General features: G+C 66.6%; 107 protein-coding genes, 3 tRNA genes and 1 riboswitch (2 of these 111 running past the window's edge). Of the genes, 54 read left to right on the top strand and 56 right to left on the bottom strand.

What is annotated here, in order from left to right:
* The 6 genes from ACFWHR_RS14430 to ACFWHR_RS14405 all read right to left on the bottom strand — a co-directional run.
* Window positions 1–570 carry the 5' portion of an HAD-IIA family hydrolase gene (locus tag ACFWHR_RS14430; protein ID WP_382449008.1) on the bottom strand. It extends 219 nt beyond the left edge of the window, so 570 of the gene's 789 nt are visible here — the first part of the coding sequence; its start codon is at window positions 568–570; its stop codon lies beyond the left edge, outside the window.
* Window positions 571–889: 319 nt separating this feature from the next.
* Window positions 890–1747 carry an ABC transporter ATP-binding protein gene (locus ACFWHR_RS14425; protein WP_382449007.1) on the bottom strand — a complete coding sequence of 286 codons (858 nt, stop codon included), beginning with the start codon at window positions 1745–1747 and terminating at the stop codon, window positions 890–892.
* The gene (locus ACFWHR_RS14420) at window positions 1744–2550 is read right to left on the bottom strand and encodes an ABC transporter ATP-binding protein (protein WP_382449006.1); all 807 of its coding nucleotides are present in this window, start codon (window positions 2548–2550) and stop codon (window positions 1744–1746) included. The genes ACFWHR_RS14425 and ACFWHR_RS14420 overlap by 4 nt, the downstream gene beginning before the upstream one ends.
* Window positions 2547–3434, bottom strand: coding sequence for an ABC transporter permease (locus ACFWHR_RS14415; RefSeq protein ID WP_382449005.1), 888 nt, complete (start codon window positions 3432–3434; stop codon window positions 2547–2549). The genes ACFWHR_RS14420 and ACFWHR_RS14415 overlap by 4 nt, the downstream gene beginning before the upstream one ends.
* On the bottom strand, window positions 3431–4522 hold the full coding sequence (locus ACFWHR_RS14410) for an ABC transporter permease (RefSeq protein ID WP_382449004.1): 1092 nt from the start codon (window positions 4520–4522) through the stop codon (window positions 3431–3433). Before ACFWHR_RS14410 ends, ACFWHR_RS14415 begins: the two co-directional genes overlap by 4 nt.
* Window positions 4523–4541: 19 nt before the next feature.
* Window positions 4542–6143 (bottom strand): ABC transporter substrate-binding protein, encoded by a 1602-nt coding sequence (locus tag ACFWHR_RS14405; protein ID WP_382449003.1) that lies wholly within the window; start codon window positions 6141–6143, stop codon window positions 4542–4544.
* 326 nt (window positions 6144–6469) lie between these two features.
* Here ACFWHR_RS14405 and ACFWHR_RS14400 point away from each other — a divergent pair, with 326 nt between their 5' ends.
* The 7 genes from ACFWHR_RS14400 (at window position 6470) to pheA (ending at window position 14195) form a co-directional block, all read left to right on the top strand.
* Window positions 6470–7228: an IclR family transcriptional regulator gene (locus ACFWHR_RS14400; protein WP_382449002.1), complete on the top strand. Its 759-nt coding sequence runs from the start codon at window positions 6470–6472 to the stop codon at window positions 7226–7228.
* Window positions 7229–7252: 24 nt separating this feature from the next.
* The gene (locus ACFWHR_RS14395) at window positions 7253–9064 is read left to right on the top strand and encodes a hypothetical protein (protein ID WP_382449001.1); all 1812 of its coding nucleotides are present in this window, start codon (window positions 7253–7255) and stop codon (window positions 9062–9064) included.
* Entirely contained in the window at window positions 9061–9798 is a 738-nt protein-coding gene (locus ACFWHR_RS14390; protein WP_382449000.1) for a hypothetical protein, read from the top strand. Before ACFWHR_RS14395 ends, ACFWHR_RS14390 begins: the two co-directional genes overlap by 4 nt.
* Window positions 9795–10868, top strand: a complete 1074-nt coding sequence (locus ACFWHR_RS14385; RefSeq protein WP_382448999.1) for a dipeptidase — start codon at window positions 9795–9797, stop codon at window positions 10866–10868. Before ACFWHR_RS14390 ends, ACFWHR_RS14385 begins: the two co-directional genes overlap by 4 nt.
* On the top strand, window positions 10865–11248 hold the full coding sequence (locus ACFWHR_RS14380) for a RidA family protein (RefSeq protein WP_382448998.1): 384 nt from the start codon (window positions 10865–10867) through the stop codon (window positions 11246–11248). Before ACFWHR_RS14385 ends, ACFWHR_RS14380 begins: the two co-directional genes overlap by 4 nt.
* A gap of 271 nt (window positions 11249–11519) precedes the next feature.
* Window positions 11520–13160, top strand: coding sequence for a phosphoglucomutase (alpha-D-glucose-1,6-bisphosphate-dependent) (pgm, locus tag ACFWHR_RS14375; protein WP_382448997.1), 1641 nt, complete (start codon window positions 11520–11522; stop codon window positions 13158–13160).
* A 75-nt stretch (window positions 13161–13235) separates the two neighbouring features.
* Window positions 13236–14195 (top strand): prephenate dehydratase, encoded by a 960-nt coding sequence (gene pheA, locus ACFWHR_RS14370; RefSeq protein WP_382448996.1) that lies wholly within the window; start codon window positions 13236–13238, stop codon window positions 14193–14195.
* A gap of 26 nt (window positions 14196–14221) precedes the next feature.
* Here pheA and ACFWHR_RS14365 read toward each other — a convergent pair whose 3' ends face one another.
* Window positions 14222–15220: a diacylglycerol/lipid kinase family protein gene (locus ACFWHR_RS14365; protein WP_382448995.1), complete on the bottom strand. Its 999-nt coding sequence runs from the start codon at window positions 15218–15220 to the stop codon at window positions 14222–14224.
* A gap of 58 nt (window positions 15221–15278) precedes the next feature.
* Here ACFWHR_RS14365 and serS point away from each other — a divergent pair, with 58 nt between their 5' ends.
* Window positions 15279–16550 carry a serine--tRNA ligase gene (gene serS, locus ACFWHR_RS14360; RefSeq protein WP_382448994.1) on the top strand — a complete coding sequence of 424 codons (1272 nt, stop codon included), beginning with the start codon at window positions 15279–15281 and terminating at the stop codon, window positions 16548–16550.
* Window positions 16551–16553: 3 nt separating this feature from the next.
* Window positions 16554–17426 carry an HAD family hydrolase gene (locus ACFWHR_RS14355; protein ID WP_382448993.1) on the top strand — a complete coding sequence of 291 codons (873 nt, stop codon included), beginning with the start codon at window positions 16554–16556 and terminating at the stop codon, window positions 17424–17426.
* A 1-nt stretch (window position 17427) separates the two neighbouring features.
* On the opposite strand, the gene ACFWHR_RS14350 is transcribed toward ACFWHR_RS14355, so the two are convergent.
* Window positions 17428–18363, bottom strand: coding sequence for a sulfurtransferase (locus ACFWHR_RS14350; RefSeq protein ID WP_382448992.1), 936 nt, complete (start codon window positions 18361–18363; stop codon window positions 17428–17430).
* A 148-nt stretch (window positions 18364–18511) separates the two neighbouring features.
* Here ACFWHR_RS14350 and ACFWHR_RS14345 point away from each other — a divergent pair.
* Window positions 18512–18602 (top strand) — tRNA-Ser (locus ACFWHR_RS14345).
* A gap of 46 nt (window positions 18603–18648) precedes the next feature.
* Here the strand turns inward: ACFWHR_RS14345 and ACFWHR_RS14340 are convergent.
* The gene (locus tag ACFWHR_RS14340) at window positions 18649–19137 is read right to left on the bottom strand and encodes a hypothetical protein (RefSeq protein WP_382448991.1); all 489 of its coding nucleotides are present in this window, start codon (window positions 19135–19137) and stop codon (window positions 18649–18651) included.
* Window positions 19138–19268: 131 nt separating this feature from the next.
* Here ACFWHR_RS14340 and ACFWHR_RS14335 point away from each other — a divergent pair.
* Window positions 19269–19340: transfer RNA gene (locus ACFWHR_RS14335), tRNA-Thr, on the top strand.
* Window positions 19341–19367: 27 nt separating this feature from the next.
* Window positions 19368–19441, top strand: a tRNA-Met gene (locus ACFWHR_RS14330).
* Between the two features lie 604 nt (window positions 19442–20045).
* Here the strand turns inward: ACFWHR_RS14330 and ACFWHR_RS14325 are convergent.
* The gene (locus ACFWHR_RS14325) at window positions 20046–20921 is read right to left on the bottom strand and encodes an NmrA family NAD(P)-binding protein (protein ID WP_382448990.1); all 876 of its coding nucleotides are present in this window, start codon (window positions 20919–20921) and stop codon (window positions 20046–20048) included.
* Between the two features lie 4 nt (window positions 20922–20925).
* Window positions 20926–21267: a hypothetical protein gene (locus ACFWHR_RS14320; RefSeq protein ID WP_382448989.1), complete on the bottom strand. Its 342-nt coding sequence runs from the start codon at window positions 21265–21267 to the stop codon at window positions 20926–20928.
* A 265-nt stretch (window positions 21268–21532) separates the two neighbouring features.
* Here ACFWHR_RS14320 and ACFWHR_RS14315 point away from each other — a divergent pair, with 265 nt between their 5' ends.
* Window positions 21533–22210: a DUF6766 family protein gene (locus tag ACFWHR_RS14315; protein WP_382449188.1), complete on the top strand. Its 678-nt coding sequence runs from the start codon at window positions 21533–21535 to the stop codon at window positions 22208–22210.
* Window positions 22211–22326: 116 nt separating this feature from the next.
* On the opposite strand, the gene ACFWHR_RS14310 is transcribed toward ACFWHR_RS14315, so the two are convergent.
* Window positions 22327–22500: a CsbD family protein gene (locus ACFWHR_RS14310; protein WP_382448988.1), complete on the bottom strand. Its 174-nt coding sequence runs from the start codon at window positions 22498–22500 to the stop codon at window positions 22327–22329.
* Window positions 22501–22735: 235 nt separating this feature from the next.
* On the opposite strand from ACFWHR_RS14310, the gene ACFWHR_RS14305 reads away from it, so the two are divergent.
* Entirely contained in the window at window positions 22736–23995 is a 1260-nt protein-coding gene (locus ACFWHR_RS14305; RefSeq protein WP_382448987.1) for a ferrochelatase, read from the top strand.
* Between the two features lie 624 nt (window positions 23996–24619).
* On the top strand, window positions 24620–24850 hold the full coding sequence (locus tag ACFWHR_RS14300) for a hypothetical protein (protein ID WP_382448986.1): 231 nt from the start codon (window positions 24620–24622) through the stop codon (window positions 24848–24850).
* A 96-nt stretch (window positions 24851–24946) separates the two neighbouring features.
* On the opposite strand, the gene ACFWHR_RS14295 is transcribed toward ACFWHR_RS14300, so the two are convergent.
* The 3 genes from ACFWHR_RS14295 to ACFWHR_RS14285 all read right to left on the bottom strand — a co-directional run bounded on the left by ACFWHR_RS14295 (window position 24947) and on the right by ACFWHR_RS14285 (window position 26275).
* Complete coding sequence (locus ACFWHR_RS14295) at window positions 24947–25441, bottom strand: MarR family winged helix-turn-helix transcriptional regulator (protein WP_382448985.1); 495 nt, start codon at window positions 25439–25441, stop codon at window positions 24947–24949.
* 86 nt (window positions 25442–25527) lie between these two features.
* Window positions 25528–26019, bottom strand: a complete 492-nt coding sequence (locus tag ACFWHR_RS14290) for a BLUF domain-containing protein (protein ID WP_382448984.1) — start codon at window positions 26017–26019, stop codon at window positions 25528–25530.
* Window positions 26009–26275: a hypothetical protein gene (locus tag ACFWHR_RS14285; protein WP_382448983.1), complete on the bottom strand. Its 267-nt coding sequence runs from the start codon at window positions 26273–26275 to the stop codon at window positions 26009–26011. The genes ACFWHR_RS14290 and ACFWHR_RS14285 overlap by 11 nt, the downstream gene beginning before the upstream one ends.
* Window positions 26276–26500: 225 nt before the next feature.
* Here ACFWHR_RS14285 and ACFWHR_RS14280 point away from each other — a divergent pair, with 225 nt between their 5' ends.
* The 7 genes from ACFWHR_RS14280 (at window position 26501) to ACFWHR_RS14250 (ending at window position 32089) form a co-directional block, all read left to right on the top strand.
* Window positions 26501–27073 carry an RNA polymerase sigma factor gene (locus ACFWHR_RS14280; RefSeq protein ID WP_382448982.1) on the top strand — a complete coding sequence of 191 codons (573 nt, stop codon included), beginning with the start codon at window positions 26501–26503 and terminating at the stop codon, window positions 27071–27073.
* Window positions 27070–27654, top strand: coding sequence for an Asp23/Gls24 family envelope stress response protein (locus tag ACFWHR_RS14275; protein WP_382448981.1), 585 nt, complete (start codon window positions 27070–27072; stop codon window positions 27652–27654). The genes ACFWHR_RS14280 and ACFWHR_RS14275 overlap by 4 nt, the downstream gene beginning before the upstream one ends.
* Entirely contained in the window at window positions 27651–27962 is a 312-nt protein-coding gene (locus ACFWHR_RS14270) for a hypothetical protein (RefSeq protein ID WP_382448980.1), read from the top strand. The genes ACFWHR_RS14275 and ACFWHR_RS14270 overlap by 4 nt, the downstream gene beginning before the upstream one ends.
* Window positions 27963–27980: 18 nt before the next feature.
* Window positions 27981–28667, top strand: coding sequence for an esterase/lipase family protein (locus ACFWHR_RS14265; RefSeq protein ID WP_382448979.1), 687 nt, complete (start codon window positions 27981–27983; stop codon window positions 28665–28667).
* 69 nt (window positions 28668–28736) lie between these two features.
* Window positions 28737–30308, top strand: a complete 1572-nt coding sequence (locus tag ACFWHR_RS14260; protein WP_382448978.1) for an SDR family oxidoreductase — start codon at window positions 28737–28739, stop codon at window positions 30306–30308.
* A gap of 80 nt (window positions 30309–30388) precedes the next feature.
* A complete protein-coding gene (locus ACFWHR_RS14255) occupies window positions 30389–30883 on the top strand; it encodes a MarR family winged helix-turn-helix transcriptional regulator (RefSeq protein ID WP_382448977.1) in 495 nt (164 codons plus the stop codon).
* Between the two features lie 81 nt (window positions 30884–30964).
* Window positions 30965–32089 (top strand): aromatic acid exporter family protein, encoded by a 1125-nt coding sequence (locus tag ACFWHR_RS14250; protein WP_382448976.1) that lies wholly within the window; start codon window positions 30965–30967, stop codon window positions 32087–32089.
* Here ACFWHR_RS14250 and ACFWHR_RS14245 read toward each other — a convergent pair.
* The 3 genes from ACFWHR_RS14245 to ACFWHR_RS14235 all read right to left on the bottom strand — a co-directional run bounded on the left by ACFWHR_RS14245 (window position 32086) and on the right by ACFWHR_RS14235 (window position 36847).
* Window positions 32086–33858, bottom strand: coding sequence for a collagen-like protein (locus ACFWHR_RS14245; protein ID WP_382448975.1), 1773 nt, complete (start codon window positions 33856–33858; stop codon window positions 32086–32088). The genes ACFWHR_RS14250 and ACFWHR_RS14245 overlap by 4 nt on opposite strands.
* 213 nt (window positions 33859–34071) lie before the next feature.
* Window positions 34072–35052 (bottom strand): LLM class flavin-dependent oxidoreductase, encoded by a 981-nt coding sequence (locus tag ACFWHR_RS14240; RefSeq protein WP_382448974.1) that lies wholly within the window; start codon window positions 35050–35052, stop codon window positions 34072–34074.
* 28 nt (window positions 35053–35080) lie between these two features.
* Entirely contained in the window at window positions 35081–36847 is a 1767-nt protein-coding gene (locus tag ACFWHR_RS14235; protein WP_382448973.1) for an acetyl/propionyl/methylcrotonyl-CoA carboxylase subunit alpha, read from the bottom strand.
* Window positions 36848–36959: 112 nt separating this feature from the next.
* On the opposite strand from ACFWHR_RS14235, the gene ACFWHR_RS14230 reads away from it, so the two are divergent.
* The 8 genes from ACFWHR_RS14230 (at window position 36960) to panB (ending at window position 43069) form a co-directional block, all read left to right on the top strand.
* Window positions 36960–37682 carry a hypothetical protein gene (locus ACFWHR_RS14230; protein WP_382448972.1) on the top strand — a complete coding sequence of 241 codons (723 nt, stop codon included), beginning with the start codon at window positions 36960–36962 and terminating at the stop codon, window positions 37680–37682.
* A gap of 93 nt (window positions 37683–37775) precedes the next feature.
* On the top strand, window positions 37776–38453 hold the full coding sequence (locus ACFWHR_RS14225; protein ID WP_382448971.1) for a DUF937 domain-containing protein: 678 nt from the start codon (window positions 37776–37778) through the stop codon (window positions 38451–38453).
* A 56-nt stretch (window positions 38454–38509) separates the two neighbouring features.
* Window positions 38510–38965: a MaoC family dehydratase N-terminal domain-containing protein gene (locus tag ACFWHR_RS14220; protein WP_382448970.1), complete on the top strand. Its 456-nt coding sequence runs from the start codon at window positions 38510–38512 to the stop codon at window positions 38963–38965.
* On the top strand, window positions 38962–39387 hold the full coding sequence (locus tag ACFWHR_RS14215; protein WP_382448969.1) for a MaoC/PaaZ C-terminal domain-containing protein: 426 nt from the start codon (window positions 38962–38964) through the stop codon (window positions 39385–39387). Before ACFWHR_RS14220 ends, ACFWHR_RS14215 begins: the two co-directional genes overlap by 4 nt.
* A complete protein-coding gene (locus tag ACFWHR_RS14210; RefSeq protein ID WP_382449187.1) occupies window positions 39387–40601 on the top strand; it encodes a UDP-N-acetylmuramate dehydrogenase in 1215 nt (404 codons plus the stop codon). Before ACFWHR_RS14215 ends, ACFWHR_RS14210 begins: the two co-directional genes overlap by 1 nt.
* 8 nt (window positions 40602–40609) lie before the next feature.
* On the top strand, window positions 40610–41335 hold the full coding sequence (locus tag ACFWHR_RS14205; protein WP_382448968.1) for a DUF2520 domain-containing protein: 726 nt from the start codon (window positions 40610–40612) through the stop codon (window positions 41333–41335).
* On the top strand, window positions 41332–42204 hold the full coding sequence (gene panC, locus ACFWHR_RS14200; protein ID WP_382448967.1) for a pantoate--beta-alanine ligase: 873 nt from the start codon (window positions 41332–41334) through the stop codon (window positions 42202–42204). Before ACFWHR_RS14205 ends, panC begins: the two co-directional genes overlap by 4 nt.
* Before the next feature lie 19 nt (window positions 42205–42223).
* Window positions 42224–43069 carry a 3-methyl-2-oxobutanoate hydroxymethyltransferase gene (gene panB, locus ACFWHR_RS14195; protein ID WP_382448966.1) on the top strand — a complete coding sequence of 282 codons (846 nt, stop codon included), beginning with the start codon at window positions 42224–42226 and terminating at the stop codon, window positions 43067–43069.
* 123 nt (window positions 43070–43192) lie between these two features.
* On the opposite strand, the gene ACFWHR_RS14190 is transcribed toward panB, so the two are convergent.
* The 4 genes from ACFWHR_RS14190 to ACFWHR_RS14175 form a co-directional block, all read right to left on the bottom strand.
* Complete coding sequence (locus ACFWHR_RS14190) at window positions 43193–44560, bottom strand: O-acetylhomoserine aminocarboxypropyltransferase/cysteine synthase family protein (RefSeq protein WP_382448965.1); 1368 nt, start codon at window positions 44558–44560, stop codon at window positions 43193–43195.
* A complete protein-coding gene (locus tag ACFWHR_RS14185) occupies window positions 44557–45831 on the bottom strand; it encodes a MalY/PatB family protein (RefSeq protein WP_382448964.1) in 1275 nt (424 codons plus the stop codon). Before ACFWHR_RS14185 ends, ACFWHR_RS14190 begins: the two co-directional genes overlap by 4 nt.
* A 92-nt stretch (window positions 45832–45923) precedes the next feature.
* Window positions 45924–46367, bottom strand: a complete 444-nt coding sequence (locus tag ACFWHR_RS14180; RefSeq protein WP_382448963.1) for a hypothetical protein — start codon at window positions 46365–46367, stop codon at window positions 45924–45926.
* 154 nt (window positions 46368–46521) lie between these two features.
* On the bottom strand, window positions 46522–48957 hold the full coding sequence (locus ACFWHR_RS14175) for an Ig-like domain-containing protein (protein ID WP_382448962.1): 2436 nt from the start codon (window positions 48955–48957) through the stop codon (window positions 46522–46524).
* Window positions 48958–49335: 378 nt separating this feature from the next.
* Between ACFWHR_RS14175 and ACFWHR_RS14170 the strand changes: the two genes are divergently transcribed.
* Window positions 49336–50679 carry an anaerobic C4-dicarboxylate transporter gene (locus ACFWHR_RS14170; protein ID WP_382448961.1) on the top strand — a complete coding sequence of 448 codons (1344 nt, stop codon included), beginning with the start codon at window positions 49336–49338 and terminating at the stop codon, window positions 50677–50679.
* Window positions 50680–50691: 12 nt separating this feature from the next.
* Here the strand turns inward: ACFWHR_RS14170 and ACFWHR_RS14165 are convergent, their stop codons facing one another.
* Complete coding sequence (locus ACFWHR_RS14165) at window positions 50692–51798, bottom strand: N-formylglutamate amidohydrolase (protein WP_382448960.1); 1107 nt, start codon at window positions 51796–51798, stop codon at window positions 50692–50694.
* 34 nt (window positions 51799–51832) lie between these two features.
* Window positions 51833–52312 (bottom strand): ATP-dependent zinc protease, encoded by a 480-nt coding sequence (locus ACFWHR_RS14160; RefSeq protein WP_382448959.1) that lies wholly within the window; start codon window positions 52310–52312, stop codon window positions 51833–51835.
* Window positions 52313–52337: 25 nt separating this feature from the next.
* Between ACFWHR_RS14160 and ACFWHR_RS14155 the strand changes: the two genes are divergently transcribed.
* Window positions 52338–53531 carry a RimK family alpha-L-glutamate ligase gene (locus ACFWHR_RS14155; protein ID WP_382448958.1) on the top strand — a complete coding sequence of 398 codons (1194 nt, stop codon included), beginning with the start codon at window positions 52338–52340 and terminating at the stop codon, window positions 53529–53531.
* Between the two features lie 29 nt (window positions 53532–53560).
* Here ACFWHR_RS14155 and ACFWHR_RS14150 read toward each other — a convergent pair whose 3' ends face one another.
* From ACFWHR_RS14150 to ACFWHR_RS14140, 3 genes are all read right to left on the bottom strand, one after another.
* Entirely contained in the window at window positions 53561–54289 is a 729-nt protein-coding gene (locus ACFWHR_RS14150; RefSeq protein WP_382448957.1) for a YceI family protein, read from the bottom strand.
* A 119-nt stretch (window positions 54290–54408) separates the two neighbouring features.
* On the bottom strand, window positions 54409–55365 hold the full coding sequence (locus ACFWHR_RS14145; RefSeq protein ID WP_382448956.1) for a diacylglycerol/lipid kinase family protein: 957 nt from the start codon (window positions 55363–55365) through the stop codon (window positions 54409–54411).
* 83 nt (window positions 55366–55448) lie between these two features.
* Window positions 55449–56105, bottom strand: coding sequence for a hypothetical protein (locus tag ACFWHR_RS14140; protein ID WP_382448955.1), 657 nt, complete (start codon window positions 56103–56105; stop codon window positions 55449–55451).
* A gap of 61 nt (window positions 56106–56166) precedes the next feature.
* Here ACFWHR_RS14140 and ACFWHR_RS14135 point away from each other — a divergent pair, with 61 nt between their 5' ends.
* On the top strand, window positions 56167–57819 hold the full coding sequence (locus tag ACFWHR_RS14135; protein WP_382448954.1) for a deoxyguanosinetriphosphate triphosphohydrolase family protein: 1653 nt from the start codon (window positions 56167–56169) through the stop codon (window positions 57817–57819).
* A 76-nt stretch (window positions 57820–57895) separates the two neighbouring features.
* Here the strand turns inward: ACFWHR_RS14135 and ACFWHR_RS14130 are convergent, their stop codons facing one another.
* The 7 genes from ACFWHR_RS14130 to ACFWHR_RS14100 form a co-directional block, all read right to left on the bottom strand.
* Window positions 57896–58888, bottom strand: coding sequence for a hypothetical protein (locus ACFWHR_RS14130; RefSeq protein ID WP_382448953.1), 993 nt, complete (start codon window positions 58886–58888; stop codon window positions 57896–57898).
* Between the two features lie 415 nt (window positions 58889–59303).
* Window positions 59304–59996: an NUDIX hydrolase gene (locus tag ACFWHR_RS14125; protein ID WP_382448952.1), complete on the bottom strand. Its 693-nt coding sequence runs from the start codon at window positions 59994–59996 to the stop codon at window positions 59304–59306.
* A 27-nt stretch (window positions 59997–60023) separates the two neighbouring features.
* Complete coding sequence (locus tag ACFWHR_RS14120; protein ID WP_382448951.1) at window positions 60024–60380, bottom strand: hypothetical protein; 357 nt, start codon at window positions 60378–60380, stop codon at window positions 60024–60026.
* Between the two features lie 59 nt (window positions 60381–60439).
* A complete protein-coding gene (locus ACFWHR_RS14115) occupies window positions 60440–62032 on the bottom strand; it encodes an acyl-CoA carboxylase subunit beta (protein WP_382448950.1) in 1593 nt (530 codons plus the stop codon).
* 115 nt (window positions 62033–62147) lie between these two features.
* Window positions 62148–63482 (bottom strand): hypothetical protein, encoded by a 1335-nt coding sequence (locus tag ACFWHR_RS14110; protein WP_382448949.1) that lies wholly within the window; start codon window positions 63480–63482, stop codon window positions 62148–62150.
* A 141-nt stretch (window positions 63483–63623) separates the two neighbouring features.
* Window positions 63624–64358 carry a PspA/IM30 family protein gene (locus ACFWHR_RS14105; protein WP_382448948.1) on the bottom strand — a complete coding sequence of 245 codons (735 nt, stop codon included), beginning with the start codon at window positions 64356–64358 and terminating at the stop codon, window positions 63624–63626.
* Window positions 64359–64431: 73 nt separating this feature from the next.
* Complete coding sequence (locus tag ACFWHR_RS14100) at window positions 64432–66450, bottom strand: TPM domain-containing protein (RefSeq protein WP_382448947.1); 2019 nt, start codon at window positions 66448–66450, stop codon at window positions 64432–64434.
* Between the two features lie 62 nt (window positions 66451–66512).
* Here ACFWHR_RS14100 and ACFWHR_RS14095 point away from each other — a divergent pair, with 62 nt between their 5' ends.
* Complete coding sequence (locus ACFWHR_RS14095) at window positions 66513–67427, top strand: biotin--[acetyl-CoA-carboxylase] ligase (protein WP_382448946.1); 915 nt, start codon at window positions 66513–66515, stop codon at window positions 67425–67427.
* A gap of 6 nt (window positions 67428–67433) precedes the next feature.
* On the opposite strand, the gene ACFWHR_RS14090 is transcribed toward ACFWHR_RS14095, so the two are convergent.
* Window positions 67434–69095 (bottom strand): amidohydrolase, encoded by a 1662-nt coding sequence (locus ACFWHR_RS14090; RefSeq protein ID WP_382448945.1) that lies wholly within the window; start codon window positions 69093–69095, stop codon window positions 67434–67436.
* Window positions 69096–69141: 46 nt separating this feature from the next.
* A complete protein-coding gene (locus ACFWHR_RS14085) occupies window positions 69142–70578 on the bottom strand; it encodes an APC family permease (RefSeq protein ID WP_382448944.1) in 1437 nt (478 codons plus the stop codon).
* Between the two features lie 180 nt (window positions 70579–70758).
* Here ACFWHR_RS14085 and ACFWHR_RS14080 point away from each other — a divergent pair, with 180 nt between their 5' ends.
* The gene (locus ACFWHR_RS14080) at window positions 70759–71433 is read left to right on the top strand and encodes a TetR/AcrR family transcriptional regulator (RefSeq protein WP_382448943.1); all 675 of its coding nucleotides are present in this window, start codon (window positions 70759–70761) and stop codon (window positions 71431–71433) included.
* Between the two features lie 19 nt (window positions 71434–71452).
* Here ACFWHR_RS14080 and ACFWHR_RS14075 read toward each other — a convergent pair whose 3' ends face one another.
* On the bottom strand, window positions 71453–72868 hold the full coding sequence (locus ACFWHR_RS14075) for an APC family permease (RefSeq protein ID WP_382448942.1): 1416 nt from the start codon (window positions 72866–72868) through the stop codon (window positions 71453–71455).
* Between the two features lie 55 nt (window positions 72869–72923).
* Complete coding sequence (locus ACFWHR_RS14070; RefSeq protein WP_382448941.1) at window positions 72924–74582, bottom strand: amidohydrolase; 1659 nt, start codon at window positions 74580–74582, stop codon at window positions 72924–72926.
* A 171-nt stretch (window positions 74583–74753) separates the two neighbouring features.
* Between ACFWHR_RS14070 and ACFWHR_RS14065 the strand changes: the two genes are divergently transcribed.
* Window positions 74754–75491, top strand: coding sequence for a TetR/AcrR family transcriptional regulator (locus tag ACFWHR_RS14065; protein ID WP_382448940.1), 738 nt, complete (start codon window positions 74754–74756; stop codon window positions 75489–75491).
* Here ACFWHR_RS14065 and purU read toward each other — a convergent pair.
* Together purU and ACFWHR_RS14055 are read right to left on the bottom strand one after the other, a co-directional pair.
* Window positions 75488–76375: a formyltetrahydrofolate deformylase gene (purU, locus tag ACFWHR_RS14060; RefSeq protein WP_382448939.1), complete on the bottom strand. Its 888-nt coding sequence runs from the start codon at window positions 76373–76375 to the stop codon at window positions 75488–75490. The two genes, ACFWHR_RS14065 and purU, sit on opposite strands and share 4 nt — an antisense overlap.
* 38 nt (window positions 76376–76413) lie before the next feature.
* A complete protein-coding gene (locus ACFWHR_RS14055; protein ID WP_382448938.1) occupies window positions 76414–77136 on the bottom strand; it encodes a DUF6882 domain-containing protein in 723 nt (240 codons plus the stop codon).
* 100 nt (window positions 77137–77236) lie between these two features.
* Window positions 77237–77323: riboswitch (ZMP/ZTP riboswitch) on the top strand.
* Between the two features lie 47 nt (window positions 77324–77370).
* Here ACFWHR_RS14055 and glyA point away from each other — a divergent pair.
* The 6 genes from glyA (at window position 77371) to ccsB (ending at window position 83086) form a co-directional block, all read left to right on the top strand.
* Window positions 77371–78654 carry a serine hydroxymethyltransferase gene (gene glyA, locus ACFWHR_RS14050; RefSeq protein ID WP_382448937.1) on the top strand — a complete coding sequence of 428 codons (1284 nt, stop codon included), beginning with the start codon at window positions 77371–77373 and terminating at the stop codon, window positions 78652–78654.
* A gap of 3 nt (window positions 78655–78657) precedes the next feature.
* A complete protein-coding gene (locus ACFWHR_RS14045) occupies window positions 78658–79533 on the top strand; it encodes a bifunctional methylenetetrahydrofolate dehydrogenase/methenyltetrahydrofolate cyclohydrolase (protein ID WP_382448936.1) in 876 nt (291 codons plus the stop codon).
* Between the two features lie 148 nt (window positions 79534–79681).
* The gene (locus ACFWHR_RS14040) at window positions 79682–80407 is read left to right on the top strand and encodes a VTT domain-containing protein (RefSeq protein WP_382448935.1); all 726 of its coding nucleotides are present in this window, start codon (window positions 79682–79684) and stop codon (window positions 80405–80407) included.
* Between the two features lie 119 nt (window positions 80408–80526).
* Window positions 80527–80955 carry an ArsR/SmtB family transcription factor gene (locus tag ACFWHR_RS14035; protein ID WP_382448934.1) on the top strand — a complete coding sequence of 143 codons (429 nt, stop codon included), beginning with the start codon at window positions 80527–80529 and terminating at the stop codon, window positions 80953–80955.
* A gap of 24 nt (window positions 80956–80979) precedes the next feature.
* Window positions 80980–81972, top strand: coding sequence for an SRPBCC domain-containing protein (locus ACFWHR_RS14030; protein WP_382448933.1), 993 nt, complete (start codon window positions 80980–80982; stop codon window positions 81970–81972).
* Between the two features lie 172 nt (window positions 81973–82144).
* Complete coding sequence (gene ccsB / locus ACFWHR_RS14025; protein ID WP_382449186.1) at window positions 82145–83086, top strand: c-type cytochrome biogenesis protein CcsB; 942 nt, start codon at window positions 82145–82147, stop codon at window positions 83084–83086.
* A gap of 88 nt (window positions 83087–83174) precedes the next feature.
* On the opposite strand, the gene ACFWHR_RS14020 is transcribed toward ccsB, so the two are convergent.
* The 13 genes from ACFWHR_RS14020 to ACFWHR_RS13960 form a co-directional block, all read right to left on the bottom strand.
* Window positions 83175–83855, bottom strand: coding sequence for a chlorite dismutase family protein (locus tag ACFWHR_RS14020; protein ID WP_382448932.1), 681 nt, complete (start codon window positions 83853–83855; stop codon window positions 83175–83177).
* A 66-nt stretch (window positions 83856–83921) separates the two neighbouring features.
* Entirely contained in the window at window positions 83922–84878 is a 957-nt protein-coding gene (ppk2, locus tag ACFWHR_RS14015) for a polyphosphate kinase 2 (RefSeq protein WP_382448931.1), read from the bottom strand.
* A gap of 35 nt (window positions 84879–84913) precedes the next feature.
* On the bottom strand, window positions 84914–85228 hold the full coding sequence (locus ACFWHR_RS14010; protein ID WP_382448930.1) for a metal-sensitive transcriptional regulator: 315 nt from the start codon (window positions 85226–85228) through the stop codon (window positions 84914–84916).
* A 19-nt stretch (window positions 85229–85247) separates the two neighbouring features.
* Entirely contained in the window at window positions 85248–86156 is a 909-nt protein-coding gene (gene rarD, locus ACFWHR_RS14005; protein ID WP_382448929.1) for an EamA family transporter RarD, read from the bottom strand.
* Between the two features lie 3 nt (window positions 86157–86159).
* Entirely contained in the window at window positions 86160–86612 is a 453-nt protein-coding gene (locus ACFWHR_RS14000; RefSeq protein WP_382448928.1) for a GNAT family N-acetyltransferase, read from the bottom strand.
* 9 nt (window positions 86613–86621) lie between these two features.
* Window positions 86622–87566, bottom strand: a complete 945-nt coding sequence (locus tag ACFWHR_RS13995) for an ROK family protein (RefSeq protein ID WP_382448927.1) — start codon at window positions 87564–87566, stop codon at window positions 86622–86624.
* A complete protein-coding gene (locus tag ACFWHR_RS13990) occupies window positions 87563–89086 on the bottom strand; it encodes a glycoside hydrolase family 3 protein (RefSeq protein ID WP_382448926.1) in 1524 nt (507 codons plus the stop codon). Before ACFWHR_RS13990 ends, ACFWHR_RS13995 begins: the two co-directional genes overlap by 4 nt.
* Window positions 89083–90012, bottom strand: coding sequence for a carbohydrate ABC transporter permease (locus ACFWHR_RS13985; RefSeq protein WP_382449185.1), 930 nt, complete (start codon window positions 90010–90012; stop codon window positions 89083–89085). The genes ACFWHR_RS13990 and ACFWHR_RS13985 overlap by 4 nt, the downstream gene beginning before the upstream one ends.
* A 5-nt stretch (window positions 90013–90017) precedes the next feature.
* The gene (locus ACFWHR_RS13980; protein WP_382448925.1) at window positions 90018–90935 is read right to left on the bottom strand and encodes a carbohydrate ABC transporter permease; all 918 of its coding nucleotides are present in this window, start codon (window positions 90933–90935) and stop codon (window positions 90018–90020) included.
* 134 nt (window positions 90936–91069) lie between these two features.
* A complete protein-coding gene (locus ACFWHR_RS13975) occupies window positions 91070–92416 on the bottom strand; it encodes an extracellular solute-binding protein (RefSeq protein WP_382448924.1) in 1347 nt (448 codons plus the stop codon).
* Between the two features lie 81 nt (window positions 92417–92497).
* Window positions 92498–93694 carry an ROK family protein gene (locus ACFWHR_RS13970; protein ID WP_382448923.1) on the bottom strand — a complete coding sequence of 399 codons (1197 nt, stop codon included), beginning with the start codon at window positions 93692–93694 and terminating at the stop codon, window positions 92498–92500.
* 484 nt (window positions 93695–94178) lie between these two features.
* Window positions 94179–95273, bottom strand: a complete 1095-nt coding sequence (locus ACFWHR_RS13965; protein WP_382448922.1) for an ABC transporter ATP-binding protein — start codon at window positions 95271–95273, stop codon at window positions 94179–94181.
* A gap of 125 nt (window positions 95274–95398) precedes the next feature.
* Window positions 95399–96118 carry a GntR family transcriptional regulator gene (locus tag ACFWHR_RS13960; RefSeq protein WP_382448921.1) on the bottom strand — a complete coding sequence of 240 codons (720 nt, stop codon included), beginning with the start codon at window positions 96116–96118 and terminating at the stop codon, window positions 95399–95401.
* A gap of 142 nt (window positions 96119–96260) precedes the next feature.
* Here ACFWHR_RS13960 and nagB point away from each other — a divergent pair, with 142 nt between their 5' ends.
* The 4 genes from nagB (at window position 96261) to ACFWHR_RS13940 (ending at window position 101170) form a co-directional block, all read left to right on the top strand.
* Window positions 96261–97043, top strand: a complete 783-nt coding sequence (nagB, locus tag ACFWHR_RS13955; protein ID WP_382448920.1) for a glucosamine-6-phosphate deaminase — start codon at window positions 96261–96263, stop codon at window positions 97041–97043.
* Window positions 97040–98263: an N-acetylglucosamine-6-phosphate deacetylase gene (nagA, locus tag ACFWHR_RS13950; RefSeq protein ID WP_382448919.1), complete on the top strand. Its 1224-nt coding sequence runs from the start codon at window positions 97040–97042 to the stop codon at window positions 98261–98263. The genes nagB and nagA overlap by 4 nt, the downstream gene beginning before the upstream one ends.
* Before the next feature lie 182 nt (window positions 98264–98445).
* The gene (locus ACFWHR_RS13945) at window positions 98446–99660 is read left to right on the top strand and encodes an NADP-dependent isocitrate dehydrogenase (protein WP_382448918.1); all 1215 of its coding nucleotides are present in this window, start codon (window positions 98446–98448) and stop codon (window positions 99658–99660) included.
* A gap of 289 nt (window positions 99661–99949) precedes the next feature.
* A complete protein-coding gene (locus ACFWHR_RS13940; RefSeq protein WP_382448917.1) occupies window positions 99950–101170 on the top strand; it encodes an MFS transporter in 1221 nt (406 codons plus the stop codon).
* A gap of 104 nt (window positions 101171–101274) precedes the next feature.
* Here the strand turns inward: ACFWHR_RS13940 and ACFWHR_RS13935 are convergent, their stop codons facing one another.
* The gene (locus ACFWHR_RS13935) at window positions 101275–102213 is read right to left on the bottom strand and encodes a helix-turn-helix domain-containing protein (protein WP_382448916.1); all 939 of its coding nucleotides are present in this window, start codon (window positions 102211–102213) and stop codon (window positions 101275–101277) included.
* 96 nt (window positions 102214–102309) lie between these two features.
* Complete coding sequence (locus tag ACFWHR_RS13930) at window positions 102310–103332, bottom strand: LacI family DNA-binding transcriptional regulator (RefSeq protein WP_382448915.1); 1023 nt, start codon at window positions 103330–103332, stop codon at window positions 102310–102312.
* A gap of 193 nt (window positions 103333–103525) precedes the next feature.
* On the opposite strand from ACFWHR_RS13930, the gene ACFWHR_RS13925 reads away from it, so the two are divergent.
* The 7 genes from ACFWHR_RS13925 (at window position 103526) to ACFWHR_RS13895 (ending at window position 110694) form a co-directional block, all read left to right on the top strand.
* Window positions 103526–105190 carry an ABC transporter substrate-binding protein gene (locus ACFWHR_RS13925; protein WP_382448914.1) on the top strand — a complete coding sequence of 555 codons (1665 nt, stop codon included), beginning with the start codon at window positions 103526–103528 and terminating at the stop codon, window positions 105188–105190.
* A gap of 28 nt (window positions 105191–105218) precedes the next feature.
* The gene (locus ACFWHR_RS13920) at window positions 105219–106169 is read left to right on the top strand and encodes an ABC transporter permease (RefSeq protein ID WP_382448913.1); all 951 of its coding nucleotides are present in this window, start codon (window positions 105219–105221) and stop codon (window positions 106167–106169) included.
* Window positions 106166–107101 (top strand): ABC transporter permease, encoded by a 936-nt coding sequence (locus ACFWHR_RS13915; protein WP_382448912.1) that lies wholly within the window; start codon window positions 106166–106168, stop codon window positions 107099–107101. Before ACFWHR_RS13920 ends, ACFWHR_RS13915 begins: the two co-directional genes overlap by 4 nt.
* A complete protein-coding gene (locus tag ACFWHR_RS13910) occupies window positions 107101–107925 on the top strand; it encodes an ABC transporter ATP-binding protein (protein ID WP_382448911.1) in 825 nt (274 codons plus the stop codon). The genes ACFWHR_RS13915 and ACFWHR_RS13910 overlap by 1 nt, the downstream gene beginning before the upstream one ends.
* Window positions 107922–108755, top strand: a complete 834-nt coding sequence (locus ACFWHR_RS13905) for an ABC transporter ATP-binding protein (RefSeq protein ID WP_382448910.1) — start codon at window positions 107922–107924, stop codon at window positions 108753–108755. The genes ACFWHR_RS13910 and ACFWHR_RS13905 overlap by 4 nt, the downstream gene beginning before the upstream one ends.
* Window positions 108752–109825: a C45 family autoproteolytic acyltransferase/hydolase gene (locus ACFWHR_RS13900; protein ID WP_382448909.1), complete on the top strand. Its 1074-nt coding sequence runs from the start codon at window positions 108752–108754 to the stop codon at window positions 109823–109825. The genes ACFWHR_RS13905 and ACFWHR_RS13900 overlap by 4 nt, the downstream gene beginning before the upstream one ends.
* A gap of 212 nt (window positions 109826–110037) precedes the next feature.
* On the top strand, window positions 110038–110694 hold the full coding sequence (locus ACFWHR_RS13895; RefSeq protein WP_382448908.1) for an FMN-binding negative transcriptional regulator: 657 nt from the start codon (window positions 110038–110040) through the stop codon (window positions 110692–110694).
* A gap of 54 nt (window positions 110695–110748) precedes the next feature.
* Here the strand turns inward: ACFWHR_RS13895 and ACFWHR_RS13890 are convergent, their stop codons facing one another.
* Entirely contained in the window at window positions 110749–111768 is a 1020-nt protein-coding gene (locus tag ACFWHR_RS13890) for a LacI family DNA-binding transcriptional regulator (protein WP_382448907.1), read from the bottom strand.
* A gap of 211 nt (window positions 111769–111979) precedes the next feature.
* Here ACFWHR_RS13890 and ACFWHR_RS13885 point away from each other — a divergent pair, with 211 nt between their 5' ends.
* A protein-coding gene (locus ACFWHR_RS13885) for an ABC transporter substrate-binding protein (RefSeq protein WP_382448906.1) crosses the window boundary here: on the top strand, window positions 111980–112973 show its 5' portion. 659 nt of this gene lie beyond the right edge of the window; only the first 994 of its 1653 coding nucleotides appear in the window; the start codon lies at window positions 111980–111982; its stop codon lies off the right edge, out of view.

The following is a 112973-nucleotide window of genomic DNA, read 5'->3' as shown; positions in this document are numbered from 1 at the left end:
CTTGCCGATGATGTACGGCTGCTTGCCCGTCGCCTTCGTGATGAGCGCGTTGATGGCACCCGTCGCGGGCAGCGGGCCCTCGTGGCTCGGGCCGGTGGCGTCGGGGTTCGTCGAGATGAAACGCGCGCCGCCGATGATCAGCCGGATCGCCTTCGTGATCGCCTCGAACGAGTAGTTGCGGGTCTCACCGACGACCACGAAGTCAGGGTTTGACTCGGTCATGACGTAACCGGCGTCGTGCATCGCGGTCAGGATGCCCGCCTCACCAATCACAAACGCCGAGCCGCCGGGCTGCTGCTGTTTGAGAAACGCCGCCGTGGCGAGCGCGCTCGTCCAGATGCGATCTTCGGGAACGGTGATGCCCGACGCTGCGAGCCGGGCGCTGAGGTCGCGCGCCGTGAAGATCGAGTTGTTGGTGAGCACGAGATACGGGATCTCATTCTCGCGCCAGTGCTTGATCAGGTCGGCGGCGCCGGGCACGGCGCGGTTCTCGTGCACCAGCACGCCATCCATGTCGGTGAGCCAGCATTCGATCTCTGCGCGACGGGGGTGCGGTTCGTTCTGGGTCATGCACTCAGCGTAGTCCGCGCGTATGAACGCCCGGTTTCAGGGGCTCGGGTGGGTGCTCCCGGGTGGAGGCGACAGAAACTCCGGCTTCTCCCGTGTAGAGGCGACAGAAACTCCGCCTAAACGGCGATCTTAAGCGGACTTTTTGTCGCCCCTTCCGGGCGGGCTCCGCCGTGACGCGGACCTGCCCAGGTGGAGGCGACAGAAACTCCGTTCATACGGCCGTTTTAGGCGGAGTTTTTGTCGCCTCCATCTCGGCGGGCGGGCGGCGGGCGGGCGGGCGCGCGGCCGCCCGCCGGGCCGGAACGCCGGATCGGCGGCCCTACGCGTCCCTGCCCACCAGGGCCGGGACCGCGCCGAGCAGCTGGCGCGTGTAGGAGTGCTCGGGCGCCGTCCAAACGCGTTCGGTCGGGCCCTGCTCGACGAACAGTCCGGCGCGCATCACCGCGGTGCGATCCGCGATCGTCGCCACCACCGCGAGGTCGTGCGAGATGATCACCATGCCGATCTGCAGTTCATCGACGAGTCGCCGCAGCAGCTCAGCGACGCGCTTCTGCGACGAAGCATCGAGCGCCGAGATCGGTTCGTCGGCCACGATTACCCGCGGTTCGGCGAGCAGCGCCTTTGCGATCGCGATGCGCTGGCGCTGACCACCGGAGAGGGCGTGCGGGTACCGTGAACGCAGTTCGGGATCGACGCCAACCCGTTCCAACACATCGGTGATGGCGGTTCGGCGTGCGTCCCCTCCACCCGCATCGCCGCGGGCGCGGGCGGCCGCGTTCCACACTTCTTCGAGCTGCCGCTCGATGCGGCGGCGCGGGTTCAGCGACGCGTACGGATCTTGGAACACCATCTGCAGCGGCACGAGATGCGCCGGGCGGCGCCGGATCGGAAGCGGTGTGACCTCTTCGCCGAGGAACTTGATCGATCCCCCCGACAGCTTGTTGATGCCGACGAGCGCGCGCGCCAGCGACGACTTGCCGCAGCCGCTCTCGCCGACGATGCCGACGATTTCGCCTGGGCGGACCTCGAGATCGACGCCGTGCACGGCAATGAAACGACCCTTGCCCTTGATGCGGTAGCTGACCACGGCCTCGCTCACCTCGACAAGCGGCGAGGCCTGGCCGACGCCACCGGCGCTCATACTTGCGGCCGAAGCACCCTCAACTCGACTGCTCATGACAGGACCTCCTTCGGAAGCGGCCACGGCACCTTGGGCACCGCGTCGAGCAGCACTCGCGTGTACGGGTGCTGCGGTGAACGGAAGATGCCGCCGGCGTAGCCCGCCTCGACGATCTCGCCGGTGCGGAACACGTTGAGCCGATCCGCGATCGAACTCAGCATCGCAAGATCGTGCGTGACGAACATGATGCCCATGCCGGTTTCGCGCCGCAGCTCGTCGAGCAGTGCGATGATGCCGGTGCGAATATTCGCGTCAAGCGCCGTCGTCGGCTCGTCGGCGATCAGCAGCTTGGGGTCGCAGGCGAGCGCGATCGCGATCGACACGCGCTGTTTCATACCGCCCGACAGCTGGTGCGCGTACTGCCCAAGCAGGCGCTTTGGCTCGCTGAGGTGCACCTGCTCCAGTAGTTCGATGGCGCGCGCCTCGGCGGCGGCCTTCGAGAGGCCGAGGTGCTGCCGCACGTGATCGGTGAGCTGTTCGCCGAGCTTCAGCATCGGGTGGAGGCTGGACGATGGATCCTGCAAGACCATCGCGATCTCAGCGCCGCGAGTGCGCTCCCACTCGCGCTTCGTCTGCGTGAGCAGCTCGCGTCCGTTGAAGCGAATCGATCCCGATGCAACGAGCCCGTCGGGCAATAGTCCGAGCAGGCTGAGGCCGGTGAGGGTCTTGCCCGATCCGCTTTCGCCGACGACGCCAACCACCTCACCGCCCTCGACCGAGAACGAGACGTCGTCGACGAGCGGAGAGCCTGCGCCGCTCGCGCGCGAGATGGTGAGGCCATCGACCTGCAGCAGCGTCATGCGTTCGTTCCGTTCTCACTCAGGCGGGGTTCGAGATTGTCGCGAATGGCGTCGCCAATGATGTTGAAGGCGAGCACGACCGACACGATTGCGAGGCCGGGCGCGACGGCGAGCCACCACTGATCGAAGTACTGCACTGCCCCCGAAATCATCGAGCCCCATTCCGGCGTCGGCGGCACTGCGCCGAGCCCGAGGAATGAGAGTCCGGCGAGAAACAGAATCGCGGAGCCGATGTCGAGCATCGCCAACACGAGCACCGAGCCGCTGACGGCGGGGAGCAGATCGACGATGATCGATCTGAACGGGCCGACGCCGGAGAGCCGGTTCGAGAGCACATACTCGGATTCGCGCAGCGCGAGCACGATCGAGCGCACGGCGCGAGCGTAGGCCGGCCACCAGCTGATTGCGGCAGCGATCACAGCATTTTGCACGCTGGGCCCGAGCGCCGCGGCGATCGCCATGGCGAGAATAATGCCGGGGAACGCGAATACGAGGTCGGCGATGCGCATCAGAATCTCGTCGAGCCAACCGCCGAAGAATCCCGCGATGAGACCGATTGCGGTGCCGATGAGCGCCGCGACCGCGACAATCATGAGGCCGTTCGGGATCGATGTGCGTGCGGCCGCGAGCGTCCGGCTGAAGTTGTCTCGTCCGAGCGCATCGGTGCCGAGCAGCGACGTAGAATCGGGCGGCGCGAGCGCCGGGCCAATCGTTGCGAGCGGGTCGTAGGGCGTCAGTGCCGGGATCAGGATCACGGCGAGCCACGCGATGAGCACCGCACCAGCGGCGATCATCGACGGGGTGCGGAGCCACTTCGGCACGCGTCGCCGGCGGCGGGTGCCCTCCGGGGCGGGGATCATGGAGATCACATCGGTGCGGCTCATTGGAGACGGATCCTTGGGTCGAAGGCCGACGCGAGCAGGTCGGCGATGAAGTTCACTGCGAGGAAGATCACGGCGATGACCACTGAGATGCCGGTGATCGCGGTGACGTCGAGGTTCGTCGCCGAACGGTAGGCGTACTGCCCGAGGCCGCCCCAGGCGAAGATCTGCTCGACGTACACGGTCGCGGCGAGCAGAAAGCCGAACGACAACGCGGTGACGGTGATGATCGGACTCGATGCGCTGCGCACGGCGTAGCGAATGAGTACGCGTCGCCCAGGCAAGCCCTTCACGCGCGCGGCCTTGACCGCGTCGGTGTTGAGACCGTCGAGCACGGAGCTGCGGGTGAACCGGAGCACCATACCGAGATTCGAGAGGGCGAGGATCGTGGCGGGCAAGATCAAGTGGGCGACCGCAGACGACCACGCGCTCATGTCGCCGGCGAGCAGCGTGTCGATCGTCATGAACCCGGTAACGCGCGGCGGCGGGGTGTCTGAAGCGTCGAGTCGGCCGCTGCCTGGCAACCAGCCGAGCTGGCGGAAGAAGAAGGTCGACCCGACGAGCGCGAGCCAATACGTAGGAAGACTGACGCCGATGAGCGAGACGATGCGGGCGAGGTGATCAGGCCAGCGATTGCGCGCGTAGGCCGCGACGATGCCGAGAGTCACGCCAATGAGCACGGACAGCACGGTCGCCCAGAGCACGAGCTCAAGTGTGGCAGGCGCGTACTTCGCGAGGTCGGCGGCGATGGGCTGGCCCGTCTGCTGCGAGATTCCGAGGTCGCCGCGGAACAGGCCGCCGAGGTAGCGAAGATACTGCTCCCAGACGGGCAGATCGAGCCCGAACTTGGCGCGGAACGCCGCAACGGCTTCGGGGTTAGAGAGCGCCTGCTGGCTGAGGTTGGCGGTCTCGGGGCGGAGCGGCACCAGAACACCGAGCCCAAACGAGACCAGTGTGATCCCGAACAGGGTGATGAGCGAGGTGCCGAGGCGGCGAAGTACGAAGCGGAAGTAGCCCCCGCCGCCGCCCGCGCCCGTCGCCGGGGCGGGCGCCTGCGCGTCCGCCCCGGGTTCAGAGAGTGTCTGTGTCACGATGTGCGTTCCGTTGCGGTCAGCTGATCTGCGACAGGTTGATGGATGCGAGCGGGTCGTGGCTGACGTGCTCCACACTGCTCGACGCGACGAGGAAGAACGACGGCTCGAGCAAGAACGCGAATGGTGCATCCTCGTTCATTGATTCGTTCCATGCGGTGAACGCCTCCTCGCGGTCGTCGCCCGTTGCAACTCGCGCCGTGTCGGCGAGCTTCGCCGTCTCGGGCGCTGCTTCGGCGGGCCAGTGCACGCGCTCTCCGATCAGCTGGCCGGGAGCGAAGACGAGCACGTCGGAGGCGTCAGCCGTGTCCGGCGGCCACGACCAGAGCGCCATTTCGGTCTCGCCATCGACGTAGCGCTGCAGCGACGTCGAGGTCGGGGTCGGATTGAGCTTGACCTTCAGTCCGATGCCCTCGAGCTGCGTCTGTAGGCCCTGCGCCAGGATGTTGTAGTCGATGCCGGCAAGGCGGGTGTAATCGTTTGCGTAGTCGAGCGTGATCTCGGTGCCGGTCTTGCCGGCGTCTGCGAGCAGTTTCTTCGCAGCATTGGGGTCAGACTTCGGCCCCTCGCCCTCGGGCAGTGAGCCCATCATCATCGACGGGATGATGCCGGTCGCCTCCTTTGCGCCGGCGCCGACGAGCGTGCGCAGTGCTTCGTAGTCGATGCCGGTCTTGATCGCCTTGACGACGTCGGGGTCAGCGGTGGGTGCGCCCTCCTTCTGCGAGAGGGCGAGGTAGAGCACCTCCGGCGAAGACGACGACTGCACCTGCAGCGCATCCGACTTCATGCCCTCGGCGATGCGGCCGGGAATATCGAGTGCAATCTGGCTGTCGCCGCCCTCGATGTTCGCCTTTTGCTGCTGGGCGTTGTTGACATTGCGGATCACGATGCGGTCGTACGCCGGAGCCTCGCCCCAGTACTTCTCGTTCTTCACGAGCACGATCTGCGAGTTCGTGTCGTAGCTTTCGAGCGTGTAGGGGCCGCTGCCGACGCCGTTGTTGGGCTTGGTGAAGAGCTGGCCGGCCTTGTCGGTGTCGGCCGCATCGGCGGCGTCGGTGCCACCGGCTGCGCGCACGGTCTCGTCATCGACGATGGCCAGGGGTGGTGCCGTGAGTGTGTGCTCGATGTACGGCGCCGGGTTCTCGGTCTGTAGCTTGACCGTGTGCTCGTCGACCTCTTCGACGGTCACGCCCTCCATACGATAGGCGGGGCTCGCGGCGAGATTCTTGAGACGATTGAGCGAGAACACCACGTCGGCTGCCGTCACGGGGTTCCCGTTTGCGAAGGTCGCGTCGTCGCGAAGCGCAATCGTGAACTCTGTGGCGTCATCGTTGGCTTCGAGCGACTCGGCAAGCAGCGGCTCCGGCTCAGCGACGTTGTCGACGTAGGTGAAGAGCGTCTGGTAGAGGCCACTCGCGGTGATCGCGTCGGTGACCTGGAAAATCGTGGCGGGATCAATCGACTGGGCGGTGAACGCTTGGTCGATAACGAGTGTTCCCGACTTCTCAGGTGCGGCGTCGCCGCCGCCCCCTGAGCCGCTGGAGCAGCCCGTAACGGCAAGTGCGCCGGTGAGCAGCAGTGCGACTCCCACGGCTGCGTTCCGCATCGGCTTAAGTGCCATAACGCGATTCCTTTCAGTGTCTGGATGTCGCGGGCTGCACCTGGTCGAGGCGAGGGCTTGCGGGACCTCATCATCGAAGCTAGTGTCAACCATATCGTGACAACTGCCCATTATTTACGAAGCAGTGAGAGCGATATTACCGGTGATGCGCGCAACGTCAAGGGCGGATTTCAAAATGTGATGTGTTGCTTCGCTTCGCATACGTGGCGCGTAGCTTGCGAACCGGGAGACAAATTCAGAGTTGACGAATGGCGCCGTGGTGGTTAGTTTCTTGTCACGCAATGCGCTACTTTGTCATCAATTAGGTGACAACGAATGGAGAAACCATGAACGAGAGTGTTCCCGAGACCGGTGGCACCGCGCCATTGACCTCGAACCTCAAGATGGTGCGCTTGCTCGAAGAGATCGCGAAGACGAGTGCGCCATTCGGCGTCTCCGAGATGGCGCGCCGCGTCGGCGGCTCCCGGTCGATGGTGCATCGGCAGCTCGTGACGCTCGTCGCGGCCGGTTGGCTGTCGACCGACTCTCAGGGGTCGTACTCCCTGACTTTTTCCCCGGTGCGGCTCGGCCAGGCCGCCCTGCGGCACGCGAGCGTCGACCAGCGCATCGCCGAAGAACTCACCCGGCTGGCCGGTGAACTTGGCGAGGGCACCTCGCTCGGCTCACTCGACGGCGACTCGGTCACGATCGTCGGCCGCGGACTGCCGCCGCGCAACGTGCACGTCTCGCTCGAACACGGGCAGCGGTTCGGCATCGCGGGCAGTGCGCTCGGCTCGGTGCTCGCAAGCTACCTCCCAGACGACGATCTCGACCGGCTGCGTCGCGCAGGCGTGCCGGTGCCGACGCCCAACGAGCGCGCGAAGGTGCGAAGCGAGGGCTACGCGATGCTCGTCGACGACGAGTTTGACCCGATTGAAATCGTTGCCGTGCCCGTGGGCCGCACGCCGGGGCGCGTGCGCTTCGCGCTGTCGGCGCACTGGCCACGCGGACGCACGAAGCCCGACCACGTGATCTCCTCGCTCGAAGCCGGCGCACGTGCCATTGAAGACCTGACCGAACAGAGCGCGGGAATTCTTCTCGCCTGACCCCACCACCACAAAGGAGTGCCGATGACCACCACGCCCCCGAGCGTCGAAGTCCCGCGCCGGATTCTCGACCCCGACCTGTTGCTGCAGCCCACGCGGTTGCAGTCGCTGCCTGCGAGCCGAATTTCGGCGGGGCGCAGCCTGCTCGAGAAAATGCAGCGGGAGTCGTGGACGTTTGAACTCGTGCACTTCGACATCGACGACCGCGCCGAGGGCGAGGCACTGTACCGCGTGCATGCCGGTGCCGGTCGCGTGTTCGACTTTGTGGTGTTCAGCTTCGAGCCGACGCTCGACGGACGCACCGGGCGCATTACCGGCCAGAACTGGGACATGATGGGTGCGCTCATCGAGGGCCCAACGACGGCCGAGGATCGCGCCACCACCCGATCCGAGCTGCCCAAGCTCTACGCCGGTCGCGCCGTGCCGGGAACGCTGACCTGGGCGCGGTCGAACCGCAGCTTCCGCGCGTTTAACCACGCCGTTGATGCGCTCGCCGAGGGCAACCAGCCGGACACCCGCGCGCTCTGGGAGGTCGGGTACCTCATGCGCAATACGGGCCTCGACGGAAACGGCACCTTTTTGACGCGATCGTTCCTCACGCTCGACGCTGAGCACCCGCTGCGCCTCCCGCTGCACGCCCAGTTGCTCTCCGCGTTCATCATGCGCGAGTTCGCGTCCGACCTCGTCGAGGCGATGGCGCGGCACCGTAACCCCGAGGCTGCCGTGCTCGATCGCGAGGTGCGTCGCATGATCGGCATTGGCAACGGCTCCGCGCTCGGCCTGCTGTTCTTCGTGAACACGCACCCCATGCTGATCGGTACCTGGCTTGAGCAGCGCCAGACCCTGCTCGCAGAGGCCACTCAGTTGCCGTTGTCGCTCGGATCAGCCGACACCGCACAGTATCGCGAGCTGCTGCAGCGGGCCGTCGAGTTCACGCGCGTCGACCCGTACGTCTACGCCCGATTCGACGATCCGCACGCCGTCTCCGAACAACTGGTCGACGCCATCGCGACGCTCGACGAACTACTGGAGACCGGTGCCACGAGCGGCGCAGAATTGCTCACCAGACTCGACGGGCAGATCGGTGACGAGGCCTGGGAACTCGTCGCATCGAACCTGCTCGAACTGCTGCCGTACGAGCGCATTGTCGCGTCGATCGAGGTCGGCATTCGCGCCGAGCAGTTCGTTGCCGAGGCAGAGATGACGCTCACGGAACTACGCGAGATTCTTGACCGCGACTACTCCTGGGCGCTGGCAACTGACATGACCGCGCCGGGCGCACGTCACTACGTCTGGTACAAGTCGGCTGACGCCGAGGAACCCCGCCGTGGGCCCGCGACCGAGGTGAATGGCGGCCGCAACTGGGCGCTCGATCTGCCGAGCGATGTGCAGGCCGTCGACGCCGCAATGCGGGCGTTTACGAAGCCCGCGGCGTCTGTGGCGCCTGCGTCTGTGACGTCCTCGGCGCCTGCGTCGTCGGCGTCTGTGGCGTCTGCGTCGCCCGCGAAACAGGGCGGCGATGCGACAGTCGGCGAACTGCTACGCGAGCAGCCGCAGCTGCGCGCCGCGATCGAGCGCATCCAGTCGCTGCGCGACTTCCGCTACCACTCACCGCACATGAACATGTTGAGCGACGAGTTCGTGCCGGTCTCGATCGTGCGTTTCATGAACTCCGCGGTGCACGGCCTGCTGCGCACCGTCGACGAGGGCGACGACCGCAACGTGCTCGGGCTCATCTATCTCGGCGCACCGACCGCCGCCGACCTCAACGAGGGCCTCGAGCTCGAGACTCGCTACCCACAGATGCCCGCGACCACGATCGGAGCCGCACGATGACCACCGAGATGCGGGCATCCGCCCGAGAAATGCGCCACATGGTGGGGCGCTATCTTCACGCCCGCAACTGCCCGGGCTACGCCGTCAACGCCGTGCGCGACGCGATCATGGCCGCGCAGGCGGAGGGGGCCGACGCGGTGAGCGAGATGGAGCGGCTGCACGATCAGTACGACGGCGCCCGCACCAGCTTCGAGGTGATCGCCGCGAACGCCGCGGGTGACCGCGTAGAACTCGACGGGCGCGGCACCCCAGCGCTGCTTCTCGCGCCAGCGCTAATCGACGAGCTCGTGCTCGCGCTCGGCGCAGGCGCCACTGAGGTGCAGATCGTGAATACCCCCGGCGTCTGGCTTTTCGAGTCGCTCGGGGACTACGCGGCGGTGCGCGGCGTCGCCTTCGATTTCAGGCGAGCTGCGCACGGCGATGGGACGGGCGAAGATGGGGCGATCCTGATCCCGCGCCGGATCGCGAAAACTCCCGTGCACCCCGCCGAATCGGCCGCCGGGCCCGCGATGCGGCGCATTCTGCTCGACGGATATGTGATGGATGCGGATCAGTTCTGGCGGCTGTTCCACGAGTCGAACGAGGCGCTGACGCCCGACTCGGAGCTGTCGCGTCGGCACGCGGGATCGCAGCTGTATGACGAGGATGGCAATCTGCTCGGCGAGGTCAGCGAGGAGACCTATCTGCACCTGCGCCGGGACGAGAGCGATCCGGAGCGGGCGGTGCTCGCGTGAGCGGGGCGCCAGTCAGTGCTGCCGCGGGTGCTGTGCCAGTGAGTGCTGCGCCCGTGGGTGCTGCCGAGAGTGCTGCCGCGCGCGGTGCAGTGATCGATGGCCTGCAGTGCGGCCGCTACGATCGCGCGGTGCTTGAGCAGCTGCGCGACGGGGGCGTGCGCGCCGTCACGATCACCGCCTCTTTCTGGGAGGACGCGCTCGAGACGATGGACGTGCTGACCACGTGGAACGACATCGTGCGTGAGCACGGCGACGTCGCGCTCATCGCCCGGCGCGGAGCCGACATTGACGAGGCCGTCGCTTCGAATCGCGTGGCGATCGTGCTCGGCACGCAGAATTCGTCGCTCTTTAACGACCGCATCGGGTTCATTGAGCACTTCTGGAACCTCGGCGTGCGCGTGGTGCAACTGACCTACAACATTCAAAACGCGATCGGATCCTCCTGCTACGAGCCGGTGGACACTGGGCTGTCGCGCTTCGGCCACGAGGTCGTCGACGAGATGAATCGCGTCGGCATGCTCGTCGACCTGTCGCACGTCGGCGAGCGCACGTCGCTCGAGGCGATTGAGGCGTCGACCCGGCCCGTCGCGATTAACCACGCGAACGCGCGCTCAATCTACGATCACGCCCGTAATAAGGGGGACGACGTATTGCGCGCCCTTGTCGCCGGAGGCGGCGTGCTCGGCGTCTGCACCTACAACAACATCGCGGGTGAGTACGCGGCGACGCTCGACGGATCGGCCGAACTCATCGCGAAGCACGTCGAGTTGCTCGGCGTGGATCACGTAGCGTATGGATCCGACCTTGATCCGAATTCGCCGGCTGATAATCTCGCCTGGATGCGCAATGGACGGTGGAGTCGTCGCGTGCAGCTCGGGGCCTCACGCCCCGACATCGCACCGCCGCCAGCGGCATGGATAGACAACTTCGATTTTCACAAGTTCGGCGAGGTTCGCGACCGCACGGTCGAGCGCGGCCTGCTGACGGCAGAGGAGGCACATCAAGTGTTCTACGGCAACTGGAAGCGACTGTACGACGAGGGATTCGAGCCGAAGGGGGCGCGGGCATGAGCGGCAACATTCAGCGTTTTCCGGCCGAGTCGGGCGGGGCGCTCTCGTCTGACGTCACCGTGATCGGCAATACGGCGTACACGACCGTGATCCCCGTCGATGCAGACGGTGAGCTCGTCGAGGGCATCACGGCGCAGTCCGAGGCCGTCATTGATGCGCTCGTCACGGATCTGGGGAAGGTTGGCGCCGGGCTCGGCGACATCGCGCATCTCACGATCTATCTCTGCGACATCGCGAACACTCGCGCGGCGTTCAACGAGGTTTACGCGCGCCGCTTCGGCGACGTCGTGCCCGTGCGCTGCGCCGTGGGCGTCGCCGCCCTCGCTCGCCCGACCATGCTGGTCGAGCTGACGGCGATAGCGGCGGTCCCGACCCGCTAGGGCGGCCCGCCCGGGCTCGCCCGGGGCTCGCCGCGGGCCCCGGGCCCCGGGCTCGCCCCGGGCCCCGCGGCTGGAGGCGACAGAAACTCCGCTTCTCAGCGCGTTTTAGGCGGACTTTCTGTCGCCCCCGACGGGGCCCGCGAGTGGAGGCGACAGAAACTCCGTTCATAGCGGCGTTTTAGGCGGAGTTTCTGTTGCCTCGAGGGCGAGTCGCGGCGCCCGCCGCGCCGCGCCGCCGCACCGCGGCGCAAGCGCGTGGGAAGATGGGGGCATGCACGAACGAGCGGGAGCGCCTGCGGGCGCGCAAGATCTGATCGACGTCGACGAGCTGCTCGCGGCCTACTTCGATGTGGTGCCCGATCCGTCGGTCACGGCGCAGCGGGTCGTCTTTGGTACGTCGGGCCATCGCGGGTCGGCGCTGAGCGCGTCCTTCAACGAGGCCCACATCGCCGCCATCAGCGCGGCCATCGCCGAGTACCGGGCGGCGCAGGGCATCACCGGCCCGCTGTTCATCGGCGCCGACACGCACGCGCTCTCCGCCCCCGCCCAGCAGACCGCTATCGAGGTGCTGCTCGCCGCGGGCGTGCGCGTACTCGCCCCGGCGGGCGAGGGCGACGCGGCCTTCGTACCGACCCCCGCTCTGAGCCACGCGATCCTGCGCCACAATCGTGATCTCGCGGCTGATGACCCGGCCCGCGCCGACGGCATCGTCGTAACGCCGAGCCACAACCCGCCCCGCGACGGCGGTTTCAAGTACAACCCGCCCCACGGCGGCCCCGCCGACGGCGACGCGACCGGGTGGATCGCAGCCCGCGCGAACGAGCTCCTCGAAGCAGGCACAGAGATCCCGCGCGCGAGCGCGCAGGCCGCCGAGGGCGTTGAGCGCTTCGACTTCCTCAGCGCATACGTCGACACGATCGGCGAGGCGATCGACCTCGAGGCGATCCGCACGGCGAAGGTGCCGCTCGCCGTGCACCCGCTGGGAGGAGCGAGCGTCGCTTACTGGGAGGCGATCCGCGACCGTCTCGACATTGATCTCACGGTGCTCGGGCCGGGCGTCGATCCGCGCTGGGAGTTCATGCACCTCGACTGGGACGGCAAGATCCGCATGGATCCCTCGTCGGCGCACGTGATGTCGACGGTCGATGCGTTCCGCGGCCCGTTCGCCATCATCACTGGCAATGACGCCGACGCTGATCGCCACGGCATCGTGACCGCCGACGGCCTCATGAACCCGAACCACTACCTCGCCGTCGCGATCGATTACCTGCTCGCGCACCGCCCCGACTGGTCGGCGCAGGCTGGCATCGGCAAGACGCTCGTCTCGTCGGGCATCATCGACCGCGTCGTTGCCGCGCACGGCCGCGAACTGCTTGAGGTGCCGGTTGGGTTCAAGTGGTTCGTGCCCGGCCTCGCCGACGGCAGCGTGGTGTTCGGCGGCGAAGAGAGCGCGGGGGCGTCGTTCCTCTGCTTCGACGGCAGCGCGTGGAGCACCGACAAAGACGGCATCCTGCTTGCACTGCTCGCGGCCGAGATTTTGGCGGTCACGGGTCAGTCGCCGTCAGAGCGCTACCGCGAGCTGACCGAGAAATTTGGCGAACCGGCGTACGCCCGCATCGACGCCGCTGCCACTCCAGAGCAGAAGGCGCGCCTCGGCGCGCTCGCGCCGCAAGACGTCACTGACACGGAACTCGCGGGGGATCGCATCACCGCCATTCTCACCGAAGCTCCGGGCAATGGCGCGCCGATCGGTGGCCTCAAGGTGCAGACCGAGCACGCGTGGTTTGCCGCCCGACCGTCGGGCACCGAAGACGTGATGAAAATCTACGCGGAGTCATTCCGCGGCGCCGATCACCTCGCCGAGGTGCAGGCGGCGGCGCAGGCGCTCGTGGGTCGAGTGCTCGAGGGCTGACACGCCGCGGGTGCCGGATCGCGGCCCGTTCGCGCGCGGCCCGCGCCGCCCGCAAGGGCCGGTATTCTGTGGTGCATGTCGCAGAGCCCCGAGACCCCCCGCCGATACTCCTATTTGGGGCCGGCGGGAACGTTTACCGAGGCCGCGCTGAAGCAGGTGCCCGAGGCCGCGGGTCACGAGTGGAACCCGGTCGACAACCTGGGTGAGGCGCTCAACGATGTCGTGACCGGCGCGAGCAGCGCCGCGATGATCGCGATTGAGAACTCGATCGACGGCGGCGTGACGGTGGCGCAAGACGCGCTCGCGACGATCCCGGGTCTGCGCATTGTGGGCGAGTATCTCGTGCCGGTGCGCTTCGTGCTCGTCGCGAAGCGCGGCACCGCGCTCGCCGATGTGCAGGTCGTCTCTGGCCACCCGGTCGCCTACGCCCAGTGCCGAGCCTGGCTCGACGGGGTCGCGCCGTCTCACCGGCACTTGGTCGCGACGTCCAATGTGCAGGCCGCGGCCGATCTCTTTGATCCCGAAAAGGGCATCGACGCGGCGATCGCGCCCCCGGGCATCGAGCAGCACTACGACGTCGAGGTGCTCGCCGAGGGCATCGCCGAGAACCCCGACGCCGTGACGCGGTTCGTGCTCGTCAGCCGCAGCGTGCCGGTGGGGGAGCCGACGGGCGCAGACAAGACCTCACTCATCGTCGAGCTGCCCGAGGACCGCCCGGGCGCGCTGCTCGACCTGCTTGAGCAGTTCGCGGCGCGCGGCGTGAACCTGACGCTGCTCGCGTCGCGCCCGATCGGCGACCGCATGGGACGCTACCGCTTCGTGATCGACGCCGAGGGGCACGTGAAAGACGAGCGCGTCGCCGACGCCCTGCTCGGCGTGAAGCGGTTCAGCCCGAAGGTGACCTTCCTGGGGTCGTATCCGCGTGCCGATCGCGTGACCGCGACGATCCGCGATGTGCACGACGACGACACGTTCCGCGACGCCCGCGACTGGCTGCGCGGTGTCATCGAGGGCACGCGCGACGGCGAAGCCTAGCGGCCTGGGGACCCGTGGCGCGGCAGTTAGAGCCCGACGCGCCACTCCGGCAACACGCGCACGATGAGCGCGCCCGGGTCGACCTCGCCGCTCACCGTCAGCGCGTACCCGAAGTCGTCGCCGTCGAGCTGCACCGGTTCGGGCGTCGCCACCGCGAGTGCGTAGCGCTCGGCCCGTAAGTAGGTGACGCTGCGGGTGTCGCGCACGAGGTCGATGATCTTGCGACCGGCGCGGGATCGGCGCAGCACGCCGTTCTCCCACCCGATCTTGCGCCAGATGCGCAACCACGAGAAGGGCCCCAGCGGGTGCAACGCGACGACGTCGAGCTTGCCGTCGTCAAGTTTCGCCTCGGGGATGAGGAGCACCCCGCCCGGCATCAGCCCGCAGTTGCCGATCATCACCGTGAACACCGACAGCGGCTTCACCGGCGAGCGATCGATCGAGTAGTGAATTTGCAGCGGCCGGTCCTTGATGATGGTGCGCACGCCAGCGTCGACGTAGGCGAGCCAGCCGAGCCGCTTCTTGAGCGTCGACTTCGTCGCCGAGATGGCGCGCGCGTCGAGGCCCATGCCGGCGAGCACGAGAAACACGTGTTCGGTCTCTGATTCGTCCTCGCGCACGATGCGCACGATGCCGAGATCGATCGCGCGGTTGCTGCCGGTGAAGGCGGCGCGCACGACGTCGTCAACCTTGGTGAGGGGTGCGCCGAGGTTGCGGGCCAGCAGATTGCCGGTGCCCTGGGGGATGACGGCGAGCGGGATCCCGGTGCCTCGGAGGGCCTCAGAAACCGCGCGGATCGTGCCGTCGCCGCCGCTCGCAAGCACCACGTTGGCGCCGTCGGCGATCGCCTGCCGCGTCGCCGCGACGCCCGCGTCTTCGGCCGCAGTCTCGTACCAGCGGCTGGCGCCCCAGCCAGCGGTCTGCTCCCGGTGGGCGACGGCGGTCTTGAGCGCCGCGACATCCGTCTTTAACGGGTGATACACGACTGCCGCGCACGGGATGTGGTGCGCGGTGGGAGCTGGCATGCGTCCAGCGTAGTGCCGGGCAGGCAATCCGGGGCTGTGCGCCGGTAAGCTGGGGAGCGTGATCGATCCAGTCTTCCTCCGCAACGATCCCGATGCCGTGAAGCGCTCGCAGCGCGCCCGAGGTAACGATGAGGCGGTGGTTGATCAGGCGCTCGCCGCAGACGCGAGCCGTCGCGCCGCGCTCGGCGAATTCGAGTCGCTGCGCGCCGAGCAGAACGAGTTCGGCAAGCGCGTGAAGTCCGCCTCGAAAGAGGAGAAGCCGGCGCTCATCGCCCAGGCGCAGCAGCTCGCTGCGTCGGTGAAGGCGGCTGATGCGCGCGCGAAGGAGGCCGAGGCCGAGTTCGACGCGATTTCGCTGCGCATCGAGAACCTCGTGATCGAGGGCGTGCCCGCGGGCGGCGAAGAGAACTTCGTCACCCTGCGCGAGGTCGGCGAGCAGCCGACGTTCGACTTTGAGCCCCGTGACCACCTCGAGCTCGGCGAGCTGCTCGGCGCGATCGACATGGAGCGCGGCGCGAAGGTGTCGGGCGCTCGCTTCTACTTCTTGCGCGGTATCGGCGCACGGCTCGAGCTCGCACTCATGAACATGGCGCTTGACCGCGCTCTCACGCACGGCTTCATTCCGCTGATCACGCCGACGCTCGTGAAGCCCGAGATTATGCAGGGCACGGGGTTCCTCGGCGAGCACGCCGACGAGGTGTACCACCTGCCGGCCCAAGACCTGTTCTTGACCGGCACGAGCGAGGTCGCACTCGCCGGGTACCACTCCAACGAGATCGTCGACATCGCGGACGGCCCGATCCGCTATGCGGGCTGGTCGACCTGCTACCGCAGCGAGGCGGGGTCGCACGGCAAAGACACCCGCGGCATTTTGCGCGTGCACCAGTTCAACAAGCTGGAGATGTTCGTCTACACCGACCCGGCAGACGCCGAGGCCGAGCACGACCGCCTGGTGAGCTACCAGGAAGAGATGCTGCAGGCGCTCGGCCTGCACTACCGCGTGATCGACGTTGCGGCCGGCGACCTCGGCTCAAGCGCCGCGCGCAAGTTCGACATCGAGGCCTGGGTACCGACGCAAGACGCGTACCGCGAGCTGACCTCCACCAGCAACTGTACGACGTACCAGTCGCGTCGCCTCGCGACGCGCTATCGCACGGAGAGCGGCAAGACCGCGGCCGTCGCGACGCTGAACGGCACGCTCGCGACCACCCGCTGGATCGTCGCGATTCTCGAAACGCATCAGCGTGCGGACGGCAGCGTGACCGTTCCCGAGGCGCTGCGCCCGTACCTGGGCGGGCTCGAAGTGCTGACGCCGATCGTGGGGGCATAGCCCGTGACGACAGCGAACCGGGTCCCCGCAGCTGACCGCCACCTCATCGCGCTCGATCTCGACGGCACCGTGCTCAATCACGGTTTCGGCGAGGGCGCCGGTGACGACGCCGCAGGCGGGCACATCGACGCTGAGCTCGCCGCCGCCATCCGCACCCTGCACGAAATCGGCCACGAGGTCGTCATTGCCACGGGGCGCTCGGTAGACGCCACGCTGCCGATCGTCGAGCGGCTCGGGATCCGCCCGGAGTGGGTGGTGTCGGCGAACGGCGCGGTGACGCTGCGCCGCGATCCGCTCGCGCACCGCGCGTACCGACGTGAGTTCGTCGAGGCGTTTGATCCGAGTCTCGCGCTGCAGAAGATTCGCACGCGGCTCGTGTCGGCGCGATTTGCGGTTGAGCTTGCCGACGGCGGGTTCCTCTACACCGAGCACATTCCGACCGGCACGCTGCCAGCGAAGCAGCGTCGGGTGCCGTTTGAGGAGTTGCTCGGCGTGCAGGCCTCGCGCGTCGTCGTGGTCTCACCCGATCACCGCCTCGAGGAGTTCCTCGACGTCGTCAGCACACTCGGTTTGACGCACGTGTCGTACTCGGTCGGCAGCACCTCGTGGCTCGATATCGCGCCCGATGGCGTGACGAAGGCGAGCGCGCTCGAGGTCGTCGCGTCGCACCTCGGCATTGGTGCCTCGAAGGTGTTTGCGGCCGGCGACGGACGCAACGACATCGAAATGCTGCAGTGGGCCGCGAAGCAGGGCGACGCGGTGGCGATGGGGCAGGCCGTGCCCGATGTGCAGGCCGTAGCCAGCCGCGTCACGGGAACGATCGACGAGGTGGGCCTGCTGGCCGCACTGCGCGATCGCTTCCCCGTGCTGCGCTAGGTTACGGGCCGGTTGCGACCGGCAGTTCGGCGTGGTTCGACCACTGTGACCACGACCCCGGGAAGAGCGCGGCGTCGTAGCCCGCGAGCGCGAGCGCGACAACCGTGTGCGACGCGGTGATTCCCGATCCGCAATACGCGGCGACCCCTGAATCGTCCGTGACACCCGCGCCCGCGAACCGCTCGCGCAGCGCCGCACCGTCGAGGAATCGCCCCGTCCCATCGAGATTGCCCGTCGTTGGCGCGCTGCGCGCCCCCGGAATGTGGCCTGCGCGGGGGTCGATCGGCTCCGTCTCGCCGGTGAACCGTTCGGAGGCGCGGGCGTCGAGCAGCGTGCCGCCCGACGCGACGAACTCCGCGACATCGGCGAGATCGAGGGTGGCCAGCTGCCCCGGATCGAGGGTGACGTCGCCCGGGGTGGGCGCCGAGGCCCCGGTTTCGAGCGGATACCCGGCGGCGGCCCACGCTGGAAGCGCCCCATCGAGCAGCCGCACGCGCTCGAACCCGGCATTGCGCAGCAGCCACCAGACGCGGGCCGCGGCAAGGTTGCCCCCGCCGTCGTAGGCGACGACCTGATCCTGCTCCCGGAGACCCCAGGATCGAGCGGCGGCCTGGAACTGCGCGGTGTGGGGGAGCGGGTGGCGCCCGTCGCGCGGGTCGTGGGCGGCTTGGGCGTTTCCGTGCCGGGCGAGTTCGGTGTCGAGGTCGACGTAGACCGCGCCCGGAATGTGGCCCTCGGCGAATGCCGCCCTGCCGACGGGCTGCGGCAACGACCAGCGCACGTCGAGCAGGCGCGTGCGCGGGGCTGCGGCGGGGAGCGGGGGTTCGGTGGGAAGCGTGGGTTCGGTGTGCAGCGCGCGCTCCGTGCGCAGCTGTTCTGCGAGGGACTCGGCCGTGATGAGAATCGAGTCGCGGTCGGTAGGCACGTTCTGCGTCATGCTTCGGACTGTAGTGCGGCTCGCGAGCTGCCGCTAGCTGTGTGGCAGTGCGTCGGTGCGGCATTGCGGCATTGCGGCAGTGCGGTGCTTTCGGGCCGAGTAACCCGAGTGGGCGGAGGAGCCCGCGCAATTTGCTAAGCTCTTCGGCGGAGGGTTGTCCGAGCGGCCGAAGGAACTTGTCTTGAAAACAAGCACTGGGTAACCCCCAGTCAGGGGTTCAAATCCCCTACCCTCCGCCACGAACACACGTGATCCCCGACCGGAAGCCGGTCGGGGATCACGTGTTTACGCCAGCGGGTGCGGCGCCATGCCGCCGGCTTCTGGGTGTTCGTCGAGGTACTCGTCTTCTTCTGGCTTCGGGTCGCGGGCGTCGGCGTAGGTGAAGCAGAGCGATGCGATTGCGAAGGCGAACGCCAAGATTCCGAGGGGATTGCAGAGCGCGAGCGACATCTCCGACGAGAATGAGGACCCGGCTGCCAGGCTCAGAACGGAGACGAGGTCGTCGCCCACGCGATCCGGAACCGTCAGCCCAAACCCGATGGCACTGAGCCACGCCAGAATCAGCGTGACGATCGTGCTGCGGCCTGTGCGGCGGCCGCGTGCGGTTGTCACGGCGAGGCGGCGCGACTGCCAGATCTGCAGCCAAGCGAACACCAACCCGATCGTCGGCAGATACCACCACGTCAGGCTGCCGCCGATGCCAAACGGCCACCGCCCGACGGCCATCCACAACGCCAACACCACTCCGACGATCGCTACGACGCGGCTCCGCACACCTGCTCCTCTGATCAACTATTCGCACCCCGCACGAGACCCGCCCGGGGTGCACCCTCCTAGCCAACCAGATTTCACATTGGGTCGCGAACAGTGCTATTCTCGAACGGTTGTCATCGCAAGGTGGCCACGCCCCGATAGCTCAGTGGTAGAGCACTTCCATGGTAAGGAAGGGGTCCCGGGTTCAAATCCCGGTCGGGGCTCCGGCTTGTTTCTCCCTCGGGAGTTATGGCTGAGTAGCTCAGCTGGTTAGAGCGCACGACTCATAATCGTGAGGTCGCGGGATCGAGCCCCGCCTCAGCTACGACAAGCCGCTACAGAACCCCTGGTTTCTCCGGGGGTTTTGTTGTTTCTGGTTCCCATCGCCCGGTTCGCGCGGCGTCGTGGTTATCGAAGACATCGGAGGGTTCGACGGAACCGGAAACGAGCAAGCGCTCGGTTCCCGCCTGAAGCTCCTTCGCCGCAGTGAACTCACAACGATTGTCGAAGGCGAAAACGCAACCCTTGGCACCGTTTGGGAACTCGTAAGCCCGTTGCGCGGAGCGCGCTGGGCGATCGCGCTGCAGCCCGACGCAAACGATACGCCGAGTATCTTCACAACGCCCTTCACCCGCGCGAAGCGAGCAGAGTATCCGCCCGGTCGCGGTTTCTTGGTCGAGGTGGCCGCCTGCGCGGGATACACGTCGGCCTCGAGGACTCACCCGACCCCACCCCGATCCGCTGACCACGAGGGTTCTCGCCGAACGCGAGGGTTAATTGAGCGCAATACCCCTCCGTTTCACGGGGAACCCTCGTGGTCGGCGGGGTTGGCTCGGCCACGCCTCGTGATCCGAATAGCTCGCGCCGCCGCCGTCGATGAGCCCCACCGGGAAGGCCCCAAGCGCCCAGCGGGTTTGGGTCACACCTAGCTACTCCTCCGGCCCCCACACCCGACGCTCTCGATGCGCGAACTCGGCGAATCCAATGGGGTCGCGGCCGAGTACCGTTCGTGCCGTGTCGGTGAGGCCCGCGGCCATGCCGAATCGTGCGGTCGTGTAGATCGCTGCCGTGACCATCACCATGCCCCACGGCAGGCCGAGCTGTCGGCGAGCGTGGCGCAGGTACCGAAGCAATCCGGGTCGGTTGTAGGCGATATTGCGGCCGAGCTCGCGGCTCAAGATCTCTGCGATACGCGCATACCCGAGGGCCTCGTTGCCCGTCACGGTCAGTGCGGTGTTTCGGTAGTCGTCGGGATTCAGGATCGCCACGGCGGCGACCGCCCCCACGTCTTCGGCATCCACGAACGCTGTCGCGCCTCGGCCGGCCGGGACGACGATCTCATTGCGATCCCGAACGTCACTGACGTGAACGGTCGAGAGATTCTGGTGAAAGAAGGATGCCCGCACGAACGTCCAAGCCGCGCCTGATTCACGAAGCCACGCCTCGATGGCAGCGTGCGGAACAACGCGATTCTTCTCCGCTCCCTGCAGCGACAGAAAGACGATCTGCGTGATGCCCAACTTGCGTGCGTACTCAAGCGCGGGGATCATCTCGCGTTTCGGTTTGCCCAGCTGCGGCGGGCGCATGAGGAACATCTGCTCGACGCCGGTAAACGCGTCATGCCACGTCGATTCGTCGGTGAAGTCCAGGGCGACCGCTTCGACCCGATCCCCAAAGGCGCGTCGCACTGACTCGGTCGTGCGACCGGCCGCGCGCACGCTGCGCCCAGCCGTGAGTAACTGCTCAACCACGACCCGCCCGGTGTTGCCGGTCGCCCCGGTCACCAATACGGCCGGCTCACCCACCGCCCTACTCCATCCCGGGAAGCCGGTATCCGTCTTCGTCGGTCCACGGAATGTCGAAATCGTCCATGTGCACGTGCCACTCGGCGTCGGGCACGAGCCGACGGAGCTCGGTCAGCGCGTCGCACCAGTAGAGCAGCGCCTCAATCGCGTCGTCGTCAGCACTGAGTTTGGTTGAGCCTTCGAGAACGGTCTCGGGGGAGTCGGCATCGGCGGCGTAGAAGTCGAGTCCTTCGTATGCGAAGGGGAAGTCGTCGTTGCGCTGCTGCACGAGCGCGTCGACTCGCGAGCGCTCCTCGCCTGAAAGCGGGGTAGCGCGAGCAGCTGAGTAATAAATCGATGTCGACATGTTTCGAATCGTACTCGCACACGGCGCCGTGCACGCACTCAACCGACTGCCACTCAGCCAGCTGCCACCCACCCAGCGCTCGCGTCAATCCCCATGCCAAAACGCGACCGCTGGGCGATGCTCAAGATGTGAGGGTAGGAGGAGACATGCCGAACAACAGCAACCGCAAGAGCGTCATGGCGATCCCGTTCTGGGCGTGGATGACCATCATCGTCGTTGGGCTCGCAATCATGATCACCCTGCCTCTGATGGGCCGGTGAACACGATGCGTCACTACATCCGCGACATGGGGCTTAGCCTGGTCTTTCTCGTCATCTTCATCGTGACGCTCATCGGTCAGTCGATCGCGGGCTTCGCCTTCACGAATGAAGAGCTGATGCATCACGGTCAGCCGACGGTGAGCTACACCCACTTCATTACGTCGTCGGACTTCCTCGTTGACGTCGCCGAAAACTGGCAGTCGGAGTTTCTGCAGTTCTTCCTGTTCATCCTGGCGACCATCTGGTTTATTCAGCGAGGGTCGCCCGAATCGAAGCGACCGGGCGATGAGGGGGTGGGCAGTGACGCGGATCAGTTCATCGGTCGGCACGCGAAACCTGATTCCCCGCGCTGGGCGAAGGCGCGGGGCGTGCGCCTGTGGGTGTATTCCAACTCGCTCCTCATCGTGATGGGCACCGTGTTTCTGCTGTCGTGGTTCGCACAGTCGCTCGCCGGGCACATCGTCGCGAACGAGCAGAATGCAATGCACGGACTGCCGCCCGACACCTGGTTGGACTACGCACTGTCCGCCGAATTCTGGAACCGTACCCTGCAGAACTGGCAGTCCGAGTTCTTGGCCGTCGGCGCTATGGTCGCCTTCTCCGTCTACCTGCGCCAGCGCGGCTCAAGCGAATCGAAACCGGTCGGAACCCCGCATCACACGAGCAGCGAGGAATCGGAGTAGCTGAACCGCCGCCGACCCCGCCATGAAATGCCGAAACCCCCGGCCATGCCGGGGGTTTCGGTGTGTCACCCGCGATGCGCGAGGCACAACGGGTGTCACATAATAAGCGTCGAACGCTACTGCTTGAACGCGTCCTTCGCCTTCTCAGCGGCCTGCTTGGCGTCGGCCTTGACCTGGTCGGCCTTGCCCTCTGCCTCAAGCCTCTCGTTACCGGAAACCTTGCCCGCGGCCTCCTTCGCCTTGCCGGCGAGCTCTTCCGCAGTGTTCTTGATCTTGTCGTCGAGTCCCATGGGGTTCCCCTTTCGGTTGTCGGACTGAGCGCCTGCGGTGTCGTTTGCACGATCCGCAGCTACGCTGGCGTTCACTCGCACAACCCTGAATCTCGGGATCACGCGGTCAACGCTAAATTTATAACACATTATCTTTGCAATCCGCTGGGTATTCGGTGCATCAAGCGTTCTGGCAGGAACGGCCATAGATCAGATCTATGCTGAAGTGAGACCGGTTTGACGTGAGGAATCCGACATGAACAGTAGTGACGTATCGCAGGCGGGGAGCACCCCGGAGGCGAAAGGGTACCGCCCGACCGGCCGCCGCGAGACGAAACCGCCGGCGGCTTCGACGGTGTATCTCGAGCCCGGCGCACTCGTGCCGAGCGCAACATCCGCAACGCGCATGGGGCTCGAACACACGACGGAGCCCTTCTCGTACGACGCGATCTTGCTCTCCGGGTTCGGCGGGCCCGAGGGGCAAGACGATGTGCTTCCGTTCTTGCGCAACGTCACGAGGGGTCGCGGGATCCCGGACGAGCGACTTGAAGAGGTTGCTCACCACTACCGGCACTTTGACGGAGTGAGCCCGATCAACGACCACAACCGCGGATTGCTCGCCGCCCTGCGCTCCGCGCTCGCTGAGGTCGGCCTCGACTTGCCGGTCTACTGGGGCAATCGCAACTGGGCGCCGTACCTCGACGAGGCGCTCGAACAGGCCGCGGCGGATGGCGTGCGCACCATACTGGCTATTCCGACGAGCGCCTACTCTTCGTACTCGTCATGCCGTCAGTACCGCGAAGACTGGGCTGACGCGCTTGAAGCGACAGGCCTCGCCGGCAAGCTCAGCATCGACAAGGTGCGTCAATTCTTCTCGCACCCCGGATTCCTGCAGCCGTTCGTCGAGGGCGTGCGCGCGGGCGTCCTCGAGGCGATTGCGGCGGGCAACGACGCGGACGCGGTCGAAATCATGTTCGCGACGCACAGTATCCCGACGGCTGACGCCGAGCTTTCGGGCGCCGGATTGTTCACCGACACCGAGGGCGGCGGCTACGCAGCCCAGCACCTCGCCGCCGCGACCGAGATCATCGCGCAGGCCGCTCCGGGCACTTCGTGGCAGCTGGTGTACCAGTCGCGCTCGGGCCCCCCGTCGCAGCCGTGGCTTGAGCCCGACATCAATGATGCGATCAACGAGCTTGAGGGGCGCACCGCTGTGGTGATCGTGCCGCTCGGCTTTGTGAGCGACCACATGGAGGTCATGTGGGACCTCGACGAAGAGGCGACAGAAACGGCTACCGAGCGCGGCCTGTGGGTGACGCGCGTGCCGACCCCCGGCGTGCACCCGGCGTTCGTCGGAGCTCTCGTCGATCTCGTGCAGGAGCGCATTGAGGGCCGCCCAGTCGAGCAGCGCGCCAGCGCAACGACGATTGGCGCGTGGTTCGACGTCTGCCGCCCCGGCTGCTGCGAAAATCCGCGCCTCGGCTTCAAGCCGGCGATCGCGGGCCTCCAGCCGTAGGTGGACCGCGCGGCGCCGAGCACCGCCTGGCGCGCCTGGCCGCTGCTGCTGCGGCTGCTGCTGATCCGAGCAACGCCGAGTCCCTCTCACATCGACGAGCCCCTCCCGAAATAGCGTTCAATCGGGAGGGGCTCGGCGTTTGTATAGGGGCTCGGCGCGGTGCCCGCCGACGCGGGCGAGCTCGGCGCAACGCGGCGCCGCTCAGCCGAAGAGCATGCCCGTGGCGACGTAAGCGCCAGCGGCGACGGTGAGTGCCGTGGGCACAATGATGGCGGTGAAGGTCTTGGGGTTCCGCATCGAGCGCTTGGTGTCAGTCATGGTGCTCCTGTCGGTGTCGGGCATGCGCGTCGAAACGACGCGTGTGCCGGGCGAACCGCAAAATTAACAGCCGAGCCTGAGTAAAAAATGTAACGACGAGATAACTCTGGACTCTATTTAACTTAAAATTAAAGTCATTTTCTTACTTGAATCGGCGTGTCGTGAGCATTTCGCCGCGTGTGCTGGAACGCTACCGATGGAGTCGGTGACGGCGACTTCGCAGTCGCGTGCCTAGTCGAGGCGCGTGAGAACGATCAGCGGATCGCCGAAGGATCATCGGCGAGCCGTATGACTGGGGGGCCAGGCATGCAATATCCGATCAGTCCGAGCGAGCTCGCCGAAGAGTTGGGTCATACTCCCGGGGTACACCCGGGGCATCGCGTGCGCAAGTTTTTGCGCAACCGCTATCCCGACCATCCCAACAATCAGCCGTGGAAGCTCGATAAGACAATGGCCGATGCCGTGCGTGCGCACTTCGAGGTGCGAAACCACTTCGATCGTCGAGCCGGCCGCCGGCCACGATTGCTCGACCGCTAACGGATCATCGTATCCGCGAGCATTGCTCACGGCGATCGGCTAACGGCAATCGGCTAACCGACAACGGCCCGCAGCGCCCGCACCGCCCCCAGCGCCCTAGGCGACGCCGTCGAGCGCCGCGGTCAGCGTTGCGAGCACGCGAATCGTGGTGGCCGCATCTGCGTCGGAGACACCGTTCGCGGCAGCGATGAGCGCGGCGTGGTGCTCCTCGAACGCGGCGTCGACCTCACTGACAGCGACACCGGTCGGTTTCAGAAACCGAGCGCGGCGATCGGTCGGGTGCGGGTCGCGCGTCACGAGAGACTTCTTGACGAGACGGTCGATCACGTTTGTGACGTTCGCGCTCGAGGTCTTGAGCATGGTGATCAGGTCTTTGGGGCTGATTGGCTGCCCGCTGCGATCAGCCTGCACGATGTACCGCAGCGCCCGCAGGTCTTGACTGTGGAGTCCGGAGTGATCGAGCGAGCGAGCCTCTTGGCGCTGCTGCGCCCCGCGCAACTGCTGCATGGCCGAAATCAGGGTGCGGGCGGTGTCGGTAATCGGCTCAGCGGAGTACAGATGCTCCTCTTCGCTGCTGACGATGTTCTTCACGACACTTCCTTACCGCGTGTTCCGGGCCCCCTGGTCATTTTAGACAGTTTTTTGGTCAGAACCCGACAGGTACAGAAGCTGAAGGCTTATTCCTGAGCGCCCGAGCGCACCTTGAACCAAAACATGAGTTCGCGGGCCGCGCGCGCCGTGATGAGGTCATCGTCGCCGCGCTGCAGATCAGCGAACGTGTCGCGGAACCCTGCGGGGGGTCGCTGCTCGGTGTTGCGCATGCGCTCGTACCCCATCGTCCAGCTTGAGAACTGTCGCTCCGAGATCCGATCCTCGATCAGTACGCGCACATCGCGGTGTCGCTGGTCTGCTCGAATGGACGCCATCAGCGCATCGATGTGATCTTCGCTTCCCTCCAGAAACTGAATGAAGCTGCCACCGCGGTACGACAGCATGCCCGTGATGCCGAGCAAGCTGTTGCGCATGCGCGCCTGCTGCAGCAAGGCGTCGAGTTGTGTATCGTCGAACGGCTGCACCGCGGTGCTCGAATACACGAGCGATTTCAGCGGCGCCGACGCCGGCGCCGACGCGCCCTCTGCCGCAACGCCCTCGTTCACTTCATCGCGCATGTTGATCCGCTCCAGTCGTGTCGGGCACTGCCGTTTCGGCGGCCGTGCGAGGGGCATCCCGCAGCGCCGTCATTGCGGCGTCGAGCTCCGCGAAGTGCCCGATGGGCCGCGAATACTGATCGCAGACCGCGTAGCCGCCGGTTGCCTCGACATCGATGAATCCGAGAAACTCGCCGTCACGGCTGGCCACAAAGAAATCGTCTTCGATTCTTGCCCAGGTGATCGCTCCGGGGAGTTCGCTCCCGCTGACACTCATTGCTTGCCTTTCGAAAATGCCATCAACATGAGGCCGCACAGGACGCAGAGGGGCGAAGGTGATCGGACGACCTAGTGCGTCCGGCCCAATCGTATCGCGGGCGGTCACGAAAGATGGAGGGGTTGGGGGTGGTGAGGTTGAGGCGAGCGCGATAGCGTCGCACATAGATAAGAGAACGCGACGGGCGAAAATGTCACAAATGAGTTGTTGGGGTGGGCGGCGGGCGTGACCAACGCGAGTGCGGCGTGGCGAGGCGATATCCGAGAGGTCGGAGACGCCATTATCGTCGCGCGTGCAATAGACCAAGATCCGCAGGCGTTCCGGGAAATCGTGCGCCGCTACGGACCCCTCATGCGAGCGTATGTAGCGCGTTTGCTCGGCTCGCAGTCGGACGCCGACGACGTGGTGCAAAACGCGCTCGTGGTGGCATGGCGAAAGCTCGACACGCTTCGCGATCCGGCGGCACTGCGGCCGTGGTTGATGCGCGTCGCTAGCCACGAGGCGACCGCGGTGCTGCGCCACCGCAAACCGCAGCTCCCCATTGACCTTGTCCCAGAGACAGCGGCCCCCGGCGCTGGCCCTGATCGCGTAGCGATGCGCAACGCCCAGTTCGCCGCGCTGTCGCAGGCGCTCGACGCGCTCCCCGAGGCGCAGCGGCAGTGCTGGCTGCTGCGAGAGATGGCGGGGCTGAAGTACGAAGAAATTGGAAGCGAGCTCGGCATCTCAGCGAGTACGGTGCGCGGGCAGCTTGCTCGCGCGCGAGCGAGCATCATGGTGAGTATGGAGGGATGGCGATGAGCGAGAACGACGCACTCGAGTGCGGTCGAACACTCGAAGACGTGAGTGCCGCCCTCGACGCGGGCACGGGGAACAGCGATCCCCACATGTCGCGGTGTCCGTACTGCCAGAACGCACTCGCCCTCCTCGCGGCGCCGGGTGGATTTACGCGCGCCCTCCTCGAGGCCGACGCCGAATCGCTACCGGAGCCGCCCGCAAGCTGGCTCGCGGGCATTATGGATTCGATCACGCGCGAGCTGCGGTCGGGGCGGTCGTTGCCGATCGCTCACCCGGATCCGCAGGTTGAGGTGCGCATTGACGAGGGAGCAGTGAAGGCGCTCCTCAGATCGGTTGGCGATTCGGTCGACGGCGTGGTCATTGGCTCCGTTGCGCTGACCGGTGATGTCGAAGAGCCTGGCGCACCGGTGGGCATCGCGTTCACCATCAGCGTCGCGTGGCCGCGCACGATTCCCGCGGCGACGGCAGCACTGCGCGAAGCCGTGGAACGAGCGGTGCGCCAGCACACCGAGCTCAACGTCACGAGCATCGATATCACCGTCGTCGATATGCACGGGTTCGGACCGAAGGGAGACCAGTCATGACTCGCGTTGATACGGAGCCGCAGGCGGCAGACGAGCCGGAACGGACCGACGGCGTCGACGCGGCTGCGGTCGCGGCTGTCACAGCACTGCCCGGCGTCGCCGCGGTGTACCCTCCCCGCAACGCTGTCGCAGCTGCCGCCGACGGAATTAAACGCGCGCTCGCCGCAGACGATCCGGTCGAGGTTGACGTACTGATCGCCACCTCGGGTGATGCCGTGAGCCCCGATGTCGCGCGGTCGGCAGCCGATGAGCTGCGTCGCACCACGGACGGCGTCGTGCGCGTGCGAATCGCGCGCATCGCCGATTGACGCTGGCGGACTGACCCGGTGGCGCGATTCACTCGTCCCCTGCGCGCGCTCGCGTGGTGGATCGCCGACTACGCGTACGCGGTGCGGTGGCAGGCGGTAGCGATTTTGGGCCGCTCTGGGTCGCGAGATTTTCTGTCCGGTTCCGGATCACCCGTCGTTGTGCTGCCCGGCGTGTATGAGTCGTGGCGGTTCATGTTGCCCCTCGTCCGTGAGTTGCACGGCCGTGGGCACCCCGTGCACGTGCTTGACCCGCTGCGAGACAACAGAATGCCGGTAGCCGAGGGGTCCGCGCTCGTGGACAATTACCTTGCTTCCGCCGGGCTCTCCGAGGTCGTGCTCGTCGCGCACAGCAAGGGCGGGCTCATCGGGAAGCACGTGATGACCTTCGGTCAACAGGCCGATCGAGTGCGCGCGATGGTCGCGATTGCGGCCCCGTTCGGAGGATCGCGTTACGCGCGCTACCTGCCCGGCCGCACGCTGCGGGCGTTTTCGCCGGTCGACCCGACTATCGCTCTGCTCGCGGAGGCGCCCCGGGTGAACGCCAGCATTGTGTCTGTGTATGCGGCGTTCGATCCGCACATTCCGGGCGGCAGCGAACTGGTCGGAGCGCGCAACGTGCGCATCGACACGGGCGGGCACTTTCGTATTCTCGCGCATGTCAAGACCGTCGCGGTGGTGCGCGAAGTCGCCGATCATGGAGCGTAGCTGCAGCGAAGCGATTGTCGGAGACGATGGTCGTTCGAGCGGCGACACGGCAGATCGAGAGGGTTGCGAATGAACGACGCGGCGAACGAGCGGAATGAAGCGGGCCTCAGCGCCCCGACGGGTGCGGAGGAGGCGCTCCGCGCGATCCCGAAACCCAGCGGGGAGGCGCCGCGAGCGCTCGTGCTCGGCGCGACCGGGTATCTGGGCGGACGGCTCGTGCCGCGCCTGCTGAACGCCGGCTACCGCGTGCGCACGCTTTCTCGATCGGCCGAGCGCATTCGTGCGTACCCCTGGTCCGAGGAAATCGAAATCGAGGTGGGCGATGCCGCCGATGGCGAGGCCGTTGCTCGGGCAATGGTGGGCGTTGACGTCGTGTTCTACCTGGTGCACTCGATGTCGAGCGGCCCGAAGTTCGCCGCGAAGGATCGTGAGATCGCTGAGACGGTAGCCACCAGCGCGCGCGAGGCCGGTGTGTCGCGCATCGTATATCTCGGCGGGTTGCACCCGGAGGGTGTGAAGCTCTCGCCGCACCTCGAGTCGCGCGCGGAGGTTGGGCGAATCCTGCTCGATTCGGGCGTTCCGACACTCGAATTGCAAGCGGGAGTGGTGATCGGATCGGGATCCGCCTCGTCTGAGATGGTGCGCCACCTGACCGAGGTGCTGCCCTACATGCCGGCGCCGAAGTGGGTACGCAACTTTATTCAGCCGATCGCGGTGCGCGACGTGCTGCACTATCTGCTCGCGGCTGCGCGGGCCGCGCCCGAGATTAGCCGCGCGCTCGATATTGGCGGGCCCGACGTGCTGCGCTACGGCCAGATGATGAACGGCTACGCCGTGGAGGCGGGGCTGCCGCAGCGGGGTATCGCATCGCTGCCGGTGTTGACGCCGAAGCTCGCTTCGCACTGGGTCGGGCTCGTCACGCCCGTGCCGACCTCGATTGCCCGGCCGCTCGTCGAGTCGCTGCAGCATCGCTGCGTGATGCGGAATCACGACGTCGACGAGATCTTGCCGCAGCCCGCGGACGGGCTGACGTCGTATCGCGAGGCCGTGCGACTCGCGCTGGGGCGCATCGAGGTCGACGCGATCGAGACGAGTTGGGTTGATGCGCGCGTTGCCGCTCCGAGCGAGCCGTTGCCGAGCGACCCCGAGTGGGCGGGGCGCACGGTGTTCACGGATGCGCGCGAGCGGGAATCGGCCGCCACTCCCGACGCGGTGTGGGCAGTGATTACGCAGATCGGTGGCGAGACCGGGTGGTACTCCTCGCCGCGGCTGTGGGCGCTGCGCGGCTGGTACGACCGCTTGACCGGCGGTGTCGGCCTGCAGCGGGGACGCCGCTCGAAGACTCAGCTCGTCGTCGGCGACGCGGTCGATGTGTGGCGGGTCGAGGCCGTCGAGCCGGGGCGTTGCCTGCGACTGCGGGCTGAGATGCGGGTGCCGGGGCTCGCGTGGCTCGAACTCGGCGTCGAACCGGTCGGTCACGGATCGATCTATCGGCAGCGCGCTGTGTTCTTCCCGCGTGGCCTCGCCGGGCGACTGTACTGGCTGTCGATGCTGCCGTTCCACGGCCTCATCTTCAGTGGAATGGTCGCGCGCATCGTGAGCCTGGCCGAGGGCGAGCGGGCGAAGCACGGGTCGCGATAACGGAGTGTCGCCCAGAACATAACAAGCACAAGATCTGTGTAATATGGCGTTGTTCATTTGATCGAAGAGAGGGACCGCGCTTGCAGAACATCATTCTGAACGAGTCGGAGCACCTCTACGCAGCTGGTCCCGCGAGTGATACCGGTCGCGCACTCTCCGCCGCACTGCTGCGGTTGCGCAGAGCAGAACACCAGCAGGAAGCAAGGTCGCTCGGCATATCCGGGCTCTCCGACCTCGATCTGCGCGCGCTGCGCTATCTCGTGCAGGCGTCGCGCGACGGGCGCAACATCGGGCCGAAGGATCTGATCGGCATGCTGGGTACGTCGAGTGCCAACGTGACCAACGTCGTCGAGCGGCTCGTGCAGCGCGGGCTGGTCACCCGCGACGAACACCCCACGGACCGGCGGGCGCACTATTTGCGGCCCACTGATCTGGCGGTCGCCGAGGTGGATGCGATCTTCCTGCGTCATCACGAGGCGCTCGTATCGGAGATAGACGCGCTTGATCAGACGGAGGCGGCCGTGGCGGCGCGGGTGTTGGAGCGGCTCACCAACGCCCTCAACGCGCTGGACTAGGGGTCCGCGAGAAACTAGCAGCTCGCCGTCTCGAACCCAAGGCCCTGGCAACGGGCACCCGCGCTGCGGCACGCTCGTGTCATGGCGGGTGAGCAATTTTCGACGGGTGGTGTTCCGACTGCGCCACGGCGCGCGCTGAACCGGACGCTGAATCTCGCGCTGAACGTCGCGCGGCCGATGCTCACGCGGTATCGCCTGCTGCTCGCCCTGAAAGCGGCGATCGGTGTCACCGCGGCCTGGCTCATCGGTCGCCTGCTACCGGGCGAACTCGAAACCTACGCCTACTACGCGCCCCTCGGCGCTCTGCTCGGCGTCGCGCCGACAATCGTGAGCTCGGTGCGCACCAGCATCGAACTCATCGCGGGCATCGTCATCGGGGTCGCGATCGGCTGGGCCCTCGTGGGGACCGGCACACCCTGGTACGTCCGCGCGCCGGTGGCGGCGGGCGTCGGTATGCTCATCGCGGGGGTGCGCACGCTCGGGGAGGGCCGCACCTATGTGCCCATCGCCGCGGTCTTCGTGGTGATCCTGGGGGCGGGGGATCCCGAATCGTATGTCGCGGGGTACGTCGCCCAATTCGGCATCGGCCTGCTTGTCGGCACGCTCGTCAATGTCGTCTTCATTCCGCCGCTCACTTACGGATACGCGAGATCGCGGGTCGCCGATCTCAAGTCGGACTTCGCCTCAGCGGCCGACGACCTCGCCGCGGTGCTGCTTGGAGAGTGGCCGCCGGATCGCGCCGACTGGCTCGACGATGCCCGTCGGAGGCAGCGCTCGGTCGACGAGGTCGAGGCGATGGTGGTCGAGGCCAAAGAGAGCGGGCGAGGTAACCCGCGCGCAATGTGGCGGAGTTACGACGCATCGGGCGACGACGCAGATATCGAGGCGCTGCGCTACGTCGGCCTGCGCCTCGCCGACATCTCAGACGCGCTCGGCGGAGCGATCTGGCATCAGCCCGTTGCGGTAACGATTCCGTCCGAGTCCATCGACGCGCTCGGTAGAGCGCTCGGCGATCTCGCGGAGTATATTCGCGCGTGGAACACGGGCGTCGACCTCGAGGACGCGCACGATCGCTACGCCGACGCGGTGCGCGAGGTGGGCGACGTGTTCGAGCGCGCGGCCACCGAATCTGGATTCGGCACCATCGTCTTCGCACTCCGCAGCATGCTGGGCCGCATCGAGGCCCGCACAACCCCCGAGGACTAGCGCGAGCGTCGGGCGGGGCGGGTGGTGAGCACGGCTCCGATGCTCGCCAGTGTGAGGGCTAGCGCCAGGGGGAGCGCGAGGGACCACGGCGGGGCGGCTTGGCCTGTGTTGGCGAGGTTCGTCTGGGGTGCGCTCGCAGAGACATTCGTCTCCGAGGGGTCCGGATCGCCAGGCTGCCCTGAATCTCCGGGATTGCCGGGCTGACCTGGCTCTCCGGGGTCACCGGGTGTACCGGGTTTGCTGGGCAGCGCGTCAACGACGAGCGAGTCGTCGGCGATATCCGCTCCGACCTGCACGTCATTGTTGTGTGCGACCGTAGCGCTAGCTGAGCCCGTGAAGGTCAGTGATCCGGGCTTGTCGCGCGCCGCCTGCGCCGCGTAGGAGTATGTGATGGTCGCGGTTTCTCCCGGCGCGAGACGCCCGCGCCACGTCAACTCGGAGCCATCGGTCGATGCTGAGCCGTGATCCGCCGCTGGTGACGACACCTCCCCGCGCGCTCCGGAGCCGACGAGCGTATCGGTGACCGTTGCGTCGAGCGCGGAGTTGCCGGAGTTGGTGAGCGTGAGGGTCGCGTTGCCGTCGGTCGCGCCCGGCTCGCGATCGAGTTCGGTCGTGGTGCGGTCCGCGATGAGGCCGGGCTGAAGCGGGGTCGCCGATGCGGTGCCGCCCGACGACGCGAGGAACGTGAGCGCTGACATCGCACCCGATTCGGTAGCCGAATCGTGCGCCTCGATGGAGGTCGATCCGATCTGTGTGCCGGCCCCGAAGACCGCGCGAGATCCGGCCGGCAGCTCCGGGTTGGGCGCGTCGAAGAGGGCGGGTCCAGCGTCGGCCACCTCGAAGGTCTGCTCGACGACATAGACCCCGGCTTTCGGGTGCGGAATACGCACACCGACGCCCGGTTCGCCGTTCACGAGGTCTGCGTTGTTGAGCGTGAAGTCGACATCGGGTGCGAGAGCCGCGTCTGTGGCTGTGTAGTCGGCGAGCACGTCGGGGCGCTGGGCGTGCGCGAACACGCGCGTGGTCCCGGGCACGAGGGCGAGGGTGCCGGGCCAGCCGGTGGCGGGAGAGACACCGATCCACTGGCCGCCCGCAGCGCCGAGGTCGGCCGGAACGAACGATCGGGCGACGAAGCGCAGGGCTGGGTCTGCTTCGGTGGCGGTGCCGGTGCCGGTGGCTGTGCCGGTTCCCGCGCTCGGTAGCCAGGTGCCCGTCGTATTTTGCTCACTCAGGGCGGTTGCGGGATACGCGAGCGAGAGCGGGAACACCGTTTCACCGACAGTCGCTTCGCCCGTTATCTCGCCACCAGATTCGGCGAACCGGTCTGAGCTGACGAAGATGCCGAGTTGCGCTTCGAGGTTCACGACCGACGCGGCGGAGTCGGAGAACGTGATGGTGATCCGGCGCCCGTCAGCGGACACAGCGTAGTGGGCGAGGTCGGTCCCGGCGTCGTCGGTGAGAGAGCCGGGCGCCGCAGCAGCTGTAAGCCCCTCCGATAGTTCGACGACGGCAGTCTCTCCGGCGGAGACGCCGGGGCTCGCGAGGTCTATGCGCAGTGCGGCAGTCGGGAATCGCGCCGACGGCCAAGTCGGTTCACCTGGAAAGTGCGGTAGCAAAGTCACCGAGGCGACGGGGGAGTCGGCGCTCGCGGGCTCCGTGACCGTCGCGGCCGCGCGGTCGGGCAGAGAAATCGGCGCTGCGATGGCGATCGCAGCGACAGCAGCAACCCCCACGAGCAAGCGAACAAGACGAGACGGTGCGGCGCGCATGCGGTCCTTCCAAAAAACGAAGGGTCGCGAATTCGCCCCCCGCATCTACCCTAAGCGCCCACACGCCCTGCCCACCCACCCACACCCCACCCACCCCACCCGACGCCCCCGTCGAAGAGACGCATATGGTCGTTAACCGGTCCCTACAGGACCATTTGCGTGCGCTCGACAGGGGCGCCGGGGGCGGAGCGAGGCGCGGGCGGGGCGTGGGGGTTATGGGGTCGCCGCTATGCGGACCGAGGCGAGCTGCTCGGCGCGCGTCGGCGCAATGTGCACGGTGACGAGCTCGTCGACCTCGGCGAACTTCGCGAATGCCTCAAGCTCCTCGCGCACGCGCGTCGGGCCGCCGATCGCGGAGTATTGCATCATGCCGCGAATCTCGCGCCCGGCAGGGGTATCGATGAGCTGCGAGGCCTCGTCGACGGTGAGTTCCTGCTCGCGGCCGCGCGACAGAAAACGGCGTACCCGATCGACCTCGGCCCGCGCGAAGAGAGTCTCGGCTTCTGAATCAGAGTCGGCCGCGACGACGTTCACGCCGGCGCTCGCGTAGGGCTCAGGGTGCGCCTCGCTCGGCACGTAGTTGGTGCGGTAGTGCTGAATCGCCGACTTCAGCGACTGCGGCGCGAAGTGCGATGCGAACGAATACGGCAGACCGAATTGAGCAGCAAGGCTCGCGCCGAAGAGGCTCGAGCCGAGAATCGTCAGCGGCACGCGTGTGCCGCGGCCCGGGTAGGCGTTCACGGCCGTGCGTGGCAAATCGTCGGAGAGGTAGCGCTGCAACTCTGCCACGTCGTTCGGAAAGCTCTCGGCCGCCTCGTACGTGCGGCGCAGCGCGCGGAACGTCGCCCCGTCGGTGCCGGGTGCGCGTCCGAGACCAAGGTGAATGCGGCCGGGGTGCAGCTCGGCGAGCGTGCCAAACTGTTCGGCGATCACGAGCGGGGAGTGGTTCGGCAGCATCACGCCGCCCGCGCCGAGGCCGATCGTTTCGGTCTGCGAGGCGATGTGGGCGATGAGTACCGACGTCGCGCTAGAGGCGATCGAGGGCATGTTGTGGTGCTCGGCGTACCAGATGCGGGTGTACCCGCTCGTCTCGGCGAGTCGAGCGATATCGACGGAGTGCCGGAACGCATCGGCGATAGTGCCGTCCGCTTCGATGGTGGCCAGATCCAGGATCGAAAGCGGGGTTGCAGTCATGGTGAGTGCAACCCCGCTTTCGTGCGTACTATTCCGGGTCGATGATCGACAGCAGCAGGTGCCCGTTCGAGACGGTCTGCCCAACGGGCGCGTCGACACCGGCGACCACGCCTGAGCGGTGCGCGTAGAGCGACTGCTCCATCTTCATGGCCTCGAGCACGAGCAGCAGATCGCCCTCGACGACCTCCTGCCCCTCTTCGATCGCAACCTTCACGACGGTGGCCTGCATGGGGGCGGCGACGCCGTCGCCGGCTGACGCTGCGATGCCCGCGCCCTTGGCGCGGCGCGGCGCGGGGCCACGCGTCACCGCTTGATCGACGAGCGGCAGCAGCGTTGCGGGCATGGTGACCTCGACGCGGCGACCCTCGACCTCAACGGTCACCGTGCGACGCTTCGCGTCTTGCCCGATGGGCGGCACCTCGCCCTCCCAGGGCTCGATGTCGTTGCTGAATTCGCTCTCGATCCAGAGCGTGTACACGCCGAACGTGCCGTTCGGGGCAGTGAATGCGGGATCCCGAACGATCTTGCGGTGAAACGGCAGCACGGTGGGCAGACCCTGAATCTCGAACTCGTCGAGGGCGCGACGTGAGCGCTCGAGCGCCTCTTCGCGGGTTGCGCCCGTCACAATGAGCTTGCCGAGCATCGAATCGAACGCACCCGAGACGACGTCACCCGAGGCGACGCCGGTGTCGATGCGCACGCCGGGGCCGGAGGCGGGCTTAAAGAGAGAGACGGGCCCGGGGGCTGGCAGGAAGCCGTTGCCCGGATCCTCACCGTTCAGACGGAACTCGAAGGAGTGCCCGCGCGGTTCAGGGTCGCTGTAGTCGATCGTGCCGCCCTCGGCGATGCGGAACTGCTCGCGCACGAGGTCGATGCCAGTGACCTCTTCGGAGACGGGGTGCTCAACCTGCAGTCGGGTGTTGACCTCGAGGAACGAGACGGTGCCGTCCTTCGCGACGAGGAACTCGCAGGTGCCAGCGCCGACGTAGCCGACCTCGCGGAGGATCGCCTTCGACGACGCATACAGCTTTTCGTTCTGCTCGGCGGTCAAGAAGGGAGCGGGTGCCTCCTCGACGAGCTTCTGGTGACGACGCTGCAGCGAGCAGTCGCGCGTCGAGACGACCACGACATTGCCGTGCTGGTCAGCGAGGCACTGGGTCTCAACGTGGCGGGGCTTCTCCAGGTACTTCTCGACGAAGCACTCGCCGCGACCGAACGCGGCGACCGCCTCGCGAGTGGCCGACTCGAACAGCTCTGCGACCTCGTCGCGCTCGTAGGCGACCTTGAGCCCGCGGCCGCCGCCGCCGAACGCCGCCTTGATCGCGATCGGCAGGCCGACCTGATCTACGAATTCGAGCACCTCGTCGGCGTTCTTCACCGGGTCACTCGTGCCGGCGGCGAGCGGAGCGCCCACCTTTTCGGCGACGTGCCGAGCCGAGACCTTGTCGCCCAGGCGTTCGATCGCGTCGGGGCCAGGCCCGATCCAGGTCATGCCGGCGTCGATGACGGCGCGGGCGAAGTCTGCATTCTCTGCCAGGAAGCCATAGCCCGGGTGCACGGCGTCTGCGCCTGAGCGGCGAGCGATCGCGAGGATCTTCTCGATGACGAGGTAGGTGTCGCCGCTCGTCGTGCCATTGAGGGCGTACGCCTCATCGGCGAGCTGGGAGTGGAGCGCATCGCGATCTTGGTCGGCGTAGATGGCGACCGAGGCGATGCCGCTGTCTGCTGCAGCTCGGATGATACGGACTGCGATCTCACCGCGGTTGGCGATGAGCACTTTACGAATACGCGACATGGGGTACAGCCTATTCGAGGCCAGGGGTCAACCCTTGGATATATCGCACAAACCTTTCCGCGAATCGTTACCGCTCTCCACAGCCTCGCCCGCCGCCCATAAGCTGGCTCGCATGGAACAGGTGCAGACACTCGCGGAGCGGCAACAGCGCGTGATGCGTCGGGGCGGTGCGTGGTACATCGCCGGGGCTGCAGTGATGGTGGGGTGGCTCTGCGCCTGGTTGCTCGCGATGCCTCGGCTTGGGTCAGCAGCGAGCACCGCCGCGCTGCCCTTCCACATGATCGCGGCCGTCATCATGCTCGCGTGCTACGTGGTCGGGCTCGTGATGTTGATTCAGGATCAGGGGGCCATGACTCGCCGGCTCACCGAGGCCCTGTCAGCGCCCGTGCCGGCGGTCACACCGGTGCCTGCGAAGCTCGTGCGCGCGCTGCCTGCATCGCGCGGCGGTCGCGCGCAACAGTTGCTCTATGCCGCGCACAGGGGTGATGCAGGACGCCAGAACTCGGGGCGTGCCACCGAGGCCGGCATTGCGCGGGATGCCGTCACGCCGGTTGCCGTCGCGCTGCCGGCCGGGGCGACGCCGCCGCCGGTGGGCAGCGGCGCGTGGCTCGCAATCGATCCCGAGCGGCCCGACATCGCGAGCTTTGCCACGCTCACGGACCCGGCTCAGCACGACACTGCACTGCAGGATCCGGCGCTCGCTTCGCTCACCCGCGTGCAGAGCGGTCTGGCAGTGCCCGCCCGCGCGTACCTCACAGTCGCGCTGACGGGTGGTGCGGTGCTGGCAGTGTCGTTCGTCGTGTTCAGTCTCGTATTGTTGATTCCTTCTGCATAGGCGTTCAATCGGGTGTGCTGGGCGGCACATGGCGCTAGCCTGAACGGTGCGGCCGCCGTGGGGCGACCGATCGCAGACCCGATGGAGGATCTCATGGCCAGCACGAACGAACTCAACGACCTGCTTCGCCAGGTTCCCACCGCAGAACTCGCCGCGAAGTTCGGCGTCGACGAGGCGACGATCGATGAGGCGGTGCGCCAGGCATTGCCCGGGCTCGTTGGGGGCCTCGCCGTGAACGCGAGCGACCAGCAGGGCGCAGCCAAGCTCGAGTCCGCGCTGCAAAAGCACAAGCCAGCGGCTGGCAAGATCTCACTCGATGCCATCGATCCAGAAGACGGCGACAAGATTGTCAAGCACGTACTCGGCGACAAGAAAGATGACGTCGCCGTGGCGCTGGGTTCAAACTCGGGTAACTCGGTGATCGCCGACTTGATCCCGAAACTGCTCCCGCTGCTCGCCCCGCTCATCATGCAGTTCTTGGCAGGCAAGTTGGCCGGCAACCAGACCACGTCGACCGTTGCGACGAACGACGGCGGCGGCCTCGGTGGCGTGCTCGGCGACCTGCTTGGCGGCTTGCTCGGGGGAGGCGCCTCGTCGACGGGTTCGGCCGGATCCGCGGGTTCCGCGAGTTCCGCGCAGTCCTCGGCTGGCGGCCTCGGCGATCTGCTGGGCGGTCTGCTCGGCGGTGGCGCGAGCTCTGGCGGCTCGGCGCAGTCGGCTGGTGGCGGCCTCGGTGATCTGCTCGGCGGCCTGTTCGGTGGCAAGAAGTAGTACCAGGCAGATACCGCCCGATCCCCGCGCATCACCGCGCTCGCTACACTGGCAGCGTGGTGAATCCAGAGATCCAAGGACGGGTGTACCCGTCGACAGCCCCGTACCTCGTCGGCCGTGAGAAGGTGCGCGAATTCGCTCGTGCAGTGCTCAGCGAGTCGCCGCTGCATCATGATCCCGAGGCTGCGCGAGCCGCCGGGTACGCCGATGTTGTGGCGCCGCCGACCTTCGCGGTTGTCGTGCAGGAGGCGACGCTCGCGCAGTTGCTCGCGGATGCAGACGCCGGGGTCGACTTCACCCGCGTCGTGCACGGTGACCAGCGCTTCACGTACACACGGCCGATCGTGGCCGGTGACGAGCTCACCGCGACGCTGACGATCGCGTCGGTGAAGCAGCTCGGTGGGCATTCAATGGTGACCGCGTCGAGCGACGTTGTTGATGCGAGCGGCGATCACGTCGTGACAGCGATCTCGACCCTGGTCGTTCGCGCAGCCGAGGAGGAGTCCGCATGACCACCCCAGATTTTTCAGCGCTGAGCGTCGGCGACGTGGTTGCTGAGCGGGAGATCGAGTTCACCCGCGATCGACTCGTGCGGTATGCGGGCGCCTCCGGAGACTTCAACCCCATTCATTACCGCGATGACGTCGCGGTGTCGGTCGGGCTTCCGGGTGTGCTCGCGCACGGCATGCTCACCATGGGGGTTGCGGGTTCCGTGGCTACCGACTGGCTCGGCACCGCAGGCAGCGTGCGCGACTTTCAGTCTCGTTTCACCCGGCCGGTGCCGGTTGACGCGGCCGACGGTGCGCGCATCACGGTGACAGCCACCGTCGGCGTGCTCGACACCGATGCCCGAACCGCGCGCATTGACCTCAAGGTCGTCTTCGACGGCGCGACCGTGCTGGGCAAGGCGCAACTCGTGGCGGCGTTCGCGTGATTCTGCCTGAGATCGGCCCCGAGCCCGCGGGCGACGGCACCCCGTTCTCGCAGCTCACGACGATGCGCGTCGGCGGGCCCGCCGAGCGGGTGCTCGTTGCTCACGCCGTCGACGAACTTGTTGCATACGCGCAGGGGCTGTGGGATACGGGTGAGCCCTGGATGTTGCTCGGCGGTGGCTCCAACACCGTCATGAGCGACGAGGGATTCCCGGGCACCGTGCTGCTCGTGCGCACCACGGGCATCGCGCCCGTGGACGACGACGCACTGCCCGCGGGCAAGATCCGGCTGCGCGTTCAGGCTGGGCACGACTGGGATCATCTCGTCGCCGCCTGTGTCGACAACGGCTGGTCGGGTATTGAGGCGCTCTCTGGCATCCCCGGGCTCGCGGGGGCCGCTCCCGTGCAGAACATTGGTGCCTACGGTCAAGAACTCTCAGACGTGCTCCACTCGATCGAGTTTCTCGATCGCGAGCGCGGGCACGCGCGCCGTATTCCGGCCGATTCGCTCGGCCTCGGCTACCGTGATTCCGCGATCAAGCAGGGGCTTGAGGGTGTCGTGCTGTCAATCGACATCGTGCTCAGCATCGGCGAGGCCGCCGATGAATCCGTTCAGCAGCCATCGCCAGGTCGCCACGCTCACGCGGCGCCGGAGGTGCTCTCACCGCCCATCGCTTACTCCCAGTTGGCGGGGGCGCTCGGCGTCGATCTCGGCGCACGCGTGCCGATCCGCGACGTCCGCGACTCGGTGCTGCGGCTCCGCGCGTCCAAGGGCATGGTGCTCGACGCCGATGATCACGACAGCTGGAGCTCCGGCTCGTTCTTCACGAATCCGCTGGTGACCGAGCGCTTCGCGCGTTCGTTGCCGAACGATGCGCCGCAGTTTCCGCAACCGGTGCCCGAGCCCGAAGACGAGATCACGACGCTCGAGGAGCTGGAGGCCGGTTACCCGCTGCGCGTACCGCAACCGCCAGCGGAGCGCATGGTGAAGCTATCGGCTGCGTGGCTCATCGATCAGGCCGGTGTGCGGCGCGGCTTCCGGCTGCCGGGCTCCGGTGCCGCGATCTCGTCGAAGCACACCCTCGCGATCACGAACCGTGGCAGCGCGACCGCCGACGATGTGGCCGAGCTGGCGCGCTTTGTCGTGCAGCGCGTGCAGCAGGAATTCGGCGTGATCCTCGCCCCCGAACCCAATCTGTACGGGCTCGAACTGTAATCTGCGCCATGCGTATTCAGGTCGTGGGTCGGGGCCGCATGGGCGGCGCGATCGATCACGCGCTGCGCGCGGCCGGTGCCGACTTGCTGCCGCTCGCAGGCCGAGGGGCGACGGGCAAGGGCGCCGAACTGGTGTTACTCGCGGTGCCAGACGCTGCGATCGTTGAAGCTGCGGCCGGCATTGCGCCTGGGCGGATCGTCGGGCACCTCTCCGGCGCGACGACGCTCGCTCCACTCGCCCCGCACGAGGCCTGCAGCATGCATCCGCTGCTGTCGGCAACGGGGCCTGGCACGGTATTCGCGGGCTCCTGGGCCGCGGTCGACGGCACGACGGAGCGAGCACGAGACGCCGCGAATGACGTCGTGACGACGCTCGGCATGCGGGCGTTTCGTGTGCGGGACGAGGATCGCGCGGCCTACCACGCCTCGGCGTCGATCGCCGCGAACTTTCTCGTGGTGCTTGAAGCCACCGCCGAGCGGCTTGCGGCAACCGCCGGCGTGCCGCGCGAGGCACTCGCGCCACTCGCAGCGGGCGCGCTCGCAAACTGGGAGCGGCTCGGCGCCGAGCGAGCGCTGACCGGCCCAGTGGCGCGCGGCGATGCCGACACCATCGCTCGCCAGCGTGCCGCCGTAGCCGAGCGCGACCCGCGCGGCCTCGCCCTGTACGATGCGATGGTGGCGGCCAGCCGGACGCTGCTCACAGACGGGGCTGCACAGCCGAAAGGTCAGGCATGAAGATCGTTCGCACGGTGCAAGAACTCCGCGAGAACGTGCGCGCAGCGCGCGCGGGCGGCGCCGAACACGTTGGCCTCGTTCCCACGATGGGCGCGCTGCACGAGGGGCACATCTCGCTCGTGGCTGCCGCCCGTCGGCGCAGCGGTCTGACCGTGATGTCGATTTTCGTGAACCCAACGCAGTTCACCGAGGCTTCTGATCTCGACGCCTATCCGCGGCAGGAGGCCGCCGATGCTGCGCTCGCTGAGGCGGCGGGCGTCGATATCGTCTTTGCCCCCGAAGCGTCAGAGCTGTATCCGGAGGGGTTCGCTACAACCGTGCACGTCGGCGGCCCGTTGACGCAGACCCTCGAGGCCGCGGGGCGCGGCCCGGCCCACTTCGACGGCGTCGCCACCGTCGTCTCGAAACTACTGCTCGCCGTCGGCGCTGACGCAGCGTACTTCGGGCAGAAGGACGCTCAGCAGTTGCTGGTCGTGCGACGAATGGTTGCCGACCTGGGGATTCCGGCCGAGATCGTTGCCTGCCCGACGGTGCGCGATGCGGATGGCCTCGCGAAGTCGAGCCGCAACGTGCGTCTGAGGGATGATGAGCGAGCGCGGGCGCTCGCGATCCCGCGTTCGCTTGAGGCCGTCGAAGCTGCCCTGGCGCTGGGGGAGACCCGCAGCGAGGCCCTTCACGCGCGGGCGGCCACGGTTCTCGCTGCCGCCGGTATCGAACCCGAGTACCTGGCATTCGTCGATGCGAGCTCGCTCGCTCCGGTGACCGAGGTCGCATCGCCCGTGCTCTGCGCGATCGCGGCGCGGGTGGGCACGGTGCGCCTCATCGATAACACGCTGTTGACACTGCCACGCGCTGGCGGGGAGAACTGAAGAGCCAAGGAGAACCGACATGACGCAGGTAACGATTCCGATGCTCGCGGAGAAGCGAGCGAACGGCGAGCCCATCGTGATGGTCACGGCGTACGACTTTCCGGGTGCGCGCGCTGCCGAGCGGGCAGGCGTGGACATGGTGCTCGTGGGTGATTCGGCCGCGCAGGTGGTGCTCGGCTACGGTTCGACGGTGCCGGTAACGACCGACGAGATGCTCGTGCTGGCGCGCGCCGTGCGGCGTGGCACCGAGACGGCGTTTCTCGTGAGCGACGTGCCGTTCGGGTCGACCGAGATCTCCGACGAGCAGGCGGTCGCGACGTCGGTGCGCTTCGTGAAAGAGGCCGGCGCCGATGCGGTCAAGCTCGAGGGCGGATCGGAGCCGCGACTCAGCCGCATTCGTGCGATCGTCGCTGCGGGTATTCCTGTCGTGGCGCATCTCGGTCTCACGCCGCAGACGGCGGTCGCGCTCGGTGGATTGCGCGCTCAGGGGCGCACAGGCGAGACGGCGGCGCGACTCGTACGCGAGGCTCGCGGTGTGCAGGCGGCCGGTGCCTTCTGCCTCGTGGTCGAGGCGGTGCCCGCTGAGATCACCGCGCTCCTGCGTGAGGAACTCCACATTCCGATCATCGGCATCGGGGCTGGTGACGCCGACGGCCAGGTGCTCGTGGTGAACGATCTTCTCGGCATCACCGAGGGTCGTGCCGCGAAGTTCGTGAAGCGATACGCGACGATCGGCGACGACTCAGCTGCCGCTATCGCGGCATACGCCGACGAGGTTCGATCCCGCGCGTTCCCCGGCCCCGAGCACCGCTACGCCTCGACCGACGAGGCCCTCGCGGCGGCGCGGGCGGAACTCGCGAACTGACGCGTCTGCGCCGGGCCACGCACCCGGTCGAACACGAGGGTTCTCGGCGAAACTGAGGGGTTTCTGGCCGAAAAAACCCTCGCGGTCAGCGTAAACCCTCGCGCTCAGCGTAAACCCTCGCGGTCAGCCGGCGAAGCTGACCGCTGGCGCGGCCAGCGCTGCGACGCGGTCGAGCCCCGCGCGCAGGTCGCGCTTGAGATCCGCGACCGCTTCGAGGCCGATCGATAGGCGCAGCAGACCCGGGGTGATGCCGAGTCGGTCGTTGATCTCCTCGGAGAAGGTCGCGTGCGTCGAGGTCAGCGGGTGAATCACCATCGAGCGTGTGTCGCCGATACCGGTCATGCGCGAGAACACTCGAACGCCGTTGACGAACTCGCGCGCGCCATCGATGCCGCCGCGCACGGTGACGCCGAAGACAGAGCCGGTGCGGCCGCCGTAGTCGCGCACGGCAAGGTCGTGCAACGCGTTCGAGGGAAGCCCCGAGTAGTCGACCGACTCCACCTCGGGCTGGGCTTCGAGCCACTCCGCGATGGCCAGCGACGAGTCGACGTGACGCTCCATGCGCAGCGACAGCGTCTCCATACCCTGGTGCAGCAGGAAGCCGTTGAACGGCGACAGCGAGGGGCCAATGTCGTTCACGACAGCATCGCGCACGGCGCGGGCGTAAGCCCCGCTCCCAAACCGGTCGAGCATTGAGCCGAGCCCCGGCCGCGGAGTGCCGGTGATGAGCGGGTATGAGCGCCCGGCGCGTTCCGCCGCCTCCCAGTCGAAGCTGCCGCCGTCGACGATCGCGCCGCCAACAGCGGCCCCGTGGCCGGTGAGAAATTTGGTCGTCGAGTGCACGACGATGCTGCTGCCGTGTTCGAACGGTCGAATCAGGGCGGGAGTACCGATCGTGTTATCGACTACGACGGGGAGGTTGTAGCGCGCAGCGACCTCAGAAATGCGGCGCAGATCGGTGACGTCATTGCGCGGGTTGGGAATCGTCTCGGTGTAGATCGCCTTCGTGTTCGGGCGAATCGCACGCTCCCACTCGGCGTCATCGGCCGCGTCCCACACATAATCGAATTCGATGCCGAAGCGCTTGAAGCTGCGACCGAACAGGATGCGAGTGCCGCCGTAGACCGACGCCGTCGAGACGATGTGATCACCGTGCTGCGCCAGCGCGAACAGTGCGGACGAGATCGCAGCTTGCCCGCTCGATACTGCGACGGCCCCGCTGCCGCCCTCAAGCGACGCGAGCCGCTCCTCGGCGACCGAGTTCGTCGGATTGCCCTGCCGTGAATAGATCGGGTCAATCGATCGCCCCGCGAAACGGTCGACCTGATCGTCGAAGTCATCGAAGACGTACCCGGCCGACATCGCAATCGGCGGCACCCTGAGACCGGTGTTGAGATCGGGGTACTCACCGGCGTGCACCTGCCGGGTGTCGAACGAGAAGTCCGCCCAGTCGGTGACGGGCTGCGCGGCGTCGAGGTGCTGATCACTCATCTGGTGGCCTCCATTTCAGGGCGGGGCAGGATCGAAGCGATGCGTCGCACCGCTTCTCGAACGGTCTCTGGAGCGCACGCGAGGTTGAGACGAGCATGGCCGGATCCGCCAGCGCCAAAGCACGCACCGTCGTTCAGGGCGACGCGGGCATCGTGCAGGATCCGGCTGTACGGGTCGCTGCCGAGACCCGCGGCCCGAAAATCAAGCCAAACGAGGTAGCCGGCATCGGAGCGTGCGAGACGAACCCCGGGGAGATGCGCAGCGACGAGCTCTGCAAGCAGCACCGCGTTCGCCTCGATCTGCGCTGTGGCGCGGTCGAGCCAGCCACGCGCGCGTGCGAACGCTGCGACATTAGCGTGGAGACCGAGAATGCTGACGCGCGTGAGGGTTTCCGGTGGCAGACGGCGCAGCACCTCGTTGGCGCGAGCGTCGGCAGCGATGAGGACAGCGCACTTCGCACCCGCGATGTTCCACCCCTTGCTCGCTGAGAGGGTCGAAACCGCGACCGCACCCGCCGCCGCAGCGAGCGGGGCGAAGGGCGTGAAAGTCGCGCCTGAAAACGTGAGCGGCGCGTGGATCTCATCGGACACGACGAACACGTCGTACGCCGCGGCGAGCCGCGCAAGTTCGGCGAGATCGGCAGCCGTGTGCACGAGGCCGTGGGGGTTGTGCGGGTTGCAGAGCACGAACGCGTCGACGCCGTCTGCGCTGGCGAACTCGCGCTCGATGGCGGCAAGATCAAGTCGCACTGGGGCAGCGAAGGGCTCGGCGGTGCTGTGGTCTGCGGTGCTGTTTTCCCGATAATCCACCACGAGCGGAACCTCGATGGTCTCGAACGGCACTTCTTCGAGCATTTCGAAGAAGCCGGGATACGTCGGTGTCGGAATAACGAGCCGACCACCGCGCGGACGCCCGACGCGCAGCGCCTCAACAACTGCGGTGGCTACGTCGGTCGCGAGATGGATGTGCGCGGGCGGCACCTGCCACCCCCAGCGGTCCTTCGCGAAGTCCGCGAAGGCGGGTGCAAGTTCGCCCGCGTCGAGTACGTAACCGAGGTCTGAAGCCGCGACGCGGTCGACAATCGCCTCGCGAATCTCGGGAGCGACGGCGAAGTCCATCTCCGCGACGAATAGCGGGAGAACATCTTCTGGAAAGCGATTCCACTTGATGCTCGACCGCTGGGCCTGGAGTGTGCCGGTGTCGAGCTCGGTGAACGGGATGCCCGACGGATCAACCGGTGTCGGTTGAGGAGAACAGTCGGCGTCGCTCATGCCCCCATCGTCTCGCGGGGCGGCTCATGGCGCGAACCGCGAGGTAACGGGCCGTCATCTACCCGCTCCAGCGTGAGCGACCGAGTGAGCGTCTAGTCGTGGTAGCGAATGTTGCCTTCGGGAGTGACACGAGCACTCTTGTCACGGAGCAGCAGCTCCTTCAACTCCTCCGGAGTCTTGCCAACGCGCTTCGCGACCACATCGATCTTGTCACCGAGCGCGTCAATCGCTTCTTGTCCACTCATTGCCTTGGGCAGCACCTTGTTCGACGGCAGCGTGCCAACGCTGGCGCCGGAATCAGAGTTCTTCCCGTCCGCAGCGTCGCCCGAGGAACCGGAATCGCTGGATTCGGTGGTCGAGGGAGAACTGGAATCTGAGTCGGCTGCTGCGTCGCTGCTTGCGGAGGCGTCGTCGCTCGAGTCCGTGCCGGAAGAGACTGGCGCGCACGCCACCGTCGTGACGGCAATTGCGGCCATGCCGGTCGCTGCGAGGGTCGCCATCAGTGCGCGGCGGAGTGGGTGAGTGAGTTCGGCCATAGTGTTCGCCCCTTTACGATCTTGCGAAGATGCATCACTTCGGTCTGGTGAGACTCATGGTACGGATGCAACGTGTGAAAACGACGATGGGGCAGGATCCGCTCGTGCGAATCCTGCCCCATCCGATTCATTCCCGGTGAGGAGTGGATCGAGGTTAGCCGATCATCCGCAGCTTGCGCTGGCGGATTGCGACGGCCGCGATGACTCCGCCCGACAGCAGCAGCGCGAGGGTGATGAACCCGAGCGTTGCAGCGAAATCGAACTCGGTACCGGTCGACGCGAGGTTCGTGTTGCCCTCAACTGCTGCGCCGCCTGCACCGGTGGTGCCCTCTGCGCCTGCACCGGCGCCGGTGGTGCCGGTGCCTTCGGTGCCGGTCGTGCCACCCGCGCCAGCGTTGCCGCCGGTGCCTGCCGAAGCCTCAGCCACGACGGTGAAGGCGACGGCCTCGGAAGCGTCGGAGGTGACGCCGTTGAGCGACTCAACCGCGGTGACCGTGTACTCGCCGGGAGCGAGCGCCAGTTCGAGCGGCAGCGTCCAGTTGCCGTCTGCGTCAACGGTTGCCGTAGCAGCGCTTTCCACGCCGCCCGCGTCAACGATCGTCAGTGCAACCTCGGCGCCAGCGATGCCGGTGCCTGCGAATGTCGGGCTGACCGAGGTCAGATCGCCGTCGGCGGGGGTGGTGATGACCGGTGCAGCGACAGGAGCTACAACGGTGACCGAATCGGTTGCCTCGACCGGGATACCGATAACGCTCTCGGCGGCAACGATCTTCGTCTTGCCTGCGACTGCAGCCTTGACGGTCGCGGTCCATGCACCAGCGGCGTTCGCCGTCGTGTTGACGTCGGTGCCATTGGCGGTCAGGGTGACATCGGCGTTGAGCTCAGCGGTACCGCTAACGGTGACGTCTGCACCGCCGGCAGCGATCGTGGCACCCTCAGCGGGCGTCTCGATGACGATCGGAGCGGGGTCGAAGGCCGGAGCCAGGCCGGTCAGCGTGTAGTTGCCGAGGCTGCCGTAATCGCTGTAGCCGTTCGCCTCAGCAGCGGTGGCAGAGGCGGGATCGCCCTGGCCCACACCGTCGACCGTGAGGTAGTACACGCCGGCTTCAACGTTTGCCGAGACCGATGAGCCGAGGCCAGCGGCTACGGACTCACTGACGCGAGTCGTCGCGGGAGCATCCTCAGCCACGACCGTGCCCTCGGCATCGGTCAGCGTGAGCTTCGAGTCGAGGTTCGGTCCGATCTCCGCAACGTCAACCGTTGCCGAGACGGCGCCGCCGAGCGTCGTGAACTTGAAGACATCAACGTCGTTGGTGCCGCCGATGACGCCCTCCTCCGAGATGGTGTCCTGTGAGTCGTCACGTGCGGTCGCGTTCGCCGCGTCGTCGCCGTGATCGTCCGCGGCGAAGTCAGCGCGGTCGGTGTACTCGAACGCGGGGGTGAGAGCCTCGCCAGCGGGGTTGCAGCCGCCGCCCGCGCCGAGTGCGTAAATCACGTCGCCCGGGTTCGGGTTCTGAGCGTCGACGCCCGCGGGGATGCACGCCTGATCCTCGGTGTACGGATCGCCGTTCGCGTAGGTCCAACCGACAAACATCGACTCGCTCGCGCCGCGATCGGTCATGACCGCGAGGTCGTTCTCCTGGTTGTTGGCTGTTGCGTATTCGCCGTTCGACCACTGAGTCAGCGGGGAGTAGTACGGTGCGCCCATGATCGGGCCCCACAGGCCACCCTCGGGCTGGTAGTACTCTTCATCTCCGAAGCCATCGTGCGACAGGCCGAGGTTGTGTCCGACCTCGTGCGACGCCGCAACGACCACGGACTGTGCGGTCGCGTTCGCGGGGTCTCCGCCGCCAACACCCTCGGTGAACACGAATGCCGGTGACAGCGACGGTGAGCCGAGCCCACCGAGGAACGCGATGCCGCCCGAGCCCTCGCCGAAGTCGGGGAGGGTGTCGGTGATGACGACGTGCGAGCCGTACGTGTTATCGCCGGCCGAGGTCTTGTAGAGCGCGTCTGCACCGGGGTTCGTCGTGGTGACGTTCACGTTGAAGGGTGCGTAGTCCTCTGCGACGCCCGCCCACACAGCGTTCTGATCCACGGTGGCAGCGGGAGCCATGTCGTAGCTCGGCTGGCCGGGGAGACCCTCGGAAGGAACGTTCCACGACGTGCCCTCCACGACCTCGCCGTCGAAGTCCAGGTAAATCGTTACCGGAGCGCCGGGGCGTGAACCGCCGACTGCGTCGCCGGGAATAGCGACGGCGTCGCCTGCCTTACGTGCAGCGGGAAGCTGCTCGGGAGCGCTCGGGGCTGCGGGATCGACGATCGCGATGTGACCGCTCTGAGCGATCACGATCTCGCCGGCCTGCAGCTTGGACTCGATCTCGGCTACGGGCACCTCATTGCGGGCGGCCGCGGCCTGAACGGCGTCTCCGGTCGGGCTGGCAACGGTGAGATCCGATACCTGATTGTCTTGCTGAGTGGTCGGCTCCGTCGGGCTGGCATCTTCCGCCATCGCCGGTGCGGCGATGAAGAGACTGCCGAGCCCGAGGGCCGCTGCTGCGCCGAGCGCGAGCGGACGACGTTTCGTCACGTGTTCCCCTTGGTGTGTGAGTTCAATTGAGCACCGGTCGCTGGAACATCGCGACGTAATGGCAGCGAGCACCTATGCATACTTCCCCACACGGGTACTCCGTCAGAACATCCAGGACCGTCGCTCACGCTAACCTGGAAATTGGCTTGACGCAAGGGAAAGACCCAGCATGCGAAGCCGTTTTTCGCATGAAATCCCCGATTCGGGGCCTATTTGAAAAATTTGCACTGACTCTCCTTTTCGACACCGAATTGTGATGTTCAAGGGCGCGCATTGCGCGTGTCCCCGTGAAATGAGCCTGTCGCGGCGGGCCGCCGATGGTTACGCTGAGCAGTCAGAGACGTACTCAATAGTTGGATTCACTGTGCTGGGGGCCTCATGGACACCGTGCTATTCATCACGCAATTGCTCGTCGTGCTCGGCTGCATCGTTATGGGAACCCGCTCAAGCGGCGTCGGCCTGGGGCTCTGGGGCGGAACAGGCGTAGCGATCCTGGTCTTTGTGTTCCGGCTGTCGCCCGGAAATCCGCCGGTTGACGCCCTGCTCATCGTGCTCGTTGTGGTGCTGGCGTCGTCGATGATGCAATCGGCGGGCGGCATTGATTGGATGGTGTCGATCGCGGCGAAGCTCATCTCGAAGAGCCCGAAGCAGATCACCCTCGTCGCCCCGCTCGTCGCCTTCCTGTTCTCGGTGGGCGCGGGTACGTCGAACATTCTGTATCCGCTGCTCCCGGTGATTCAGGATCTCGCGTATCGCAATGGCATTCGCCCCTCCCGCCCGCTGTCGCTATCAGTGGTGGCGACGGGCGTCGCGCTCGCTTGCAGTCCGGTCTCGGCGGCGATGGCGGCGATGGTGACGCTGACCGACACCGCGCCGTGGAACTTCGAGCTCATCGACATTTTGAAGGTCACCATCCCCGCGGCAGTCGTTGGCATTGTGCTGTCGAGCATTGTGGTGAACCGACTCGGCAAGGACATCGCCGACGACGAGGCGATCCAGGCGAAGATCGCGGCGGGCGAGATTGCGGCACCGCAGTCCGACGCGCACGCGGTGAAGGCGCAGGTCACGGTGACATCTGCCGGTCGTAACGCGGCCATCATCTTCCTGCTCGGAGTCGCAGCCATTGTCTTCTTTGGTCTCTTCAAGGGGCTGAGGCCGCTCACCGCGGATGGCGATCCGGTGACGATGACGCCCATTATCGAGATCGTGATGTTTGTCGCTGGCACGTTGATCCTGCTCGTGTCGCGTCCCAAGGTTTCCGAGATACCGACGATGACCGTATTCAAAGCAGGCATGGTGTCGGCGATCGCGCTCTTCGGTCTTGCGTGGCTCACCGACACATTCCTCGGCGCGCACACCACCCTCATTGCGGAGGGCGTGGGTGGGCTCGTCACCGCGGTGCCGTGGATCTTCGCGCTCGGCGTCTTCCTGGTCTGTGTGCTCACCACGAGCCAGTCGACGGCCACGAGAACGATCGTGCCGATCGGGCTTGCTGCAGGCATTCCGCTTGGTCTGCTGACCGGCATGTGGGCGGGTGCCTTCGCTGGCATATATCTGCTGCCGACAAATGGCTCTCAAATCGCGGCCGCAAACTTCGACACCACCGGCAGTACGAAACTCGGTACGAAGCTCGTGGATCACTCGTTCTTCGTGCCAACGCTGGTACTGGCGGCAACGACGATCGCCGCGGGCGCTGCCTTCGGGGCGATCTGGGGCGGTTAACCGGTTCGGGCGTTAATGCCCGTCGCGGAACGCATCCCACGCGCGCTTGCAGGCGTACGCAAGAATGTCGACGCGTTCACGATCTTCGGTGACCCACTCGGTTCCGGGTTCGTGCAGCTCGGCGACCGCCTCAGGCCCCAACAGGTACTCCCGCAGAAACTCGGCCTGGACGGCGCCGAGCGTGAGGCCTGCGGCGGCGGCCTCGCTCGCGACCGAGCGGAAGCGTGCACCCGCCGCCCGGATCTCCTGGCTGCCGAGGTAGGGCTGGTTCAGTCGGACGGCGTCAGGATCGGAGACCTCGAACTCGACGCGATGGGCCTCGGCGAGTCGCCGCAGTGACGCCGGATCCATCGTGGGCGCGTCGGCCGGGTCCGCGTCGCCGCGAGCCTCGCCCTGTGCGTCGCCGCGGTTCGAGAGCGCGACGACCGCCGGCAGACGATCCTGCTCAGCGCGTTCGACATTCACGGCTCCGTCGCGGGTGGTCGTCGTGTTCATAGTGTCGTGGAAGGAGAGCCGAGTGAACCTGCCGCCCTGGGCGAGTCCCTTCGTGAGGAAGAGTTCGGTGAGCTCGTCGCGAGTCGCCTCGTACACGTCGAGCCCCTGCTCTGCGGTCGCCGCGAAGGTGTCGACGAGCCGCTGCATGCCCTCTGGCGTCTCAGGCACCTCGAGAATGGGAAAGAAGGAAAACGTCACGGGCCGAATTGCGTCGACGCCGGTGAGATCGACCCGCTGCCAAGTGCCGGCGGCGCGCACGCGCTCGATGGCCTGTTGCAGGTCGGCGCGCACGTCGAGCGGCTTCGCGCGATTCGGATCGCGCACGAGCCGCGGGTGCGGGTTGATCACCGCGACGATGCGGGGATCGATCTCGGCCCATCTCCGCACGACGGACGCCGTGGAGACATCGGTGAAGTCGTACTGCAAGCGGCGAGTAAGTTCGGGAGAGAGGAACTCGGCTAGTTCCTCGGGAATCTCGGCTCCCGAGTGCGGTGTGGTCACAAGCACGTCGGCCTCGGCGATAGCCTTCGCGAGGTCACGCATGTCAGGGTCGGCGTAGTGGATGAGCTCGTCGGGCGTAAATACCGTGCCGGCGGGAATCAAATCGAGATCGTGCGCGCTCATGGCACCAGCGTACTGCTGGCGCGCCCCGCAGCGACTATTCCCGGCCGCGATTGCGGCGGCGCGTTCGACGTGACGGTTTGCCACCGAGATAGGAGGCAGCCGAGTCGACAACGAATCCCTGTCGCAGTGCCTCGCGGCCGATGAGCATGCGGAACACCATCTCTTCGCGATCGGTCAGGGTGACCTCCGCCTCAATGGTGCGGCCAGCAAGAGACACACGCATGAGCACGACCGGACGCAATTGCGCATGACCGGAAGAGCTGCGCACGGTGCGGCGATCGTGTACGGGGAGCTCGACCTCGACGGCATCATCGTCGGTGACCTGCCACGGCTGCACGAGGAAGCGCACCCACGGCGCGCCCGACCGCTCAAACTCAGTGATCTCTGTGGCGTGCAGCGCCGACGTCTGGGCTCCCGTGTCGATCTTCGCTTTGATCCACGGCACACCGATGCCATTCAGCTTCACCCATTCACGCCACCCCGTCTGAGTGCTTGAATGGTCAGGTACGCTCACGCATCTATCTTGGCAGGAAATCACGATGAAACTCGCGATTCTTTCGCGCGCCCCGCAGGCGTATTCCACGCAGCGACTGCAGACCGCCGCTCGCGAGCGCGGCCACACCGTGCGCGTGCTCAACACGCTGCGGTTCGCGATCGACCTGGCAGGCGAAGAACCCGATTTGCTCTATCGCGGCAAGCAGCTCAGCGACTATGACGCGATCCTGCCCCGCATCGGCAGCTCGATCAGTTACTTCGGCACCGCCGTCGTGCGCCAGTTCGAGCAAATGGACGTGTACACGCCGAACACGTCGAACGGCATCGCGAACGCGCGCGACAAGCTGCGCGCGAATCAGATTCTGTCGCGCCACAACATCGAGATGCCGGCAACGGCATTCGTGCGGAACCGCGCCGATGTGCGCCCAGCCATCGAGAGCGTCGGTGGCGCTCCTGTCGTTATCAAGCTGCTCGAGGGCACTCAGGGCATCGGCGTCATTCTGGCGCCGCAGGTGAAGGTCGCCGAGGCGATCATTGAGACGCTGCACTCGACGCGTCAGAACGTGCTCATTCAGCGCTTCGTCTCGGAGAGCCGCGGGCGCGACGTGCGAGCCCTCGTGATCGGCGACCGGGTCGTAGCGGCGATGCGACGCACGGCGGCCGGCGACGAGTTCCGCTCGAACGTGCACCGGGGCGGCACGGTCGAGGCCGTGCAGCTCGATCCGGTGTACGAGCAGACCGCAGTGCGCGCGGCCCAGATCATGGGGCTCCGCGTGGCCGGCGTCGACATGCTCGAGGGTGACGAGGGGCCGCTCGTGATGGAGGTCAACTCATCGCCGGGGCTGCAGGGCATCGAGAGCGCCACCGGGCTCGACATCGCCGGCGCGATCATCGACTTCATCGCGAACCAGGTCAACTTCCCCGAGATCGACGTGCGCCAGCGGCTCAGCGTGTCTACCGCTTACGGAGTAGCCGAACTCACTATGCACGGATCGGAATATGTCGGCAAAACGCTCGGCGAGCTGGGCCTGTGGGATCGCGACGTCACCGTATTGACGCTGCACCGAGGCGTGCAGGTGATCTCGAACCCGCGCAAGAACATCGTGCTCGAGGCTGAAGATCGGCTGCTCTGCTTCGGCAAACTCGAAGAAATGCGGTCGATGATTCCGGAGCGGCGCAGGCGTCGCGCGCGCGTGCGCAAGCTTTCAAAGGCGGCTCAGGAGCTCGCTGACGGGTAGCTCACGTCAGCGCCGCGCTGCGGGTGAGCTCACGACTGCGCTGCGGTGAGCTGAAACTCAACGGCGCCGCTGTCTTCGACGGAGACGAAGCCGAGGTTCGGGGCTTCAACGCCGAAGTCTGAGAACGTGATTGGGATTGAGCCGGCGATCTCAGCAGTCTTGCCGTCGCTCTTCAGCTTGATCGTCGCCGTCACCGACTGCGTCTTGCCAGCGATCGTCAAGTCTCCTGTGGCCTTCGTCTGTACGACGTCACCGGCAGCTGGCGCGCTGTCGAGTGTCACCGGGTCGGTGAGCACGAACGTCGCCGTCGGAAACTCGTCGGTGCGCAAGGCCTCGGTGCGGAAATACTCGTCACGATTGCCACTGTCGGTCGCGATGGATGCGACGTCGACGGTCAGGTCGGCCGCGTCGAGCGTGAGCCCGGTGTCTCCGATGGTGAAGCTCCCGGTGACCTTGTCGGTTCGTCCGGTAACAGTCACGTCGGTACCGTTGAGCACCTCGTCCACGCGATACCCGGCCTCGGAACCGTCTGTGACGCTCCATGCGCCGACAAGATCGGCGGGGTCGAGCGCGCTGCCCGTTGCCTCCGTGGCGTCCGCTGCATCACCCGTCATGTCGGTTCCAGAGAGCGACGGGGTATCGGCGGCGGGCGCCGCGATCAGGTCGCGATAGACGACTGGGCCAGCGACGGCTGCGACTGCCCCCAGAACGATCACGCCCGCGCCGACGCCGATGATGATCTTGTGAGACTTTTTCACGGGAACTCCTGGGAACTGTAGCGGCGGTGCGCTGCGGTCGGTGGAGTTCAACGATGGCAGTGGCGCCCATGAATAGCCCCGGCAAAGCTGGGGAAGGAGCTGGGAAAGTCGGGCGCCGCTTACCGCAGGCGCAGCGCGGCGGGGAGAATTTCGACGGTGAACGCCGTAACCTCACCGACGTCGTCTCCGTCGACCTCGAACGCGAGCGGCGACGGCAGCTCAACCGTCACGGACTTCGCCCGAAGGTGGTCGGTCGATTCGGTGCTTTCAGCGGTGTCGGCTCGCGTCAACAGCCGCTTCAGGCCGTTGTGCCATACCAAATTGCGCATGGTGTCGAGCCATGCGGCCGCACCGTCGGCGCGCAGCACCAGCAGGTCAAGCTCACCGTCGTCAGGTTTTGCGTCGGGAAGCAGGGTGATGCCTCCCTGAATCGAGCCGCAGTTCGCGATGAGCAACGTGTGCGCGTCGAACGACTCCGGCTCGCCGCCGTCACGCGCGAGTGAAAATTCGATGACCTCGGTACCCGAGGCGGCGCGGCCGAGTGATTCGACGTAGGCAAGCCAGCCCGCCTTCGCCTTCAAATCGTCGTCGGTCTCGACGATCATTTGCGCGTCGATGCCGAACCCCACCATCACCACGAACCCGTGCTGCTCTGCCGTGCCATCGGCTGTCGTGTAGCTCACGCGTCCGAGGTCCAGGGGAGAAGCGTGCTGCGTGAGCACTCGGGCAAACGCCGCGCGTGGATTGCCGAGCGGAATACCGAGGTTGCGGGCGAGCAGGTTGCCGGTACCCAGAGGGACGACACCGAGCTCGGCGGCTGGTGATCCGGAATCGCCCAGCGCCTCAGCTACCGCGCGCACGGTGCCGTCGCCACCCGCTGCAATGACCACGTCGCAGCCGCGCTCGATCGCCGCGGCCGTCGCGCTGAGGCCGGCGTCTTCGGGGGAGGTCTCGAACCAGAGTCCCTCTGGCAGCGGTCCGCTCACGCTGGAGGCTGCTGCATCCCAGGCCGCGCGAATCTCGCGCTCGGAGACTTTCGACGGGTTCCAAACGATGCCGAAGCGTTCCGCTGACATGCTGCCTACTTTCGTTGCGGGATCGGGATACAGGTAATGTACAGGGCGAGTGCTGAGCGTACTGCGCATCTGGAGGGTGCCGGTTACAGCTCCGTGAGCAGGGATTTCCAGTGCGCGCGCCAGGCTTCAATGCGATCGCCGTCGGGCAGATTGTCGTGGCTCACCGCAAGGATGACCCTGTCGTCGCCCTTCGGCGTCGCCGAGACCTCAACTTTGCCAGCCCCGTCGAGACTGAACCGCCAGAAGCTGCGCTTTTCGGTGCGCGAGGATCGCGGTTCGCCGGCGGTGTGGCCGAGATGATCGGCGCGTGCGCCATGCGCCGTGCGCCAGGCAGCGATTGCCGCGTCGCGGTCGAGAGGGAGCGTTCGGCTGGCGCTCACGCGAAACATGCCGGTCGACGACTGCCCCGGCACACGCAGTCCGGCGTGCTGTTCGTAGGCGATTGCGATGCCCTGCGCCCACCAGAACGGATTGCGCAGATCGTCGGGAACTCCAGAGTGAGCAATCTTCGCGATCTCAGCGTGCGGCAACTTCGCGGCGCCCGCCGCCTCGAAGAGCTTGACCCATGAATCCCAGCTTCGCCCTGTCGCGCGCTCGATCGCCGGAATGTTCTCGGCTCGCGTGAGATTCGAGGTGTTGGTGGAGTGCGTGGCACGTGAGGCCTCTGCGGCGCTGGCGGCCTGGCCAGCCGCGCCTCCGGGAGTCCGTGCTTTGCCCGACGGGCTCGGTGCGCCGCTCATGAGTGGCCCCTTTCGTCGTTGCGCCCAGTGTACCGGCGTGCTGCGTGCTTGAATGAGTGTCATGCAGGCAACTGGGGGCGGGCGCGAAAGTCGGCGCTACGTGGAGCACGTGTCATCGCAGCACCGCCCGGCGGGGCTCGGTGAGTCGCAATTGGAAGCGGTGGTCGGGGAACGCGCGGGTGATGGCGTCGCCGCCGTCGACGGTGCCCTAGCCGAGCCGCAGGAGTACCGCGTCGATCTTGAGCGGATCCGCTTCTCGTCGTACTTTGCGCGGCTCTCGGACGTGACCCAGGTGGTGCCGCAGTCGGGCGTCGGCCCGGTGATGCATAACCGGCTCACGCACTCGCTCAAGGTGAGCGCGGTCGCGCGCGTGATCGCGGCTCAGCTCGCGGGCCGAGCCGCTCAGCATGCCGCCTTCGTCCGAGGCGCAGTGCGCGAAGACGATGCTGTGGGCGAGACGATCACGCGACTCGGAGGGTGCGACACGATCGTCGCGCAGGCCGCCGCCCACGCGCACGATCTCGGGCACCCACCGTTCGGGCACCTGGGCGAGCGCGTGCTCGATCGAGTGGCGCGCGAGCAGCTTGGTCTGGCTGAGGGATTCGAGGGGAACGCGCAGAGCTTTCGTATCTTGACCAAGCTCGACACGCTCGGTCGGGATTTTCCAGGCCTGAATCTCACAGCGGCGACGCGAGCGGCGACGCTGAAGTATCCGTGGACGCGCGGTGCATGGGTGGGCGTGCCGACGGGCACACTGGCGGCGCCGGATCGCCCGCGCGGCGTAGGAATCGACGTAGCAGGCGGTGCCGAGAAATTTTCGGTCTACGCCCTCGATGTGGTCGACATGGAGACCGCGCTCGCACCGTTCGATACTGTCAGCGAGGGCATGCAGACCGTCGAGTGCGCGGTCATGGATCTCGCGGATGACATCGCGTACGCCGTGCACGACCTTGACGATTTCACGCGCGCCGGCGTACTGCAGCAATCGTCGATCGCGGGCGAGTTTCGCGCGTGGCTCGACCGTTCTGGGGCGCTCGCCGCTGACGCCGAGGAGGAGCTGGCCGCGGAGTGGCGCACGCCGGGTCGCTCGCTTGAGCTGCTGTGGCGCAGGCTGCACGCGAAGGACGCGTGGATCGCCGATCGCGATGCCTTCCGCGCCGCCGTGCGCCGCATCAGCGAAGAGGTTGGTGAACACCTGCTCGCGGCCCCCTACGACGGCGGTATCGACAGCGAGCGTTCGGTCTCTGACTTCACGCGGCGCTGGATCGACCATCTGCGCACCTCCATCGTCGTCGAAGAACACCCGCACGTGCGCAGCGGCTATGTGCGGCTGAATACTCAGGCGTGGCACGAGGTGATGGTGCTGAAGTTCGTGCACGCGCACTTCGTGTTGGAACGGCCTGAGCTGGGGCAACCGCAGCGCGGGCGCGCCAAGGTTGTAGAACAGCTCGCGCTCGGCTTTGACGCCTGGCTCGCGGACCCCGATGACGCGGGCCGTGCGCCCCGTCGCTTGCTCGAGTGGGCTGACGAAGCGACGGCGGCGGGCTTCGAGGTGCGCCGCGACCGACCGGAACTGCTCATGGGGGACACGACCGACTCGGGCATGCGCCGCCAGGGCCGCACCCGAGCGATCCTCGACTACGTCGCCTCACTCAGCGACCAGCAGGCGGTCACCACCTACCGCGCCCTCACGTCGGGCACTCCCGGCGGGTAGGGGCGCTGCGCGCGGTGTGGGTGCCGAACCGCTCGGTTCGCCGGGACTGACTCGGCGAGGCTTGGGCTAGCGATCGTCATACTCTGCTCCTCTTGCGGAGGGGGATCGGGACGCCGTACTGGTTCAGCATCGTGCCAAACGTTGTAGGCGTGTCGGCCTCGCGGGCGCCCCAGTGGATAAACCGGCTCTGCGTGTGACCCGTGATCCAGTCATCACGCCGCTTCTCTCGGAGCACTACCTCGCCGGGTGATCGGTCGCCGCGCAGTTGAGGATCCAAGTATTTTTGCGCGCCGTCGCACTCACCGAGCACACTATGCCCAATCAGCCGGAAGTCCACGAAGTAGTGCCCGCCCGTGGGAGATTGCACTGCGAACTGAGGTTCCACTTCGATGCCGAGCTGGGTAAAACGGAGTCGGCTGACACTCTCCAGTACCGATTCGGCACGGGCATCCGCGAGCGCAATCACCCGGCGAAACAACTTCACTCCGCGACTGCCGGGAGCGGCATCAGCACGAGCCCGCATGCGATCCCGCCAGTCGTCGGACGCGGACAGGTCGATCCGACGATCGAAGTTCGCGAGTGCGCGGAGTCTCGCATCGGCACATCCCAGCACCAGATCTTCGTGAGCGATCGCCGAGAGATCGAACAGTGTGCGGTCGGGCCCAGTGCAGCGTAATCCGGCGACCTCAATCACATCGCCTGCACCGATGGGGAACTCGTGCCTGACGACTGTTCGGCCCTGCGTATGGCTGCTCGTAGATACGGTGTGTGCACGGATATCTCGCAACTTCCACATCGGCAGGCCGAGTATCGCCGCAGCGGAGAAGTGCGAAAACACGGGCGGAGATCGAGCATCTCGGTGTGCGGCGAGCACCGTTGCTAAATGACGCTCGTGCGGAAACCAACTCTGCATCGTCTGAGAGGTCACGACCCCGCGCCGCCCCACGCGCTTCCACTGCCCGGAGCGGACGCGCGCTGCGATGCTTCGCCGGGAAACGCCCGAGCCTAAGTGGTCGTCAAGGTCAGTGGTGGCTGCGGCAACTCGAGAGATGTGATTGGGAAGATTCATGCAATCAGTCAAGCGTCGTTCAGGGTGCGTTTCGGAGTTGCGGCTACATCTGTGGACAAGTGACCCGGTGATGAGTAGACGCCGCCCTTGTGAACGGACAACGAGCGGCACTTCTTTCCGGTTGCGCACATTGCAGTGCGCCGAGTCCCTTGCGTTGCGCCGAACCCCTTGCGTCGAGCCGAACCCCTTGCGTAAGTGCGCGTTCGAGCAAGGGGCTCGGCAAGAAACGAGGGGCTCGGCGGGTAACGAGGGGCTCGGTGGGTAACGAGGGGCTCGACGGGTAACGAGGGGCGCGACGGGCGCGAGGGTGGAGGGCGCAGATGTGGCGGGCGCCGATGCGGCGGGGGCAGATGTGGCGGGCGCCGATGCGGCGGGCGCAGACGGATCAGTTCCGGCGAGCAGCTCCCCCGAAGCCCTAGCGCCCAGGCGCCACCGGGAACTCAACCGTCGGATCCCACGGGACCGACCAGTCCAGCTCGTCGAACAGCGAGGCGAGGGTCATGCCGGTGAATCCCCAGACGAGGTGTCCGCCAAGGTGCGGTCCGAGCGTGAACGCCGCACCGCGATACGTTGAGCGAGCGTGCCGCAGCACCGAGGTTCCGCGTGCGGCGGGGTCGAGTAGTTCGGCGACGGGCGCGCGAAAGACCTCGACGGATTCCGAGTGGTCTGCCGCGACCGGGCTCGGTCGTCGCCACCACCCAATCACTGGCGTGACCAGGTAGTTGCTGACCGGGATGTGCACTGGCTGCAGTGTGCCGAGCACGTCAACACCGGCGGGGTCGACGCCCGTTTCCTCGGCAGCCTCCCTGAGCGCGGTGTCGGCGGCATCGCGATCCTGGGTCTCCGTGCCGCCGCCCGGAAAGGCGATCTGTCCCGCGTGGTGCCGCATGCTGTCAGCCCGCCTGGTGAGCAAAATGTCGAGCTCCGGCGGAACGGTGCGCGCGCCGTGTGCGGCGGGCTCGCGATCGAGGGTGCCAAACAGAATCAGCACGGCCGAGGTGCGCACGGGGCGGTCGACGAGTGTGCCCTGCGGCTCGTAGGTTACGGAGACGCGGCGGTCGAGCAGTTCGCGCAGATCGCGCTCTGCGTCAGCAACGGTGAGGGGCATACTCGCCACCCTACAACCGGTGTGAGATCACCCCTCGGCGAGCAGATCGAAGATGCCCTCTGGCACCCGCTGCGATCGCGACCACGGTTCGCGGTCGCGGCGTGCGACGCGTTTTACCTGCTCGGATTCTTCGGCGCGCACCTGGGTGAGCACCGCGATCACCGCTGCGCGCTCGGCGTCGCTGACCTGGCGCGTGATGAAGCGAATATCGTCGCCCGTGAGCGCGTCATCGCCGTCGCTGTCCTCGCGCTTCGCGGCATCTCGCTCTGATGCATCCGGCGGCAGGATCGCCGCGGCATCACCCGCGGCCACGCCATCCGCCGCAACGCCAGCCTCGGCCATGCCTGTTTCAGCGTCCTCTGACGGTGCAGCGTGTCGTGCCACGGGGTGCTCGCTCTCGATGCTCTGAATGCTCTGAATGCTGTTCGGTGTGGAACCCGCGCTTAGAGCGGGATGTTGCCGTGCTTCTTGGCGGGCTGTTCGGTGCGCTTGCCGCGCAGACCGCGCAGCGCCTTGATGACCGCGAGGCGGCTGCCAGCGGGCTCAAGCACGTTGTCGAGTTCGCCGCGCTCGGCGGCGAGGAACGGCGAGGTCACGTCTGCCGTGTACTTCGACGTGAGTTCTGCACGCAGCGCCTCGACATCATCGCCGCGTTCTGCAGCTGCCGCGAGTTCCTTGCGGTACAGAATATTCACGGCGCCCGCGCCACCCATAACGGCGATCTCGGCCGTTGGCCACGCGATGTTGAAGTCCGCACCCATTTGCTTCGACCCCATCACGATGTACGCGCCGCCGTAAGCCTTGCGCGTGATGATGGTGACGAGCGGAACGGTCGCCTCGGCGTACGCGTACAGCAGCTTCGCGCCGCGACGAATCACGCCCTGGAACTCCTGGTCGGTGCCGGGCAGGTAGCCGGGAACGTCAACGAGCGTCAAGATCGGAATGGAGAACGCGTCGCAGAACCGCACGAAGCGCGCTGCCTTCTCGCTCGCATCGATGTTCAGCGTGCCGGCCATCTGGTTCGGCTGGTTCGCGACGATACCGACGGTACGGCCCTCGACGCGGCCAAAGCCGATCAGCATGTTCGGCGCGAACAGCGGCTGCACCTCAAGGAAGTCGCCGCCGTCGAGAATGGCCTGAATGACGACCTGCATGTCGTAGGGCTGGTTCGCGCTGTCGGGAATCAGCGAGTTCAGTCGACGATCCGTGTCGGTGATCTCGAGCGCCGTCTCCGTGTCGTAAATCGGCGCCTCTGCGAGATTGTTATCGGGCAGGTAGCTGATGAGCGCCCGCGCGTAGTCGAGCGCGTCGTGCTCGTCGCTTGCAAGATAGTGCGAGACGCCGCTCGTCTTATTGTGAGTGAGCGCGCCGCCGAGCTCTTCGAAGCCGACCTCTTCACCCGTCACCGTCTTGATGACGTCGGGGCCGGTGACGAACATGTGGCTGGTCTTGTCGACCATGATGACGAAGTCGGTGAGGGCGGGGGAGTACACCGCACCGCCGGCCGAGGGGCCCATCACGATTGAGATCTGCGGGATGACGCCCGAGCACATCGTGTTCAGCCGGAAGATGCTCGCGTACTTCGAGAGGGCAACGACGCCCTCTTGAATGCGGGCCCCGCCCGAGTCGAGAATTCCGAGCACCGGGGCACCCGTCTTCAGCGCGAACTCCATCGCCTTGACGATCTTCTCGCCGGCAACTTCGCCGAGCGAACCGCCGAAGGTCGTGAAGTCCTGCGAGTAGACGACGACCTGACGCCCGTGCACGGTGCCGGCGCCGGTGACTACGGAGTCTCCGAACGGGTGGCTGTTTTCCATGCCGAAGCCGTGCGAGCGGTGCTTCACGAACTTGTCGAACTCAACGAATGAACCGGCATCGAGCAGTGCAGCGATGCGCTCCCGAGCGGTCATCTTGCCGCGTGCGTGCTGCTTCGCGGCGGCCGCCGCGTCGCGGTCGCCCACGGCTTCCTGGTACTTGCGGCGATGATCCGCGATGCGGTCGGCGGTCGTCGCGGGTGCGGTGTTCTCTGCAGTCACGAGTGTCAGCCTAGCGCGGAGGTCATGCCATGACCCTCCGAACCTCTCCAACGGAATCGAAACTCCTTGGTGTGATTCCTACGAACCGGCACAAAACGCCGCGGGCCCGACCCGATCAATCGAAGATGTCGCCGAGCAACCCGCCGAGCAGTACGCCGCCGATCACGGGGCCGAGCATTCCGCCCCCACCACCGGCGTTGCCGCGACCACGTCCGCCGCCGCCTCCCCAGGAGCCGCCACCGCCGCCGCCCCAACCCCAGTCATCGTCATCGGGGCGCGACGAGTCGATATCGCGCTGCGCGAGACGCAGCGATTCGTCAGCGAGATCAGAGGCACGCCTCGCGAGCTGCAGCACGGTCTCCCGCGTGTCTTCCGAGTCGGGAATCGCGGAGATCTCGCTGCGGTGACGCCGCGCTTCGGCAAGTCGGGTGCGCGCGTCCGCGCCGATCCAGCCGCGGTGACCCTCGATGAGGCTCGCCGCAATGCCGATTGCGTGATCGGCTGTAGAGACGCCGTGCTGCACTTGGGCGGCCGAGGGGACAGGCTTCGCGGCGCGAGCGCGGGCGGCGTCAAGCGCGGAGTTAGCGGCGGAGACGAGCGACAGGTCGGCGAACGGATCTCGCTGACGGCCCGCGCTTACCTCGGCGAGCGCAGCCTCGAGGCGCTGCACGGCCTCGTCGACCGCGTTGTTGCGGGGTTCGGTGCGTGCCGCAGAGATATCGCCGCGGGAGTCTTCGATGACGTCAGCGAGTGTGTTCTGCGCGCGCAGCGCCTCGATCTCGAAGCTGTCGACGCCGTCGAGAATCGAGGCTGCGCGGCGCACGGTCTCGATCGCGGTCTCGAGTGCGAGGTTGGCGTCGGCGAGCGCGCCCGCTGCGCGTCGGCGGTCTGAGAGGTCGGCCGAGTGCTCTGCGAACTCGAGCAGCTGCTCGACGTCCTCGGAGTGGAGGCGTACGCGCTGCAGCGCTGCGGGGCTGTAGCGCTCGGCGAGGCGCGCGGCTGCCTCTTTCGCCTCAGGGACGCGCGCGCGGAGCGCTTCGGCGTCTGCGCGCACGCGCTGCACCATCTCAGGGGCACGGCGCGCGCGCTCAACGCGGGCCTGTAGCGCGGTGGTGCGCTCGTCGAGCACTGATTCCGCCCACTCGCAGAGCTGCAGAATGCGCGCGTTGCGGGTGCGGAGCTCATCGGGCGTATCGGGAATGTGGTCATAGTTCAGCTGGTGGAGCTGAAAGGCCTCGCTGAGGTGCTTGCGCACCGATTCAAGGCCGACCTTGAGTTCGGCCGTCGCATCGTCGCCGAGTTCGGCAGTGGCGAACGCCAGCTCATCGCCGGTCGCGCGAATGCGCTCGTCGGCAGCGACGAGCGCGCTGCGGGCACGCTGCGACAACTGCGCATCGGAGGCGTCCTGTTGCTCCTGAGCCTCGCGGTCTCGCCGTCCCCAAAATGCCACGGTGTGTCCTGTCTGTGTCGTGCGAATGGTCGTGCGGTCGGTCGTGCGGTTCGAGCGTTTCAGCGGCGGAGTGACTCGAGCCAATTGACGGGAAGAGCGGAGCGGGCCGGTTTCGGCCCGCTCCGCTCGATCCGGCGCCGGTTACTGCTCGAGTGCCTGCGGCGACCGGCCAGCCTTGAGTGCTGCGAGACGCGCCTCGACCTCGGTTACAGCCTCGAAGTTTTCGAGCTCGTTGAACTGCGAATCAAGCGTCGACGCCGCGATCTCCTGCTTGCCGCGGGCGAGCGCCTCCTGGCGACGGATCTTGTCTTCGAAGCGACCGAGATCGCTGGTCGGATCGAGCACGTCGATCGACTTCACGGCGTCGGCGACGCGGTTCTGTGCCTCGGCAGTCTTCGCGCGGGCGACGAGCTCGGAGCGCTTGGTCTGCAGCTGCTGCAGCTTCTCGCGCATGCCGTTCAGTCCGTCCTTGAGCTTCGCGGTGACCTCGCGCTGCGCAGAGATGGTGGGCTCCGCGGCGCGCGCCTCGTTCTCTTCAGTGATCTGACGCTGTAGTGCGACCTTGGCGAGGTTGTCGAACTTGTCGGCGTCGACGGCGTTGCCCGCCGAGCGCAGCTCGTCGGCCTTCGCGCTCGCCGCGATCGCCTTTCGCTCCCACTCGCGCGCAGTGCGCACGTCTTCGTCATAGTCCTGCTCGAGCAAACGCAGGTTGCCGATGGTCTCTGCGATCGCCGATTCTGCGTCGGAAATGTTGTTGGAGAAGTCGCGGATCAGCTGGTCGATCATCTTCTGCGGGTCTTCGGCGGAATCGAGCATCGAGTTGATGTTCGCGCGAACGAGGGTGGTGATACGACCGAGAACGGACTGCTTCGACATGTGGGTTCCTTTCGGCGGAGCTGGTTGGATTGAGTGTAGAGATTATGACTGGGGAAGCGCCGAGATTGGCGGGTCAGAATCGGCCGCCGCCGCTGCGCCCGGAGCGGCCGCCGCTCGAACGCCGTGAGGATCCGCCTGACCTTCGCGAAGAGCCACCCGACCTGCGCGACGAACCGCCGCCCCACGAACTGCCTGAGCTGCGCGAGCCGCCGCCCCAAAATCCGCCGCCGGAGCCGCCGTACCCGCTGCCTCCGCCGCTCCCAAAGATGCCGCCGAGAATGGCGGAGAGATCACTCTCGGGAGCCTGCCCGTACCCCGCCTGGCCCCCGTACCCGAAACCATTGACGTCCGATTGCGCGGCCGAGAGCGCATCCGACGCGAGTTGATTTGCGCGACGCACCTCAACGAGCGCCCCCTGCGGGTCGGACGCCTGGGTGGCCTCCGCTCGTCCGAGCGCCGCGCGGGCCTCAGTTACCCGCGTGCGCGCGGTTGCGCCAACCGCGCCGCGCCGCGTGTCGATGAACGTCTCGGCCTGGCGCACCTGTTCGGCGGCCTGCGCGAGCTGTGTGGTGAGTGCTTGTCGGGCGCGAGCCGTCTCTTGCGCGGTCTGCACGACGCCATCGATGTTCGTATTCGCTGCGTCGAGCGCCTGCACCGCGCGCGACGGGCGTTTCTGGGGCCCCGAGAGATCGGCGCGGGCCTGAGCGATCTGCTGCTGGGTCGCCGCGATGGCAGCGGCGATGGTGCCGTCACCGTCTTGCAGAGCTGCAGCCCCGGCAATGTCGGCCTCGAGCTCGGCGATCAACTCGGCGCACCGCGCCTCGATTCCTGCGAGCTCTGAGCCGTGGGCTGCAATCGACTGCTGCAGCGTCTCGGCCTGCGCCACCGCCGCCTCGGCCTCGCGAATCGCGACAGCCGCGGCCCCGGTGTCGGGTGGTGTCGAGCTGAGCGCGGTGGTCGCCAGTGATTCACGTTCTGCTGCGAAGGTCAACAGCGACTGTGCCTGCTGCGGAGCGCCGGAGAGCGTCGCAAGCTCATCTGAGGCGTAGCTCGATGAGAGTCGTGACAGATCAGCACTGTTCAGCTCCGACTGCGCCGTCGCCTGCTCGCGGCGTGCGGTGACCGCCGCGAGCGCGGAGGGCGCGTTCTGTTCGATGGCGCGCAGCCGCTCGAACGAGTCTTTCTGCTCGTCGAGCGTCGCGTCGGCAGCGGCGCAGAGCTCGATAATGCGCTGCAACCACTCGCGCCGCTGCTCGACGGAGTCGGGGGTGGCGTCGTCGAGCTGCTGCCGAAGGGCGAATGCTTCGAGCAATTGCTTGCGCGCCGTCTCGGTCGCCGTCGCGAACGTCGTGACGGCCGCGTCGCCGAACTGGGCACGGGCGAATTCGAGCTCCTGCGCGCTGGCCTTTACCGCATCGTCTGCTGCGACGAGCGCCGAGCCTGAGGCGCGCTCCAGCTCATGCAGGTCGTGTTCCTCTGCCTGCTTCGAGCGGCGGTTTCGTGCAGCTCGCGTCACGCCGAAGGCCGCGCCCCCCAGCACCAGAACGCCCGCTCCGACGCCGACGGCAACGGTCGTGTTCTTGCCGGGCGCCGCCTGCTCCGTCTCCAGCTGTTCAGCCGCGACAGTCACCGCGCCCGCCCAGTCCTCGTCGCGCAGTTCGGGGAGTACACGTTCTTCGATGCGGTCGAGCGCGCTTCCGCTGAGCGAACCATCACTCGGCGCGGAGACGTAGTACTGCCGACCCTCCGTCGAGATCGCCAACAGGTATTGAGAGCTGCCGAGACCGTTCAGCTCCGCTGTCTCGTCGGCCCAGGCCACGCGATCGGACGGATCGGTGAATTCATCGACAAACACCACGTACAGGTCGAGCCCGGTCGCATCGTACGCGGCGGCGAGCCTGTCGTTTGCCGCCTGTTCCTGCGCAGCGTCGAGCACGTCGACGGAGTCTGTCACATAGTCGCTGCTGAGTGAATCGGGGCTGACCGCCGCGGCGCCCACGGCACCGGCACCCAACAGTCCCGCTCCGAGCGCAGCGCCGAGCAACCAGCGCGCGAGTTGATGACGTCGGGGGATCGAGCCTGAGTTCTCCACATTCGGAGTGTATTCGCCCACGCGGGCCCGGTCCACCGAATAGGAGGGCTAACGTAATCACCATGGAGCTTCCCCGCACGCGCGCGCTGCTGCCCGAGGTGATCTGGCGCGACTCATCGCCATCAACCAACGCCGAATTGCGGGAGCTCGTCGCACCCAGACAGGGTGACGCACCCGTACCCGCACCGCCGCACGGCACACTCCTGGCGACCAGCGATCAAACCGCCGGTCGCGGCCGCTTGGATCGCGGCTGGGTGACACCGCCCGACACCTCGATCGCGGCGTCGCTGCTGGTGCGCGGCTTCGGGGCCACGGGTCTCGGTGCCGGCTGGCTGCCGCTGCTCGCCGGTTCGGCGATCGTTACCGCGCTGCAATCGCACTTTACCGCCGCGGCGGCGAACGCCCTCGGTCCCGACGGTGACAGCGACAGTGCTGAGGCGAAGCGCGTCGGCGTGAAATGGCCGAACGACGTGCACGTGCGCGATGAGCACGACGCCATCGCCGGAAGCCCCGGCAAGAAGCTCTGCGGCATCCTGTGCGAGTTGCTTCCGGGGGAGCCGGGTGCAGCGAATGCCGGCCACACGATCATCGTCGGCACCGGCATTAACCTGCTGATCCCTGAATGGGAGCTGCCCACCGACCGCGCGACATCGCTGCTCGCCGCGGGCGCTGACACGGGCGGCGCTGAAACCCTCGCGGAGCCCGCTGGCCACGACCTGGTCGACCGTGTGCTGGCCGACTACAGCGCCGAACTGTTGCGCCTCGTGCGCCTCGCGGCGGACGACCCCGACGCCGCCCGCGCCCGCGTCGCCCGCCACTCGCTCACGCTCGGCACCGAGGTGCGCGTGCACCTGCCCGGCGGCCAGATCGTCGACGGGCGCGCCCGCGCACTCGCCGCGGACGGCTCGCTCATCGTCGATCTGCCGACCGGCGGCGAACTCACGGTGTCCGCGGGAGACGTCGAGCACCTCCGGTAGGTACGGTCACGCGGAGCGGTAGCGCTCCTCGCCCAGCACGTAGCTGCGGTGCACGCCGGCGTCGAGCAGTGCTTCGGGAGCGGCCTCAAGCGGATTGATGTCGAGCACGATGAAGTTGGCGTGCAACCCCGGTCGGATCCGACCCGTCGTCGCGTCCATCTCTCCCGCGAAGGCGCCGCCGGCTGTGACCGCGGTGAGCGCGTCGGCGGGCGTGAACACGCGCTCCGGGTGGTACGGCTCGCGCTCGGGAGCGAGCGCCGAGGCACCGGTGAGCGCAATGTAGAGGTTCGGGAGCGCGGCGTGCGGCGCCGTCGGTGCGTCAGTGCCGAGCGTCATGGCGACGCCGGCCTCGCGGAACTTGTGCCACGGGAAACCGAGTTCCTGGCGTTCGTCGCCGAGCTGCGCCTTCCAGTTGTCGAGCACCGCGGGGTCACAGTGGACGGGTTGCATTGACGCTATGACCCCGAGTTCGCCCATGCGCGTGATCGTGTCGTCGGCCACGCTCTCGAGATGCTCGATACGGTGCCGTCGTGCGCGCGGGCCGTTGACCACTGCGCAGTGCTCGACGACGTCGAGCGCGATCTGGCTTGTTCGGTCGCCGATCGCGTGCATCGCGATCTGCAGGCCCGCGCGGTCGGCCGCCTCGGCGACCGGCAAGATGCGCTCTGCCGTCCAGATCGGTTCGGCATTGCTGCCGTTTGCGTACGGAGCCAGCATCGTGGCCGTGCAGGCGTCGATGACGCCGTCCATGATGAACTTCACGCCCGCGACCCGCAGCCAGTCGGCGGCCGGGCTCGCGGCGATCTCGTCACGCAGCTCGGTGATCAGCGTGACGCCCGCGAGATCGCGCTCCGTGTCTCCCGTCGGCTCCAAGATCCAGTGCGCGGTGATCGGGAATGGCAGCCGTCCGTCGCGAGCGACAATGGCGCGGAGGCCAGCGACCTCCTCAGCATTCAGCGACATCTCCGTCACCCCCGTGACGCCAGCCGCGAGATACGCCGCGAATGCCCGGTCGAGCGCCGCGACAATGTCGGCCTCGGTGGTCTGCGCGAGCAGGTATGCCCGCGCGTACTGTGTGCCGGCTGTTTCGAGCAGCAGTCCGGTGGCCTCGCCGCCAGCGTCTCGCACGATCTCTCCACCCACCGGGTCGGGTGTTTCGCGCGTGATGCCCATTTCGCGCAGCGCAGCGGAGTTCACCCACACCGAGTGGAAGTCGTTCGCGTCGAGATAGACGGGCACGTCGGGGAGCGCCGCGTCGATCATCGCCGCGGTCGGCTGACCGTCAGCGATCGCGTTGAACAGCCACCCGCTGCCGAGCACGCGCTGCGCGGCCGGATCAGCGGCTCGCGCCGCGCTCAGGCGCTGCTGCATCTCTTCAAGTGACGCGCAATCGCGCAGCTGCACGCGAGCGAGCGACTCCCCGAACCCCACGAGATGGGTGTGTGAGTCGATCACGCCGGGCGCCACAAAACGACCCGCCAGATCGACCTCCGTCGGAGCCCCCTCCTGTGCTCCAGCCGCAGAAACCGCAGCGCGCACCTCATCGAGCGATCCGACGGCGCTAAACGCCCCGTCGGTGACGGCGAACGCCTCGGCGAGCGCTGGCTGCTGGCCGAGCGCCTGTTCGGCGGTGAATACGACGGCATTGCGGTAGATGGTGGTGGGCATTGCGGCCTCCGGGATCGAAACTGTCGTGAAGAGAGGTGACGAACGACTAGCGTTCGGCGCGCGGCGCAGCGTGCTCGTCGAGCGGATACTCGGCCGAGAGTGCGTCGATCGCCTCGGTCGACGGCACCTCCTCGGAGAAGTTCAGCTTCGGCACCGGCTTGCGGAAGAAACCGGTCTTGAGGGCGAGGATAACGACGCCGATGAGTAGCCAGATTCCGCCGATGATCCACGTCAGACCCTCGAGTGAGGTCCACAGCCAGATCGTGAGCACGAAGCCGATCAGCGGAATCACGCCGTAGCGGAACCAGTGCCACGCCGTCGCAGGCTCGGTGCGGCCGCCCTTCGGGAAGAGGTACGTGCGAATAACCGACAGGTTGACCATCGCGAACGCGGCGAGCGCGCCGAAACTGATCATGAATGCTGCCTGGTCGAGGCTGACGAAGAGGCTCGCGAGCGCGACGGTCGACACCGTAATTGCGGCGATGATGGGGGTGCCAAAGCGCTTGGAGAGGCGACCGAGGGGCTTCGGCAGGATGCCGTCGCGGCCCATCGAGTACAGGATGCGCGAGACGGCGACCTGGCCCGCGAGCCCGGAGCCGAAACAGCCTGCGACCGTGATGATCACGAAGATTGCCGCGAGCACGTCGCCGCCCACGTGGCTGAAGAGGACGGCTCCAGCCGCGTTCAGCAGGTCGTCAGACGCGGTACTCCAGTCGGAGAGATAGTAGGCGCGCGCGCCGACCCACGAGACACCGATGAAGATGATGCCGCCGACGATGGTGGTCCACATGATTGCGCGCGGAATGTCTCGGCGCGGGTTCTTTGCTTCTTCCGAGAGCGTCGAGACGGCGTCGAATCCGAGGAACGATAGGGCGAGCACGGCGGCACCGGTAAAGATAGGACTGTAGTCGTCCGATCCCGGAATAAACGGTTCGAGCAGCGACGGCGCGTTCGGATCATTGATCGCGAACTTGATGGCAAGTATCGCGAACACGATGACCGCTGCGAGCGACACGACAACGATGACCGTGTTGATTTTGCCGACGAGCGAGATGCCGAGCACGTTGAAAACGAACACGGCGAGCAGGGCGGCGAGCGTGAAGATCCACGCCGGGATACTGGGGAATTGCGTGCTCACGTACAACCCGAGAATCAAGAAATTGATCATGGGGATGAACAGGTAGTCGAGCATCAGCACCCAACCCGTGAGGAAGCCGGTCGCGCCCCCGAAGGCCTGTTGCGAATACGTGTAGGCCGATCCCGCAACGGGGTAGCGACGCACCATTGCCGAATAGCTCGCAGCGGTGAACAGCATCACGACGAGCGCGACGACGTAGGAGTCTACGAGGTGCCCATTGGTGAGCTGGTTGACGATGCCGTAGGTCGTAAAGACGGTGCCGACCGCCATGTACGAAAGCCCGAACAGCGTGAGGGTGATCGGGCCGAGCGTGCGCTTGAGGTGCGCACCGGTTGCTTCGCTCACTGAATCTCCTGTGATGTGACGGCTGGTGCCGGTGAGTCTGCGCCGATTCCATCTTCGGATCGACGACCAAAATGAACAATGTTCTTTTTGACTTGAATAGACTAAACCGAGAATGTTTCGAGCGCGAGTCTGAAATTTGAAAATCGCGCCAGCACCACGGCGGACGAGGGAGTATTGCACGTGAGTGAAGTGACCCATCGACGCGTCGGGCGCCCCAGCGAACAGGTACTGTCGCGCGTCAGGATCGTCGAAACCGCGCTCGACCTGCTCGACGAGCACGGTGAGGGGTTCGGCATGCGTGATCTTGCGCGCGAGCTCGGCGTGAGGCCGTCAGCGCTCTATAACCACGTTGCCAACAAAGAAGACGTGTTTCGCGGCATCCGCGAGGTGATTGCGGGTCGCATTTCGCAAGCCGAACTCGAGCGGGAACCGTGGGACGCGGCGCTCGCCGCCTGGGCGCGCTCATATCGAGACGCCTTCGCCGCCCACCCGCCGACGATCGCACTGCTGGCTGTGATGCCGTTTGACTCGGAATCAGATGTGTTCCCGTCGTATGACCGCATCGTCGGACTGCTCGTGACCGAGGGGTGGGAGCACGCCGAGGCGCTCAATATTCTCGTCGCGTTCGAGTCGTTCATTCTGGGATCGGCGCTCGACGCCGCCGCGGCGCCCGACATGCTGCACGCGGGCGACCGCGACGACGTGCCAGAGTTCACTGCCGCCTATCGCGACCGAGAGCAGCTCGTCACACGCACCGGTACCGGCCCGGCAGACCAAGCATTCGAAGCCGGGCTCGGCCTGCTGCTGCGCGGATTGCGCGCTGAGCAGGCCGAGCGCGACTCGGCGGCGGACTAGGCCACCCCCGCTACTCCCGCTAGGCCCGCGGGTCGAGCGGGTAGTCCTCGCCCATTTGGTCGATCTGCTGGGTGCTCGGGTCGTTCTCTGAGAAGTCCATCATCGGCACCGGGCGACGGAAGCCGCCCGTCACGATCGCGATGATGATGACGCCCACGACGAGCCAGATGCCGCCGACGAGCCAGGTGAGCGCCTGCAGTGAGGTCCAGAGCCAGATCGTCAGGGCAAACCCGATCAGCGGCATGACGCCGTAGCGAATCCACGCCCACGCGCCCTCGGGACGCTTGCCGTTCTTCGGGAACAGATACGTGCGAATGACTGAGAGATTCACCATCGCGAATGCGGCGAGCGCGCCGAAGCTAATCATGAATGCGACTGTGTCGAGCGACAGGAACAGCGCCGAGAGCGCGAACACCGACACGATGACCGCGGCAACGACCGGCGTTCCGAAGCGCTGGTGCAGTCGTGAGAGCGGCTTCGGAAGCATGCCGTCGCGGCCCATCGCGTAGAGGATGCGCGACACCGAGACCTGCCCGGTCATGCCCGAACCGAAGGCGCCGACCACGTAGATCGCGACAAAGAAGGCCGTGAACCAGCTCGTGCCGAAACTGTCCATGACCGTCGTACCCGCGGCGTCAATCTGATCGCCGCTCAGAGCTGACCAGTCGGGGTTGAAGGCGAGCGCGCCGGCCCACGAGACCAGGATGAAGAAGAAACCGCCGAGCAGGGTCGAGAGCACGATCGCGCGCGGAATGTCGCGGCGCGGGTGCTTCGCCTCTTCCGAGAGCGTTGATACGGCGTCGAACCCCAGGAACGAGAGGGCGAGAATCGCGGCGCCGGAAGCGACGGCACCGATGCCGCCCTCGCCGAACGTGAAGGGCTCAATGAGTCCGACCGCCTGATCGCCACCGAGATACTGCTTGAACGCGAGGGCGACGAACACGACGACGAGCACCACGGAAAGAGCGATGATCACGAAGTTGACCTTGTTCACGAGGTTGATGCCCAAAATGTTAAAGAGCAACACCAGCAGCAGTGAGACGAGCGTGAACACCCAGATCGGCACCGCCGGGAACTGCGTGTTGAGGTAGATGCCGATGAGCATGAAGTTGATCATCGGAATGAACAGGTAATCAAGCAGCATCACCCAGCCGGTCAAGAACCCGGCCGCGCCGCCAAACGACTGCTGCGTATAGGTGTAGGCCGATCCGGCCACGGGGTATTTGCGCACCATCGCGCCGTAGCTGGCGGCCGTGAAGAGCATCGTGACCACCGCGACCACGTAGGCGGAGGGGAGGTGGCCGTCGGTGACCTGGTTCACAATTCCGTAGGTCGTGAACACAGTGATGACCGTCATGTAGGTCACCCCGAACAGGGTCAGGCCGGTGAGGCCGAGCGCGCGTTTGAGTCGCGGCTGGGTCGTTGTATCGCTCACGGTGGTCTCCTTTGAGTCGTGCGATGAGGTGTCGTGCGGGGCGAGTTGGTGCGGGTTAGTGTGCGTCGCCGTGGAACGTGGGTTCCCCGGCCAGCCAGGTGCCGTGGACGGTGAGGTCGGCGATTGCCTCCGGCGCGATCGCGAGCGGATTCGCTGACAACCAGACAGCGTCTGCGACCATGCCTACGGCGAGTGTGCCGCGGTCGGTCGCGAGCGCCTGGCGCGCGATACCAGCGGTGTAGGCGGCAAGGGCGGTGCCTGCGTCAACGCGCTCGTCGGGCAACCACGCGTCGGCGCCCGGCTCGGTGTGGCTGTGCCGGGTGATTGCCGTCGACAGTGCCGGACGCCAGTCGCGCGTGGTCACGGGCCAATCGCTGCCGAACGTGACTGTTGCGCCACTTCGGTGTACCGACCCGATCAGGTATTGCCAGCCCTCGCGAGAGTGACCGAGGTGCGGGATAGTGAGGTCGCGCATGACGGCGTCGCACTGCGCCCAGTACGGTTCGAAGTTGGCGATGATGTCGAGCTCCGCGAAGCGGTCGACATCTGCGGGGTCGAGCAGGGCGACGTGGGCGATGACGTGATGGGAATCGGCGCCGGATCCGCCCGCTGCGCGGGCGCTCTCGAGCGCGTCGAGGGCGCTGCGGTTCGCGGCGTCACCGATGGCGTGGAGGTGCAGCTGGAAACCGGCGGCGTCGAACGCGCGCACCGCTTCGCCGAGTTCGACGTCGCTCCAGTTCGGCAAGCCGCGGTCCGTTGGCCGATCTGCGTAGGGCTCGATGAGGGCCGCCGTGTGGCTCTCAATCACGCCGTCGAGAAAGAACTTCACGGTTTCACCGCTGAGCCGGGGGTGTGCGAGGTCGCGCACGCTCTCGCGGGCGGCAGTGAATTCAGCGACCTGCTCTCGCCAGCGTGCTGGATCGGCGCGGAACGCCAGATTGACTCGCGTGTGCAGGCGATGCTGCTTCGCGGCCTCGAGGTAGAGCGCGAGATCGGCGGCCTCGACCCAGGCATCCTGAATCCAGGTCGTGCCCTGCTCGGCATACCCGCGCGTGGCCCGCTCAATGGCGTCGAGGCGATCGTCCAGCGTGAACGCGGGCACGACGTCGGCGATGAAGTTGTTGGCGGCCGCCTCCTGCAGTGTGCCCAGCGGGGAGCCGTCGTCGCGGCGCACGATGCGCCCCAGCTCGGGGTCGGGGGTCTCAGCGGTGATGCCGCCAGCTGCGAGCGCCGCGCTATTCACCCACGCCGTGTGGTAATCCCAGGCGCGCAAAATTGTGGGGGTGTCGCCCGTGACCTCGTCGAGCCATCGCGCGTCAAACAGACCTCCCTCGGCGAACGTCGCGTCGTAGCTCGCGCCCACAATCCACTCAGCATCGGGGTGTGCGGCCTTCCACTCGGCCACAGCAGCGAGAATCCCCGCGAGGTCTGCCGCCTCGCGCACGCGCGGCCCGAGTGCCTCGATGCCACCGAGTAGCGGGTGTGCGTGGCCGTCGCCGATGCCGGGAGCAAGGGTGCCGCTCGCGAGATCGATCACTGTGAGCGCAGGGTCGCTGCCAGCGCCCGCCGCGATTGCCTGCGCCTCGCTCCCGAGAGCCACGACCCGATCGCCCTGGAACGCAACGGCTTCGCTCGTCACCGCGCCCGACGCCGACGCCGGATCGACGATGACGGTTCCGTTCACAAATACGGTGGCGTGCGAAGCTTCGCTCATGCTGCATCCTTGCTGCTCGGTGCCTGGTGCTCGTTGCCTGGTGGCGGGGACTACAGTGGTAAACGAACGAGGTTCGTTTACCGGCGGGTTGAGAATAGTACGGATTCGCGACGAGCGCGAGCAAACGAACACTTTTGTTACACATCTCAGGTGAGCACACGAAGGAGTGACATGACCACCGACGCACCCACCGCGAAGCGCCGCGCGGGTCGCCCGAAGCAGAACGTGCTCTCGCCACGTCTCATTCACGAGACTGCGCTCCGACTCATCGACGAACACGGCGTCGACGGCGCCGGTATGCGTGCGATCGCCAAAGAACTCGGCGTGCGACCCTCGTCGCTGTACAACCACGTCGCCGGTCAGGCGGCGCTCGTTGCGGGCGTACGTGACCTCGTGAGCGAGCGCATTCCGACCGAACCCTTCACTCGGCTGCCGTGGGATGCGGCCCTCGAACAGTGGGCACTCGGCTACCGGCTCGCATTCGCCTCCCACCCGCCGACCATCGCGTTGCTCGCCGTGCAACCGCTCGACCCCGATTCGGCGACGTCACTGATGTACGACGCGGTCGCCGCCGCGCTCGTGCGCGCGGGCTGGCCAGAGGAGCGCGCGCTTTCAGTGATCGTCGCGCTGGAGTGTTTCATCCTGGGAGCCGCCCTCGACCTCGCCGCCGACCAGACCATGCTCGATCCCGGGCCCCGCACCGACGTTCCGGGATTCTCCGGCGTCTATCGGGCGCGGGCGTCCGCGCTCGCCGCAACAGGCGTGAGCCCGGCGGACGACGCCTTCGAGATCGGGTTGCGCTCGATGCTCATCGGGCTGCGGGCAGAGTTTGCGGCACTGCCGAGCGGCGGCGTCGCGCGTGAGACGACCCCGGGCGCGACAACCGCAGGCGAAAAGATCGCGGGTTAGAAAATAATCGTGCGATCGCCGTCGACGAGAATGCGGTTCTCGGCGTATGAGCGCACCGCGTGGCGCAGCACTCGCGCCTCAACGTCTTGACCCAACTGGGTCAGCGAACGGACCGTGTAGCCGTGGTCGACGCGCAGAGTGTCTTGCTCGATGATTGGTCCCTCGTCGAGGTCGGTCGTCACGAAGTGCGCGGTCGCGCCGATCAGCTTCACGCCGCGCTGGTGCGCCTGCTTATAGGGGTTCGCGCCCTTAAATCCGGGCAGGAACGAGTGATGGATGTTAATGGCGCGGCCCTCGAGCGCGGCGCAGAGCTCTGGGGAGAGAATCTGCATGTAGCGCGCGAGCACGACGAGTTCAATGTCGAGCTGCTCGACGGCCTCGATGACCCGTGCCTCGAACGCGGCCTTATCTTCGGCGCCGGCGATGGCTCGGTGCTCGAACGGCACATCGTAGAACTCGGCAATGTCGCGCACGGTCTCGTGATTCGACAGCACGAGCGGCACGTCGATCGCGAGTTGGCCCGCGCGGCGACGATAGAGCAGATCGTTGACGCAGTGCGTCGCGGTTGACGCCAGAATCAATGTCCGCACGGGCCGATCGGCCCGGTCGAGGCGCCACGTCATGTGATAGCGCTCGGTCACCGGCGCGAGCGCATCGGCGAACCTGCCGTCGAAGGTTTCTGGCTGCGCAACCGCCTCGACCTGCAGACGCATGAAGAAGCGTCCGGTGTCGGCGGATGCGAACTGCTGGCTCTCGACGATGTTGCCGCCCGCCGCGACGATCGCACCGCTGATCGAGTGCACGATACCCGGGCCGTCGATGCAAGACAGGGTGAGCACCCACTGGGTGTCGGCGGCGGTGGCGGAGTTGGAGAGCGAAGTCACGCCCCCCAGGGTAGTGGATCGTGTGGGTGTCGCAGCGGTCAGGGCTGGGTGAGTGACGCCTGCAACCCGGTGATGCGCCCCGCCTGGTCGAACGTAAATGTCGCCGCGTTCGTGCTGCCATCGGTGAGTCGGGCCCCGGTGAACTCTGCGTCGCTCCACTCCAGCTGCCAGCCGGCGTGCTGCGCGAGTCCCCACACAGCGGTGCGCGCGTCGCGTAGCGGCAGCGTGCCAATGAGTCGAGGAAGCGACGGCAGTGCCTCTGCCAGGGTGAGCGGAGGCAGCGGCGCTTCGAGCATGAACACGGCGCGCGAACCGCCGCCGAGCGGCGATGAATAGTAGGGCGAGCGGCCGGTGATCGCTATTGCGACCGCGCCGATCTGGTGAGCGATCTGCGCCACGCCCGCGGCGGGATCGTCGCCGAGGTCGAGGAGGGGGAGCTCCGGCTGCGTCAGCTCAGTAATGCCGTTCGCCTCGCCGTAGGCGCGGAGCGCAGCCGCCTGGCCGTTCGGGTCACCGTTCGGGTGCGCCCACCCCCACAGCAGCGAACGCGGGCCGGGCGCGATCGAGGCGATAAAGTGCGCACGGCATTCGATGCGTCGCTGCGGGTCGTGGAGCGATGAGAAAGCCAACGTGCCCGCCTGCATGTCGACGTCCCAGCGGTGTTCGCCGAGGGTGTCGGTGAGCACGCCGAGTTGTTCCTGGCGGAGCACAGCGAACAGGGTCGAGCGGTTCTCAAGGGGTTCCAGCGACGTGAACGACATGGGGACACGCTATGCACACTGCCTGAGGATTACCAGAACGCAGACTATGTGACCTCCGTGGTCACGTCACCGGCCGCCGCGCGACCCGGTGTTGCTAAGCTGAAGCCGTCGTGACTGGCGTACAGATGGTCACCATCGGGAAACGACACCTGCTTGCAAGGAGCGGCCGCTCGCCTGGGTCGCATCCGGAAATGTTGCCGCGCGCACGCGCGAATCACCACTGAGGAGCATTGCATGTCCACCCAGTCAGCCTTTTTCAACGAGCCACTCGAGGTTGTCGACCCCGAGATCGCAGCGGTGCTCAAGAACGAGCTCAACCGCCAGCGCTCCACGCTGGAGATGATCGCCAGCGAGAACTTCGTGCCGCGCGCCGTGCTCGAATCGCAGGGTTCGGTGCTCACCAATAAGTACGCCGAGGGCTACCCCGGCCGCCGCTATTACGGCGGTTGCGAGTTTGTCGACGTCGCTGAAGAGCTGGCGCGTGAGCGTGCCAAGTCGCTCTTCGGTGCAGCGTACGCGAATGTGCAGCCCCACTCGGGTGCCACGGCGAACGCCGCGGTGCTCTCGGCCATCGCCGAGCCCGGAGACACGATTCTTGGCCTCGAGCTCGCGCACGGCGGCCACCTCACGCACGGCATGAAGCTCAACTTCTCGGGCAAGCTCTACAAGGTCGCCTCGTACGGCGTCGATCCCGAGACGTTCCTCGTTGACATGGACGTCGTGCGCCAGCAGGCGCTCGAGCACCGCCCCAAGGTGATCATCGCCGGCTGGTCGGCCTACCCGCGCACGCTCGACTTCGCGAAGTTCCGCGAGATCGCCGACGAGGTCGGCGCGACCCTGTGGGTGGACATGGCGCACTTCGCCGGGCTCGTCGCCGCCGGTCTTTACCCGAACCCGGTGCCTCACGCCCACGTCGTCTCGTCTACCGTGCACAAGACCATCGGTGGCCCGCGCTCTGGCTTCATTCTCACGAACGATCTTGACCTGCACAAGAAGCTCAACTCCAACGTCTTCCCCGGCCAGCAGGGTGGGCCCCTCATGCACGTGATCGCCGCGAAGGCGACAGCGTTCAAGCTCGCAGCGACCGATGAGTTCAAGGACCGCCAGGTGCGCACCCTGTCGGGCGCCAAGCTGCTCGCAACGGCGCTCACGACCGAGGCATCGAAGACCGCTGGCGTTGACGTACTCACGGGTGGCACCGACGTGCACCTCGTGCTCGCTGATCTGCGCAACTCGCCACTCGACGGCCAGCAGGCGGAGGACGCGCTGCACGCCGTCGGCATCACGGTGAACCGCAACGCGGTGCCGTTCGATCCTCGCCCGCCGATGGTCACCTCCGGCCTGCGCATCGGTACGCCCGCGCTCGCGACCCGCGGCTTCGGCGACGCCGAGTTCGCGGAGGTGGCAGACATCATCGCGCAGACGCTGCAGCAGAGTGGCGACGTCGAGGCGCTGTCGGCGCGCGTGAAGTCGCTCGCAGACGCGTTCCCGCTGTACCCCGGCCTCGAGGAGTGGTAAACCGTGGCCGCTGAACTTCTCGACGGGAAGGCAGCTGCCGCCGACATCAAGCAGGAACTCACCGTTCGCGTGGCCGCGCTGCGCGAGCGCGGTGTCGTGCCCGGTCTCGCGACCGTGCTCGTCGGCGCTGACCCGGGTTCCCAGTGGTATGTCGCCGGTAAGCACCGCGACTGTGCAGAGGTTGGCATCGCGTCGATCAAGCGCGAGCTGCCTGAAACTGTCACCCAGCACGAGCTTGAGGCCGTGCTCGACGAGCTGAACGCCGACGATGCCTGCACGGGATACATCGTGCAGCTGCCGCTGCCGAAGCACATCGACACCGATCGGATTCTCGAGCGAATCGACCCCGACAAAGACGCGGACGGGCTGCACCCGACGAACCTCGGTCGCCTCGTGCTGAACGCGAATCGCCCGATCACTTCGCCGCTGCCGTGCACGCCGCGCGGAGTCATTGAGCTTGTCGAGCGCAATGGCATTTCGTGGGAGGGCAAGCACGTTGTCGTCATCGGGCGCGGCGTTACAGTAGGCCGTCCGATCGGCCCCCTGCTCACGCGCCGCGAGTACAACGCCACGGTGACCCTCACCCACACGGGAACGCAAGATCTCGGCGCGATCCTGCGTCAGGCCGACGTGATCGTCGCGGCCGCCGGCTCGGCGGGCATCGTGCGCGCTGCGGATGTGCAGCCCGGCGCCATCGTGCTCGACGTCGGAGTTTCGCGCGAGACAGACCCCGAGACCGGCAAGAGCCGCGTCGTCGGTGATGTTGAGCCCGCGGTCGCCGAAGTTGCGGCCTGGGTGTCGCCGAACCCCGGAGGGGTTGGCCCGATGACTCGCGCGCTGCTGCTGCAAAACGTCGTGGAGATGGCTGAGCGCGCCTGATCTCGACGGTTGGCACCTGTGCCCTACAAACGCCCGCGGTGAACTCCACCGCGGGCGTTTGTGTGCCCGGCCCGAGCTTTCAGGCGGGCGCGGCATACTTAGAGGCGTCGTGCCCGCGATTCAACCCGACGAAAGCTGAGCTCCGCACGTGACCCTGACGACCACCGCCCTCTCCACGATCGCGACCGTCCCCGCGCTGTTCGGCATCGACTGGCTCGACCCCGAGACGCTGCTCAAGACCGGCGGCTGGATCGCCCTGATACTCGCGTGTGCCTTCGTGTTTCTTGAAACCGGCGTGCTCGTGCTGGCATTTCTGCCCGGCGATTCCCTGCTCTTCACGGTGGGTCTCTTCACCGCCACGGGCATCATCGACATTCCGATTTGGATCACCTGCCTGCTGCTCTTCATCTTCGCGTTTGCCGGCGACCAAATGGGATTCATGATCGGGCGAAAGCTCGGGCCCGCGATCTTTAAGCGGGAGAAGAGCCGCCTCTTCAACCCCGAAAACGTGGCGCGCACGCACGCGTTCTTTGAGAAGCACGGCCCGAAGGCGATCATCATCGCGCGCTTCCTGCCGGTGTTCCGAGCGTTCGTGCCGGCCGCGGCTGGCGTGGGCAAAATGGAGTATCGGCACTTCGTGTTGTACAACGCGATCGGCGCGCTCCTCTGGGGAGTTGGCGTTACGCTGCTCGGATTCTTCCTCGGCCAGATTCCGTTCGTACGCGAGTACAGCGAGGTCTTCATCATCGTGCTCGTGCTGATTCCCGGTGTGCCGATTCTGTTCGAACTCTTCCGCGCGTTCTCGTCGTGGCGCGCGAAGCGCCGGGCCGCCGCCGCGGGCGGCGATCCGGAATCGACCGCCGCGGCCGAGTAAGGCAGCTGGGCGCGAGCCATTCGGCGCCGTGGCGGCTGGCGGCCGCTGCCGTGGCGGCTGGTGGCCGCGCGCAAGATCGGGGTTGACTGGTGCTCTGTCGTCCCGTAACGTACAACCAAATGGTTTCACGATTCTCACCCCAGCAGCGCCCGGGCGTCGGCGGCCCCGACCAGTCCGGTGACTCTGACGCGCTCAGCGACGCCGAGGTGAATCGCATTTTCCGTGCGCTCGCAGACGCGACGCGGCGCGATATCGTGCGGCGCACGCTGACGGCAGCCGCGTCGATTTCAGAGCTTGCAGCCGACTACGACATGTCGTTTGCAGCTGTGCAGAAGCACGTCGCGGTGCTCGAAGCGGCCGATCTCGTCGCCCGCACCCCGCAGGGAAGGGAGCGCATCATCCGAGGCAACCCCGAGACCATCCGCCGCGCGCAGCGGCTGCTCGATCACTTTGAGCAGCTCTGGCGGGCGCGCATCGACCGACTCGACGCGTTTCTCGCCGAAGAGCCCGGCGGTGCTGCCGGGTCAGCAGACTCCCTACCCCAGTAGACCCCTTCACGAAAGGCCGAAATCATGCCCATCACCTCAGTCACCACCGACACCGAGGCATTCACCCTCGCCGTAGTCGCCGACTTCACCGTCTCAGTGCGACGCCTCTGGGACGCGTACACGGACCCGCGTCAGATCGAGCGCTTTTGGGGTCCGCCCGAGTACCCGGCAACGTTTCTGCGTCACGACGCGGCGCCGGGCGGCGTCAGCAACTACTACATGACCGGACCCGAGGGTGACCGCAGCGCCGGGTACTGGCAGTGGGTCGCGGTCGAGGCGCCGCACTCGTTTGAGGTGCGCGACGGTTTCGCGCACGACGACGGCACTCCGAACACCGACCTGCCGAGCATGCGCATGGTGTTCGAATTCACCGAGACCGCGCTCGGCTCGCGGCTCACCACGACCACCCACTTCGGCTCGCTCGAAGAGCTCGAACAGCTCAAGGCAATGGGAATGGAAGAGGGCATGCGCGCCGCGATGGGTCAGATCGACGCGGTCGTCGAGGATCTCCAGGCGTTTGCCGCTGGGCGTGCGACCGAGGTGCAGCTCATTGGTGACACGCAGGCGCGGGTGTCGCGAGTCATTCGCGGGTCGCTCGAGCAGGTCTGGCGCGCGCACACCGACCCAGAGATCATTCGGCGCTGGCAGCTCGGCCCCGACGGGTGGAGCATGCCGGTCTGCGAGTTTAGCGCTGAAGTAGGGCAGCAGTTGCGCACTGAGTGGCAGAACGACGAATCGGGTGAGCGTTTCGGATTCGCGGGCGTCGTCGTCGATCTGGCCGCCCCGTACCGGCTCGTGACGACCGAGCGCATGATTTCGCCGCAGGACCCCGAGGGCAAGGCGAGCCCCGAGACGCTGAATGAGATGACGCTGACCACCGTCGAGGACGGCACGCTGCTCGCCTACGTCATCACGTACCCCGACGCTGCAGTACGCGAGGCCGTGCTCGCAACTGGCATGGCCGACGGCATGGAGTCGAGCTACGTTCGCCTCGAGCAGGAGGTGCTCGCGGCGTAACGGCCTGCGCTCTGCGCGGCGGCGAGCGGTGCGGGCGCTCGGCGCTGCGGCGCGGGGGATGATCAGCCGTTGGGTGTGCACACCGAGTGGGACTTCTCAGGCTGAGCGACTACTCTGAGACACTGTGCCAACAGAGCTGGAACACCTTTCGACGATCGCCCTTTACTCGGCGATGATCGTCTACGCCATCGCATTCGTTTTCTACGCGGTGGACCTCGCAAACCGCAGCGGTGACGCCGCAGCGGTGCGCGCCACTGCCGACGAGGCTGCATCCGCGCAGGCCGCCGGGGGAGTGGCGACGCTCGTGCGCACGGCACCGCCCGCGCAGGCGACCGGAGGCGAGGGTAGGGTGCGACGTTCACGCTCGCTGCGCATCGGTTTCTCGCTCACCGTGCTCGCCTTCGTACTGCACCTCGGCGCGACCGTGATGCGCGGCATCGGCGCAGAGCGGGTGCCGTGGGCCAACATGTACGAGTTCGCGCTGACGGCGACGTGCGCGATCGTGCTGATTTTCTTGGTCGTGCAGTTCTTCGTTGACCTGCGGTTCCTCGGCGCGCTGATCACAGGCATGACGATCCTGTTCTTGGGCGTCACGAAGGTGAACTTTTACGTCGCAATTGTGCCGCTGCAGCCTGCGCTTGATTCGTACTGGCTCGTCATTCACATTCTCGTCGCGGTGCTCGCCGTTGGCTTCCTGACACTGTCATTCGGTCTGTCCGTGTTGCAGTTGTTGCAGCACCGGCGCGAACAGCGGGATCTCGCGGGCGGAACGCCCACCATGCGCTTCCTATCGACGTTCCCGAACGCGGTGCGGCTCGAAGATCTCTCGTACCGGCTCGCGATTATCGGCTTCGTGTTCTGGACCTTCACGCTCATCGCCGGGTCGATCTGGGCCGAGGCTGCCTGGAGTCGCTACTGGGGCTGGGACACGAAAGAGGTGTGGACCTTCGTGATCTGGGTGCTCTACGCCGGCTACATTCACGCGCGTGCTACGCGCGGCTGGCGCGGAACGCGCTCAGCGTGGTTGTCGATCATCGCCTACACGGCCGTCATCTTCAACTTCACGATCGTGAACGTGTTCTTTAAGGGCCTGCACGCCTACTCGGGCCTGTAAGCGCGGGCCTGAAAACGTGGGCGTCTGAGTATTCCGGGATGGTGCGGGTGCGCCTCAGCGCACCCGCGATCCGCGGATCTCGCCCTGGCTACTGCAGCACCTCGACGATTTCGGCGGGGTCAACGAGGCGCCCCGCAATAACGCCCAGGCGGTCTCGGTTGCCACCGGCGTCACGCAGGTGGTCGACGATCCACGACAGCTCGTCAGCCTCGCGTGCCACCAGCCAGTCGGCCTCGCCGACACCGCACGCGGCAATGACCTGAGTCGTGACCGATGGGGCGCCCGATACCTCGTCGACGAAACTGGGCCGCTCGGCAACGCCGCACACCGAGAGCCACTGCTTGGGTGCCAAAGTGGACGCTGTCGACGCGGAGGCGTCGCTTGCGGTGCCGGTCGGAACGGAGTCGACGGCGACGCCGAGCGCGCTCCAAGAGCGGATCAGGGGCTGCACGAGTGCCGAGCGTCGCAGCTGACGGAGCGACCACTGCAGATCTTCTGGCGCGCCGCCCTGCAGCCACACCAGCAGGTCGGCGTCGGAGCGCACCCCGCTGACGTCGTACCACCCGCGTACCGAGACGCCCTCATCGGCGAGTTCAAGCGAGACATCTTCAAGTTCGCGTACGAAGCCGGGAACGTCGCGGCCGTCGAGCACGACCGGGTGCGACGAACTCACGCGGAAGGTGGCAAACAGCGAGTACGTCGCAGTCGGCGTCGCTCCCTCGCTCGGTTCGGTCTGGCTAGCTACTGGGTCAATTCCGTGTTCGCTCATGCCTCCATCGTGGACGCCTGAGCTGGGAGGCACAAGGGGGTCGCGGCGCCTGCGCCGACTCTGGCGTCAGCGTCCGCCGACGATCGGAAAGCTGCCGGTCGGCGCTTCACCGTCGTCGTAGACCGTCGCGGGAGAGCCGATGATGCGCGAATCAGGTTCGCCGACTACCGCCTCGTCTTTGTCGGGATAGTCGAAGCGCGCGAGCACCCAGCGCATCGCTTCGAGCCGGGCACGTTTCTTATCGTTCGACTTCACGACCGTCCACGGAGCCTGGGGCGTGTCGGTGTAAAAGAACATCGCTTCTTTGGCCTCGGTGTAGTCGTCCCACTTGTCGAGGCTCGCGAGGTCGGTCGGCGAGAGCTTCCACTGCTTCACCGGATCTCCCGAGCGCGAAATAAACCGTTCGTGCTGCTCTGCCTTGCCCACCGAGAACCAGAATTTCACGAGGTGCACGCCCGAGTTCACGAGCATTTGCTCAAACTCGGGTGCTGACCGAGTGAACTCAAGATACTGCTGAGGCGTGCAGTAACCCATCACGCGTTCGACTCCGGCCCGGTTGTACCACGAGCGGTCGAACATGACGATCTCACCCGCTGACGGCAGATGTTGCACGTAGCGCTGAAAATACCACTGCGTTCGCTCACGCTCAGTCGGCACCTCGAGTGCGACCACGCGAGCACCGCGCGGGTTCAAGTGTTCGGTGAACCGCTTGATCGCGCCACCCTTGCCCGCGGCATCACGGCCCTCGAACAGGATCACGATCTTCTCGCCGGACTCTTTCACCCACGCCTGCAGTTTCAGGAGCTCGATCTGCAGCAGCCGTTTCTGGGACTCGTATTCTCGACGCGAGAGCTTGTGCTCGTAAGGGAATCCCTGTCTCCAAGCCGCATCCGGCCGGTTGTTTGCGGGGCGTCCGACCGCGAGCAGCTCAGCGATCTCATCGATCTCGGGCGTGACGTCGACGTCGTCTGGCCCGGCAAGTTGAAACCCTGGGGTCTCGGTCGTTGGGTCTTCGTGAACCATGTGTGGCCTTTCGCGTGGGTGGAACGCTGACAGGTCTAACGCACAAGGCGCGCGATCGCGGCCGATGCCTCCTGCAATTTGTCTGCGGCAACCTCGCCGCCCTCTGCGGCGGCGGAAGCGACGCAGTGACGCAGGTGGTCATCGAGCAGCTCGAGTGCGACCCGCTCGAGGGCCTTCGTCGCGGCCGAGACCTGCGTCAGGATATCGATGCAGTACTCATCCTCTTGCACCATGCGCTGCACGCCGCGAACCTGGCCCTCAGCGCGGCGCAGGCGCTTCAGCAGTTCGTCTTTGTGCTCGATGTAGCCGTGCGTGTGATCGGCACACGCCGCCTCTGAAACTTCGCTCATGCGAAAACTGTACCGGGATTCAGATGCCCGTTCGCGGTCGGCGCAGCAGCGCCACGACACCGCCGCCGACGATCACGAGCACGGCGACCCAGATCGCGATGTAGAGGGGGTACTCAGCGGTGTCGATGCGCTCTCCGTTGAGCATCGACGCGACAACGAGCAGGGCCGGTTCGAGGTAACTCAGGAGCCCGAAAATACTGATCGTCAGCAGTCGTGAAGCGAGAATATAGCAAATAAACGCGATGCCGGTCGCGACGGCGAACAGGGGAGCCGCCCAGATCAGAGCGGGGTTTGATGCGAGGGCGGATCCGAACATCAGCTCCCGCACCAGGGCGAATGCCGCGAACGGCGCAACCGCGAGAAATTCCCAGAACAGTCCGCCGATGTGCGCGAAGCCGAGCGCGCGGCGCAGCACAAAGTAGACGGGGTAGCCGAGCGCGACGAGCAGTGTTTCCCACGAGACGCCGCCCACGCGAATGAGCTCGAAGACGATGCCGAGCGCGGCGATGCCCGCCGCGCTCCACTGCCACCAGGTCAGGCGGTCACGGTAGAGAAACCTGCCGACGAGCACCAGCACGAGGGGCAGCAAGAAGTAGCCGAGCGCGACCTGCAGTCCGCGGCCATTGAGGGGGGCCCAGGTGAAGACCCAGAGTTGAGCCGCAACGAGCCCACCGCACACGATGATGCCGAGGAGTAGCAGCGGCTGCCGCTTGATGCGGCGGCCGATCTCGGTGACGAGGTGCCACTGTCGCACGGCGATGAGCGCGAGCGCCACAATGGGCACGGCCACCAAGATGCGCAGGCCGATGATGGCCCCCGGAGGGGCCGGTGCCATGAATGGCGTGACAAAGTAAACGCCAGCGAACAGCACCGAAGAGGCGACCGAAACGATCGCCCCTTGCGTGTCGCGGCTCAGTGAGCCGAACAATCCTTACAGATCGATGGCGCCGATGACCTCACCGTACGGCGTCTCGCCGATCGGGGTGAAGCCGATGTGCAGGAAGAAGCCCTCTGGGCCGTCTTCGCCGCGCTCCCAGAGCACCGTCACGCGCTCGACGCCGCGGCGCCTGGCCTCTTCGATGAGAGCGTTGACCGCGAAGCTGCCCACGCCAGAGCCCTGCACGTCTGCGTCGACGTTAATGCGCCACAGCGCCGCGCGAAACTCCTCTTGCGACGCCTCTGGATCAAAATTGCCGTGGATGAACCCGACTACCTGACCGTCTTGCAGCACGACACGCTGCCATGCGGTGTGCGCCGGCGTGACGGCCGCGGCCGCGGCGTATGACACCGGCGTGACGAACTGCTCTTGGCCGCGCTTCAGGCCCAGCGTATTCACGGCGACGATCGTCGCTGCGGAAAGCTCTTCGAGTCTTAGTTCGGTCATGATTCCAGGCTAACGCTTCGCGGCGTCGGCGCAAGACTTCTGCGCAGGATCGTTCGCGGCGAGTGCCGCACCGACGGCCGCAGCCGGGGAACCTTCGGGGAGTGGCCGCAATCGGGCACCGATATGCAGTTCCGCGATGAAGGGCGACTCACGCGCCCACTCGTCGAGCCTGGTCGCCACGGCGTCGAAGAAGCGCGGGCCGAGCAAGCGCAGCCCGCCGCCCACGACGATGGTGTGGGGGTCGAGCAGCAGCACGAGCATGCGCAGCGCCGTCGCTGTTCCTCGCACGAGGTGTTCAAATGCCGCGCTCGCGTCGGAGTCCCCCGCGTCGATGGCGGGGAGTAGCGACCGCCCGGGGTGCTCGCCGCCGGCGGGCCAGTACGTGCGGAGCGCCGCGCCGCTCGCGGCGGTTTCGAGGCAGCCACGCTGACCGCAGGGGCAGGGACGGCCGAGCGGGTCAATCGGCAGGTGCCCGATCTCGCCCGAGACGCCACAGGCTCCGCGTTGCAGCTCACCGTCGACGACCAGGCCATTGGCCAGACCCGTGCCGAGGTTCAAATAGACAACGGTGCCGTCGAGGCCCAGGAGGTGCGCGGCGCCGAGCGCGGCGGCGTTGACATCGTTTTCGAGTGACACCGGTAGGCCGGTGCGCTCGCCGAGCCGGGCGGCGAGCGCGAGGTGTTCGATTCGCAGGTTGTACGCCAGCTGCACCTCGCCAGCATCGCGATTGATCTGCCCCGGAATACCGACGCCGACTGATGCAAAGTCGGAGACTGCGCAGCCGAGCGCTGAGGCGAGCTGTTCGACGGCGAGCTGGGCGGTGGCGAGCACTGCCGCGACCCCCGAATGTGTCGGGAGCAGCGTCGTCGCGAGCACGTCACCCGCGGCGTCGATCGCAACTGCCTCCGTCTTGGTGCCACCGATATCCATGCCGATGCGCAGGGGAGTGTTCATGAGGGGTCCTCTTCAATCAGTGTGAGGAGAGCTGAGCCGACGAGCGCGGTCGAACCGAACGTCGCGACGTCGGCGTATTCGGCCGGGCCGGGCCACCCCATTTCCACGACGAGCAGATCGCGCCCGGCCTTCCGCAGCGCGTCGATGCCGGCACGAGCGAACGCGTGGCGGTGCAGGTCACGCCCGATAATTACGCAGCCGGCATCAGAAATTTCTTCGGCTTCGGCGGCCGCATCCGCCCTCACTCGCCATGGCCGTGGCGAGTCCACGGAGACCGATGCGGTGTACGACGGGGAGAACGTCGCACAGGCCCCTCGCGAGCCAGAGAGGCGTGCGGCGGCGGGCGCGAACGGTCCCCACGGGGTGTTGCCAACGGCCTGATTCGATTCGCTTTCGACGCGCAGTACCGCGGCCTCCGGGTGCGCAGCGATCCAGGCGCGCGCCGCGTCCGAACCGCTGAAACTCGCGGCGATGCGCTCGGTCTCCGTGTGAGTGGGTGAGCTCGGATCAGCCTCTGTGAGTGCCGTGCCGAGCAGCGGCCGGGCTGCGGCGAGCGCAGCAGTGTTCGCTTCAGCCTCAAATACGCGCGCCTCCGAGAGACGTCCGCTCGCGATCGCGGTGATGACTCGCTCCTCGATGTCGCGGAGCAGTTCGGGCGACGAGCCGATACCGAGGCAGAGCAGGTCGCATCCGGCCGCGAGCGCGCGAACGACGGCCTCGGGAATGTCGATGCCATTGGTCGCGCCGCTCATGTCGAGGGCATCCGAGACGATGACTCCGGCGAATCCGAATTGTTCGCGCAGCATGCCCTGCAAAATGGTCGGGCTGAAGGTCGCGGGCTGATTCGGATCGATCTCGGGCAGCAAGATGTGCGAGGTCATGATCGCCCCGACGCCCTCGTCGATCGCCGCGGCGAACGGCGGTAGATCGCGCTGTGCGATCACCGCTGCGGTGTCAGCGACGATGGGGAGATCGAGGTGGGAATCGAGAGTGGTCGCGCCGTGGCCCGGGAAGTGCTTCGCGCACGCGGTTGCGCCCGCGCGCTGCACGCCCCGCACCCAAGCTGCGACGTGACGGGATACCAGTTCGGGATCCGCGCCAAAACTGCGTGTGCCGATCACCGGATTGCGCGGATCGCTGTTGACGTCGGCAACGGGGCCGAGCGCCAGGTCGAAACCGACACCCAACAGACTGCGCGCCACGCGCGCTCCGACTCGTTCGGTGTACGCGGGATCATCGATGCGGCCGAGCACGGCTGCGCTCGGGTAGGGGGATCCCTCGCGGTAGTGCAGGCGTGTGACCTCTCCGCCCTCCTCATCTATTGCGAGGATCAGTTCGGGGTTCGCGGCACGCAGGGCAGCGCCGAGCTGGGTGAGTTGTGTGCGATCCTGCACATTGTCACCGTAGATACAGAAGGACCGCACACCCTGCTCAATCGCAGCGAAGACCCACTCGGGTGCTTCGAGACCCGTGAAGCCGGGCATGAGCGTCGCTCGGATAGCCCGTCTGAGCTCGCTCATCCCTTGACCGCTCCGCTCACCAGGCCGCTCGTCATGCGGCCCTGGACAAAGAGGAAGAAGATGATGACCGGCACCGCGACGAGTGTCGAGGCCGCCATCACCTCGCCCCAATCAATTGCGCGGGAGGCCGACTGCTGAATGAAGCCGCGTAGCCACAGAGGGAGCGTTTGCGTGCTCGAATCTTGCAGCAGTACGAGCGCAACGGTGAATTCATTCCACGCTTGCAAGAAGGCGTAGACGCCGCTCGCCACGAGCCCCGGTGCGAGGAGCGGGAAGGTGATGCGGAGGAACGCCTGGGTGCGGCTAAGCCCGTCGACCATTGCAGCCTCTTCGAGGTCCGCGGGGATGCCCGCGACGAAGCCGCGCAGCATCCAGATGGTGAAGGGCACGACGGCAGCGATGTAGATCACGCTCACCCCGATGACGGAGTTCAGTAGGTTCAGCGAGCCCATCAGCTTGTACTGTGCGATGAACATGCCCTCGGCGGGCAGCATCTGGATGAAGAGCACCGCGAGCACGAAGCTGCGCCGCCCGCGGAAACGGAAGCGACTGATGGCCAGCGCTGCGAGGAAGGCGAAAAGCAGGCAGCACACGACCGCGATCCCGGCGACCAACAGACTCACACCGAGCGAGCGCACAAATGAGCCGTCGGCGAGTACCGAGCCGAAGTTGCGGAAAGATCCGCCGATGGGCAGGAGCCGCGGGGTCGACTGATCGAGCACGACGCTGGGGAGCAGGGAAGAATTGAGCATCCAGTACACGGGGAAGACCCAGAAGATCGCGACGATGATCGCGATGATCGACAGGAGGAGCTTCCGCACGCCGCGCGGACGAAATCTCCCGCGCGATCGAATCAGTTCGACCGGTGCAGTCATGGTGACGGTCGTCGGACCCTGAGACGCGGCCCGGGTCTGGGGTTGGTGCATAGCGGTCATGCTTCCTCATCCTCCTTCAGGAGATTGCGCACGTAGGCCCAGCTGAGTGCGATCGTGAGCAGCAGCACAAAGATCGACATTGCGCTCGCCATAGCGAAATCGCTTGAGCCGATGCCGAGCTGATAAATGTAGGTGCCGAGCACGTCGGTCTGACTGGCGATCGAACCGCGATCCTGCAGCAGCTTGACCTGCGTGAAGACGCGCAGATCCCAGATGATCTGCAGCAGCATCACGATGCCGAGCACTGGTTTGATCAGCGGCACGATGATGTAGCGGAACCGCTGCCACGGGTTCGCGCCATCCATCTGCGCTGCCTCGAGTACCTCGCCAGAGACCTGAGTGAGTCCGGCGTAAATGGAGAATGCGACGAACGGCATGCTCATCCACACCACGATGATGAGCGCGACCAGAAAGAACGTGAGGGGTTCCTGCAGCCAGTTGTGATTCTGGGCAGGGATGCCGATCGACGTCAGTAGCCAATTGACGAGACCCCGTCGCCAGTCGAAGATCCAGTTCCAGATCGTCATTGCGGCGACCACGGGGGTGGCCCAAGCGAGCAGCAGTGCGATCTGTAGCGCGATGCGCACACCGGCAGGCACGACCTGCATCAGCAGTGCGACCGCGATGCCGATCACCATGGTGACGGCCGCCGTCACGAGACAGAAGGCGACGGATCGCGCCACGACGAGCCAGGTTGTCGGGTTGGTGAACAGTGTGACGTAGTTGTCGAACCACACCCACTCCGGCGCCTGGCCGAACTGCTGAGCGAGGCCGAAGTGCTGCATCGATGTGATCACCTGCCAGATGATCGGGTAGCCGAGCGCCAGCAGCACGACGAGTGTCGCCGGGAGCAGCAGAGCATAGGGAGTGATGCGGAAGCGACGACGCTTCGGGGTCACGACGGTGCGGCTCATGTCGCGCCTTTCTGAAGAACGATGCCGGATTGCGGCTGGGGTGCGCGACGAGCGCGCGCCCCAGCCGGGGTCCGATGACTACTGCGTGGTGCGTGGTGCGTGGTGCGTGTTTCGTGGGGCGTGTGCTCGCGCAGTTACTTCAGATTGAGGAGCGCGTCGAGCTTCTTGTTCGTGTCAACAGCGAGGCCCTCAAGGTCTTCGGTATCGCGGATCTTGGAGAAGAACTCCTCCATGACACTCTTCGCCTCGACCGCAGCCCAGCCTGGAGCGGCGGGGGTCAACTTCGAGTTCGAGGCCGACTCAACGAGCGCCTTCGCGAACTGATCGTCGCCGAGCGATGACGCGTACTGCTGGTTCGCCGGGCCGAGGCCGTTCTCGCCGAGCATCGTCTGGTACTCCTCGGAGAAGATGATGCGCAGCAGCTCCTTCGAGAGCTCCGGCTCCTTCGACTTCGCGGAGATGCCGATGTTCGAGCCGCCCGCGAAGATCGGGGCCGGTGTGCCGTCGGTGCCGGGGAGCACGAAGGTACCGAACACATCGTCGTTCCACTCGCGGGCGGGCTCGCCGTCCTCGCCCTCGACGAGATCGCCGATCGACCAGTGCGCCCAGCCCGGGGCCATGATCGTCGCTGCAGAGAGCGACAGATCGCCGCTGACGTTGCCGGCTTCGTCCTTGACCTGATCGGAGTCGTTCAGGTACTGGTACTGATTCGCGTCCTTCGCGTCGTTGGGGGCGTTCGAAGCGGTGCGGTAGATCTGCTGGAGCTGCTTCATGCCCTCGAGCGATTCGGGGGAGTCGAGCGTCGCCTTCCACTTACCATCGTCTTGCAACTCGGCGATTTCGCCGCCGTTCGCGAAGATCCACGAGATGCCATCGCGCCAGTCCTGGCCGCCGAGATAGAACCCGGAGAACCCGTCGATGCCCTTCGGATTCTTCTCGGTGATCGTCTTGACCGCAGCGTTGAACTCGTCGAGCGTCTTCGGTACCTCGACACCGGCCGCCGACCACACGTCTTTGCGATAGAACATGTAGCGCGAGCCGAAGTAGTAGGGAAGCGTGTAGTTCGCGCCGTCGACCGCGCCGACCTCGACGAACGACGGGATGAGGTCATCGCCGCCCAGTTCGTCATACATGTCGCTGATGTCGAGGAACGCACCAACGTTCGTGAACGTCGGCGACTGCGTGTTGCCGATCTCGGTCACGTCGGGCGTATTGTTCGCATCCGGAAGCGAGGTCGTGAGCTTCGTGACGACGTCGCCCCAGCCCTGCTCCTCGATCTTCAGCGTCGCGCCGGTGCGATCGTTGAATTCCGTGGTGAGGTAGTCGCGCAGTTCATCGGGGGTATCGCTGCCGACCAGCCACAGGGTGACCGTCTTTCCCTCGCCGTCGGTGGGGCTCGCCGAAGATCCCTGGCTGCAACCGGTGAACAGGAGAGCGGAAGCCATGGCCGCTGCGGCGAGGCCAGTGAGCTTTCTCTTCATGGTGGTTTCCTTTCAGTGTGCCCGACGTGGGCGGTGGATGTCGGTGGTGGTGCGGAGTGTGTGTTGCCGTGTGGCCGGGTGCTACACGACGCCGAGCTGGGCGTGCAGCACGATCGCGACCGCGCCGCGCAAGATCAGGTCGTCGCCCTGCATCGACGTGCGAATGATGAGATCGTTGTGCGAATCAGGCATCGTGCGCCTGCGCAGAATTTCAAGTGTCGCTTCGGCGAGCGTGCCCTCGATGAGTTCGAGCGGCCCGGCGAGTACGACCTCAGCGAGGTTCAAGACGCCGACGACGGGTGCGAGCGCGATGCCGAGCCGGTAGCCGGCCTCACGCAGTACACGCTCGCGGGCATCATCCTTATCGGATTCGGCCGCTAGTGCGGCGTTCAGCGACGGCACGGACAGCCAGTGCTCAAGCACTTGTTCGCGGGCGTACGGGGCCTCGAGCCCGAGGTCGGTGCCGACCATGACCTGCCCGATCTCGCCGGAGGCGAAGCGCGTGCCTGTGACGGGTCGGCCGCCGATGATCAGGCCCGATCCGACACCGTGCCCGATCGTGATCACGATGAAATCGTCGCTCGAATCACCGAAGCTCGACTCCGCAAGCGCGGCGAGGTTCGCGTCGTTCGCGACGACGGTCGGTAGGCCAGTGCGCTCGCCGAGCTGGCGCTGCAGGTCGACCTGTTCCCAGCCGAGATTCGCCGCCGTGCGTACGGTACCGGCGTCATCGACGACGCCGGGGGTGCCGACCCCGAGCCCAATGAGCGGAACGGTCGTGCGCGACGCGAGGTCGAGCGCGAGCGAGATGGCAAGTTCGACGGCGACGTCGCCCATCGCGCCGTCGAGCGGAGCGCTCGCGCGGTCGATGACGTGCCCGGTGAGATCGAGCAGTGCGCCGCGGAAGACGCGGTGGTCGCTGAGGTCGAGCGCGATCACTGCGAACGCGTCGCGGGCGAGATCGACGAGGATCGCCGGCTTGCCTGGGCGCTGCGACTCTTGCAGGCCGAGTTCGCGAAGCAGCCCGTCCGCGATGAGCTCGCCCACCAGGCCAGAGACGGTGACCTTTGTGAGGCCGGTTGCGCGAGCAAGGTCGGCGCGGCTCATCGCGCCGACCGAGTAGAGGGTCTGCAGCACCAGCGTGCGGTTGTGGAGCTTCGCGTCACCGGGGGTCGCGCCCTGCCCGCTTCGCGTGAGGCGCGCGCCGAACGCCGCCGAGTTCGGCAGGGGTGGGAGTGCGCCGGAATTGAATCCGGGGTGCGACATTGCAACCGTCATGAGAGTTAGTAAAGCTAACGAACTAATTAAAAGCAACCCCTGCGCGTAAAAGTTCGCCCCCGTAACCGAACCGTGACCGCGCGCGCTCGCCTTGCGCGCTCGCCCGCTCGCCCGCTCGTGCTCGCCGCGCCCGCCCGCCTCCCCCCGTGAACACGAGGGTCTCAACCGAGCGCGAGGGAATTCTCGCCCATTTTCCCCTCGTTCTCGGCGCCAACACTCGTGCTCAGCGGGGTGAGGCCGCGGTCCGGGTGAGGCCGCGGTCGGGGGAGCGCGGCGCAGGCACACGCAACTGTGGTCGCAAATGATCCGATCAGCTGGGTGAAGGGATCATTTGCGACCACAGAAAAGCGCACAGGCGCAGAAAGAGCGAGCGCGAAGAGCGCGCAGAGCGCGAAGCGCACGAAGGGTGCGAAGGGCGCAGAAGGCGCGAGAGCGCGAGCGCGGAAGAGCGCGGGGCTCGGGGAGTAGCCCGCCCCCCGCCCGACTACGAGATGCGGGAGCCCGACTCCGCGTCGAAGACGTGGATGCGCTCGGCGATCGGCACGAGCACGACAGTGTCGCCCGCCGTGGGGTGCGTGCGGCCGTCAACGCGGGCGACCACGGTCGCGCCTTCAACGCCCTCGACACCCGCGGACACGATGCGCCCGTAAAGGTAGCCATCCGCGCCGAGTTCCTCAACCAGGTCGACCTCGACGGTCAGCCCGGGCTCGCCGGGAGCCGCGAGCGACATGTCCTCAGGGCGAATGCCGAGCGTCACCCCGCTACCGGTAGCCCGCTCGCGCACGGCGGCTGCGATGGGAACGGTCAGCGATCCTGCCTGTGCGTCTTCTCCGACGAGTGTCGCGGGCAGCAGGTTCATCGCGGGGGAGCCAATGAAGCCCGCCACGAAGACGTTGACCGGCGCACCGTAGAGGTCACGGGGCGTGCCAACCTGCTGCAGCACGCCGTCCTTGAGTACCGCGATGCGGTCGCCCATCGTGAGCGCCTCGGTCTGGTCGTGCGTGACGTAGACCGTGGTAATTCCGAGTCGGCGCTGCAGTGACGCAATCTGAGTGCGGGTCTGCACGCGCAGCTTGGCGTCAAGGTTCGACAGCGGCTCATCCATGAGGAATACCTGCGGCTGACGCACAATCGCGCGACCCATCGCCACGCGCTGCCGTTGACCGCCCGAGAGCGCCTTCGGCTTGCGGTCGAGGTACTCCTCGAGGTCGAGCATGCGCGCGGCCTCACGCACCCGCTCCTCGCGCTCCGCCTTCGGGGTGCCCGCGATCTTCAGGGCAAAGCCCATGTTTTCGCCGACCGTCATGTGCGGATACAGCGCATAATTCTGGAACACCATCGCGATATCGCGATCTTTCGGCGGGGTGTCGGTGACATCGCGATCCCCGATCAAAATGCGCCCGCCATCGATCTCCTCGAGCCCCGCGAGCATGCGCAGCGTCGTCGACTTGCCGCAGCCAGAGGGGCCGACGAGCACGAGAAATTCGCCGTCTTCGATGTCGAGTTCGAGTCCGTCAACCGACGGCCGCGTGGCCCCGGGATAGACGCGGGAGACCTGTTCAAACGTCACTGTTGCCATGATTTCCTCCACCGGCAGGTACGTGCCGGACGATCCGTTGTGAAGTCGACAGCCTCTCGGCTGCCGGTTGTCCGTCGTTGGACGGGGCCAGCGTAGCACGCACGTTCTGGCGGGCGAGAGCCTCGTCAGCTTCGGGCGAGAAACCGGAACCGGTCGCCACGGAAGCGCGAGCGCGTGAATTCGAGCGGCACTCCGGTGCCGGATCGGGCCGTGCGTGTGATCAGCAACAGCGGTTGCCCCACCGCGATGCCGAGCCGCGCAGAGTCGTCTGGGTCGGCGAGTCCGGTGCCGATCTCGTCTTCTGCCGAGGCCAGTACGACGTCGTACGCGTCGCGCAGGGTGGCGTACAGCGAGCCGCGACTCGCGAGTTCGCCCGCCAAGCCGGGGTAGGTGCCCGGCAGATGCGCGACCTCGTGAGCCAGGGCCTCGCCATCGCTCGTGCGCACGCGCTCGACGCGGGTGACTGCGGAGCCCGAATCGAGTTCCAGCCCCGCCGCGACCTCGGCGCGAGCCGCAGAATCGCCCGAGACCTCAGCGCCCACAACGATTTCGCGCACCTCGAGTACGACGCTGTCGAGGGTGGTCCCGGTGAGATCCTCACTCAGCGATGTGAGAGATCGCACGTGAATCACGGGCGGCTGCGCGACGAAGGTGCCGCGCCCGTGCGCCCGCACGATGCGGCCCTCGTGCACGAGCTCGGAGAGCGCCTGCCGAATCGTGGTGCGCGAGGTGTCGAACCGGCTCGCCAATTCGCGCTCGGTCGGCATCGGGTCGCCGGGTTTCGCATCGGCAATGCTCGCGAGGATGCGGAGCTTCTGCGTGTAGTACTTCGGCGTGCTCGTCATGGTTCCTAGGGGCTTGCCGCGCTTGACAGTCGGGGATCGTGGACCTAGCTTAAAGGGAGAATATTGGTCTAGTCCTTTCGCGATCGCGGGCGGGCGCTGCTGCGATTGCTCCGACATCGGAGCGCGCACGGAAAGGGATGCTGTGGACGTCGTCATTGTGGAGGATCCCAGCGCGGTAGCCGCGTACGCCGCCGACCGAATCGCGGGAGTGGTTCGCCGCCGCGCCGGCGCCGTGCTCGGCGTCGCCACGGGCTCCTCGCCGCTCGGAATCTACGCCGCGCTCGCCGAGCTGGTGCGCGCGGGGCAGCTCGACACGTCGCGCGTCAGCGCGTTCGCCCTCGATGAGTACGTCGGCCTCGACCCCGCGCATCCCGAGAGCTACCACTCCGTCATCGCGAACATGGTCACCGAGCCGCTCGGGCTCGATCCCGAACGCGTGCACGTGCCCGACGGCATCGCGAGCGACCTGGACGCCGCGTGCGCCGACTACGAGCGGCGCATTCGGGCGGCCGGCGGCGTCGACCTGCAGCTGCTTGGCATCGGCGCAAACGGACACATCGGCTTCAACGAGCCGACGTCGTCGTTCGCCTCGCGCACCCGCATCAAGACGCTCGCCCCGCAGACCCGTGCCGACAATGCCCGATTCTTCGCGACCGAAGCGGAAGTGCCCGTGCACTGCGTCACCCAGGGGCTCGGCACGATTCTGCAGGCGCGACAGTTGCTGCTCGTCGCGCAGGGCGAGCAAAAGGCTGAGGCGATCGCGCGCATGATCGAGGGCCCGCTCGCGAGTGTATGCCCGGCGACCGCGCTGCAACTGCACCGCGATGCCACGGTCGTAATTGATCGCGCGGCCGCCTCGCGGCTCGAACTCGCCGACTACTACGCCTACGTGCAGGAGCAGCTGCCGTCGGGCGGCGCGCAGTGACCGCGGAGGGCGGTGCTCCTGCGCCCGGTGTCACTCTCGCGGCGGCCCGCATCGTCACCGCTGATGCCGTGCGCGAGCCCGGCTGGGTGACGATCGCGGGCAGTTCGATCGTCGCGGTCGGGGGCGGGGCGGCGCCGGATCCGCAGGCCCGCGATCTCGGCGATGTCACCGTCGTGCCCGGCTTCGTCGACGCGCACGTGCACGGCGGCGGGGGAGCCGGCATCACAGACGGCACCGAGTGGGCGGCTCTCCGCTCGCGCGACGCGCACTTCGCCCACGGCACGACCAGCAGTATGGCGAGTCTGGTGACGGCGTCGCCGCAGCGACTGCTCGACGACGTCGCGATGCTCGCGCCGCTCGTCGCGAACGGCGACTTCGCTGGGATCCACCTCGAGGGGCCGTGGCTGAGCCAGCGCCGGGCCGGGGCGCACGACCCCGCCCTGCTGCGCGCGCCCGACGCCGCCGAGATCGCGGAGCTGCTGGCGGCCGGGCGGTCCGGCACGGGAAATGCTGTGCCCACCGGGGTCTCGCTCGTCACGATCGCTCCCGAATTACGGGGAGCCATGGCGGCAATCGAGCAGTTCGTGGAAGCCGGTGTGGTGGTCGCGATCGGCCACACCGACGCCGACTACGACACGACGCGGCGCGCGATCGACGCGGGCGCGACGGTGGCCACGCACCTGTTCAACGCGATGCCGGCGCTGCACCACCGCGAGCCAGGCCCGGTGCTCGCGCTGCTCAACGACCCGCGAGTCACCCTTGAACTGGTTGCCGACGGCGTGCATCTGCACCCCGACCTCATGCGCTGGGTCGTCGATGTCGCGGGGCCGGAGCGAGTCGCCCTCGTGACCGACGCGATGGCGGCCGCAGCCTGTGGCGATGGGGCGTACCGACTCGGTGCGCTTGACGTCGAGGTGCGCGACGGGGTTGCGCGGCTGGCGGGCGACGAGATCGGCGCCATTGCGGGGAGCACCGCGACGATGGACGCCCTGTTCAGGGCCGCACTCGGCGCGGGGCCCGTAAACCCCGAGGCCCTTCGCGCCGCAGTGCAGATGACAGCGACGACGCCCGCGCGCGCGCTGGGCTGGACCGGCGTCGGTGACCTCACGCCCGGGCTGAGGGCCGACCTTGTCGTGCTCTGCTCGGAGCACCGCGTGACCGACGTAATGCGCTCGGGGCGCTGGCTCTCCGAGGCTGAAAACGCTGATAATTCGCGCTGAAATATCTCGATGTCGAGACATTCGGCAAGCCTCGGGTAGGATAGTTCCGGTTCACCCGAACCTGAATTGCGGCGCAACACCACGCGCCCCGACGGTTCATCGCGCGGCACTCCGCACGGCCGCGCGGCACGAGCCCCATCATCGGCTCACATCGGCTCACACATCACGACACGGGAGAAGCGTTGGCGAAGATCAAGGTTGAAGGTACGGTCGTCGAACTCGACGGCGACGAGATGACTCGCATCATCTGGCAGTTCATCAAGGACCGCCTGATCCACCCCTACCTCGACGTCACGCTCGAGTACTACGACCTCGGCATGGAGCACCGCGACGCCACCGATGACCAGGTGACGATCGACGCTGCAAACGCCATCAAGAAGCACGGCGTCGGCGTCAAGTGCGCGACCATCACCCCCGACGAGGCCCGCGTCGAAGAGTTCGGCCTCAAGAAGATGTGGCGCAGCCCGAACGGCACGATCCGCAACATCCTCGGCGGCGTTGTGTTCCGCGAGCCGATCATCATCTCGAACATTCCTCGCCTGGTTCCGGGCTGGAACAAGCCGATCATCATCGGCCGTCACGCTCACGGTGACCAGTACAAGGCGACCGATTTCAAGGCCGGCCCCGGCAAGGTCACGCTGACCTACGAGCCCGCTGACGGTTCAGAGCCGCAGAAGTTCGAGGTCGTCACCCTGCCCGAAAACGGCGGCGTGATCCAGGGCCAGTACAACTTCAACGACTCGATCCGTGACTTCGCTCGCGCCTCGTTCAAGTACGGCCTGTCGCGCGACTACCCCGTCTACCTCTCCACGAAGAACACGATCTTGAAGGCCTACGACGGCCAGTTCAAGGACATCTTCCAGGAGGTCTTCGACGCCGAGTTCAAGCAGCAGTTCGAAGAGCGTGGCCTGACCTACGAGCACCGCCTCATCGACGACATGGTCGCCTCGGCCATGAAGTGGGAGGGCGGCTACGTCTGGGCGTGCAAGAACTACGACGGCGACGTGCAGTCAGACACCGTTGCACAGGGCTTTGGCTCGCTCGGCCTGATGACCTCAGTGCTCATGACGCCCGACGGCCAGACCGTTGAAGCTGAGGCGGCGCACGGCACCGTGACCCGTCACTTCCGTCAGCACCAGCAGGGCAAGCCGACCTCGACGAACCCGATCGCCTCGATCTTCGCCTGGACGCGCGGTCTCGCGCACCGCGGCAAGCTCGATCAGAACCAGGAGCTGATCGACTTCTCGCAGACCCTCGAAGACGTCGTCATCAAGACGGTCGAGTCGGGCAAGATGACCAAGGACCTCGCGTTGCTGGTCGGGCCGGATCAGGCGTACCAGACGACCGAGGAATTCCTTGCGTCGATCGACGAGAACCTGGCGCAGCGCCTGGCGTAAGTCACACAAGCGGGGACCGGCGGCGCCGGTCCCCGCTTTTGTGTGTGCGGCGCTGTCGGCGCTGGGTCTCGTGTCGGCGCTGCGTTGTCGGCGCTGGGTTGTCGGCGCTGCGTTGCGCAAGCGATCCGCGTTCGGCAAGCCGGTGCCGGCAGATTCGAGCTTGCCGAACGCGGATCGCTTGCGGAACGCGGGCCCTGCCCGCACCCGGCCCGGGCCGCGCCGGACGAACAGTCGGATGGCCTGGACCTGGCGTCGGGCGCGGGCCCGCCGATCCCGAAATGATTGAGACATGACCACAACCGCACCCGTTCCCACCGTTCCCCAGCAGGGGCGCGCCGAGAGACTCAACTATCCCGCGCTGATCTCAATGATGCTGATGAGCTTCTTGCTGGTCACCGCCGAGTTCTTGCCGAGCGGCATGCTGACGCGTATCGCCGATGGCCTCGACGTCACCACCGGGCAGGCGGGGCAGATGGTCGCGGTGACGGCGTTTGCCGGGCTGCTCGCAGCGCCGACAGTGGGCCTGATGTTTCCGCGGCTCGATCGCCGGTCGCTGCTCGTGTGGCTCTCCATCGCGGCGGCGGTGTCGAACGCGCTCGTCGCGCTGTCGCCGAACCTCGTGCTCGTGATCCTCGCCCGCTTCATTCTCGGCGCCGCGATCTCGGGATTCTGGGCAATGTCCATCTCGGTTGCCGCGACGATCGCAGGGCCCGAACGGCTCGGCCGCGCCGTGATGTTTAATTCGGCCGGAGTGTCCCTCGCGACGGTGGCCGGCGTGCCAGTCGGCGTCATGCTGAGCGAGGCCATCGACTGGCGCGGGGTGTTCTGGGTGGCCGCAGCGCTGAGCGCACTGCTCGCCATCGTGCTGCGGTGGCTGTTGCCAGCCGTTCCGGCGGAGGGCGCCTCGAAGCTGTCGACCCTCTTCGCGGCGCTGCGGCGACCCGGCATTGGCTTCGGCGTGATCGCGAACGTGCTCGTTGTGACCGGGCATTTTCTCGCCTACACGTACATTCGCGTTGCGCTCGAGCGCGTCAGCGAGCAGGGCCAGCCCATCGGCGCCGACACGATCGTCGTGCTACTCGCGCTCTTCGGGGTCGGCGGATTGATCGGCAACTTCGTCATCGGACTCATCGTCGATCGGGCGTATCGCGTGCTCGCCGTGCTCACCCCGCTCGTGATCTCGGGGCTCGTGCTACTCGTGATCGCCACCTCTGGCTCGCTGTGGGCGACCGGCGCGGCCGTCTTCATCTGGGGCTTCTTCTTTGCCTCGTGGCTGCTCATCGCGAACACGTGGGTCGGTCACCGCATGCCCGACATGCTTGAGGCGGGCGGCAGTCTCATCGTCGTCGGATTCCAGAGCGGCATCATGATTGCCGCGGGCGTTGGCGGACTGCTGGTCGACGCACTCGGCATCGCGCCGGTCTACGTCGTGGGGGCGGTGCTGCTCGTGCTCGGTGCACTGCAGTTCGGGATCTCGGATCGTATTTCGCACGCACGCCGACCGCGGTGACAACCCGGATCGGTGACCGGCTGACTCGGTGACCGTTCAGCGCAGTGACGGGTCGGCGCAGTGACGAGCTGGGACGGTGATGCGCCGGATCGTCGGGCGGTCAGTTACGCGCTGACCGCCCGCGGGGCCACCGCTTGAAGCGCGCCCGACCGCCAGGCCGACGGGGTCTGCCCAACGCGGCGGCGGAACGCCCGACTAAAACCATCGTCGGAACCGTAGCCGATCGCGCGAGAGACCTCGGCGACGCCGCGCCCCTGGGCGAGCAGCTGCTGAGCCGAGCGAATGCGCACATCGGCGAGGTAGCTCGCGGGTGAGGTGCCGGTCGCCGCGCGGAAGCGTTCGGCGAACACCGAGCGTGACATCGCGCCCGCGCGGGCGAGGTCTTCGAGTGACCAGTCGCGAGCGGGGTCGGCGTGAATGGCCTCGACGACGCGGTCGAGGAACGGATCGTTCGTGCGCGATGGCCAGCCGGCGGGCGCGCAACCGCGAATCGCCCACGCGCGAATCACCGATACGAGCACCGTGTTCGCCATCATGCCGCAGACGACAGAGCTGCCGGGCTCGTCGTCGCACGCACTCACGGTGCCGCCGTCTTCGGTGCCGAGCAGCGAAGCGAGGGCGGCAACGGCCGGCTCGCTTGCGGGCAGATCGCGCACCACGATCGTGGACGGCAGCAATTCGAACACGTGCGCGGCTGGCGCCGTGAATTCAAGCGCCGACACGAGCACGAACGCGTCGGTGTCGGCGCGCAGGGTACGCGGCGCATCTCCGACGAACAATTGGGCGTCGCCGGCGGCAAGCTGAGGCGCGCCAGCTGTCATTTCCGCAGCGGTGCCCCCACCCCGCGGCCGAACGGTCAGGGCACCGTCGATGATGTACACGAGTGTGAGACAACTGCCGGGCGTCGTGATGAGCTCGCCGGGCAGCATCGAGACGCGGCGCTGCTCGTGCACGCGCGCGTCGATGCTCGCGAGCACGCGGTCGATTGCGGCGTCGCGGTCGATCGTCGGGGCCGACATCGTGGGCAGCGTCGTCTCTGGCATACAGTGCAAAACGCTGAGACGGAGCCGGGTATTCCGCTCACGTCGTTCGGCGAAGCGGGAGCTACCACCGCTGCGCGTGACTCGCGGATGCGCGGGCTACCGCCGGGTCGACTCCCGCACGTCGAGGGTCGCAGCTGGCACCTCGAGGTCCGCGGTCACGGGCCGCCCCTCGGCGAGCATGACGGCGACCTCGACTGCGCGGGCAGCGATGCCCTCCGGGTGCAGATCGAGCGTGGTGACGCTCGGGTGCGAGATCCGGTTTTGCAGCGCACCAGAGCCCGCCGCGAGCAGCAAATCCTCTGGCACCCGAATGCCATGGGCGCTCGCGGCAGCATTCAGCCCAGCTGCGTGTCGGCCGGTGAGACAGAATATGGCGTCGGGTCGCGTGCCAACCGCGGCACCGAAGAACCGTTCGACCGCCGCCTCGCCGACTCGCTCGCCCTCCGCTTCATCGAACGCGGCAATGTCGGGTTCCTGCCCGTGTCGGGCGCACCACTCGCGGTACGCGGCTTCCGACTCGCGGTTCCACGCGTTGGTGTCGGTGCCGGTCAGCAGGGCGATGCGAGTGGCGCCCGCCTCTACAAGGTGCTCGAGTACGAGCATGGTTTCGTCCCAGTCGCGGGTGGCGAGCTCGGTGAACTGGCCCGGCCGCGCTGGGTCAGAACCGATCGCGACGAAGGGGATGTGGCGCTCCGACAGCATCGTGAGCACGGGGTCGTTCTCGAACGGTTCCGAGACGATGTAGGCGTCGGCCGCGGTCGCACTGAGGGGTGCGTCGGGCCGCGTCGGATCGTCGACGAGCATCATGCTGTAGCCGCGCTCCATTGCCGCGAGCGAGGCGGCGCCTGCCATCCGCAAGAAGTAGTCGACGCCCTCTGGCAGAAACGTGTCAAGGGTGTGCAGCGGGCGAATCACGAGGGCGAGCAGGCCCAACTTGCGGTTCTGGAGCCCGCGCGCAATGGGACTCGGGCGGTAACCGATCTCGGCGGCAATCTGCGCGATGCGATCGGCTGTCTCCTGGCGAACAACGCCCTTGCCGTTGAGCGCGTGCGACACGGTCGTCGGCGACACCCCCGCCGCTTTCGCCACGTCTTTGATCGTCGGTCGCACGAGCTGCATCCCGTCAGACTAGACCGTCGTCGATGCGTAAGTGGTGACCGGCTCTCGGTACACGGCGGCAAGCCGTCACCAAATCGTAACACCCAAAACGTTTTTCACAAACCGTTTTGGGTGCTAGCATCGCCGGTGGGTCTTCGCTCGGATGTTGCCGGGCCGGGGAGCTTCAAAGATGAAACTTCGAATGGAGAACAACGTGAAACTCGCACCGATGCGGGCGTCCATCGCCCTGCTCGCCATCGGGGGCCTCGCCCTCGCTGGTTGCGCTTCCGGAAGCCGCGGCGGCGACGCCGACAAGGCGTCTGACAGCACCAAACTGCTGCAGACCACTCCCGAGGCTGCGGCAGAAGCCGACACCGTGACCTGGAACTCGACGTACGGCGAACTCGCCAGCCTCGACCCGATCAAGGCCTTCAACTACCCAGAGAACACAATCGTGTCGAACCTCTGCGAGCCGCTCTTCGAGATGCAGCCCGACTTCTCGGTGCAGCCAAACCTCGCGACCGATTCGCAGACCGACGACGGCCTCACCTGGGTGTTCAACATCCGCGACGACGTCAAGTTCTGGGACGGCACGCCGATGACCGTCGAAGACGTGGTCTTCTCGATCAACCGGCACATTGACCCAGACGAGGGCAGCTACTGGGGCGGCGGCACCGTCGCCAACATCGACAGCGTGCAGGCGACCGGCGACAACGAGGTCACCATCACTCTGAAGTCGGCCGACTACACGCTGCCGTCATCGCTCAGCACGGTGATCGGTGTCGTTGTGCAGCAGGCGCAGCGTGAGACCGCGGGCGAGAACTACGGCAACCCCGACACTGGCGTGATGTGCACAGGCCCGATGAAGTTCACGCCGGGCAACTGGAAGCAGGGCCAGTCGATCACCCTCGAGCGCAATGACGGCTACTGGGACGAAGACGGCATGGCCATGGCGAAGCAGGTCGAGATCGGCTTCGTGGTCGACCCGACCGCTATCGCCAACGGCCTGAGCACCGGCGAGATCCAGGGTTCTTACGACGTGCCGCTGCCCGCGCTGAGTCAGCTCGAAACGAGTGAGAGCGGCGAACTCTTCGCCGGTCAGGGCATGCAAGACATGGCCATTATTTCGACTGGCGAGGGCGTCTTTGGCGATCCGGCCGTGCGCCGCGCACTGACGCGCGCAACGGATCGCCAGGCAATTGCCGACACCGTCTACGAGGGCACCGGCACGCCATCGCGCTCGATCGTTCCGCAGTCACCGTGGGATGCGATTGAAGAGTCGGTTCCCGGTATCGCCGACATGCGTGACCAGGATCTTCCGGATCTGAGCTTCGACATCGAGGCCGCGAAGAAAGAACTGAAGGACGCGAAGGTCGACCTCTCGAAGCCGATCAAGATCGCATACCCGAGCGAGCGTAGCTTCTACGCGGACATCCTGAACGAAATGGCGAATGGCGCGAAGGAGCTCGGCATCACGCTCGAGCCGACCGGTGTGCCGAGCGCGCAGTTCGGTGCCTTCTTCTCGGACCCCGAGGCACGCGCCGGCTATGACGGATTCGTCACGACGAACTACCTGAGCGCGCCCGATCCGCTGCTGCACCTCATCAGTGTCGCCAAGACCGGCAGCGATCAGAACTACTCGAAGTTCTCGGACCCCGACGTCGACGCGGCGCTTGACGCAGCGATCGCCGAGAGCGATGACGCCGAGCGCGCCAAGCTGACGGTGAAGGCCGAGGCGCTGATCATGGAGCAGCAGCCGTGGGTGCCGATCAACGACCTCGCGGTGCGGATGTACATGGACAAGAGCATCACCGGAGCCCCGGCGTCGTTCGTCTACCTGTACTACCCGTGGGCAGCTGACCTCGGCGCGTCAGCCTAAGCGGAGTCTCCGCAGGAAGGGATCGTCCATGACCTACGTATTTTCGCGGCTCGGGGCACTGCTTGCCGTCCTCGTGATATCGAGCTTCATTGTGTTCTCAGGCATGTATCTCGCTCCGGGTAGCCCCGAGCAGTTTCTCGTGCAGGGGCGCACCGTGAGCCCCGAAGTGCTCGCCTCGATCCGAGCTCAATACGGTCTCGACGATCCCTTCCTGCTGCGTTACTGGCACTGGCTGATCGACGTCTTCCAGGGTGACCTCGGTCGTTCGCTGGTCACGCAGCAAGACGTCACGACGCTCGTCGCCTCGCGAATCCCGACCACGCTGTTTCTCGCGGGTTTCGCGGCGCTCCTCATCATTGTGTTCGGGATCGGGCTCGGCGTGCTCGCCGCGACCCGCTCCGGAGTGTTCGAGAAGCTCGTGGTGTTCGGCTCGAATCTTGGCTTCGCGGTGCCGACGTTCTTCGCGGCGCTCGTGCTGATGTTCATCTTCGGCTCAAATCTCGGGTGGTTTCCGGTTTCCGGATCGGGCGAAGGGTTTCTCGGCAGGCTCTGGCATCTGACGCTGCCCGCGATTGCACTCGCGTTTCCCGGTATCGCCGTCGTGGCCCGCATCACACGCACCGCTGTGCGTGAGGAACAGGGCTCTGAGCACGTAATTATGGCGATCGCGCGAGGGGTGCCCAAGCAACTCGTGCTGTGGCGCCACACCATTCGCAATTCCATGTTGCCCGTCACGACCGTGATTGGTACCCAGGTTGCCGGGCTACTCGCGAGCGCCTTCGTGATCGAATACGCGTTCACGCTCGACGGCATCGGTTCGCTGCTCGTGAATTCAGTGCAGAAGAAAGACTTCGCCGTGGTGCAGGCCATCGCGCTCATCATGGTGCTCGCCTTCGGCATCATCAACCTGATCGTCGATCTGCTCTACTCCGTGATCGATCCGCGAGTTCGCCTCAGCAAGGGAGGGTCGACACGATGACCGAGCAGAAATCCACGCGGGATCCCGGCACCAACACCCGGGCGCAGAACACCGTCGCCGTGCAGCTGCTGCGCAAGCACCGCCACGACGTGCCCACGACCGGGTGGCGACTCTTCGTGCGACGGCTCGGGCCCATCGGTGTCGTCAGCCTCGGCATCATCGTGCTGGTGATCCTGATGGCGGCCTTGGCCCCGCTCATCGCGCCATACGATCCGCTCGAGGGCACTGTCACCTCACGTCACGAGGCGTGGAGCCTCGCGCACCTGATGGGAACCGATCAGTCGGGTCGCGACATCCTCTCTCGTATCATCTGGGGTGCTCGAACCAGCCTCATCGGGCCGACCATCGTCATCGTGGTCACCGCGGTGCTCGCGACGCTGCTGGCGCTGACCGCGGTCTGGTTTGGCGGCAAGGTCGACGCGTTCATCAGCCGGATCCTCGACATCCTCTTCGCGTTCCCGAACATGCTGCTCGCGATCCTCGCCGTCGCAATATTCGGGCCGTCGATCCTCACCGCCTCCCTCGCCCTCGCAATCGGATACGTGCCCTACTCGGCGCGCGTGATCCGCTCGGTCGCGCTGCGCGAGCGCAACCTGCCGTACGTCGCCTCCGCGCAACTGCAGGGCATCTCAGGTTTTCTGATCACCGTGCGCCACATTCTGCCCAACGTGCGCACCCAGATTCTCACGGGCATGACCATCAACTTCGGTTACGCGATGATCGAGCTCGCGGCGCTTTCGTTTCTTGGCCTCGGCGTGCAGCCGCCGACCCCCGATTGGGGGCTGATGGTCTCGAACGGGCAGGCGTCACTGCAGCAGGGCTACTGGGAACAGAGCATCTTTGCGGGTATCGCCATCGTCATCACCGTCGCCGCGTTCGGCTACGTCGGCGAGCAGCTCGGCGGCCGCCGCGCCGCAGGAAGGACACGCTGATGTTGCAGGTCACCGATCTCAAGCTCACAGTCACCGACCCCGACTCGGGGGAACACACCGAGATTCTTCACGGCAATTCGTTCGCGCTCGCGCAGGGTGAATCGCTCGGTCTCGTGGGGGAGTCGGGGTCGGGCAAGTCCATGACCCTCAAGTGCATTCTCGGCATTGAGCCGGCGGGTGCGCGGGTCGACGGCGCAATCTCCATCGACGGCACCGACCTGTTGGCCGCGAGCGGCGAAGCGCTGCGGCGCGTGCGTGCGAACGACCTCGCGCTCATTGCGCAGAACCCGCACGGCGCGCTGAATCCGGTGCTCGCGGTCGGTCGCTACCTGATCGAGGGGATGAGCGATGCGCGGTCCATGTCGCCCGCTGATGCGCGCCTGAAGGCGGCGGATCTGCTGCGCCAGGTCGGCATCGACGACACCGAACGCGTGCTGCGGTCATACCCGCATCAACTGTCGGGCGGCATGCTGCAGCGCGTCGTGATCGCTGGCGCGATCTCGGGCGAACCGAAGCTGCTGCTCGCCGACGAACCGACCACCGCGCTCGACGTTACGACCCAGGCAGAGGTTGTCGCGATCCTCGACGAAATGCGTCGCGAGCGGGGGCTGTCGATGATTTTCGTCACCCACGATCTCGACCTCGCGGCCGCTGTCTGCGACCGGCTGGCCGTGATGAAGGACGGCGAGATTCTCGAGATCGGCACCCCGGAGCAGATTCGGGATCGGCCGCAAACCGAATACACCCGCGCGCTGATGTCGGCGCGGCCGCAGTTGTACCCGGCCGGGCACGCGCCCGCTATTGATGCGGAGGACCGCTCGTGAGTGCCACACCGATCATCGAGGTCGAGCACCTCGATCGCACCTTCCATCTCAGCCGCAAGGCCAGCGTGCACGCCCTTGATGACGTGTCGTGCGTGCTGCGCAGCGGCACCTGTCTGGCAGTCGTCGGCGAGTCAGGGTCGGGCAAGTCGACGCTCGCGCGCGTGATCGTTGGTCTTGAATCGGCAGACTCTGGCACCGTGCGCATCGCCGGCACCGACGTCTCGCCCACGACCGCGCGGCGCGCACTGCGCGAACGGGCGAAACTCGTGCAGATGGTGTTTCAAGACCCGCAGGGATCGCTGAACCGCTCGCTGCCCGTCTCCGCCACCATCGATGAGATGCTGCGTGCGCACCGGCCCGACCTTGATCGGGCTGGCAGACGCGCCCGGCTCATCGAACTGTTCACCGAAGTCGGGCTCACCGAGCGCCACGCCGATGCCAAGCCCGCGGCGCTCTCTGGCGGACAGAAGCAGCGCGTCGCAATCGCCCGCGCGCTCGCCGCAGAACCGCAGGTCATCGTGCTCGACGAGGCAGTCTCGGCGCTCGATGTCTCGGTGCAGGCGCAGGTGCTCGATCTTCTGAAGCGGTTGCGCGCTGAACACGGGCTCTCGTACCTATTCATCACGCACGATCTCTCGGTGGTGCGCGATATCGCCGACGACGTCGTGGTGATGCGCACCGGCCGGATCATCGAGCGTGGCACGGTCTCAGAGATTCTCGATGACCCGCAAGACGCTTACACCCGACTGCTCATCGCGTCAGCCCCGCGGCCCGGCTGGAAGCCACGCCGCGGCCTGCGCGCCATCCTCACAGAAAGCACCACCGCATGACACCCCACGCCGAACGACTCCACCTCGACGTCGCGGGCGACTCAGCCCACGCGCTCGGCCTCAGCCGCGGTACCGCGCTGCGCGCGAGCCTCGCCGATGCCTACGCGAAATACGCCGAACTGTTTCGCATTCTGGGCGTGACCGAGGAGGTCGAGCGCGACGGGGTGGCCCGGGTGAGCGCCGCGCTCGAGGCGTGGCGGCCCGCGCTGCTGGCGGAGCTTGCCGGCGTCGCCGAGGGGGCCGGAGTGCCCGTCGCGTGGGTGATCGCGCTGAACGCGCGCACCGAGCTGCTCGCCCTCGGCACGCACGGTGCGAGTGAGTGCTCGACGGTGACCGCCGGGCTGGGGGGCCACCGGCTCGGCGTGCAGACGTGGGACTGGCACATCGAACTCGACCCGTTCTGGCACACCCAGACGGTCGCCGGGCCAGGGCTGCGCTACGTCGGGCTGACCGAGCAGGGAATCCTGTCGAAGATCGGGGTCAACGAGGCGGGTCTCGCGCTGCACTTCAACATCCTTGGCCACCGCTCCGACGGCCCTGACGGGGTGCCGATGCACCTGCTTTCGAGCGTCGTGCTCTCGGAGTGCCGATCGGTCGACGAGGCCGTCGCGCTCGTGCGGGCGGCGCCGATCGGGTCGTCGTCATCATTCACGATGCTCGACGGAACGCGGGCTGTGTCGCTGGAAATCAGCCCGGCCGGTGTGTTTGAGATCACTGAAATAGACGGCTCAGTGCAGCGCACCAATCACTTTCAGCACGCTGAACCGCTGGGCTCGCAGAAGTCAGAGATCTACGAGCCCGACTCGACGGAGCGGCTCGCGCTCATCCGAGAGCGCCTCGCGGCTGCGCCGGTCTTGTCGGCCGTCGACATGGTGCGGCTCCTGCTGTCGGGGCCGGGCGAGCCGCCGCTGACGTGCGTTGCCGACCTCGCCAAGTCGTACGGCGACCGCTGGGCAACTCTCGCGACGGTGGTCAGCGATCCCGATGCGCGCACGTTGCGCGTGTTCGACGGCATGCCGCCCGCTGCGGTGGCGGCCGGCGACGATGCGTGGCGGGTGCTGGTGGCGTAGGGGCTGGGGCCTGCGCGGTGCGGCGCGCGTTCGGTGAGCGATTCGGCTTCGGTGAGACCTACGAGTGGGTCTGCGTCTCACCGAAGCCGAATCGCTCACTCAGCGTCGGCTGCCGCGGGTAGTATAAATCGTTTTATGTTACTAGGCTGACGAGCACATTGTGTTTCACGCTCAGGGACGAGCTCGCCCCCCCAGTGCAAGGAGTCGCCAGAATGCATACCTACCCCAGCTACGTCGCGCCGTCGGGGCGTGCGATCGCCCGCTTTGTTCGGGATCATCCGTTCGCCGTCGTCACTACGTCAACCAATGGAGCGCCGGTGGCGACCCATGCTCCGGTCGTGTTCCCGCCCGGCGTCGAACCGGGGGAGACGCTCGTGGGCGCCCGCCTCTGGGGGCACATCGGGCGCGCGAATGAGCATTGGCAGCACTTCGCAGCACAGCCAGAGGTGCTGCTCGTGTTCGCGTCGTCGCACGCCTACGTCTCACCGAGCAGCTACGAGTTCACCCCGGCCGTGCCCACCCTCGACTACGCAACCGTGCATCTGACGGGTCGCGTGACCGTGCTCACAGAGCCCTCAGAAAACCTCGCCGTCGTGGAGCGCACGGTGGCGCAGCTCGAATCGGATCGCGCGGAGCCGTGGGATCCTGCAGCCTCGCGGCACGTCTTCGAGAAGATTCTCGCGGGTGTCGTCTCATTCACCATCGACATTGAGAGCGAAGTGGCGATGTTTAAGCTCAGCCAGGACATGCCGGCTGACGTGCACGCTCGGGTACGCCGCGATCTTATCGACGGGGATCGGCGTCACCCCGACGTCGCAGCGCTCATGACTGAGGTCGGCGTGACATGCCCCGAGGGCAACCGCGGCTGATGCCATTGTGCCCATGTCGGTGAGGGCGTCGCGCGGACGCGCGGCGCTCGAGCCTCAGGTCGGGCGCTGGGATGAGCGTCGCACGATGAGCTCCGACGGCACGAGTCGGCGGCCAGCCGGAGACTCACCCCGAGTGATCTGCGCGAGGAGGCTTACGGTCTCCCGTGCGAGTACCTCGGGACGCAGGTCGATCGCGGTGATCGGCGGTTCGGCGGTGCGCGTCTGAGCTGCATCGGTGCCGCAAGCGAGCAGGTAGTGCGTCGGTGCGACCAGCCCGCGCTCGCGCATGGCCTCCTGGATGCCCGCGGCGTGGCGCCCCGTCAGTGAGTAAATCGCGTCAGGTACGCCTCCCTCGAGCAGGGCGGGAACGAGATCGCGCCCGCCTGCTTCGCCGAGCCCCTCGGGGCTACGCAGGAGACGCGGTGCGGTGTGCCGCTCGGCGCACCAGGCGAGATACGTCGCTTCGCCATCTGCGTTCCACGAGTTGTCATCGGTGCCGCCAACAAAGGCGATGCTGCGCGCGCCCTCACCGGCGAGGTGATCGAGTGCGCTGCGCGTCGCTGCAGCGTCGGCGGACGCTACCCAGTTCGCTGCCTCCGGTTTGCCCAGGTCCCGGCCCAGGGTGACGTAGGGGATTGAGCGGCTTTCCAAGAGTTCCACGACGGGGTCGTTGCGCACGGGGTCGGTGACGACGTAACCGTCTAGGGAGAATGCGAGCGGCGTCACCGGACCCTTTACGAGGTCGGCGACCTGCATGAGACTGAGCCCGTGGTCGAGTGCGCTGACGGCTGCTGCGCCAGCGAATCTCAGGAAGTAGTCGACGCCGGGTGGGCTATAGTCCGCGAGCGCGTCAAGCGGGCGGAGCACAATGCCGATCACGCCGATCTGTGAGCGGCGCAGCCCTCGCGCGAGTGCATCCGCCTGGTAGCCCATGGCGGTCGCGATCTCGCGGATCCGCACGCGGGTGTCTTCGGCGAGCGTCCCCTTGTTGTTGAGCGCGTGCGAGACGGCCGTGATCGAGACACCGGCGCGAGCGGCGACATCTTTAATCGTGACATTGCGGTGAGCGACCACGGCTCCTCCTCGGTTCTCTCATCGACACTACCGCGGAAGCGACGCATAAATCGATACATGCATCGTTTGATGAAATTTTGGTTTCGACAATGCATAAAACGATTTATGCCACTACCTTAAAAACTCAGGACGCTCTGCACCGACGCGCAGCGCCCGCGGGATCCGTAACGCAGCGGCCCGACACACCTCAGTTGTCGAAGGAGTCAGTACGGTGTTGAAACTCTCAAGAACCCGCGCCAGGGGCGCATCCGGCGCCGCACTCGCACTCGGACTCGCTTGCGTGCTCAGCTCATGCGCAGCGTCCCCCGGGGGCACGGGCGCGGCACCTCAGGAGGAAGCAGCGCCAGGATACTTAGCCGTTGCAGACGACGCGCTCGACGGGCAGGGGACCCTTACGGTGCAGCTCGACTACGACACGAGTGAGGCTGATGGACTCGATCCGGCGACCGCCCAGACGGCGCGCTCCTGGAGCATCATGGGCCTCGTCTACGAAACGCTGGTCACGACCGACGAGAACTTCGAAATTCATCCGGAGCTTGCCACATCGTGGGAGCAGCCGAACGACACGACGTACGTCTTCACGATCGACACCAAGGCGACGTTCTCTAATGGACGCGCCGTGACCGCGAACGATGTCGTAGGCAGCCTGCAGCGCCAGGTCGACAGCATGAGCGTCTGGTCGGGGCAGATGGGCCCGGTCGAATCGATTCAGGCAACCGGCGACGACGAGGTGACAGTCAAGCTCACCAGCCCGTATGCGCCTTTCCTTTCCGCACTGGCGAATACACCCGCCGCGATTCTGCCGATGCAAGAAGTGAACGACGGGAGCGTCGACCTCGCCACCACGATGCTCGGGACGGGACCCTATCTCGTCGACGCGCATCGCCAGGACGAATCGTGGAGTTTCACCGCCAACCCCAAGTGGCGTGGCGGTGACGACCTGGCAGTGCAGACCCTTGAGCTGCAGATTGTAGATCAGGAATCGACGCGTCAGGCCGCGCTCCGCGAGGGCAGCGCGGGGCTCGCAAACTTTGGCAGCATCGACGCGCTGACGCAGCTCGCCGACGCTTCGAATGCCGCCGTCGTCAACCAGACGCAGAGCGACTTTTATTACGTCAACGTGAACTCGCAGGTCCCAGGATCGCCGCTGGAAGACCAGGACGTCCGATTCGCCATCAACACGGCAATCGACCGCCAGGCGATCG

The sequence above is a fragment of the Leucobacter sp. NPDC058333 genome, assembly GCF_042726155.1.
GTDB lineage: Bacteria > Actinomycetota > Actinomycetes > Actinomycetales > Microbacteriaceae > Leucobacter.
The sequence above is the reverse complement of the archived record's forward strand: the minus strand, read 5'-3'. Positions and strand labels throughout refer to the sequence as shown.

Bases quoted from the DNA above. Each gene is read 5' to 3' on its own strand.
- ACFWHR_RS14305 (WP_382448987.1), top strand. From the start codon at position 22,736: ATGAACAGTAGTGACGTATCGCAGGCGGGGAGCACCCCGGAGGCGAAA.
- ACFWHR_RS14270 (WP_382448980.1), top strand. From the start codon at position 27,651: ATGACTCGCGTTGATACGGAGCCGCAGGCGGCAGACGAGCCGGAACGG.
- ACFWHR_RS13920 (WP_382448913.1), top strand. From the start codon at position 105,219: ATGACCTACGTATTTTCGCGGCTCGGGGCACTGCTTGCCGTCCTCGTG.
- ACFWHR_RS13975 (WP_382448924.1), bottom strand. From the start codon at position 92,416: ATGAAGAGAAAGCTCACTGGCCTCGCCGCAGCGGCCATGGCTTCCGCT.
- ACFWHR_RS14020 (WP_382448932.1), bottom strand. From the start codon at position 83,855: ATGAGCGAACACGGAATTGACCCAGTAGCTAGCCAGACCGAACCGAGC.
- ACFWHR_RS13985 (WP_382449185.1), bottom strand. From the start codon at position 90,012: ATGCACCAACCCCAGACCCGGGCCGCGTCTCAGGGTCCGACGACCGTC.
- ACFWHR_RS14415 (WP_382449005.1), bottom strand. From the start codon at position 3,434: ATGAGCCGCACCGATGTGATCTCCATGATCCCCGCCCCGGAGGGCACC.
- ACFWHR_RS14010 (WP_382448930.1), bottom strand. From the start codon at position 85,228: ATGAGCGAAGTTTCAGAGGCGGCGTGTGCCGATCACACGCACGGCTAC.
- ACFWHR_RS14000 (WP_382448928.1), bottom strand. From the start codon at position 86,612: ATGACCGAACTAAGACTCGAAGAGCTTTCCGCAGCGACGATCGTCGCC.
- ACFWHR_RS14135 (WP_382448954.1), top strand. From the start codon at position 56,167: ATGCAGGCAACTGGGGGCGGGCGCGAAAGTCGGCGCTACGTGGAGCAC.
- ACFWHR_RS13940 (WP_382448917.1), top strand. From the start codon at position 99,950: ATGACCACAACCGCACCCGTTCCCACCGTTCCCCAGCAGGGGCGCGCC.
- ACFWHR_RS13990 (WP_382448926.1), bottom strand. From the start codon at position 89,086: ATGAGCGAGCTCAGACGGGCTATCCGAGCGACGCTCATGCCCGGCTTC.
- ACFWHR_RS14145 (WP_382448956.1), bottom strand. From the start codon at position 55,365: ATGTCAGCGGAACGCTTCGGCATCGTTTGGAACCCGTCGAAAGTCTCC.
- ACFWHR_RS14180 (WP_382448963.1), bottom strand. From the start codon at position 46,367: ATGGCCGAACTCACTCACCCACTCCGCCGCGCACTGATGGCGACCCTC.
- panB (WP_382448966.1), top strand. From the start codon at position 42,224: ATGACGCAGGTAACGATTCCGATGCTCGCGGAGAAGCGAGCGAACGGC.
- ACFWHR_RS14310 (WP_382448988.1), bottom strand. From the start codon at position 22,500: ATGGGACTCGACGACAAGATCAAGAACACTGCGGAAGAGCTCGCCGGC.
- ACFWHR_RS14400 (WP_382449002.1), top strand. From the start codon at position 6,470: ATGAACGAGAGTGTTCCCGAGACCGGTGGCACCGCGCCATTGACCTCG.
- ACFWHR_RS14090 (WP_382448945.1), bottom strand. From the start codon at position 69,095: ATGCCCACCACCATCTACCGCAATGCCGTCGTATTCACCGCCGAACAG.
- ACFWHR_RS14095 (WP_382448946.1), top strand. From the start codon at position 66,513: ATGGAGCTTCCCCGCACGCGCGCGCTGCTGCCCGAGGTGATCTGGCGC.
- ACFWHR_RS14130 (WP_382448953.1), bottom strand. From the start codon at position 58,888: ATGAATCTTCCCAATCACATCTCTCGAGTTGCCGCAGCCACCACTGAC.
- ACFWHR_RS13960 (WP_382448921.1), bottom strand. From the start codon at position 96,118: ATGACGAGCACGCCGAAGTACTACACGCAGAAGCTCCGCATCCTCGCG.
- ACFWHR_RS14300 (WP_382448986.1), top strand. From the start codon at position 24,620: ATGCAATATCCGATCAGTCCGAGCGAGCTCGCCGAAGAGTTGGGTCAT.
- ACFWHR_RS13995 (WP_382448927.1), bottom strand. From the start codon at position 87,566: ATGAACACTCCCCTGCGCATCGGCATGGATATCGGTGGCACCAAGACG.
- ccsB (WP_382449186.1), top strand. From the start codon at position 82,145: ATGATCGTCTACGCCATCGCATTCGTTTTCTACGCGGTGGACCTCGCA.
- ACFWHR_RS14225 (WP_382448971.1), top strand. From the start codon at position 37,776: ATGGCCAGCACGAACGAACTCAACGACCTGCTTCGCCAGGTTCCCACC.
- ACFWHR_RS14205 (WP_382448968.1), top strand. From the start codon at position 40,610: ATGCGTATTCAGGTCGTGGGTCGGGGCCGCATGGGCGGCGCGATCGAT.
- ACFWHR_RS14190 (WP_382448965.1), bottom strand. From the start codon at position 44,560: ATGAGTGATCAGCACCTCGACGCCGCGCAGCCCGTCACCGACTGGGCG.
- ACFWHR_RS14365 (WP_382448995.1), bottom strand. From the start codon at position 15,220: ATGCCAGCTCCCACCGCGCACCACATCCCGTGCGCGGCAGTCGTGTAT.
- ACFWHR_RS13930 (WP_382448915.1), bottom strand. From the start codon at position 103,332: ATGCAGCTCGTGCGACCGACGATCAAAGACGTGGCGAAAGCGGCGGGG.
- ACFWHR_RS14165 (WP_382448960.1), bottom strand. From the start codon at position 51,798: ATGAGCGCGCACGATCTCGATTTGATTCCCGCCGGCACGGTATTTACG.
- ACFWHR_RS14405 (WP_382449003.1), bottom strand. From the start codon at position 6,143: ATGGCACTTAAGCCGATGCGGAACGCAGCCGTGGGAGTCGCACTGCTG.
- ACFWHR_RS13915 (WP_382448912.1), top strand. From the start codon at position 106,166: ATGACCGAGCAGAAATCCACGCGGGATCCCGGCACCAACACCCGGGCG.
- ACFWHR_RS14250 (WP_382448976.1), top strand. From the start codon at position 30,965: ATGGCGGGTGAGCAATTTTCGACGGGTGGTGTTCCGACTGCGCCACGG.
- ACFWHR_RS14055 (WP_382448938.1), bottom strand. From the start codon at position 77,136: ATGTCGTTCACGTCGCTGGAACCCCTTGAGAACCGCTCGACCCTGTTC.
- ACFWHR_RS14425 (WP_382449007.1), bottom strand. From the start codon at position 1,747: ATGAGCAGTCGAGTTGAGGGTGCTTCGGCCGCAAGTATGAGCGCCGGT.
- ACFWHR_RS14170 (WP_382448961.1), top strand. From the start codon at position 49,336: ATGGACACCGTGCTATTCATCACGCAATTGCTCGTCGTGCTCGGCTGC.
- ACFWHR_RS14125 (WP_382448952.1), bottom strand. From the start codon at position 59,996: ATGCCCCTCACCGTTGCTGACGCAGAGCGCGATCTGCGCGAACTGCTC.
- ACFWHR_RS14275 (WP_382448981.1), top strand. From the start codon at position 27,070: ATGAGCGAGAACGACGCACTCGAGTGCGGTCGAACACTCGAAGACGTG.
- ACFWHR_RS14315 (WP_382449188.1), top strand. From the start codon at position 21,533: ATGCGTCACTACATCCGCGACATGGGGCTTAGCCTGGTCTTTCTCGTC.
- ACFWHR_RS13970 (WP_382448923.1), bottom strand. From the start codon at position 93,694: ATGACGGTTGCAATGTCGCACCCCGGATTCAATTCCGGCGCACTCCCA.
- ACFWHR_RS14105 (WP_382448948.1), bottom strand. From the start codon at position 64,358: ATGTCGAAGCAGTCCGTTCTCGGTCGTATCACCACCCTCGTTCGCGCG.
- ACFWHR_RS14235 (WP_382448973.1), bottom strand. From the start codon at position 36,847: ATGTCGCGTATTCGTAAAGTGCTCATCGCCAACCGCGGTGAGATCGCA.
- ACFWHR_RS14140 (WP_382448955.1), bottom strand. From the start codon at position 56,105: ATGAGCGGCGCACCGAGCCCGTCGGGCAAAGCACGGACTCCCGGAGGC.
- pheA (WP_382448996.1), top strand. From the start codon at position 13,236: ATGTCGCAGAGCCCCGAGACCCCCCGCCGATACTCCTATTTGGGGCCG.
- ACFWHR_RS14260 (WP_382448978.1), top strand. From the start codon at position 28,737: ATGAACGACGCGGCGAACGAGCGGAATGAAGCGGGCCTCAGCGCCCCG.
- ACFWHR_RS14380 (WP_382448998.1), top strand. From the start codon at position 10,865: ATGAGCGGCAACATTCAGCGTTTTCCGGCCGAGTCGGGCGGGGCGCTC.
- ACFWHR_RS14350 (WP_382448992.1), bottom strand. From the start codon at position 18,363: ATGACGCAGAACGTGCCTACCGACCGCGACTCGATTCTCATCACGGCC.
- ACFWHR_RS14070 (WP_382448941.1), bottom strand. From the start codon at position 74,582: ATGAGCGAAGCTTCGCACGCCACCGTATTTGTGAACGGAACCGTCATC.
- ACFWHR_RS14215 (WP_382448969.1), top strand. From the start codon at position 38,962: ATGACCACCCCAGATTTTTCAGCGCTGAGCGTCGGCGACGTGGTTGCT.
- ACFWHR_RS13910 (WP_382448911.1), top strand. From the start codon at position 107,101: ATGTTGCAGGTCACCGATCTCAAGCTCACAGTCACCGACCCCGACTCG.
- pgm (WP_382448997.1), top strand. From the start codon at position 11,520: ATGCACGAACGAGCGGGAGCGCCTGCGGGCGCGCAAGATCTGATCGAC.
- ACFWHR_RS14240 (WP_382448974.1), bottom strand. From the start codon at position 35,052: ATGACTGCAACCCCGCTTTCGATCCTGGATCTGGCCACCATCGAAGCG.
- ACFWHR_RS14420 (WP_382449006.1), bottom strand. From the start codon at position 2,550: ATGACGCTGCTGCAGGTCGATGGCCTCACCATCTCGCGCGCGAGCGGC.
- ACFWHR_RS13965 (WP_382448922.1), bottom strand. From the start codon at position 95,273: ATGGCAACAGTGACGTTTGAACAGGTCTCCCGCGTCTATCCCGGGGCC.
- ACFWHR_RS13935 (WP_382448916.1), bottom strand. From the start codon at position 102,213: ATGCCAGAGACGACGCTGCCCACGATGTCGGCCCCGACGATCGACCGC.
- panC (WP_382448967.1), top strand. From the start codon at position 41,332: ATGAAGATCGTTCGCACGGTGCAAGAACTCCGCGAGAACGTGCGCGCA.
- ACFWHR_RS14155 (WP_382448958.1), top strand. From the start codon at position 52,338: ATGAAACTCGCGATTCTTTCGCGCGCCCCGCAGGCGTATTCCACGCAG.
- ACFWHR_RS14185 (WP_382448964.1), bottom strand. From the start codon at position 45,831: ATGAGCGACGCCGACTGTTCTCCTCAACCGACACCGGTTGATCCGTCG.
- ACFWHR_RS13900 (WP_382448909.1), top strand. From the start codon at position 108,752: ATGACACCCCACGCCGAACGACTCCACCTCGACGTCGCGGGCGACTCA.
- ACFWHR_RS14065 (WP_382448940.1), top strand. From the start codon at position 74,754: ATGACCACCGACGCACCCACCGCGAAGCGCCGCGCGGGTCGCCCGAAG.
- ACFWHR_RS13895 (WP_382448908.1), top strand. From the start codon at position 110,038: ATGCATACCTACCCCAGCTACGTCGCGCCGTCGGGGCGTGCGATCGCC.
- ACFWHR_RS14290 (WP_382448984.1), bottom strand. From the start codon at position 26,019: ATGCGCGATGAAGTGAACGAGGGCGTTGCGGCAGAGGGCGCGTCGGCG.
- ACFWHR_RS14030 (WP_382448933.1), top strand. From the start codon at position 80,980: ATGCCCATCACCTCAGTCACCACCGACACCGAGGCATTCACCCTCGCC.
- ACFWHR_RS14035 (WP_382448934.1), top strand. From the start codon at position 80,527: ATGGTTTCACGATTCTCACCCCAGCAGCGCCCGGGCGTCGGCGGCCCC.
- ACFWHR_RS14245 (WP_382448975.1), bottom strand. From the start codon at position 33,858: ATGCGCGCCGCACCGTCTCGTCTTGTTCGCTTGCTCGTGGGGGTTGCT.
- ACFWHR_RS14390 (WP_382449000.1), top strand. From the start codon at position 9,061: ATGACCACCGAGATGCGGGCATCCGCCCGAGAAATGCGCCACATGGTG.
- ACFWHR_RS13980 (WP_382448925.1), bottom strand. From the start codon at position 90,935: ATGAGCCGCACCGTCGTGACCCCGAAGCGTCGTCGCTTCCGCATCACT.
- ppk2 (WP_382448931.1), bottom strand. From the start codon at position 84,878: ATGGTTCACGAAGACCCAACGACCGAGACCCCAGGGTTTCAACTTGCC.
- glyA (WP_382448937.1), top strand. From the start codon at position 77,371: ATGTCCACCCAGTCAGCCTTTTTCAACGAGCCACTCGAGGTTGTCGAC.
- ACFWHR_RS14230 (WP_382448972.1), top strand. From the start codon at position 36,960: ATGGAACAGGTGCAGACACTCGCGGAGCGGCAACAGCGCGTGATGCGT.
- ACFWHR_RS14285 (WP_382448983.1), bottom strand. From the start codon at position 26,275: ATGAGTGTCAGCGGGAGCGAACTCCCCGGAGCGATCACCTGGGCAAGA.
- ACFWHR_RS14320 (WP_382448989.1), bottom strand. From the start codon at position 21,267: ATGTCGACATCGATTTATTACTCAGCTGCTCGCGCTACCCCGCTTTCA.
- ACFWHR_RS14395 (WP_382449001.1), top strand. From the start codon at position 7,253: ATGACCACCACGCCCCCGAGCGTCGAAGTCCCGCGCCGGATTCTCGAC.